The organism is Bdellovibrionales bacterium (assembly GCA_016716765.1).
Lineage (GTDB): Bacteria > Bdellovibrionota > Bdellovibrionia > Bdellovibrionales > UBA1609 > JADJVA01.
Map to the genome: position 1 here is coordinate 576,715 of JADJVA010000020.1, position 115,343 is coordinate 692,057.

At 45.9% G+C, this 115,343-nt stretch carries 95 protein-coding genes, 2 tRNA genes and 5 pseudogenes (2 of these 102 only partly in view); 33 read left to right on the forward strand and 69 right to left on the reverse strand.

Features of this window, described 5'->3' with window-relative positions; genetic code table 11:
• The 8 genes in view from IPL83_11400 to IPL83_11435 are tightly spaced (at most 9 nt apart) and all read left to right on the forward strand, a layout consistent with a single transcriptional unit that may run on beyond the window.
• Positions 1-76, forward strand: partial view of a biopolymer transporter ExbD gene (locus tag IPL83_11400; GenBank protein MBK9039751.1) — the 3' end only. The gene continues 371 nt to the left of window position 1, outside the view; the window shows 76 of its 447 coding nt (coding positions 372-447); the start codon falls outside the window, past its left edge; it ends in the stop codon at positions 74-76.
• A complete protein-coding gene (locus IPL83_11405) occupies positions 73-3,021 on the forward strand; it encodes a tetratricopeptide repeat protein (protein ID MBK9039752.1) in 2,949 nt (982 codons plus the stop codon). The genes IPL83_11400 and IPL83_11405 overlap by 4 nt, the downstream gene beginning before the upstream one ends.
• Positions 3,022-3,024: 3 nt before the next feature.
• Entirely contained in the window at positions 3,025-3,360 is a 336-nt protein-coding gene (locus IPL83_11410) for a hypothetical protein (GenBank protein MBK9039753.1), read from the forward strand.
• 7 nt (positions 3,361-3,367) lie between these two features.
• Positions 3,368-4,582: an AgmX/PglI C-terminal domain-containing protein gene (locus IPL83_11415; GenBank protein ID MBK9039754.1), complete on the forward strand. Its 1,215-nt coding sequence runs from the start codon at positions 3,368-3,370 to the stop codon at positions 4,580-4,582.
• A 9-nt stretch (positions 4,583-4,591) separates the two neighbouring features.
• On the forward strand, positions 4,592-5,671 hold the full coding sequence (locus IPL83_11420; GenBank protein MBK9039755.1) for a hypothetical protein: 1,080 nt from the start codon (positions 4,592-4,594) through the stop codon (positions 5,669-5,671).
• Complete coding sequence (locus IPL83_11425) at positions 5,671-6,426, forward strand: outer membrane beta-barrel domain-containing protein (protein MBK9039756.1); 756 nt, start codon at positions 5,671-5,673, stop codon at positions 6,424-6,426. The genes IPL83_11420 and IPL83_11425 overlap by 1 nt, the downstream gene beginning before the upstream one ends.
• Positions 6,423-7,541 (forward strand): hypothetical protein, encoded by a 1,119-nt coding sequence (locus tag IPL83_11430; protein MBK9039757.1) that lies wholly within the window; start codon positions 6,423-6,425, stop codon positions 7,539-7,541. The genes IPL83_11425 and IPL83_11430 overlap by 4 nt, the downstream gene beginning before the upstream one ends.
• Before the next feature lie 4 nt (positions 7,542-7,545).
• Positions 7,546-8,703 (forward strand): VWA domain-containing protein, encoded by a 1,158-nt coding sequence (locus tag IPL83_11435; protein MBK9039758.1) that lies wholly within the window; start codon positions 7,546-7,548, stop codon positions 8,701-8,703.
• A gap of 107 nt (positions 8,704-8,810) precedes the next feature.
• Here the strand turns inward: IPL83_11435 and IPL83_11440 are convergent, their stop codons facing one another.
• From IPL83_11440 to IPL83_11480, 9 genes are all read right to left on the reverse strand, one after another.
• Positions 8,811-10,394 (reverse strand): hypothetical protein, encoded by a 1,584-nt coding sequence (locus IPL83_11440; GenBank protein MBK9039759.1) that lies wholly within the window; start codon positions 10,392-10,394, stop codon positions 8,811-8,813.
• Positions 10,395-10,548: 154 nt separating this feature from the next.
• Entirely contained in the window at positions 10,549-10,911 is a 363-nt protein-coding gene (locus tag IPL83_11445) for a hypothetical protein (GenBank protein MBK9039760.1), read from the reverse strand.
• 89 nt (positions 10,912-11,000) lie between these two features.
• A complete protein-coding gene (locus tag IPL83_11450) occupies positions 11,001-12,794 on the reverse strand; it encodes an aromatic amino acid hydroxylase (GenBank protein MBK9039761.1) in 1,794 nt (597 codons plus the stop codon).
• A 267-nt stretch (positions 12,795-13,061) separates the two neighbouring features.
• Complete coding sequence (locus IPL83_11455; protein ID MBK9039762.1) at positions 13,062-13,745, reverse strand: response regulator; 684 nt, start codon at positions 13,743-13,745, stop codon at positions 13,062-13,064.
• Positions 13,742-16,432, reverse strand: a complete 2,691-nt coding sequence (locus tag IPL83_11460; GenBank protein MBK9039763.1) for a sensor histidine kinase KdpD — start codon at positions 16,430-16,432, stop codon at positions 13,742-13,744. The genes IPL83_11455 and IPL83_11460 overlap by 4 nt, the downstream gene beginning before the upstream one ends.
• A gap of 2 nt (positions 16,433-16,434) precedes the next feature.
• Entirely contained in the window at positions 16,435-17,037 is a 603-nt protein-coding gene (gene kdpC / locus IPL83_11465; GenBank protein MBK9039764.1) for a potassium-transporting ATPase subunit KdpC, read from the reverse strand.
• 16 nt (positions 17,038-17,053) lie between these two features.
• Positions 17,054-19,147, reverse strand: a complete 2,094-nt coding sequence (kdpB, locus tag IPL83_11470) for a potassium-transporting ATPase subunit KdpB (GenBank protein MBK9039765.1) — start codon at positions 19,145-19,147, stop codon at positions 17,054-17,056.
• 10 nt (positions 19,148-19,157) lie between these two features.
• On the reverse strand, positions 19,158-20,849 hold the full coding sequence (gene kdpA, locus IPL83_11475) for a potassium-transporting ATPase subunit KdpA (protein ID MBK9039766.1): 1,692 nt from the start codon (positions 20,847-20,849) through the stop codon (positions 19,158-19,160).
• 11 nt (positions 20,850-20,860) lie between these two features.
• On the reverse strand, positions 20,861-21,019 hold the full coding sequence (locus IPL83_11480) for a potassium-transporting ATPase subunit F (protein MBK9039767.1): 159 nt from the start codon (positions 21,017-21,019) through the stop codon (positions 20,861-20,863).
• A gap of 301 nt (positions 21,020-21,320) precedes the next feature.
• Here IPL83_11480 and IPL83_11485 point away from each other — a divergent pair, with 301 nt between their 5' ends.
• The 4 genes from IPL83_11485 (at position 21,321) to IPL83_11500 (ending at position 27,795) form a co-directional block, all read left to right on the forward strand.
• Entirely contained in the window at positions 21,321-22,373 is a 1,053-nt protein-coding gene (locus IPL83_11485) for an HlyC/CorC family transporter (GenBank protein ID MBK9039768.1), read from the forward strand.
• A gap of 534 nt (positions 22,374-22,907) precedes the next feature.
• Positions 22,908-26,042, forward strand: a complete 3,135-nt coding sequence (locus IPL83_11490; GenBank protein ID MBK9039769.1) for an efflux RND transporter permease subunit — start codon at positions 22,908-22,910, stop codon at positions 26,040-26,042.
• Positions 26,039-26,485 (forward strand): hypothetical protein, encoded by a 447-nt coding sequence (locus IPL83_11495; GenBank protein ID MBK9039770.1) that lies wholly within the window; start codon positions 26,039-26,041, stop codon positions 26,483-26,485. Before IPL83_11490 ends, IPL83_11495 begins: the two co-directional genes overlap by 4 nt.
• A gap of 8 nt (positions 26,486-26,493) precedes the next feature.
• The gene (locus tag IPL83_11500; GenBank protein ID MBK9039771.1) at positions 26,494-27,795 is read left to right on the forward strand and encodes a TolC family protein; all 1,302 of its coding nucleotides are present in this window, start codon (positions 26,494-26,496) and stop codon (positions 27,793-27,795) included.
• A 180-nt stretch (positions 27,796-27,975) separates the two neighbouring features.
• Here IPL83_11500 and IPL83_11505 read toward each other — a convergent pair whose 3' ends face one another.
• Positions 27,976-29,214, reverse strand: a complete 1,239-nt coding sequence (locus IPL83_11505) for a transposase (GenBank protein MBK9039772.1) — start codon at positions 29,212-29,214, stop codon at positions 27,976-27,978.
• Positions 29,215-29,241: 27 nt separating this feature from the next.
• Here IPL83_11505 and tnpA (IPL83_11510) point away from each other — a divergent pair, with 27 nt between their 5' ends.
• Both tnpA (IPL83_11510) and chrA read left to right on the forward strand, forming a co-directional pair.
• Complete coding sequence (tnpA, locus tag IPL83_11510; GenBank protein MBK9039773.1) at positions 29,242-29,676, forward strand: IS200/IS605 family transposase; 435 nt, start codon at positions 29,242-29,244, stop codon at positions 29,674-29,676.
• A gap of 162 nt (positions 29,677-29,838) precedes the next feature.
• Positions 29,839-31,026, forward strand: coding sequence for a chromate efflux transporter (chrA, locus tag IPL83_11515; protein ID MBK9039774.1), 1,188 nt, complete (start codon positions 29,839-29,841; stop codon positions 31,024-31,026).
• Between the two features lie 54 nt (positions 31,027-31,080).
• Here chrA and IPL83_11520 read toward each other — a convergent pair whose 3' ends face one another.
• The 6 genes and pseudogenes from IPL83_11520 to trxA form a co-directional block, all read right to left on the reverse strand.
• Positions 31,081-31,878 carry a sulfite exporter TauE/SafE family protein gene (locus IPL83_11520; GenBank protein MBK9039775.1) on the reverse strand — a complete coding sequence of 266 codons (798 nt, stop codon included), beginning with the start codon at positions 31,876-31,878 and terminating at the stop codon, positions 31,081-31,083.
• Positions 31,866-32,300, reverse strand: a complete 435-nt coding sequence (locus IPL83_11525; GenBank protein MBK9039776.1) for a YeeE/YedE family protein — start codon at positions 32,298-32,300, stop codon at positions 31,866-31,868. Before IPL83_11525 ends, IPL83_11520 begins: the two co-directional genes overlap by 13 nt.
• The gene (locus tag IPL83_11530) at positions 32,297-32,710 is read right to left on the reverse strand and encodes a YeeE/YedE family protein (GenBank protein MBK9039777.1); all 414 of its coding nucleotides are present in this window, start codon (positions 32,708-32,710) and stop codon (positions 32,297-32,299) included. The genes IPL83_11525 and IPL83_11530 overlap by 4 nt, the downstream gene beginning before the upstream one ends.
• Before the next feature lie 2 nt (positions 32,711-32,712).
• Positions 32,713-32,880 carry a rhodanese-like domain-containing protein gene (locus tag IPL83_11535; protein ID MBK9039778.1) on the reverse strand — a complete coding sequence of 56 codons (168 nt, stop codon included), beginning with the start codon at positions 32,878-32,880 and terminating at the stop codon, positions 32,713-32,715.
• Positions 32,850-33,642 (reverse strand): annotated as a pseudogene (locus IPL83_11540) (MBL fold metallo-hydrolase). Before IPL83_11540 ends, IPL83_11535 begins: the two are co-directional and overlap by 31 nt.
• 35 nt (positions 33,643-33,677) lie before the next feature.
• Positions 33,678-34,017: pseudogene (gene trxA / locus IPL83_11545) on the reverse strand (thioredoxin).
• Positions 34,018-34,130: 113 nt separating this feature from the next.
• On the opposite strand from trxA, the gene IPL83_11550 reads away from it, so the two are divergent.
• Complete coding sequence (locus IPL83_11550) at positions 34,131-34,370, forward strand: winged helix-turn-helix transcriptional regulator (protein MBK9039779.1); 240 nt, start codon at positions 34,131-34,133, stop codon at positions 34,368-34,370.
• Between the two features lie 86 nt (positions 34,371-34,456).
• Here IPL83_11550 and IPL83_11555 read toward each other — a convergent pair.
• The 12 genes and pseudogenes from IPL83_11555 to IPL83_11610 form a co-directional block, all read right to left on the reverse strand.
• A tRNA-Cys gene (locus IPL83_11555) sits at positions 34,457-34,530 on the reverse strand.
• Between the two features lie 79 nt (positions 34,531-34,609).
• Entirely contained in the window at positions 34,610-34,930 is a 321-nt protein-coding gene (locus IPL83_11560) for a hypothetical protein (GenBank protein ID MBK9039780.1), read from the reverse strand.
• Positions 34,870-35,208 (reverse strand): ATP-binding protein, encoded by a 339-nt coding sequence (locus IPL83_11565; GenBank protein ID MBK9039781.1) that lies wholly within the window; start codon positions 35,206-35,208, stop codon positions 34,870-34,872. Before IPL83_11565 ends, IPL83_11560 begins: the two co-directional genes overlap by 61 nt.
• A gap of 74 nt (positions 35,209-35,282) precedes the next feature.
• A complete protein-coding gene (locus tag IPL83_11570) occupies positions 35,283-35,648 on the reverse strand; it encodes an ATP-binding protein (GenBank protein ID MBK9039782.1) in 366 nt (121 codons plus the stop codon).
• 25 nt (positions 35,649-35,673) lie between these two features.
• Positions 35,674-36,093, reverse strand: a complete 420-nt coding sequence (locus IPL83_11575) for a hypothetical protein (protein ID MBK9039783.1) — start codon at positions 36,091-36,093, stop codon at positions 35,674-35,676.
• 120 nt (positions 36,094-36,213) lie between these two features.
• Positions 36,214-37,082, reverse strand: a pseudogene (locus tag IPL83_11580) (tyrosine-type recombinase/integrase).
• 222 nt (positions 37,083-37,304) lie between these two features.
• On the reverse strand, positions 37,305-37,457 hold the full coding sequence (locus IPL83_11585; protein ID MBK9039784.1) for a hypothetical protein: 153 nt from the start codon (positions 37,455-37,457) through the stop codon (positions 37,305-37,307).
• Between the two features lie 72 nt (positions 37,458-37,529).
• Complete coding sequence (locus IPL83_11590) at positions 37,530-37,880, reverse strand: hypothetical protein (GenBank protein MBK9039785.1); 351 nt, start codon at positions 37,878-37,880, stop codon at positions 37,530-37,532.
• A gap of 62 nt (positions 37,881-37,942) precedes the next feature.
• Entirely contained in the window at positions 37,943-38,485 is a 543-nt protein-coding gene (locus tag IPL83_11595; GenBank protein MBK9039786.1) for a hypothetical protein, read from the reverse strand.
• 161 nt (positions 38,486-38,646) lie between these two features.
• A complete protein-coding gene (locus IPL83_11600) occupies positions 38,647-38,886 on the reverse strand; it encodes a hypothetical protein (GenBank protein ID MBK9039787.1) in 240 nt (79 codons plus the stop codon).
• Entirely contained in the window at positions 38,864-39,187 is a 324-nt protein-coding gene (locus tag IPL83_11605) for a hypothetical protein (protein MBK9039788.1), read from the reverse strand. Before IPL83_11605 ends, IPL83_11600 begins: the two co-directional genes overlap by 23 nt.
• 961 nt (positions 39,188-40,148) lie before the next feature.
• A complete protein-coding gene (locus tag IPL83_11610) occupies positions 40,149-40,787 on the reverse strand; it encodes a hypothetical protein (protein MBK9039789.1) in 639 nt (212 codons plus the stop codon).
• Positions 40,788-40,982: 195 nt separating this feature from the next.
• Here IPL83_11610 and IPL83_11615 point away from each other — a divergent pair, with 195 nt between their 5' ends.
• From IPL83_11615 to IPL83_11635, 5 genes and pseudogenes are all read left to right on the forward strand, one after another.
• Positions 40,983-41,243 carry a hypothetical protein gene (locus IPL83_11615; protein ID MBK9039790.1) on the forward strand — a complete coding sequence of 87 codons (261 nt, stop codon included), beginning with the start codon at positions 40,983-40,985 and terminating at the stop codon, positions 41,241-41,243.
• A gap of 255 nt (positions 41,244-41,498) precedes the next feature.
• Positions 41,499-43,062: pseudogene (locus tag IPL83_11620) on the forward strand (Re/Si-specific NAD(P)(+) transhydrogenase subunit alpha).
• An 8-nt stretch (positions 43,063-43,070) separates the two neighbouring features.
• Positions 43,071-44,486 (forward strand): annotated as a pseudogene (locus IPL83_11625) (NAD(P)(+) transhydrogenase (Re/Si-specific) subunit beta).
• 614 nt (positions 44,487-45,100) lie between these two features.
• Entirely contained in the window at positions 45,101-45,325 is a 225-nt protein-coding gene (locus tag IPL83_11630; protein MBK9039791.1) for a hypothetical protein, read from the forward strand.
• 71 nt (positions 45,326-45,396) lie between these two features.
• Positions 45,397-45,699 (forward strand): hypothetical protein, encoded by a 303-nt coding sequence (locus tag IPL83_11635; GenBank protein ID MBK9039792.1) that lies wholly within the window; start codon positions 45,397-45,399, stop codon positions 45,697-45,699.
• 297 nt (positions 45,700-45,996) lie between these two features.
• Here the strand turns inward: IPL83_11635 and IPL83_11640 are convergent, their stop codons facing one another.
• From IPL83_11640 to IPL83_11690, 11 genes are all read right to left on the reverse strand, one after another.
• Positions 45,997-46,545 (reverse strand): methylated-DNA--[protein]-cysteine S-methyltransferase, encoded by a 549-nt coding sequence (locus tag IPL83_11640; protein MBK9039793.1) that lies wholly within the window; start codon positions 46,543-46,545, stop codon positions 45,997-45,999.
• A gap of 66 nt (positions 46,546-46,611) precedes the next feature.
• On the reverse strand, positions 46,612-47,154 hold the full coding sequence (locus IPL83_11645) for a hypothetical protein (protein ID MBK9039794.1): 543 nt from the start codon (positions 47,152-47,154) through the stop codon (positions 46,612-46,614).
• A gap of 136 nt (positions 47,155-47,290) precedes the next feature.
• Positions 47,291-47,719, reverse strand: a complete 429-nt coding sequence (locus IPL83_11650; GenBank protein MBK9039795.1) for a hypothetical protein — start codon at positions 47,717-47,719, stop codon at positions 47,291-47,293.
• Between the two features lie 49 nt (positions 47,720-47,768).
• The gene (locus tag IPL83_11655; protein ID MBK9039796.1) at positions 47,769-50,711 is read right to left on the reverse strand and encodes a fused MFS/spermidine synthase; all 2,943 of its coding nucleotides are present in this window, start codon (positions 50,709-50,711) and stop codon (positions 47,769-47,771) included.
• Positions 50,712-50,826: 115 nt separating this feature from the next.
• A complete protein-coding gene (locus IPL83_11660) occupies positions 50,827-51,867 on the reverse strand; it encodes a hypothetical protein (GenBank protein MBK9039797.1) in 1,041 nt (346 codons plus the stop codon).
• Positions 51,864-53,753 carry an excinuclease ABC subunit UvrC gene (uvrC, locus tag IPL83_11665; GenBank protein MBK9039798.1) on the reverse strand — a complete coding sequence of 630 codons (1,890 nt, stop codon included), beginning with the start codon at positions 53,751-53,753 and terminating at the stop codon, positions 51,864-51,866. Before uvrC ends, IPL83_11660 begins: the two co-directional genes overlap by 4 nt.
• A gap of 39 nt (positions 53,754-53,792) precedes the next feature.
• Positions 53,793-55,937, reverse strand: coding sequence for an excinuclease ABC subunit UvrB (gene uvrB / locus IPL83_11670; protein MBK9039799.1), 2,145 nt, complete (start codon positions 55,935-55,937; stop codon positions 53,793-53,795).
• A 45-nt stretch (positions 55,938-55,982) separates the two neighbouring features.
• A complete protein-coding gene (locus tag IPL83_11675) occupies positions 55,983-57,485 on the reverse strand; it encodes a cysteine--tRNA ligase (protein ID MBK9039800.1) in 1,503 nt (500 codons plus the stop codon).
• 20 nt (positions 57,486-57,505) lie between these two features.
• A complete protein-coding gene (locus tag IPL83_11680) occupies positions 57,506-58,999 on the reverse strand; it encodes a glutamate--tRNA ligase (protein ID MBK9039801.1) in 1,494 nt (497 codons plus the stop codon).
• 108 nt (positions 59,000-59,107) lie between these two features.
• Positions 59,108-59,596, reverse strand: coding sequence for a CarD family transcriptional regulator (locus IPL83_11685; protein MBK9039802.1), 489 nt, complete (start codon positions 59,594-59,596; stop codon positions 59,108-59,110).
• Between the two features lie 264 nt (positions 59,597-59,860).
• Complete coding sequence (locus tag IPL83_11690) at positions 59,861-60,373, reverse strand: asparaginase (GenBank protein MBK9039803.1); 513 nt, start codon at positions 60,371-60,373, stop codon at positions 59,861-59,863.
• Positions 60,374-60,446: 73 nt separating this feature from the next.
• Between IPL83_11690 and IPL83_11695 the strand changes: the two genes are divergently transcribed.
• Both IPL83_11695 and IPL83_11700 read left to right on the forward strand, forming a co-directional pair.
• Positions 60,447-62,123, forward strand: coding sequence for a glutamine--tRNA ligase/YqeY domain fusion protein (locus tag IPL83_11695; protein MBK9039804.1), 1,677 nt, complete (start codon positions 60,447-60,449; stop codon positions 62,121-62,123).
• A 4-nt stretch (positions 62,124-62,127) separates the two neighbouring features.
• On the forward strand, positions 62,128-62,880 hold the full coding sequence (locus IPL83_11700) for a DUF1275 domain-containing protein (GenBank protein ID MBK9039805.1): 753 nt from the start codon (positions 62,128-62,130) through the stop codon (positions 62,878-62,880).
• A gap of 87 nt (positions 62,881-62,967) precedes the next feature.
• Here IPL83_11700 and IPL83_11705 read toward each other — a convergent pair whose 3' ends face one another.
• A complete protein-coding gene (locus tag IPL83_11705; GenBank protein ID MBK9039806.1) occupies positions 62,968-65,142 on the reverse strand; it encodes a S8 family serine peptidase in 2,175 nt (724 codons plus the stop codon).
• Positions 65,143-65,312: 170 nt separating this feature from the next.
• The gene (gene recG, locus IPL83_11710) at positions 65,313-67,388 is read right to left on the reverse strand and encodes an ATP-dependent DNA helicase RecG (protein ID MBK9039807.1); all 2,076 of its coding nucleotides are present in this window, start codon (positions 67,386-67,388) and stop codon (positions 65,313-65,315) included.
• 79 nt (positions 67,389-67,467) lie between these two features.
• Between recG and IPL83_11715 the strand changes: the two genes are divergently transcribed.
• On the forward strand, positions 67,468-68,421 hold the full coding sequence (locus IPL83_11715; GenBank protein ID MBK9039808.1) for an HD domain-containing protein: 954 nt from the start codon (positions 67,468-67,470) through the stop codon (positions 68,419-68,421).
• Positions 68,422-68,484: 63 nt separating this feature from the next.
• On the opposite strand, the gene IPL83_11720 is transcribed toward IPL83_11715, so the two are convergent.
• The 3 genes from IPL83_11720 to IPL83_11730 form a co-directional block, all read right to left on the reverse strand.
• Positions 68,485-71,775, reverse strand: coding sequence for a SpoVR family protein (locus tag IPL83_11720; protein ID MBK9039809.1), 3,291 nt, complete (start codon positions 71,773-71,775; stop codon positions 68,485-68,487).
• Positions 71,772-78,770, reverse strand: coding sequence for a hypothetical protein (locus IPL83_11725; GenBank protein ID MBK9039810.1), 6,999 nt, complete (start codon positions 78,768-78,770; stop codon positions 71,772-71,774). The genes IPL83_11720 and IPL83_11725 overlap by 4 nt, the downstream gene beginning before the upstream one ends.
• Before the next feature lie 103 nt (positions 78,771-78,873).
• On the reverse strand, positions 78,874-81,558 hold the full coding sequence (locus IPL83_11730) for a hypothetical protein (GenBank protein MBK9039811.1): 2,685 nt from the start codon (positions 81,556-81,558) through the stop codon (positions 78,874-78,876).
• Between the two features lie 388 nt (positions 81,559-81,946).
• Here IPL83_11730 and IPL83_11735 point away from each other — a divergent pair, with 388 nt between their 5' ends.
• Positions 81,947-82,303, forward strand: a complete 357-nt coding sequence (locus IPL83_11735; protein ID MBK9039812.1) for a hypothetical protein — start codon at positions 81,947-81,949, stop codon at positions 82,301-82,303.
• A 32-nt stretch (positions 82,304-82,335) separates the two neighbouring features.
• On the opposite strand, the gene IPL83_11740 is transcribed toward IPL83_11735, so the two are convergent.
• Genes IPL83_11740 through IPL83_11750 form a run of 3 tightly spaced genes read right to left on the reverse strand, consistent with a single transcriptional unit; the run spans position 82,336 to position 85,779 of the window.
• Entirely contained in the window at positions 82,336-83,262 is a 927-nt protein-coding gene (locus IPL83_11740; GenBank protein MBK9039813.1) for a hypothetical protein, read from the reverse strand.
• A 40-nt stretch (positions 83,263-83,302) separates the two neighbouring features.
• Entirely contained in the window at positions 83,303-84,811 is a 1,509-nt protein-coding gene (lysS, locus tag IPL83_11745) for a lysine--tRNA ligase (protein ID MBK9039814.1), read from the reverse strand.
• Positions 84,812-84,852: 41 nt separating this feature from the next.
• Complete coding sequence (locus tag IPL83_11750; protein MBK9039815.1) at positions 84,853-85,779, reverse strand: class I fructose-bisphosphate aldolase; 927 nt, start codon at positions 85,777-85,779, stop codon at positions 84,853-84,855.
• A gap of 185 nt (positions 85,780-85,964) precedes the next feature.
• Between IPL83_11750 and IPL83_11755 the strand changes: the two genes are divergently transcribed.
• Together IPL83_11755 and IPL83_11760 are read left to right on the forward strand one after the other, a co-directional pair.
• The gene (locus tag IPL83_11755) at positions 85,965-87,200 is read left to right on the forward strand and encodes an MFS transporter (protein MBK9039816.1); all 1,236 of its coding nucleotides are present in this window, start codon (positions 85,965-85,967) and stop codon (positions 87,198-87,200) included.
• Positions 87,201-87,312: 112 nt separating this feature from the next.
• On the forward strand, positions 87,313-87,849 hold the full coding sequence (locus tag IPL83_11760; protein MBK9039817.1) for a NifU family protein: 537 nt from the start codon (positions 87,313-87,315) through the stop codon (positions 87,847-87,849).
• A gap of 63 nt (positions 87,850-87,912) precedes the next feature.
• Here the strand turns inward: IPL83_11760 and IPL83_11765 are convergent, their stop codons facing one another.
• The 14 genes from IPL83_11765 to IPL83_11830 form a co-directional block, all read right to left on the reverse strand.
• Complete coding sequence (locus IPL83_11765) at positions 87,913-88,479, reverse strand: DUF366 family protein (GenBank protein MBK9039818.1); 567 nt, start codon at positions 88,477-88,479, stop codon at positions 87,913-87,915.
• A 1-nt stretch (position 88,480) separates the two neighbouring features.
• Positions 88,481-89,137, reverse strand: coding sequence for a 7-cyano-7-deazaguanine synthase QueC (queC, locus tag IPL83_11770; protein ID MBK9039819.1), 657 nt, complete (start codon positions 89,135-89,137; stop codon positions 88,481-88,483).
• A gap of 18 nt (positions 89,138-89,155) precedes the next feature.
• Positions 89,156-89,614, reverse strand: coding sequence for a hypothetical protein (locus IPL83_11775; protein MBK9039820.1), 459 nt, complete (start codon positions 89,612-89,614; stop codon positions 89,156-89,158).
• A 115-nt stretch (positions 89,615-89,729) separates the two neighbouring features.
• Positions 89,730-91,457 carry a single-stranded-DNA-specific exonuclease RecJ gene (recJ, locus tag IPL83_11780; GenBank protein ID MBK9039821.1) on the reverse strand — a complete coding sequence of 576 codons (1,728 nt, stop codon included), beginning with the start codon at positions 91,455-91,457 and terminating at the stop codon, positions 89,730-89,732.
• A 27-nt stretch (positions 91,458-91,484) separates the two neighbouring features.
• Positions 91,485-92,468, reverse strand: coding sequence for a protein translocase subunit SecF (gene secF, locus IPL83_11785; protein MBK9039822.1), 984 nt, complete (start codon positions 92,466-92,468; stop codon positions 91,485-91,487).
• A gap of 10 nt (positions 92,469-92,478) precedes the next feature.
• Complete coding sequence (gene secD, locus IPL83_11790) at positions 92,479-94,185, reverse strand: protein translocase subunit SecD (GenBank protein ID MBK9039823.1); 1,707 nt, start codon at positions 94,183-94,185, stop codon at positions 92,479-92,481.
• Positions 94,182-94,508 carry a preprotein translocase subunit YajC gene (yajC, locus tag IPL83_11795; GenBank protein MBK9039824.1) on the reverse strand — a complete coding sequence of 109 codons (327 nt, stop codon included), beginning with the start codon at positions 94,506-94,508 and terminating at the stop codon, positions 94,182-94,184. Before yajC ends, secD begins: the two co-directional genes overlap by 4 nt.
• Before the next feature lie 95 nt (positions 94,509-94,603).
• The gene (gene tgt / locus IPL83_11800; GenBank protein MBK9039825.1) at positions 94,604-95,731 is read right to left on the reverse strand and encodes a tRNA guanosine(34) transglycosylase Tgt; all 1,128 of its coding nucleotides are present in this window, start codon (positions 95,729-95,731) and stop codon (positions 94,604-94,606) included.
• Positions 95,698-96,762 (reverse strand): tRNA preQ1(34) S-adenosylmethionine ribosyltransferase-isomerase QueA, encoded by a 1,065-nt coding sequence (queA, locus tag IPL83_11805; GenBank protein ID MBK9039826.1) that lies wholly within the window; start codon positions 96,760-96,762, stop codon positions 95,698-95,700. The genes tgt and queA overlap by 34 nt, the downstream gene beginning before the upstream one ends.
• Positions 96,763-96,816: 54 nt before the next feature.
• Positions 96,817-97,077: a twin-arginine translocase TatA/TatE family subunit gene (locus IPL83_11810; protein ID MBK9039827.1), complete on the reverse strand. Its 261-nt coding sequence runs from the start codon at positions 97,075-97,077 to the stop codon at positions 96,817-96,819.
• A gap of 197 nt (positions 97,078-97,274) precedes the next feature.
• On the reverse strand, positions 97,275-97,925 hold the full coding sequence (locus IPL83_11815; GenBank protein MBK9039828.1) for a VTT domain-containing protein: 651 nt from the start codon (positions 97,923-97,925) through the stop codon (positions 97,275-97,277).
• 22 nt (positions 97,926-97,947) lie between these two features.
• Positions 97,948-98,520, reverse strand: coding sequence for a biopolymer transporter ExbD (locus IPL83_11820; protein MBK9039829.1), 573 nt, complete (start codon positions 98,518-98,520; stop codon positions 97,948-97,950).
• Positions 98,517-98,960, reverse strand: coding sequence for a biopolymer transporter ExbD (locus IPL83_11825; protein ID MBK9039830.1), 444 nt, complete (start codon positions 98,958-98,960; stop codon positions 98,517-98,519). The genes IPL83_11820 and IPL83_11825 overlap by 4 nt, the downstream gene beginning before the upstream one ends.
• A complete protein-coding gene (locus tag IPL83_11830) occupies positions 98,960-99,607 on the reverse strand; it encodes a MotA/TolQ/ExbB proton channel family protein (protein ID MBK9039831.1) in 648 nt (215 codons plus the stop codon). The genes IPL83_11825 and IPL83_11830 overlap by 1 nt, the downstream gene beginning before the upstream one ends.
• 469 nt (positions 99,608-100,076) lie before the next feature.
• Here IPL83_11830 and IPL83_11835 point away from each other — a divergent pair.
• Positions 100,077-100,163, forward strand: a tRNA-Leu gene (locus IPL83_11835).
• 74 nt (positions 100,164-100,237) lie between these two features.
• Here the strand turns inward: IPL83_11835 and IPL83_11840 are convergent.
• Together IPL83_11840 and tnpA (IPL83_11845) are read right to left on the reverse strand one after the other, a co-directional pair.
• Positions 100,238-100,516 (reverse strand): transposase, encoded by a 279-nt coding sequence (locus IPL83_11840; protein MBK9039832.1) that lies wholly within the window; start codon positions 100,514-100,516, stop codon positions 100,238-100,240.
• Positions 100,517-100,656: 140 nt separating this feature from the next.
• Positions 100,657-101,091 (reverse strand): IS200/IS605 family transposase, encoded by a 435-nt coding sequence (gene tnpA, locus IPL83_11845; GenBank protein MBK9039833.1) that lies wholly within the window; start codon positions 101,089-101,091, stop codon positions 100,657-100,659.
• Between the two features lie 27 nt (positions 101,092-101,118).
• Here tnpA (IPL83_11845) and IPL83_11850 point away from each other — a divergent pair, with 27 nt between their 5' ends.
• Positions 101,119-102,357 carry a transposase gene (locus tag IPL83_11850; protein MBK9039834.1) on the forward strand — a complete coding sequence of 413 codons (1,239 nt, stop codon included), beginning with the start codon at positions 101,119-101,121 and terminating at the stop codon, positions 102,355-102,357.
• Positions 102,358-102,426: 69 nt separating this feature from the next.
• On the opposite strand, the gene IPL83_11855 is transcribed toward IPL83_11850, so the two are convergent.
• The 3 genes from IPL83_11855 to IPL83_11865 are packed head-to-tail and all read right to left on the reverse strand — an operon-like array spanning position 102,427 to position 105,911.
• Entirely contained in the window at positions 102,427-104,259 is a 1,833-nt protein-coding gene (locus IPL83_11855) for a hypothetical protein (GenBank protein ID MBK9039835.1), read from the reverse strand.
• A 9-nt stretch (positions 104,260-104,268) separates the two neighbouring features.
• Positions 104,269-104,739 (reverse strand): hypothetical protein, encoded by a 471-nt coding sequence (locus IPL83_11860; GenBank protein MBK9039836.1) that lies wholly within the window; start codon positions 104,737-104,739, stop codon positions 104,269-104,271.
• Entirely contained in the window at positions 104,730-105,911 is a 1,182-nt protein-coding gene (locus IPL83_11865) for a YbdK family carboxylate-amine ligase (GenBank protein ID MBK9039837.1), read from the reverse strand. The genes IPL83_11860 and IPL83_11865 overlap by 10 nt, the downstream gene beginning before the upstream one ends.
• 178 nt (positions 105,912-106,089) lie before the next feature.
• Between IPL83_11865 and IPL83_11870 the strand changes: the two genes are divergently transcribed.
• The 4 genes from IPL83_11870 to IPL83_11885 all read left to right on the forward strand — a co-directional run bounded on the left by IPL83_11870 (position 106,090) and on the right by IPL83_11885 (position 111,920).
• Positions 106,090-106,890: a response regulator transcription factor gene (locus IPL83_11870; GenBank protein ID MBK9039838.1), complete on the forward strand. Its 801-nt coding sequence runs from the start codon at positions 106,090-106,092 to the stop codon at positions 106,888-106,890.
• The gene (locus IPL83_11875) at positions 106,880-108,238 is read left to right on the forward strand and encodes a HAMP domain-containing histidine kinase (GenBank protein ID MBK9039839.1); all 1,359 of its coding nucleotides are present in this window, start codon (positions 106,880-106,882) and stop codon (positions 108,236-108,238) included. The genes IPL83_11870 and IPL83_11875 overlap by 11 nt, the downstream gene beginning before the upstream one ends.
• A gap of 341 nt (positions 108,239-108,579) precedes the next feature.
• Complete coding sequence (locus IPL83_11880) at positions 108,580-109,647, forward strand: hypothetical protein (protein MBK9039840.1); 1,068 nt, start codon at positions 108,580-108,582, stop codon at positions 109,645-109,647.
• Positions 109,644-111,920 (forward strand): hypothetical protein, encoded by a 2,277-nt coding sequence (locus tag IPL83_11885; GenBank protein ID MBK9039841.1) that lies wholly within the window; start codon positions 109,644-109,646, stop codon positions 111,918-111,920. Before IPL83_11880 ends, IPL83_11885 begins: the two co-directional genes overlap by 4 nt.
• A gap of 27 nt (positions 111,921-111,947) precedes the next feature.
• Here IPL83_11885 and IPL83_11890 read toward each other — a convergent pair whose 3' ends face one another.
• On the reverse strand, positions 111,948-112,319 hold the full coding sequence (locus IPL83_11890) for a hypothetical protein (protein ID MBK9039842.1): 372 nt from the start codon (positions 112,317-112,319) through the stop codon (positions 111,948-111,950).
• Positions 112,319-113,359 carry a sodium:calcium antiporter gene (locus IPL83_11895; protein ID MBK9039843.1) on the reverse strand — a complete coding sequence of 347 codons (1,041 nt, stop codon included), beginning with the start codon at positions 113,357-113,359 and terminating at the stop codon, positions 112,319-112,321. Before IPL83_11895 ends, IPL83_11890 begins: the two co-directional genes overlap by 1 nt.
• A gap of 255 nt (positions 113,360-113,614) precedes the next feature.
• Between IPL83_11895 and IPL83_11900 the strand changes: the two genes are divergently transcribed.
• Positions 113,615-114,628, forward strand: a complete 1,014-nt coding sequence (locus IPL83_11900) for a rod shape-determining protein (GenBank protein ID MBK9039844.1) — start codon at positions 113,615-113,617, stop codon at positions 114,626-114,628.
• 12 nt (positions 114,629-114,640) lie between these two features.
• On the opposite strand, the gene IPL83_11905 is transcribed toward IPL83_11900, so the two are convergent.
• On the reverse strand, positions 114,641-115,343 hold the 3' portion of the coding sequence (locus IPL83_11905) for a HAMP domain-containing histidine kinase (GenBank protein MBK9039845.1). 662 nt of this gene lie beyond the right edge of the window; the window shows 703 of its 1,365 coding nt (coding positions 663-1,365); its start codon lies beyond the right edge, outside the window — the gene reads right to left on this strand; it ends in the stop codon at positions 114,641-114,643.

A 115,343-nucleotide genomic window follows, 5' to 3' on the forward strand; every position in this document is an offset into this window, starting at 1 on the left:
CCCCGTCGTTGTGGCTGGTCTGCAATCTGGTTTTTCTGAAGTTCAATTTGCGGTTATTAAAGAGGAGAAAATGTGAGTCGCTCAAGCCTGATGGCTCTTGCCTTCATTTTTTCAATCTTCATGTCGATTCAGAGCCACAGCTCTGAATCAGAGTCTGCGACTGCCAGAATGGATCTGCAAACTCATGACGCCCTGATTGGAAAGCTCACAACTGTTCTACCTAGTTTGCCGGATAACTCAGAACAGGCAACTACCATAAAAATTCGGCTTGGTGATCTCTATTCTGAACGAGCCCGCCTTAAAGACATTGCAGCTGGCGAGAAAAATTGCACCGAATGCAAAGATGCAAAAAAGGATCGCCAGAAGGCGATTGCATACTATCTAGCAACAAAGCGCATGATCCTGAGCCATATTGAAAATATTCAAAGGGTCAACCTCCAATTGGCTAATCTTTACAAGTTGACAAATCAGATCAAAAGTATGGAGAAGACCTATAAGGAAATACTTAAGGATAGTCGCCAATTCAAGATTCACTCAAAAGCCCACCTCGGCATTGCAGAAATATTATTCCAAAATGGGGATTATCGTAAAGCTGCTATTTCCTACGACTCAGCACTTCGAAGAGCCACGCCAGAAGATCGGGCTTATATTGTCTTCCGCCAATCATGGACAGCCTACAATCTTGGACGCAGCGACGAAGCGCTACGAACGATACAAAAGGCCATCAAACAAGCCCAAAGACTTTCTCTCACCGCATTTCATAAAGATCTGATGCGCGATTACGCAACCATGCAGGCGCGAAACCCTTTTACATCCAAAGATGTAGACAGCTATCTTGCACATTCTCCGGAGCAGGATAGAGTCGAAAATCTCAAATTTTTCGGAGAAGAAGCTGATCGTCTTGGAAACAAAAAGGGTTCTCTTCTTATTTGGACTCTTTTGTTGCGACAAGATAGTTCAAGCCATGACAGTGCTGAAATCCAACTAAAGCTCGCGCAGAACTTTTATGACCTTGAAAATTATCCTCAAGCTCTCCATCACCTCGATCAGACTGTTGTCTTCGTTCAAAAAAAGAACTGTTCAGACAAAAAATGTGAGAGTGTCAAAAACGATTTCAAGTCCCTTTTAGTTACTTGGACAAAAAAGGAAAAGACGGCCCCTACAGAAAAACTCTCATTGGCCTATCAAAAATATATTTCCTGCAATCCTGAGGATTTTGAAGTGATCGTTTGGGCCGCGCAGGTGGCAAAGCAACGCAATGATAACATCACGGCATACGAACTTTACGAGCAAGCGGCAATTGTAGCTGCAAAAAAGAAGATGAAAAAGGAATTGGAGTCTTCTCTGGTCATCGCTATTGAAATTGCTGAAGAAAGCCACAATCAAGCGCTTTACGAAAGGGCTCTCCGGAAATATCTCGAACTCAATTCAAATGGGCCCCTGGCCTACACCGTTCGCTATCAACTTGCCTATATTCTCTACAAGACCAACAAGTATGCAGAAGCTGCAGAGGCGTTCAAACGCTTAGCTCTGGATAGCGATTTCAAGGATGGTAAACTTCGTTTGCAGTCGGCTGAACTCTCACTTGACGCCTTGAAGCTTATCAAAAATGATCGCGAGATCCGTGAGTTTTCAAGACTTTATGCTCCGAAGTTTCCCAATCGTGCCGATCATTTTAATGAGATTGGACGTAAGGTCACAATAAACCAGATTGTTTTAGCTTTGAAGTCAGCGCCCGTTGACGAATCACTGGTTCGTTCTGAGTTGAAAATCCTGATAGCCTATCCAATCAAACATCTACCTGCTGATGACCAGGCAACTCACTATCGCACTATGATTTTGGGTTCTGAAAAGCTTAAAGATCTCGAAACAATCTCCTCGTCTAGCAAGAAGCTTTTAGCCGTGAGAGGCATAACAAGGAACGACATTGAATTGGCTAAGAAAAGTCTTCTCTGGGTTCATGAACTTAAATTGGAATTTAGGGAAGCCTATTCCGTCGCAAGCGATCTAGCAATGAAAGATCTAACTCAAGAACAAAGGTCTTTGCGCCTCGGACTTCTGGCCGAGTTGGCAGGACTCAATCCTGAAAAGCACTTTAATGCTTTCCTCAGAACAGCTCGGTCCACGCGCAACACCAATCTCATTCGTATAAAGCTGATCCGCCGAAGTCATTACAAATGGGCGACCTATGATCGAATGATAGGTCAATTAAGGTCAAATCCAGATTTATTGGCGCAGATCACTCTGGAACTTCACGCGCAGGATCCACGTCCTGCAAAAATTGATAAAGCCCTTTCTGTCCCTGGTGTGCGCTCCACGCCAGAGGGAATCTATTTGTCAAATCTAAAACTTCGAAAGAATTTCCAGCAGTTTTCTGAACGGGTGCAACGTCACAGTATTGCAACAACCTCAGATCGAGGTCTCCAAAAGGGAATCAAGGAGCGAATGCAACTTCTTGAAAAGCTAAAGAACGAGTACAATGAAGCCAATCAGCACGGAGACATCTATTTACAAGTTCTCGCTCTCAAAACAATTGCCAAAGAATATAATCGATTTTATCTCCAATTGACTGGCCTCCCAACCCCTAAGGGACTCTCTCAATTGGAAAGAGCAACCTACAGTAAACTGATTCAGGAGCGAGCACAGCCTTATCAACTGGCTTCCAAAGAGGCTGAAACTCTGTTGTCCAATTTCTTTTCTATTAACTCGCAGATCATTGATAAGCTGAAGAACTCAATTGGAAGCGAAGATCCGGTGGCTCGCATTGTGGCTCTGAGTGATTACAGAGCTCTCCGGGAATTCCTCCCAAGCAGTGAGGCTTCTCGATTCGAAAGCGAAATTAAGAATCTGAAAGTGAATCCCTCACGAATTGAAAAGGCACGCCAAAATGTCGAGAAAAATCCATTGGACCCCTCAACACTTGAAGACCTTCGTGAGTTGGAAGTAAAACGTGCAAACGGTCCTTTGATTGCATATTTAGATGAAAGATTATCTCAGATTAAATCTGAGACACGGAGATAGAAGATGAGGCCATTAATTGTCACTCTTGAACTTGCGACCCTGTTGTTTTTTCTCGGTACGACCGACAGGCTGTCAGTTTGCGAAGCCAAACCTACCAGCTCAGTTAATTCGGGAAGGCCAAGTAAGAATATCAAAAAGCAGAAAGCCACATCCAACGATAACTCCGAAGCTTCGAAATTGAGCACAGATATTAATTTTAACGATTTGACTGTTAGAGGCTTACGCCAATCTCCCCTTGGAATGACAACAACTGTCGAGAATGAAAAGGATATTCCACGTCTCATTGATTACAGATGGGATTTTCAAGATCGTGCGGTTCGCTCCGCATCAGGAAGGTAGAGGCGATATGAAAAATAGCTATTTGATTTTGCAAAATTCGCAAGGAGAAACAGCCCGCGTACTTCCATTCACGCGAGAGGAGCTGGAAATTATCTATCGTCATGACCTTAAGCGTATTGAAATTGTCAGAGACAGTAAAGAACTGACCGATGAAGGCATTCAAGTTGATAAATTGGGCGAAGTCACAAAATCGAGTCCCATCGATCAGACTGTTATGAAGGGAGCTTGGGGACAGATTCGGCACGTAAAATCAGTCGCTCAGGTGACACCTGACGTATCGGAGCGCAAAGAGCAGAATCGCGACTTCTTCTTCTTCATTAAATGGACAGCTGGAATTCAGGTGAGTTTACTTGTTCTCACGCTTCTCATTGGTTGGTGGATTCATAACCAAGAGCAACCCGAATCCCAAGTAGTAACTGTATTTAAAAAGGAAGACTTGGTCGAAAAAAAGGTGCCGGTTGTAAAACCAAGTACTCAGAAAATCAAACCTGTACCACAACAGGCACAGGTTATTCCGAAAAAATCGCCAAGAGTACAGCCCAAGAAAGTTGTTATAAACCAACCAACCAAGGTCAAAACACGTAATGAAAGGGCCGGGAACGATCTCAATCGAATGGGAGCTCTCAGTGCGCTCGGAGGCATGGATAAGAACTCAAACGGGCCGGGAGGGCTCTCTAAGTCGGCCTCAAAGTCTGGTGGCTATGGATTTGATTCTTCCCGCGCGAGGGACGGATCCGAACGAGGACTTTTGGGCCATGGCTTGGTTCAGGCTGGTATTGGCGGTGGCGAGAACTTAAGCGGCTATGGCGGTTATGGAACCAAGGGGAAGGGCCAAGGACAAGCTGGCTACGGATCTATGAAGATGGCCGGAAGTTCGGGCGGTTACTACCTCCCAATGAGTGAGGAAGCTACGGTTGACGGCGGTCTCCACCCCGATCAGATCAATGCTGTGATTCGCCGGAATCAGGGGCAGGTTATTTATTGTTACGAAAGAGGATTGCAGACAAAACCAGATCTGTCTGGCCGAGTTGCAGTCAATTTTGTGATTTCTCCGGGCGGCCAGGTGACTGTCGCGAAAGTCGCTCACACAAGCCTCTCAGCAATACAAGTGGAATCTTGTATTCTGGGGAAACTTCGCGCTTGGAGATTTCCAAAACCAAAAGGAAATGTTGCTGTAAAAGTCACGTATCCGTTCTTACTCAAGCGATTAAACCAAGGATAAAGGACTCATATGAAAAATATTATTTTAATTGTAATCGCGAGTATTATTGCTACTGGATGTGGTGGATCGAAGGATCCGCTTGAGAAGTATCCAAATGTAAAATCGGACATTCCGCCAGTTGAGCTGAAGACCGAGGACCAAGCCTACAGGGCTGGGTGCGGAATTAATATTGTGGCTCCTCCCACTCTGTTTGCGATCGAAGAGAAGATGACTAGTGTCGAGATATATGTCCGTGGACCCCATGCCTCATCGACTCAATCCCTCTCTATCAACGAGACTCCGGTAGGATTTGAACAGCCTGCAAAAAGTGGCATGACTCCAAATGGTTTGATGTTTGTCATAAAATATGCGCCGCCCAGAGGCACCGTTGAGGTTGGAAAGAGTTTTAAATCCTTCCAAATTGAACTTGCTCCAATTAGTCAGTCGGTTGCAACAGAACAATGCCCAACACAGATGGGAATTGTTGTCTCCAGCACATCTGAAGTGCCAATGATCAAGGAAATCAGCGCTCCCGATAAAATCAATCCAACCACTGCTAGCCACCCGCCGATCAGACTTGATGTCGTGGCAATGGGGCTTAAAAACAACCAAGCGCTCGATCTCAACTGGGATTTTGATGGCAATGCAGTTTCGAAGGAAAATCCGGTGATCAACCTGGCTCCAGCCATAAAGGGAACTCACCCCCTATCATTGGGAAATAACACATACCGGTTTCTATTAGAAATTGACCCAGACATACTACAAACCATTATTGTCCAATTCCTGAAAGCGAACAATGAGTTCCTTAAACGAAATCCGACAAGAACCTCCATTGATGGGCTTGTTCGCTTCTCGGTTTTAAATCAAGAACAGCAGCCACCTTTGATTTCACCACACGAAAATGTTGTGATAAAAATTGCGCGGCCCGCATCCGAAACACCACCTCCCTCGAATGTGGCAGTGCTTTCCGACATCTCCAGCGCCGCTGCCCCCGGAGCCACGGCTAGTCCAGGAATTCTTGTTCCAGCAGCCAAGCCAGATCAAAAAACCACCAAAGGAAAAGGCAAACCCGGTTCAAAACCGAGAGGTTCTAAAGGAAGAGGTAAGTAATGAATCACATAATCATATCATTTTTGTTTTCCGTTCTCGTCACATGGGCTGTCGTCATGGCGGACTCTGCCTCAACGACTGCACTGGCTGGGGAGAAAAGTCGTTCTGCTCCTGCTGGAAGCGAATTGGATTCCTTGGGTTCCAATAAGGCCATTGCAGAACGAGCCAAAGCTATTGACGGTGAAAATCGAGTTCGAGTTGTTCAAAATCGATCCGTCGATCGAAATCTTCGGTTCGAATTTGGAATCAGTTATGATGGCGTTACCGGAGGAGACTCTTATATTAAGACTAATAACCTTGGTTACGCACTTGACTTCCATATCACACCAAAAGTTTCAATTGGAGGTCGCTACTATGATGGTCTCAGTAAGCTCACCCCCGAAGGAGAGCGCATTTTTGCTGATGCCAATCAACGCAGAACCAACGGGGACAATTCACTTCGACCCGACTTGGATACACCACTCTCCTCATCTATTGGAATTCTCACTGTCTACCCACTTTATGGAAAATTAAATTTCTTCAATCTTGGAATCAGTCAATTTGATCTCTTTGTGACCGGCGGATACGGAACCATGAAGCTTACCTCTGGTGAAACACCCACTTGGATAGCTGGAGGGGGCGTCGGAATTTGGTGGTCACAACACTTTACTTCACGTTTCGAAGTTCGCTACCAGGAATATCAAGATGTTATTAATACTGGAACGCGCGATCAAGCCATTACCGCCTTTTCCTTTGGGCTTGGATTTTTGTTATGAAAACAAACTTGGTTTCGCACTTAATTCTATTGACTTTCTTTTTCAGCGCCACTCTTGGTGCGAGCCCAAAGTCTGTGGCCCTAGCGGCTACGAAGCCTCTATCGAACGAACTCAGACTTAACAACGAGTCCCTTCGAGACAATTTTGGCAATTATAAGTCATTTTTAAAAGCATACAACAAAGCACTGGCTCTGAAATTCGGAAAGGCGCGAAAATCAGTCAACTCTCTCGTCGAGCGATATCGAATGGCTCTCGCTAGCATCAGACAGAATCAACCGAAAATGGCATTAAAGATTCTTCCAACTCCTTCAGCATTTGAAAGAGCCGGATTGCCTTCAGATCGCCTGTTGCTGACCCAAGCTCGGGCCCAATATCAAGATAAGAATTATGCGGGTGCGATTGCAACCTACTCAAAAATTCCACAGTCCTCGGATCTCTGGATTGTTGCCATCGAAGAGCGAGCTCACACCCAAGGCCGATCGGGAAAGTACGAAAAGGCCCTTGCTGATTTAACAACACTCTTTTCTCCCGTTTTTGAGCCCGTTCTTGGTCCCGAGGCCTATTTTACAGCTGCTATCACTTATCTTCGATTGTGCCAGTACAGCAAGGTATTTGAAACTCTAAATCTCTTTAAGGAGCGAATGAAGATTCGCATCAATGACCTCACAAATGTAGCCAATGGAAAAGCCGATGGTTTTATTTTTACTGCAAGTCAGGACTTAAAATCAAAGGGCTATAACAGCATTTCCTATGCAAAGATTGCAAACCTACTTCCGTCCTCGTTTCACCTAGATTTCACTGTTCGTGATCAAATCCAAAAATCAACGAACGGAATGAACAATTTTGCCCTGCTATCTCGAGTTGCTCAACTGGCCAATGAAGATTTGAGTGAGATCAAAAGCAACCTCAATAAACTGCAACTTGTTGAGGCAGAGGTGATGCAACGAATTCATTTAGCTGAAAAGGTAAACGGAAACAAACGCAATAGCTTGGGCCAATTTAAGGCCGAAGACAATCAATTGTTTTTCCCATATAACGGTGAAGTCTGGATAGATGAACTGGATGCCTATCAGGTTCAATCTAAGGGATGCCCCAAGGACGCAGGTGGAGCTTAAAAATATGAAAAATATTGAATTGGATCTTAGTCAAATATCGAGTGTGCTCCGCACAAATTCAAGAAAATCATCCTTTCTTGTAGCATGTGGCCTAATTGCTTCACTCTGCCTTGGCTGCCAAGGAAGCCCGTCTGCCTATTTGGCAGCCCCTCCTGTACAACTGCATGCAGACAAATCTCAAGGTCAATCTCCAAAATTTGAACTGAAGTCCAAAGTGGATATTGTTTTTCTAATTGATAACTCTGAGAGTATGCTGAATGAGCAGGATCGACTCATCGCAGGTATTGATAAGTTTGTAGATAGCTTTGGAGAAAATGCCTTTATTGATTACAGAGTGGGAGTCCTGACTGTCTACGATTCCCATTTTGAGCAAAGCCTATGTAATACTCCTGTCAGACTCAATAACGGATCAATAGATGAATCAGGTAAAGTTGTCGAATGCTACCCTGAAGGAAAGCTTCGATCACCTTTTATCACACGTTCTGAAGGCGCAAAAGAGACTTTGCGGAACGCCCTTCGGGTTGGAACCCTAAAAACCAGCGAGGGCGGTCCCGAAATCGAAGAAATGTTTTCGCCCATCCTCAAAGGATTGAGTCCCGAAATGAACAAAATCAATGGAGATTTTATTCGTCCCGACTCTCAATTAGTTATTGTTATCGTTTCAGATGAAGAGGATTCGAGTCATCATGTCGGAGTGGACTCGTTTATCACGGGGATCGATAGACTTGTGGGCCTCAATCGAACAGATCTCTACGCGGTTGTTGCGATAAAACCATGTCACATAGAATCCTACGCTCATCGTCCAGACAAGATTTTGCAGGCGATCAATCGAGTATATGGGACGACTGAGGGCAGAGTGTTCCCTATCTGCGATGAAAATTTTGGGAACCATTTAGCGAGTATTGGATCAGATATTAGGAAGAAATTTAAGAAGCTGCAGATTGTTCTTCCCTCCATTCCACAGGAAGGAACCTTAATTTTATACTATGGAGATTCTCGAGTTGCACCAGGTCCTGGGTGGAACTACAATCCGAAAACTCTGACCGTAACAATCAACGAAAAGCTAAAAATACCTTATGTTCCTAATGCTGAATTTTGGGTGGATTACGTCAAAGTCGATGAAAATGCGATACGTAGAAATCGGGCCAAAGCAATTCAATGAGAGTTTAGAGGGACGGGGGGAAGATATCATCCATGCCCTTTTCTACCCACGGCAGGATCTCCGGCGACACTGGCTCTTTTTATAATATGAGATCACTCTCACCTGGTTCAAAACAAGCCACCGAGAATTTGCCACAAAGTTTCGCCCATGTTAAAAGTGAACTGCAATGAAATCATACTACTTTGGAGTGAGGTATCGGATTCAAGGCCCGTGTGAGTCTTATCAATCACGGCCGATGAGGTAAAATAAATAAGTCCCACGCCTAAGCGGCCAAATTGATAATTTAGACCACCAAAATAGTCAATGGCCTGAAAGGCATAGCTGGTGCGATCAGAAAAGGCTCCCGTTGCAAAGTGCCGTCCCCACATTTGATAGTATTGGGCGCCTAGTATGATCTTTGTGTAGCGAAGAGAAATTCCCGCCCCGGGTCCTATGAGATTGGAGGCCTCATATTGACTTGCATCGTTTGCTGTATTGACAAGATCAAAATATTTCACACCCGCGATGAGATAGACGTCCGTATCGGCAAAATCTAAAATGGGAATATTGACATTAAGCCGCATCCCAACTCCGTCGTAATAGGCTTTCTCTCCGTCGGGATTTTTTAAATTCATAAATGGATAGCCAAGTTGAACTTCAGCTCCTAGAAAGTACTTTCCAGCACTTGCTTTGCTCCCACCTGCCTTGGCAGAGGTAGCCGGAGCCTTTGCGCCAGCTTGCCCATTTAGAGAAAAAAGCAGGATGACAAAAACTACTTTTCTCGTCATTGGCCACGCACCACCAGAATGCTGTGAACCTGTTGTGTGAATATTTTTGATGAGACTGCCAACGTAGGTTCCGCTGGTCGTGATGACCTCAACCGAGTCGGTTGTATCGGAGGCAATAATGAGGTTTCCGTTTGGAAGTTCAGCCATCGCCGTCGGCAAAGCAATCGTCGCAGCGTTGTTAAAGATTACGGTCGATCCCGTAAGAGTCTGACTCGCTCGATAAATTGTACTGTTCGTACCGGCATAGTAGATATTGCCATCTGAGTGATTGACAAGATCGTTGGCAGCGTTTGTCAATGTGGCAACGGCGCAGGCTGATGCCACGGTCGGTCCTATTGTGAGTCGAAAAGCCGCCGTCGCTCCGGATTGAATCACCAAAAGCTCGCCACTGTTATTCACGACAACGGATCGCGCGGTTGCCGGAGCCGCACAGGGAGCCAACGCGCCCTGAATGAAGGCGTTACCGGTTTGTGGGATTCTTGTCCCCGAAAGATCAAATCGCTCAATGGACGTTCCCGCTTCGATAATAAAAAGATCATTGGTTGTAGGATGCCGAATCAGCTTGCCAATTGTGCCCGTCAAAAAGGAGCTGGCGAGATAGGGTAGGCGTCCACCTCCACCCATGTGAACCAAGTCCACTCGATCATTTCCTTCTAAGCTCAAAAGAAAGTGGAGACTGTCAAATACAGCCAAGCCACGTGGGCCGTTTGTTTCTGCGTAATAGTCTGCCAAAGTAGCAATTAGATTTCCATTTAAATCATAAGAGGTGACCGTCAAAACGGTCGCTGATTGGCTCGCCAAAATTATGCGATCAGAGTCCAAGCCCAAGGCCCCGACAAAAAAGGCTCCTTCCTTTTTTTCACAGGCAACTGTGCTAACCAAAACGAAAGCGATCAAAAAACAGGAGAAAGTAAAATTTATCACACATATAGATCGGCATTTGCATCAACGGGCAAAGTCTAGCTCGGGCGAACTAAACTTTTAGCCCTGGCCTTTACCCCTGGCCTTTAGTTCTGGCCTTTAGTTCTGGCCTTTAGTTCTGTTCATCCATGCTTTCGAGTACCTACTTCCGACATGATTATCTTCGTCCCTTTTTTATTTCCTTCAGTTCCTTCCATTCGCTTCTGCATTTTTCGGAAACTTCGTCCTTTTTCGATCTTAGGCACTTCAATAATTCTCTCTTGCTCAGGCCGGGACAAAGTGTTTCAGCATCATCGTGACAGGCCAACTTAATTTCCTTTCGCTGGGCCTTGCTCTGTTCAAAGGACGACTTACACTCGGATGATAGCTTGTCCTCGTTATCTTTTAGACATTTTACGATGCGACCTTCTCCGGCTTGGACACCTGAGCAAAAGGACTCTCGATCCTTAGCACAAGGCCCCTCAGCTCCGGCATGTGCGCTTATAAGCAGGGTTCCCATCATGACAACGAATATTTTCATATTTTGATCTCCTATTCTTGAATTATGCGATGACTTCTCAGAAATAATAAAATCGCCGACGCCGTTTCCAGCAACCAGGCATTTAGTTTTCACTCCAATCTAGACTTGAGTCGGGCCGGTATTCCTATTTCTCGAGCCAAACGGATTCCAACTTGAATACAGTCACGCACGTCAGAAGAGAAGCCATTGAAATTATTTTTCAAATGAGATTCTAGGTGGTGGGTAGTTTCAGACAATTTAAGTGCCAGCGATAACTCAAGTAGCTCCACTCCCATGAGCCAATGCTGACGAAACGAGTCGAAATATGTTTTGACTAACTTCATTGCACTTTCAGATTCAGAAATTGAATCATTGACGTTCAAACGTACGTTTCTAATTTCTTGATAGAGTGAAAATGCCGTGATTTGTTCAGGGGAATATATTCTGTGCTGAACTCTCTTCGCAACAAAGTCGTCAAGTGTGCCGTGCCGTATTCGATCTGCTGGTCCTCCAAAAACAGAAGCAATCAGACTTCCTACCCCTAGGTCGAAAACTCCCCATTCCGGTTTAAAAAGAAACTCATCACCTCTCTTCACCGTGCATTGATCAAACCCAATCAAAATAATTTGGCCATTCTTGCGGACTATTTTTCTCACCAATCCGATCACAATAATTCCCGATGCAAAACAAAGAGTCGCTGTCGAGTCAACCACCAAACCAAGTCTTTGCAAATCCTGGCTGTCCATAACTGAAAGACATCTGTTTTCATTTTTAAGCAAGCCAACAGGAGAACTGAAACCCTCAGAGTGGTAGTCAGTGCCATGACCATCAAGCTGACTTCCCTGCAGGCAAAGCTGTGTCGGCCCTTTGAAACTAAAAAAAATGGGTTCAATAAGACCTGCTACTTGAGCCGAATGATAAGATGAAAGAATTCCCGAAATCTGAAGTCCCGAATTGAGTTCGATCGTATTAACAGTTTTTGCCGCGAGAGCTTTCTCTAAGCCGATGAGCCCTCCCTGCTTGAACGCCATTTGGGAGCCGAGCTTCCTCAGTACGTTCTCAAGTACTTCAAAAGATGGTGTTACAAAAAGCTGGGGCTGCGGCTCCGTAATATCGTAAGGATAATCAAGACAGTGTAAAGTCAAAGGTAGTTTCGGTATCTTCTCCTCTAAGCAAGTCAGCGATTCTCCTAAGGATGAAAGAAGCCCTGCTCCAAATATTTTGGGTTCACCTAAATCTCCAATAAGTCCATACTCTGCTGTCCACCAATTCATACGTCCCAGGTAGGCCGCCTCCGAAACATAGGAAATGGCAAGAGTGGCCTCATTCAGTTTTTCCAATGCCTCCGCGATGTCACTGGGCTCACTGTCAGGATTTTCTTTGCAATCACTCAATATCCGAATGGCTTCATATTGCGCCAAGTCCTCTTTGCTGATGATTGCCTTGCTTGCAATCTCAGCATATCGCCGCAGGTAGCGCGCGTAGGCCGGGTCCACGAGCATTGGAGCATGCCCGGCGGCTTCATGAACAATGTCAGGAGCAGGCGTGTAGAGCAGATGATCAATTGATCTCATGTCACAAGCAATAGGAAGTAAGCCCAAGGATTGAAACTCCATAAAAGCAGCCGGAGGGATAAAACCACTCACAGAAACTGCCCCCCATCCAAATTCAGCAAGCCTACTATTCATGTCTTCTATTCGTGGTATGGATTCAATTGAAATTCCAGATCTCTCCATCCCCTCTAAATAGCAAGGATGAGCCTTTTGAGACAGATAGTTAGTCAGTCGACGCAAGATGTAGCGCCAAACGGCTTGGTCCTCGGGGGTGTAACGCCCGTAATCTTGGCTTACGACATACTTCTTGAGGTGCGCAGGAAACTGAATTTTATTATAATCTGGTACCACGATAAATCCTTTCCTCTTTTTTTCACCGAAAAGCTGGCCCATCTCACAAATAGCGATAATTCTTTGGTAAAACAAGCACCTCCTTCCAATATGATTGCAACACTCAATAATCCCCTAGACACTCTTAAAAAAACGCCACGAATGAGGTATATATAGAAAATGTGTGATAGTCTGCCCTCCAGGGCATTTGTTGCCGAGATATTCCAACTGCAAGGAGAAGTGTAAGGAACAAATCAATGAGGAACCTGAAAAGACCCGGCCTTCTCACTAGACTATTCTGTAGCCAATTCCTGGTTCCGTAAGAATATGTGCCGGATGAGAGGTAACGATCTCGATCTTCTTGCGAAGTTGAGCGACATAAATTCTTAAATAGTGAGTTTGGTCCGCGGCGTTTTTTCCCCACACACCTTCTAAGAGCTGAGCTTGCGGCACCACTTTCCCCTGATTTCTAATGAGTGCACTCAACAGCTCATATTCGGTAGCTGTTAACTTGACGATCTCCAGCCCCACTTTCACTTGGCGTTTATTGAGATCCACTTCAAGATCGCCTGACCTAAAAATCGGCGTGGCCTCGAGTGAGTTATGATGCCTCAGGCTCACCCTGATGCGCGCAAGGAGTTCGGGAGTTCCAAAAGGTTTAGTCAAATAGTCATCCGCCCCCGCATCTAAAAGTAAAACTTTAGTGGGCTCATCATCAGTCACGGTCAATATGATCACCGGGATAGCTGTCCATTTTCGGAGTGATTTAAGAACTTCTAATCCACTGATGTCGGGTAGCCCGAGATCCAAAATAATAAGATGCGGATGAAACTCCGCAGCCCTATCGAGCCCGCCCCTACCACTATCTGCTTCTGCGAGCTCAAAGCCTTGATTCATTAAACTGAGACGTAAAGTATTGCGAATCGCGGCTTCGTCATCAATCACCAAAACTCGTGGTTTTGTTTCAGTCATGAATCCTCCTTCGGAACAGGTGGTGCCTCCGTGAGCGGTAACTCGATCGTAAACCGGGCACCGCCCTGTGGACGATTCTCCACCCCGACTCTCCCCTTGTGAAATTCAACAATATTTTTAACGATGGAAAGTCCGAGTCCCACTCCACCTGTCGGCGTGCCAGGCACCCGAAAGAATTTTTCGAAAACTTTGTCCAAAAGATTTTCAGGAACTCCTGGCCCTTGATCTTCAACCGCAAGACACAAGGCAAAGTTCGTTTTTCTGGCTAAAATCCGAATGGATGTCCCATGCGGGCTGTAGGCGGCGGCATTCAACAAGAGATTGGCCAGCGCATGCTCCATCAATCTAAAGTCCATCTGCACCAAGGGAAGATCCTTGGGAATTTCAATTTCGACTCGGTGCTGATTCAAATTTTTTCCAAGTTTTTTTAATGTCACACCGACAAGATCGGAAACATCATGCCATTCCAGTTTAAGAGCCAGCGCGCCTGAGTTGAGGCGGCTCATATCCAAGAGATTCTCAATAACCCTATTGAGGCGGTCGCCTGCCTCAAGAAGACTTCCCGCGAGCGCACGGACGTACTCTGGATTTTTTGAGTTGGCTTCGTCCTCCAATGCAGCTGCTGTACCAATGACTGCGGTCAATGGCGTTCGCATTTCATGGGAAATGGAATTTAAAAGTGTCTCATGAATCTTCTCTGATTCCTTGAGACGATCTGACTCTCTCAACCGCTTTTCAAAAAAGTGACGCTGCAATGAAACTGCCAATTGGCTGGCTATCGAATGGAGAATATTCTCTTTTTCTAAATTGAGTTTTCGTTTTGTCCTCGGCTGGTAAACCAACACGCCGACCGTTTCGTCGGGCGCTTTCAATGGGACGTAGAGCGCATTTGACTCAGACAGAGTATCAGTGGACCATCCGGCCACCTTTCCGGACTCAAACGCCCACATAGCCACGGCTTTTTCTTTCTCGGAGAGTGGGGGGCGCGGCGAATAATTTTTATTATCGTTCACGGAAAGTTTGCGCTCTTCTGACGCCAGCACAATTCCGCATTCTCCATCTAAAAGCCGGCCGACGCGCGTATTGATTTTGGCCACGAACTCCTCCTTAATCCGGCTGCCGGCGATATCCTGCGACACTTCGAATAGAGCGTTAGTTCTGTCCTCGCGGTCCCGCAAGATCCGTTCGTGGGCCCGAACTCTACTGGTGAGGTAACCTGTGACCAGTGCCGCCACTAAGTAGATAAAAATCAAAACCCCATCTTCTGGCTCATTGACTGCAAAAGTGAGACGTGGAGGAATAAAAAAGTAATTCCATACAAGTGCACTCAAGGTTGCGACGAAAAACGTTGGACCAATGGTTGAAACCAGTCCAACCCCTAATACGCCGAGCAAAAATAGAAAGCCAACCGCACGATAACCGATCAGGGGCTCTAACATTCCATTTAAGAATGAAGTTCCCAGCAGAAACCAAATTGCATTCCAATAGCTAAAGGGACTGCTGTAGTGTTCGATTTTTGTGATCAGGAGAGGCTTATAGATTGAAATTCCATCCTGCCTAATGACATGCACATCAATTTCACCAATTTCCCGTACCAGTCGATCGAGAAGCGTCCCTCCCTCAAGCAGATCTCGAAAAAATCGTTTTGTCGGACGGCCAACAACGACCTGAGTGACATTTTTTTGCCGCGCGATCCGGCGAAGAGCAGCTGGGACGTCGGTATCGGTCGTCGTCACCACTTCAGCCTTCAGCTCCCGCGCCAGTGCAATATTTTTTGTTAATTGAGCCTGATCCTCGTCATTCAATGGAACTCCAGTGTCAACGTGAACTGCGATCCAAGGCGCCTCAAGGTTGTAGGCGAGCCTCCTCGTGGTTCGGATGAGTCGCTCTGAATAGGGGCTGTGACTCACGGCCACCATCATTCGCTCATTGGTCTGCCAGGGACCTAAGTTTTGTTTGAGACCCTGAAACTGTTGAAGCTCTTGATCCACCCGTTCAGCCGTAACCCGAAGTGCAATCTCGCGGAGAGCAGTCAAACTATTCGGCTTGAAAAAATTTTTGGCCGCCGTTTCCTTCTTGTCGCCCAGGTAAACTTTTCCCTCGCTGAGCCGCCGCAAAAGATCATTAGGGGTTATGTCGACGAGTTCAATTTGTGCGGCCCGCTCCAGAATGGAATCTGGTACGGTTTCCCTGATGGGAACGCCAGTGATTTGTTCGACAAGATCCTTGCGACTTTCCAAATGTTGCACATTCACAGTGGTATAGACGTCAATTCCCGCATCGAGGAGTTCGATCACATCCTGGTAACGCTTTTGATGACGTGAACCTGGAGCGTTGGTGTGAGCCAGTTCATCAACCAGTACAATGTTTGGTTTCTTAGCGAGAATGGCGTCTAGGTCCATTTCTTGAAGTGTGACACCCTTATATTCAATTTGTTTTTGCGCGATCATTGGTAATGATTCCGTTAGCGCCATGGTCTCAACGCGACCGTGGGTTTCCACCACTCCAATGACAACATCCGTCCCCTCCTTGAAACGTTCCCGGGCCGCCCGTAACATCGCATAGGTCTTCCCAACCCCGGCCGACATGCCGAGAAAAACTCTTAAAACGGCATTTTTGGCTCTTCGCTCTTCCTCGCTGATGGCGCGAAGAAGAGCATCGGGATCTGGACGTCCATCGTTTGTCATTTTTATTCTCCAGCTGGAGGAGCTTCGCCACTCGGCGAACTCTTGATTCCCTGGCTCTCATCAAGGGCCACATTGAGTGCTAGGACATTCACCCGTGGTTCCCCAAAAAATCCGAATTGGCGACCTTTTGTTAATTGGTCGATCAGTTTTTTAACTTGAGCCTTATTCATTCCTCTGGCCGTAGCCACCCTTGAGAGCTGATAGCGGGCCGCTTCTGGACTTATCTCAGGGTCTAAACCACTTCCTGAGGCGAACAACAAGTCTTGCGGCGGCTCACCCATTTCGGGATGCGCGACCTTCAATCTTGCTTTTCTCTCATCAACAGCCGTTTTCAGACTGGCGCTTATTTGACCCTGGTTGCCTCCACTCGAAGGCAGAGGATTGAAGCTTGCGCCGGAAGGCCTTGGCCAAAAATACTTGGGACCTTCAAAGTTCTGCGCCACAAGCCAGGAGCCAACGGTCACATCACCACTGAGAGCCATACTGCCATTGGCCTGCCGCTTGAATAAGACCTGCCCAACAACTGTGACGAGGAGCGGATAACCGAGGCCAGTCAGGACTGTCATAAAGATCAACATCCGAATTGCAGGAATAATGTGTTTCATAAAAGACCCTTTCTGTTCACACGAGTCCAATGGCACTGATCAGGACGTCAATGATTTTAATACCGATAAAGGGAGCAATCAAACCGCCAAGTCCATAAATCAAGAGATTTCGCTGCAACACAAGGGAAGCGCCCATCGCGCGATACTGAACTCCCTTCAATGCCAAAGGAATCAGAGCCACGATAATCAGTGCATTAAAAATCACAGCACTCAATATGGCACTTTCCGGAGAAGTTAAACCCATCACGTTTAAGGCCGCAAGAGGCCCCTCCTTCATTCCGCCCATGAGGTACAGCGAGCCAAAGAGGGCCGGCAGAATGGCGAAATACTTCGCGACGTCATTGGCAATGCTAAAAGTTGTGAGTGACCCGCGAGTCATTAAAAGCTGTTTGCCAATTTCTACAATTTCAATCAATTTGGTCGGATTGCTGTCGAGGTCGACCATATTTCCAGCTTCACGCGCAGCTTGGGTGCCGGTGTTCATGGCCACACCCACATCCGCCTGCGCCAAGGCGGGAGCGTCGTTCGTGCCGTCGCCCGTCATGGCCACTAAATGTCCTTTTCCTTGCTCCTCACGAATGCGCTTCAGCTTTGCTTCAGGTGTGGCCTGAGCCATGAAATCATCAACGCCAGCCTCGGCGGCAATGGCCGCTGCCGTCATCGCATTGTCGCCTGTGATCATCACCGTGCGAATGCCCATTTTTCTCAGCTCGGCAAAGCGTTCTTTGATTCCACCTTTGACAATATCCTTTAACTGCACAACCCCCAGAACTTCAGGTCCCTCAGAGACCACAATGGGGGTTTGACCTTTCTTCGCGATATCCCCAATCACAATATCGAGTTCCCGTGAAAGCGTCCCTCCGTTCGACTGAACGAGAGCTTTGATTGAGTCTCCCGCACCCTTGCGAATGGAGCGCAACTTTCCGTTTTCCTGAAGGTCGATTCCACTCATTCGAGTTTGCGCTGAAAAGGGAATAAACTTGGCCTCGTGAGGCTGCAAAGTTTTGGCTCTAAAGGCAAATTTCTCTTTGGCCAGAACGACAATTGAACGCCCTTCAGGGGTCTCGTCCGAAAGCGAAGCCAGTTGCGCAGCCTCGGCCAGCCGTTCAATACTCACACCTTTCATGGGTAAAAACGCGGTGGCCATGCGATTTCCGAGGGTGATGGTTCCCGTTTTGTCGAGCAACAAGACGTCGATATCGCCCGCTGCCTCGACCGAACGCCCGCTGGTGGCAATGACATTGCGGCGGATCAGCCTATCCATGCCGCTAATACCAATAGCGCTCAGTAATCCGCCGATCGTGGTTGGAATCAAGCACACAAGGAGAGCTATCAACACCGGCACCGTCACAAGAGGAGAAAGATCTTGGCCAGCCGCTGCCCCACTGTAGTCTGCAAATGGCTTCAATGTCATAACTGCCAATAAGAAAACAATCGTCAGTCCGGACAAAACAATACTTAAGGCAATTTCGTTGGGAGTTTTTTGCCGTTTTGCCCCTTCGACCAGCGCGATCATACGGTCCAGGAAAGCGTGTCCCTGTTCGGCCGTAATCTTCACCAAGATACGATCGCTGATAACTCGAGTGCCCCCAGTCACTGCGCTGCGGTCTCCCCCGCTCTCCCGAATCACAGGAGCAGACTCACCAGTGATGGCTGACTCATCCACGCTGGCGATGCCTTCAACGACTTCCCCGTCGCCGGGAATGAGGTTTCCGGCCTCGCAAATCACAATGTCGCCTTTTTTGAGTTCCGATGCATTCACTTTGAATTCAGGCTCTTTGCCATTTTTCAACAAGCGCGCCTGAGTCGCGGTTCGCGTCTTGCGCAACTCTGCCGCTTGGGCCTTTCCTCTTCCTTCTGCAATCGCCTCGGCGAAATTGGCAAATAAAACTGTAAACCACAGCCACAGTGCGATATGAAACTCAAAGGTATGAGATCCCCCGCCGATTCCAAAGACCGCATAAAAAGTGGTGATCAATGCTCCGATTTCAGTGACAAACATGACAGGATTTCTCATTTGCACGCGCGGGTCCAATTTGACAAAAGCATCTTTAAGAGCCGGGATCAAAATTTCAGAATTTGTCCATTGGTTGGATGTACTTTTAGCCATAAATTTCCCCTTAAAAGGTCTGTCCCTTTAACATTAAAAAATGCTCAACAATCGGCCCCAAAGACAGTGCAGGCAAAAAGGTCAGAGCGCCAACAATCACGATCACACCCACAAGCAGCACACCGAATATAGGCGTGTCAGTCGCGAAAGTTCCAGCCGTTAGAGGTGAACTCTTTTTCTTAACCAACTGGCCCGCGATGGCTAGTGCCGGAATGATGACAACAAAACGGCCGATCAACATCGCAAGAGCCAACATGACGTTGTAATAAGGAGTGTTGGCGTTCAATCCCGCAAAGGCGCTGCCGTTATTGCCGGCGGCTGAAGTGAAGGCATAAAGAATTTCCGAAAGACCATGCGGACCCTTGTTCGCCAAACTGGATAGACCGGCCGGAATGACCGCGGACAAGGACGATCCCAACAGAATCACCGCGCAAGGCGCGAGAATCCCAAGTAGGGCCATTTTTACTTCCGGCGCCTCGATCTTTTTACCGAGATATTCGGGTGAGCGGCCGACCATTAGGCCTGACAAAAAAACAGTGAGCAGAACAAATAAAAGCATGCCGTACATCCCTGCTCCCACGCCACCAAAAATCACTTCGCCGAGCATGATATTAAACAATGCCACCCCTCCCGCAATCGGCGAGAGGCTTGAGTGCATAGCATTTACCGAACCATTAGAAGCCGAGGTGGTGGCAGTCGACCAGATCAAGCTGTTCACCACACCAAACCGGGTTTCCTTACCCTCCATGATTCCCGACTGCTGAAAAACCGGATTGGTGATGTACTCAGAATACATGGACAGCGCCAATCCGCCGAACCAAACAAAGAACATAACGGCGAAAAGAGTCCAACCCTGTCGTTGCGATTTTACCATTCGCCCGTAGGTGTACGTCAGCGCCGCTGGAATCAACAAGATTGCCAGCATTTGAAGAAAATTGGAAAATGGCGTTGGATTCTCCATGGGCACGGCACTGTTCGCACTGAAAAATCCGCCCCCGTTGGTGCCGAGCTGTTTAATCGCGATTTGCGAAGCGGCAGGCCCCAGAGGAATCGTCTGTTTGGTTCCTTCTAGAGTGGCCACCTCCGCATAAGAACCGAAGCTTTGCACAACACCCTGACTGATGAGAACCAGTGACAACACAAAAGAGAGAGGCAGAAGTACGTAAACCGTAGTACGAGTTAAATCGATCCAGAAGTTTCCAATGGTGCTTCCGGATTTTCTTAAAATTCCTCGCGCCAAAGCCAAAAATACAGCGGCGCCAGTTGCCGCACTCACGAAGTTTTGCACACCAAGACCCAGCATTTGCGTCAAATATGACATCGTGACTTCACCACCATAACCTTGCCAATTGGTATTGGTCATAAAACTCACCGCCGTATTGAACGAAGAATGCCAAGTTACGTTCGACAAGCTTTGCGGGTTAACTGGCAAAGTCTGCTGAAACATTTGCAGCAGGAACACCGCCAGAAAACCAAAAAAATTGAACCATAGGAGAGCCTTTACATAGTCCCTCCAATTCATGTCCTCATTCTCGTTGACGCCCGCGATCCTATATGTGAGCGTTTCGAGCCAGCCCAGTACCGGAGTCAAAAAAGTTTTTTGACCCTCAAAGACCTTGTACATGTAGACCCCAAGCGGAGGAGTCAGTGCAATCAAAGTAACAGAATAGAATATGATTTGAGTCACATCGGTGAACTTCATAGGACCACCTCTCAAAACCTTTCCGGGTTAAATAAAGTGATGCCCAGGTAAATAAGAACACCTAACCCAACAAAACCGACAATTACGAAATCCATAAGTCCTCTTTTAGTTCGTCTGCGCCCATTTGGCGCGTAAAAATGATGTAAATATTTATTGAACATGCTTTTCAATTGGCCCGAGGTTGTCCTAACCCAAGGATGTGCAGTGAATTCTTGTAGGATTGTGATTGAGCTGAGAATGGCAACCAACCTGACAGACCGCGGTCAAAATATCCAAGGGAGATTGACAGGCCCTAAATCCCGCGATATTTTTTTGCAATGGACGAAGACCCCGGTGGCGGATTTTTAATCGCGCCCATATCTGACCTTCTAAATATTCAACATTTGCATCTCTCATTATTCGTGGAGTCGGTCTCTCTCCTCGCAGGCTATCAGCCGATGTCGCTCAAAATACAATGATCAGGAATCATAAATGGATGAAGTAGTCATTATTTTGGTATGTCTTGTGATCAACGCCCTACTTGCGGCCTACGAAATGGCCTTTGTTTCAATTCCAAGGGCTGAGCTTCGTGCCCTTTCAAGATCGGGCAATAAGCACGCCAAAATTTTAATTGATCTCCGCGAAAGTCCTGAACGTACGCTCTCAATTATTCAAATCGGGATCACGATGGTTGGAGCTATCGCGGCTGCGGTTGGAGGCGCTGGAGCAGGCGAAACCCTTGAACCCTACTTTATTCTGCATTTTTCGCTCAGCGAACTCTCTGCAGAAGCCCTTTCGCTTTTCTTGGTCGTGCTCCCTATTACGTACTTGAGTGTCGTTGTCGGCGAGCTTGTACCTAAAACTTTAGCACTTCGTAATCCTACACGAATCGTTCTCTCTGGTGCACCCGCACTTTTTATTGCTGATCGGTTTTTTTCGCCCGTCATCACGGTTCTTGAGTGGTCGACACAAAAAATTTTGAAGATTTTTTTCCCGAGATCAAAATCAACTCAGTCCACTGAGCAAACGACAATCGAAATCGATAGTTTTTCACCTGTCCATCAAAGAATTATGCTCAACATGGCAGATATTGAAAGGAAACAGATCAAAGACATCATGCTCCCATGGGCACAAGTTGTTGTGGTTGATTTGTCGGCAATACCAGATGAAGTTTTTCAGGTTGTGATTCATTCCGGTCACACACGACTTCCCGTAAAAGATAATGGAAAAATAGTAGGTGTTCTTCACACAAAGGAGTTCATTGCGCTTCGCGAATTGGGCGACACGAACTGGCAGTTTATTATTCGCCCAGTTGTCAAAATTCAAGCGACTGATTCTGCACTCGGAGTCATGAAACTTTTGCAGGGAAAAAAGAATCATATGGCGATTGTTCTAAATCAGCAAGGGCAGCGCCTCGGCATCGTCACGCTTGAAGATATCTTAGAGGAAGTCGTTGGAGACATCTTCGACGAAGATGATGACGGACGGATTCGAAAAGTTTATGCGGCCAAGATCAAATCTCGAGTTATTCCTGTTGAAAAATGAAACATTCTTCCCGATCCAACTGGAAAGAAATTGATCTGACGCGGCAACTTTTAGATTCAATTGAATGGACCTCAGATATATGATTTTCTATCAAAGTGCGATCATCGATGATTTTACTTGTATCACTGGTATTTGTTTTCCCTGGACTTATTTCAGCTTGGGGCCTTGCTTCTTTAGGACATCGGGTTGACGTCAAAGTTTCCCATGCGCAGGCAACTGATAATTGTCACTCTGAACAAGCCCGTCAAGAATCTGAGCAACAAGATCAGAGTCAACACACCCACAAAATAGCCGTGTCTTGCTGCCATGTCTTGTTTATTCCGGCTCATTTACCGATTTCAATTGATCAATTTAGTCAAAATCAATTTCCGACTCCATTCGATACAGAAGCGCCCCATGCTTGTTGTCTCGACTCCCTTTTTAGACCTCCCATTCAGGCCTAAGGAACGAGCATACATTCTCATTTTTATTGATCACGAGAAGTTCTTTTAGGTTATTCTTGGCCTAAAATTCGAACATCTTGGAAAGGGCATTATGCTGAACTATTTAATTCAATTTTCGCTCAAGAAGCGGCTGCTGGTTGGCCTTATAACTCTCGCAGTTTGTGTCTACGGCGCATGGTTGCTTCGAAGCCTTCCCGTAGATGTGTTTCCTAACCTGAACCGTCCAACCGTCACTGTTTTGACCGAAGCCCATGGACTTGCGCCTGAAGAGGTCGAGACCCTAGTCACTCTCCAGGTTGAAACAATTCTTAACGGAACTCCCGGAGTACTGCGCCTTCGCTCGAGTAGCGGCATTGGCATTTCTATCGTGTATGTCGAGTTCGATTGGGGAACCGAAATTTTCCGTAACCGCCAATTGGTTGCAGAGCGCTTGCAACTTTTAGAAGGCAGGCTTCCGCCCGGTATGCAGCCCGTGATGGGACCCGTCACATCGATTATGGGAGAAATTCAGTTTGTTGGCGTAACAAGTCCTGAAAGCAAAGTTTCACCAATGGATCTGCGCACACTCGCTGACTGGAATCTAAGACCACGCCTCATGACAATTCCTGGAATCAGTCAGGTCGTTGTCATGGGCGGCGAGGTCAAACAATACCAAATTCATGTATCGAGCGAGAAACTTCAACGTAAATCGGTTTCTCTTGAAGATCTAAAACATGCGCTTTCTGAAATCAGTGAGAACACAACTGGTGGATTCATTGACATTAACGACAGAGAATTCCTCATTCGACCATTGGGTCGCGCCTCCAGTATTGAAGAAATCGAGAACTCATTTGTCGCCATGCACTTTGGTCAGCCTGTCTTTGTCAAAGATGTCGCCGAAGTCAGAGTTGGCGCCAAGCTTAAACGCGGCGAGGGAAGCATTAACGCGAAACACTCTGTCATCATGACCGTGCAAAAACAGCCCAATGCAAGCACCATAGAACTGACTCGAGCTATCGACCGTGAGCTCAAAGAAATGGAAAAGTCACTTCCTGAAGGGGTTCAGCTTGAAACGGATTTATTCAAGCAATCTCATTTTATTGAGTCATCTATCAAAAACGTGGAGGAGGCGCTGCGAGACGGAATTTTCATGGTCATGATTATTTTGTTTCTGTTCCTTATGAATTTCCGCACTACCTCAATCACATTGGTGGCAATTCCACTCAGTCTATTGATTACGGCCATTGTCTTTCATCTCCTCAATATCAGCATTAACACAATGACCTTGGGCGGACTTGCAATTGCCATCGGTGAACTTGTTGATGATGCGATTGTTGACGTCGAAAATGTCTTTAGAAGGCTTCGTGAAAATCGTTTGAATGGATCCCCAAAAGGCAATTTGAGGGTGATCTACGAAGCATCTAGTGAGGTTCGCAACTCCATTGTCCTATCAACGATCATTGTTGTTCTCGTCTTTGTCCCACTTTTCGCACTCGGTGGTATCGAGGGCCGACTTTTTGTTCCCCTCGGATTGGCCTACATCATTTCGATCATTGCTTCGCTTGTGGTGTCTCTGACGGTGACTCCAATCCTGTGCTCGTACCTTCTCCCTCATTCCAAAGCAGTCCATCGGGAACAGGATGGTCCATTGGTGCGCCGTCTCAAAGCATTTGCCTTGAAGGTCTTAAATCTGACCCTGCCAAGACCTAAATCCGTATTGTTTTCAGCGACTCTTCTTTTGATCGGAAGTCTTTTACTACTTCCACTGATGGGAAGAAATTTTCTGCCAGAATTCAAGGAGGGGACTGCGACAATTGGTGTTGCTGGCGCTCCAGGAATTTCACTTCTGGCATCTGATCGTCTAGGAACAAAGATCGAAGAGGCGATCCTTTCGGTACCAGAGGTAAAGTCCACAGTGAGACGCACAGGTCGTGCTGAAATGGACGAACATGCTGAAGGAGTTCATTGGCACGAAATAGATGTGGATTTCAAACCCGAGGGAAGACCACGTCAAATCGTCCTGCAGGAAATTCGCGAGCGGATCGAAAAGGTCGGGGAAGTTTACGTCAATCTCGGACAACCCATCAGTCATCGCCTTGATCATTTGCTATCTGGCGTTCGTGCCCAAATAGCTGTGAAAGTGTTTGGACCTGACCTCAGCGAACTAAGACGACTGGGCGGAGAGATCTTTGATGCTCTCCAAAACATCAAAGGAGTTGTGGATTTACAGACCGAACCCTTGGTTTTGATTCCACAGTTAAAAATTGCAATCGATCGCGAAGCGAGCGCAAAATTTGGACTCAGAAGTGGAACTCTCGCTCAGGATTTGGAAATCGCGCTCAACGGAGAAACTGTTGCAAGGTTTTTGGATAATCAAAAAATGTTCGATGTCTTTATGAGACTCGATGACAACTCAAAAAGCACACCAGACAAAATATCAGAAACGCTGGTGAAATTTCTTCCAACAGGACAAGGTGTCAGACTGAGTGATGTCGCAAATGTCTATGAGGGCACAGGACCCAATATGATTAACCGGGAAAATATGCAGCGCCGCATTGTCATTTCGGCAAACACTCATGGACGCGATCTTGGAAGTGTTATCGGTGAGATCAAAGAGGCACTCGATGAAAAAATCAAACTTTCTGAAGGTTACTTTCTAAAACTCGGCGGACAATTCGAAAGCCAGCAGGCGGCTTCACAACGCATTCTTTGGTTGGGCCTTCTCTCACTCATCGGGATATTTTTTGTCCTCTTCGTTCACTTTAAGTCGGTCGTCTTAAGTTTCCAAGTTATGATGAACGTGCCACTTGCTTTGATCGGCAGTATTATTGCTATTTACATCACTGAGAGAACCCTTTCAGTTGCAACACTTGTAGCCTTTATTACTTTGTGCGGAATTTCGACCAGAAACGGAATACTGTTGATCAGTCATTACTTGCATTTGATGAAGGAAGAGGACGAAACTTTTGGAGCCAAAATGGTCATACGTGGATCACTTGAAAGGCTTGTTCCAGTTCTGATGACAGCATCAACAGCGGCACTGGCCTTAGTTCCTCTGCTCTTGTCCAAAGGTGAGCCTGGAAAGGAAATTCTTTTTCCAGTGGCCGTAGTTATTGTCGGAGGTCTCATCTCATCGACGATTTTAGACCTCGTCGTGACACCCACCGTATTTCTCAAGTTTGGCAGAAGAGCAATTCAAAAATATTTAGTTCAAAATCAACAACACAATCAAGGAGATTGGAAATGAAAATACTTGTTCTCGCATTGGCATTTTGCTTTGCTGGGGCAACCCAGGCGCACGACGAGGGGCATGGACCCAAACTTTCAGATTCAGGAAAGTACGGTGGGCTTGTATCATCTGTCGTTCTCAAAACTGACGCAAAAAAAGGGGCCAGTGCCACCCTTGTTCACAAAGCTGAGCTTGTCAGATCGGCCGATGGAACCACCCGCATCTATCTCTACGACACGGCGATGAAGCCACTTGAAATCAAAGGCTTCGATACTAAAGGTTCCGCTAGTCTTGGGGCCAAGGTAAAAGGAAAATGGAAAAATACAGAGTTCGCTCTTGAGCAAAAAGACAACGCCTTTGTCGGCAAAATGCCAAAGCCCGAAGCTAGACCTTACAACATTGACGTCACATTAAAGCAAGACGGCAAGGAATTGCTTTCGGCGTTTGACAACTTAGATTAGGAGTTTCTATGAAAAATTGGATGGCCTTGAGTGGTGTTTTGCTAAGCCTATTTCTCTTTGATTCGGTGCCTACTTGGGCCTCTAATTCTCAAACGGATCCATCTGGTTTTCGAAAAATCAAATTTGAGGACTTGCCCAATCTTGTTCTCGAAAAAAATGAAAATGTTGAAGCTGCTAAACTTCATCTGAACGCACAGAAGGATCGAACTGGACGACTGGTTCGATCTTTCCTACCGCAAGTTTCAACCGTTGTGGGGCAGGAGCAATTCAAGGCCGGCTCTGGGTCCACTGAAAATCAAGGCTATTGGAAACTTGAAGCTACGGTCAGTCTTTATAAAGGTGGCCGTGACAAACTTGAGAACAAAATTCGAGACTCCAACTTGAATTTGTCTCAAACGCTCTTATCAGTGGAATATCAAAAGGAACTCAAAGAGGCCAGACTAGCCTATTGGAAAGTCATGGCACTCAATCAACAAATCAAAGACCGCAACGAAGCACTTAAAATAAACGAATTGAGTCTAAAATCAGCAAAGAAAAGAGCTGGTGCCGGGCTCACCACAGCTGCCGATGCGAAGCAATTTGAACTGCATCGAATTTCTCTTGAAAGAGAAGTCACAAAGTTAAAGTTGGAAAAGGATCTCAGTCTCAATCAGCTCGCTGTCGCACTTGCGCTCGATGAACACGAGAATATTGAATTGGGTTCTGAGTTTCCAAGGGTGACGTCGAAGGACCTTCAAAGCACTCAATTTTCTACGGATCAGCACCTCACTGTCAAAGCTCAAAAGGACCTTGAGAGGATTGAACAGCTAAAGGCCGATCAATCTTCAAGTTGGTGGCAACCAAAGCTCGATCTTTATGCCGGATACGGTCTGCCATCACTTTCTGACAGTTATGATCGCGCCATGAGAAGGGACAAGGAGTGGACGGCTGGTGTGAGAATGACCATTGATCTAGGACAGGGCTTCGAAGATCGAACCGAAGCTCTCGCCAGGCAGGCAGAATCCGCTTCCTTCAGGAAAAGGGCGGCCCACGCTGTTCGTGAGGGTCAAGCTTTAAACCATGAATTGAAACATGACTTGAAGACCCTTGGTGAGCTTATCAAAACAGCCGATCAAGATGTTCAGGTGGCAGAAAGCTTTTTACAGCTAACGGAGAATGAATATAATCGCGGTGTTAAAAATGGACCTGACTTACTGGAGGCCGTTCAGAAGTACTTCGAGTTTCGAGACAAACGCACAGATTACTACCGGGATTTTTACTCCACTCAAGCTGAAATCGAGAGTTTGGTCTCAAAGGACCCTAGTCAATGAGAATGAGAGCCATCCCTTTGGGCTCTCGAATACTGTTAGGGCGACTCCTGACTCGGTCTGGAGACCAAGCTTGGAATTTTTCCGTTCCTCTCGTTTTACTGCAACTGCTGCCAAGTGAAGTGAACCTCTCACCACTTTTCCCTTGTCGGGAATAAGTGGGAGCATCAAGCGGATGGCGTCTCACGATGCCACCTCAAATCTTGATGATTCCTGCTTCGCCGAGGCCATGGTTGTTGGGCGCCCTTTCGGCCGTACAACAGAGCCTTTCCTCTCCACAGGCTGATGAACGGGGTAGGACCCACCCTCGTTTTGAATATTTATTGCAGCATTGACGTCCCTATCGTGATGAATATGACATGATTCACATGTCCATTCCCGATCGGAAAGTGTGAGTTCGCTGTTCACGAACCCGCACTGATGGCACATCTTAGAACTTGGAAACCAAGTCGATATAAAATGCAAATGTTTGTCGTATTGGACAGCATACACCTTCATTATCTCAACAAGTCTTCCCCATGACTGAAACGCAATTGACTTTGCCAGTCTTCGGTTTTTCATCATGCCCTTCACATTGAGTGTCTCCATCGCCACCACTTGGTTCTTGCGGTAGATATTGAGAGCCAATTTGTGAAGATAGTCCTCCCTTTGGAACCTTATTCTTTCGTGCAACTTTGCAAGTCGAAATCTTGTTTTTTCGTAGTTATTGGATCGATCTTCTCGTTTTTCTGACTTCTGCATATCTCGCTGGCGCTGCATCTTCTTTTGAAGTCTGCGCTTTCTGCTCTCGAGCGTTTCCAATGTCCTTGGAACCTGGATCTTCTCGCCATCACTCAGAACAATATGCTTGATGTTAAGATCCACACCAACGATCCCATCATGGGTTGAAAGAATTTTCTCCTTCGTATTGAATTTTGTGACGATGCTGACGAAGTATCGTCCACTTGCAGTTTTAGAGATGGTGGCGGCACCGAACTTTGCACCGTCTGGAAATTCTCTATGCACTTTCATCGGTATCCAAGTCTTGTATTTTGGAATAAATACGCAAGTTTGTCCCGACACTGATTTGATTTTTGGTTGTGGGAGTGAAAAACTTTGCGCAGCCAACTTCTTTTTGAGTCTTGGCCTTTTACCGCGTCCTGCAAACAGATTCTGATAGGCGACATCGAGATCGTGAGTTGCAACCTGCAAGGATTGACTTGGTACGTCACTCAGCCAGTCAATGGCTTCTTTCCAGATGAGGAGATGTTCTTGCATCTCCGTGCGAGAAAGTTTCTGTATCCCATCCGCGTACAGCTCCTCGTTTATTTTTAGAAATTCGTTGTACACAAAACGAACCGAGCCAAATATCTTCCCTAGATGCCGTTTCTGCACCGGTGAGGGAAAAATTTCGAATTTGTAGCGTCGTGTGAGTGGATTCATTTCCTTGTCTGTTCTATTATTAGTGTTATGAAAAGTCAAATCAAAGAAAAAACGAAATTACGTGGACATTTTCACGCCGTTTACAGTCTCAACTATCACTTAGTGTTAGTAACCAAATATCGAAAAAGATGTCTCAATCCAGAGCAATTAGATTTTCTAAAGCAAGAGTTTGGTAGACTTTTTTGTGAATGGGACTGCAGACTCCTCGAGTTTAGCGGCAAAGAAGACCACGTTCATCTTCTCTTTGAAGCACACCCGGCGATGAATCTTTCAAAGCTCATCAACAACCTAAAAACCGTAAGGAGCAGACTTATTAGGAAGAAGTTTCCAGCACACCTGAAGAAATATTATTCGAAACCTGTTTTCTGGACTCGAGCCTATTGTCTCATTTCGACGGGCGGAGCGACACTTGAGGTCATAAAAAAATATGTAGAAAATCAGGAAAATGAAAAATCATCCTGATTTCAAGACCTCCTCCATCCATGGAGGAAAGTCGAGTTTCATTCATCTCCACCTAAATCAAAGATTTTAGATGGAGAATTCTGAAACGGGTTTGGTAAAAAGGCGAAACGATTAAACTTCTGATAAGAACAATGATAGTCGTCTTTTCATTATTTCTTTCGCATTCATGGGAGAGCTTGTGTGTCTCATATTTTTGAAGTTTTTGTTTCTTTTGCAAGACTTGGTCTCACTTCATTCGGTGGCCCCATTGCCCATCTCAGTTATTTTCACGATGAGTTCGTCAAGCGAAAAAAGTGGATTGACGAGCCGGCTTACGCCGACCTTGTGGCGCTCTGCCAGCTCCTACCAGGTCCCGCGAGCAGTCAGGTCGGCATGGCCATTGGACTCTCGCGTGCCGGATACTTGGGAGCAATTGCCGCTTGGATGGCATTTACCGTTCCTTCAGCATTGATCCTCGTTCTATTTGGACTCGGTATCTCAAAATTTAATCCCAGTGAGTCTTGGCTTCATGGACTTAAGATTGTTGCCGTCGCAGTTGTGGCCCAGGCCATGTGGAGGATGGCAGTTCAACTTTGTCCCGACAAAAAGAGAGCAACAGTCGCCGTTGTCGCAGCGGTCCTTGCGTCGGTGATCACATCGGCGATGGTTCAGTTATTCGTCATCTGCATCGGCGGAATCGTCGGAATTATGTATTTCCGAAAGCATCAAGAACTGCCTCATATTCCAATGAATTCAAAAGTGAGCCAAACTGCGGGAGGAGTCCTACTCCTCTTATTTGTGACATTGCTCGTCTTTCTTCCTATGGCTGCTCTCCAAAGCCAAGATCAATCCATCAAGCTCTTTGATAGCTTTTTTCGCGCAGGATCGCTTGTTTTTGGCGGAGGCCATGTTGCTTTACCTCTTCTACAGGCTGAAGTTGTCCCAACTGGATGGGTTTCGAAAGAAATGTTTATGGCGGGATACGGCGCCGCCCAAGCTATACCCGGTCCTCTTTTTAGCTTTTCGGCCTACCTTGGGGCCGTATCACAAGTGCAACCTTTCGGTTGGCCTGGAGCGACGATTTGCCTGATAGCCGCATTTCTACCTTCTTTTTTATTGATTGTCGGAATACTTCCGTTTTGGGAAAAATTGAGGAAGCACAGTGAAATACGATACGCCATGCAAGGAATAAATGCTTCTGTTGTTGGTCTTTTACTTTCAGCATTCTACAATCCGGTATGGACGAGCGCGATTTTTGACTCAAAGGATTTTGCACTGGCAGCAAGCTGTTTTCTGCTCCTTGTTTTTTGGACTGTGCCATCGTGGATCGTGGTTCTATTAGGGGCGGCAGCTGGAGGATTGCTTTTATGAAACTGACCATGCACGACGATCGGGGATCGATTTCTTACAGAAGGTGTAGTCGGTCTACAACCGAAACATCTGATCGATCAAAACAATTGACCCCACAATCAAAACAAACCACCCAAAAGCAGTCTTTAGTTTGTTCTCTGGCACACGTTTGCCAACTTTAATGCCAACGACAATTCCCACAACTGCGATTGCAATTATGGTGAATAAAAAAGTCCACTGCACATCCATAATTTTACTAAGACTTGTGGTGAAACCAAAAAGTGAATTCAAGGCAATGACCAGTAAAGAGGTCCCAACTGCAATGCGCATGTGTAGACCAGCAAACACAATGAGTGTAGGGACAATAAGAAATCCGCCGCCAGCACCAACTAAACCCGTCAATAAGCCAACAAAAAAAGCTTTTGGAGCAATACTTAGTCCAGGACGCTTATGAGACTGAACTGAATCTAGATGTGGAGTCTTTTTTCGAATCATTGAGAACGAGGCCGCGAGCGTTAAGACTGAAAATAAGCCCATGATCACAATCTCTTTAGTGAGGACTAATCCACCCGCTTGCCAGATTTCCTTCGGCATCATCGGCAACAACAGCGACCTTGATATATATATTCCAACAAAACTAGGAAGAGCAAAGCCTATTGCCGCAGAATAATTTACTGTATTATATCGAAGATTGGACGTGACGCCTACTACGGCTGTGACTCCTACCACAAGCAAAGAGTATGTTGTTGCCACGATTGGATTGATTTTAAAGAAATAAACTAAAATTGGAACAGTTAAAATAGAGCCACCGCCTCCGAGCACTCCGAGTACTACTCCCATCATGGCAACGGCAAAATAGCCTAAGACTTCCATATGTACTTTTCTGTGATTCGGTATCCGTACATCCCCAAAAAAAGGGCAACTACAAAATAAAGTATTTCCAACCTTCCCGAACCAAGCGATGTAATCGCAGGGCCTGGACAGTAACCTCCGAGTCCCCATCCAAATCCAAAAAGCGCTGAGCCCACAAGAAGCTTCGGCGAAATGTCTTTTCGAGTGGGGGTATGAAAGTGAGCGTCAAAGAGAGGTGACTTTCGGTGCCTCACCAATCTGTAGGCCCAAAAGTGAACCGCAATCGAACCGGCCATTACAAAAATCAATGAAGGATCCCACGCAAACACATTTAAAAAGCCAATCACCTTTTGAGGCTGAGTCATACCTGATACACCCAGGCCTAATGCAAAAATTAGCCCTACTACAAAAGAAGTTGCGACTCTATTCGACTTCTTCTTCACCGTGCACCTCTTAAAAAGCTAGCTGTCAAAATACCTACGGCGATAAAAGTTAAGGTTGCAAGTATAGATCTAACTGACATGCGGCTGATACCACATACGCCGTGACCGCTGGTGCAACCACTCCCCATGATAGTTCCAAACCCCACGACAAAACCTGCTGCGATCACTTGCCACACATCTCCGTGCAGTTCCGAAGCAAAAGCCTGTGGATAAATCTGATACAAAATGACTCCACCTGCAACGAGTCCAGACACAAACGCCACCCGCCAAGACATATCACCTTTAGAGTAGCTGAGGAGCCCGTTTGCAATACCACTGATTCCAGTCACGCGCCCGTTGAAAATCAGCATCATAGACACCGCAATTCCAATAAGTGATCCACCGACAAGAGGAAGTATAAACGCTTCCATGCCTATTTCCTTTCAACGGCATAACCGAGTTCATTCCAGCGAATCATTCCACCAGTCATGTTAGAGGAGAACTTAAATCCCATCTGTTTACTTAGCAAGGTCGCTTGGCCGGATCTGGCGCCACTACGGCATACAAAAACTATTTCTTCGGACTTATCTGCATTTCGCAAAAGTCTTGCAAGCTATCACCGAGAGTTACAAGCCTTGCATTAGGTATATGCCCCAGCTCATTATTAAATTCCTCCGGCCTTCTCACATCAACGATCAAGAGGTTATTAAAACAAGTACTTACTTTTTCCGGCGTTACCTCTGGCACTCCATCTACCGTTTGTGGATGCAAGAGTCTCTCTTCAACGGAATTCTTTTTTCCACACCCTAAATTGGCGGGTACCGCCTCATGAATTTTTTTGGGGTTCGCAAGTTTTAATTCACTCATCGTTTTAATGAATTCATCTTTGCTTTTATTAACACCGATACGTAAAAAGTGCAGACGATGATCCCATCTGAAAATCCGTTCGTCCTGTACCACGAATCAAAAGAGCGTCCCCGGTAAACACTTTGCCATCGCAGTAAAAACTCATACAGCTATTGGTGTGCCCAGGAGTAGCAAGAGCTGTAATTTTGTAATTACCAAACTGCAACTCCTGCTCATTATCAAGTGGTATGTCCACACAATCAACATTTGCACTTTGGCTTACGGCCGACTTCGCATTGGTCAATTTTCTTAGCTCCCCGGAACCAGTAATGTGATCGGCATGAATGTGTGTGTCTAAAATATATTTCAACTTTAGCCCAAGCTCACTCATAAGCTTCATGTCTCGATCAACAGTTTCAAGAACGGTATCAATAAGCACTGCCTCTTTCGTTTCTGGATCGGCTAGTAAATATGTATACGTTGAAGTCTCAGGTTCAAACATTTGTCTAAAAATAATTTCATTTTTCATAATAAATTAATCCTCTTGAACATTTAAAATATTGCTGATCGCTTTTTAAGTTCGGTTTTTGGCACCATGCCTGTTGCCATACTGGGCTCACCCTCTTTGGGTATAAACAAAATGCTTGGAATACTTTGATACCAAATGCCCTGGCCAACTCAGGACTCGCCTCAGTATCTACTTTATAAATGTGTAACTTCCCTGGTACTCACGTGAAAGCTCCTCTAATATCGGTGACAACGCTTTGCAGGGACCACACCAGTCTGCATAAAAATCAATAATTGCGGGCAAATCCCCTTCGTACTTCCACTCTTTTTCCGCCTCATAATTGAACACCTTAGTTTTGAAAGTACTTTCGTTGAGTTCTTCCATATTCCACCCCCTTCTTTATATTATTGTATTGTGATATTGTAATATGTCAAGAGGTAATGACGTATTTAATTATTAGGAGGCCAGATGGTATTTAAAACTGTTTCAATTTCAAAATGGAGGACAAATGTGAGCTAGTCGCAGGTCTATTGAGAGCCCTCTCTCACCCACAACGCCTCATGATATTGGGCCATCTTATTCAAGGAAAGAAAACTGTCACTGAGCTGCAAAATCTTTGCGGAATTTCACAATCTCAACTTTCTCAATTTTTAGGAAGAATGAAATTAGAAGGTTTGCTGGATTGTGACCGAAAAGGGAGATTTCAATACTACTCAGTGAGTGATAAAAAATCATAAAACTTATCCAATCCATACAGACCATTTACTGTTAACAAAATAACTATTGCGCGTCTAATTTGCAGGTTAAAGTTGGAGGTTTAATTTGGAGGTGGCGGCCGGATTCGAACCGGCGTTCACGGATTTGCAGTCCGGTGCCTAGCCACTTGGCTACGCCACCTCACCAGGAACATGAAGATTGGATAAAATCAAATCTGCCTCCAAAACTCAAGTCCTATTCAATGGATCGGATAAGTTGCTCACGCGAAAATTTGATTTAGATTCTCGAAGTTTTTCCACGCCCACTCTGAAGCCTCATTGAGATGAGACAATTGGATGGATAGATTCTCATCCAAGTCGGCCAAAGTCCTAGCCACCCGCATCAGAGCCCGCATTCGGCGCCGAGAATCCCCCATCGTGGGCAAAAGGTTTTCTTTCACAAAGGGAGGCAGAGTCTGAGAGATCTTTGCCTCATCCGTCCTGCCGTTGACTTCGATAAAACCCATTTCCTGAATTTCAGTCAATTGGCGATTTCTTTGAAACAGACGAGCTCTTTCGATATGTTCAAAAATGCTTTGCATAGACTCCATTCCAGCATTTTTGGAATGACCCTGACCCGTCTTTGCCCAATCGCTGCTAAAGGCCAAAACGTCAAATCGATCCAGCATAGGACCACCATCCTTTCTAGATAAGATCGACAACGAGTCAGACTAAATCGGCACGGGGCTCTGCGTTCTGGAACCAAGCGCCCACAATGACAAAGGTTGGTCGTGGCCAGCAAAAGAAATCTCGCCGGTAGCGTCTGATTTTGCCCTCGGCGAGAAATGACAATCTCTCCGCTTTCTAGTGGCTCACGCAAGGATTCCTTGACCTGGGGGGAAATTCTAAAAATTCATCTAACAGAAGCAATCCACCGTGCGCCCGGGAGTAATTTCACCTGGAAAGACCGGAATCCCCGCCAATCATCGAACTTGGAGTCACACTGTGGTGAGGTGAAACAAAGGGCCGATAGGGCGTCGAATCGCTAAACCAGCGTTTGACTCGCGCCATCTCGGGCCACAAGTGAGAGGGAGGAGGCCCAAGAAGAGCATGCAGCCCTCTGGCAAGAGTCGTCTTGCCGGAACCGGCGGGACCGGCGACCAATGTCGCATGCTCTCCGAGTGAGACTATTTTTAAAAGTTTTGCTGCTTCGGTTGGGAAATCCAATTGAGGCAAAGGAGTCGCCTCGAACTTAAAATCACAAAGTGGTTTGGCCTCCAATTTTTCTGGACACCGCAAGCCCTTAAGATCCTTGATCATGAGGAAGGACCACGGCAGCTGTTGATCATGGTTCCCAGTAAAGATCGGGGCTTGGAGTGGGGTGATTGAAAAGAGAATCCAGGTCTCCTGGAGCATAGACTTTCCCATCAAGTCCGAGCTCGCCGTAGACATAGATATCCTCGCCAAGCCCTTCTGGTGGCCTCATCTGGCCTGATTTCCAGAGGTAAGCACAGGCAATTGCGAGCTCCAATCCTCGACTTGATTTTCTCCAATGTGAAGGTCTCAAGTTAATAAGAATTTGCTGCCCGGCTGGCCATTTGAACCCTTGAGTCTTGAGGGCCGATTTGATCTTCAGTCCACTTTCTCGAATAGCCGTATCTGGCAAGCCCATAATTTGAAGCTGATTCACACCTGGGAGCAGGTTCAGCTCAACCTCAATAGAAACCAGCTCCATTCCTTTTCGGACAAATGAATAAATTCTCATAAATCCCATTGATGCAAAAAGAAGGAAGCGAGAAGTCCTATTCTTTCGGTCGCGGGCTAAATAGAGTCCAGAGTTCGAATCAGATCGGACAAACCCCAGAGCTAAAATTCAGATTTTTCTTTATTTCTCGGCGGGCTCAGACAAAGGATGATGTCGATCGATCTCTTCTCGAATTTTTTTGCCGACACTGATGTATAAACTTGCGTTGTTTGAATACTGAATGCCCAAGAAGTACCTGAATCGATCTGAGGTCGGCTCCCGATTCAAGGAGTGCCGTTGCGCAACCATGCCGAAACCGATGAGGCCCCATCGGTTCGTCGAAGCCCGCCTTGATAGACCAAGCCGACAACCAGCGCCAAATGTCCACACGGGAAGGCCGATGACCTCGATCATTTAGCAAAACGGCTGAATTCTCGCCCTTCACAAGATAAGGCCTCACTTCTGCCAAATAATCCCTTAGCTCACGCATGAGCTTGACCGTCAGGGGAATTAATCTTTCTTGCCACCTTTTCCAAGCACCTTAATCCAGGCTTCAGTTTCATTGAGGTCAGACAACTCAAGTCCCACGAGTTCGCTGACCCGACACCCAAGGCCAAAGAGCAACAAAAGAGTGATCTGATTGCGCGCTGTTCGATAGGAATTTCCACTTCGCAGGCTTGAATAAGACGATGAAACTCGTCCGCAGTGAGCCCTCGAGGAAGAGTGACGTTGACCTTCGGAGGACGCAATTGCCTCAACTCAGGCACCGTCATTCCCTGCTTTTTCACAAAAGCGAAAAAGGTCCGCAAACTGCTGACCACCCTCGCCTGAGACCTTACACTCCAAGCCTCGCTGACTCAAAATTCATATAGTCTGGAAATATCGGAATGCTTTTCCGGAAATTCTTCAAAAAGCTCCAAGTCACGACGATATGCCATAACGGTGTTCAGTGACCGTCCTCGTACATGCTGCAAATCATCGAAGAACTCAACCCAGTACTGTAGTGCCATAAAGAATGCGTGTTATATCAGAAAGCACCCTAACGCCAAAGACTTTTCTGGTCCCTTGTTTTCCCTGTCCTGCCTCGACCTGCTCAGCTCAGGCTTTGAATTCAAAATATGCTCAATGGTGCTCACTTGCGCTCAATTCTTCCTCACTGGCCACCAAAACCAACCAAGGTCGAAATTTTCCGAGAAAATCTTCGTTGTTGTTCGCATCAAAATCCCAAAGACTCAATTGAATTGTTCCTTTAAATCATCAGTTCCGTCAACAAGATCATAGCTCCTAACCAAAATACGCTTGCCACTGCTATCAGACATCTCCACTTCAAATTCCTCACCGTTCACAATGCCATTGCCCCTTTGGCTGACAAACACTTTTGTCACGTGTGCTGTTTGTCCCTTAAGTACAAAATCAATGAGAAGAGCATTTTCATGCTCTCCAGACTCATTTTTAAATCAACAAAAATGGCTCTTTGCCATATCCATGTCGAGAGGCGACAAATCGCCTGATTGTCCCACAAAGCTAAAGTCCAAAATAGCCAAAACACTTGCAGGTGGGCCCATCGTGCCTTCTTGATCTGACCAGCCTTCCGCAAAATAGAGAGCTGCGTTTTCATTTGATGCTATCGTCAAAAAAGATGACATCCCCCCTGCGCCTGAGCTCTGTTTAAATTCCTCTATCAACTCAAAGAGTATTTGATCGTCAATTCCAGCATCGGCCTCTCGCCACTGATAGGAGCATCCGGAAGTAAAAATTGCGACTAACAACGCACCTATTAATGACCATTTCGCTCTCACATTTTTCATTTGGTCCCTCAACTACTTTCTCACTGGCCCAAATTTTTCTCGTAGATCTGTTTCTCATAGATCTAATAAGTAAAGAAAAATTTATTTAAAGGCGGATAACCAGGGTACCCGACCACACAGGCAACGCATAACCGAGTCAACAATAACGTCAGCCATGAGACCACAAGGATAAACGCGACTCCATCGTCAACAAGGTTTGGCTGAACGCCCCGTATAATTCCATAATCAAAGCGCAAGCGAACGATCGTTCCATCGGTATGACGAGCCTCTAGTGAAAGACCACGAAATCCACCCAGCGAAGAATCCCACTGACCATTTGCCGTTGTGGCAACCTGATAGACCCCGATGGGCATGGGACAATACTGAGAGGAAACTCTCACCGACATGATTCCAATAGCTGGAGACCGGACCACTATAACCGGAAAATCCTGAGGCACCAGCCGATCCAGTAAATGTAAGGCCAAGCTCAAGACGGTAATTAGCCAGTGTTCCTCCATTGAAACCGAGTGCGGCCCCAAGCTGGGTTCCATCAGCAATGCAATTTGGACAACCTGGATTGTATGGATTTGCTGGAGTCGTCGCCGTCTTGCCGTCTTTCTTTCCACAAGCGGTGGTCATCATGGCCAATGAGACCATCAGAAAGGCAAAGAAACTCCAAACAACAAAGTTCTTTATTTGGTATTTTTGATTCTTCATATTATTACCTGTTTCCTGTTTTCCTTTTTTCCTGTTTAAAGATTCCGTAAATTGTTCAATCATTTAACTATCAATAGTTATCCAATATTTCCTTCGTCTCGCCATTAAAGGCTTCATCTAAGACCATTCCAGCAAAACTGCCGAGTTCAACGTAGTCACTGTCAGGATAAATGCTGCGAGTTGTATCCACTGAACGATCTGTTTTCCATGCCCGACAATCATATGGTCCAAGAGAAACAAACCAACATCGAGTGGGAGGATGGGGAGCATAAGTCAAACCGAAATTCTTAAAATAAACTTTGCCGCCCAAAAGATCTTCCAGGACCTTTTCCATCACCGAGATCGATCCACTCATCGATCACGACAATAAGACCGCCAAGAAAATCTTCGAAAAAACCATGGTAGGCATACTTGTTATCTTTATGTTGCCAAATATTAAATTGAACTTCTTTCTCACTCGATCCTGAAGTGAAGTAACCTTCTTCTTGGTACCCATTATCAACGTAGCTGATAGTGACAACGCCACCGTACCCATTTCCAGCTTTGGTCAGATTCACATTCAGTCGAATGTCTTTTGGGCTGTTCATGGGACGACCCGTGTACTCACCCATGCGCTTATTTTTTCTCTCTGATCAACACCAGTAATCTTAAGCTCTGCTGATCCTCCCCACTCCCAATTGGATCCTGGACCTTGTCCCGGACCGTTTCCAGGAGGAACATACGGCCCTTGCGGAACCTCAACAACAGGAGGTGTATCAGGAGGAGTCTCTTTCTTTTTTTCCTTTGCACAGCCAGCCAGTACCGCCAGGCCAACGATAGCTACCAGAATGTTTTTCTTCGCATCATAATCACAACCTCTGTTAAGCCCGACAAACCAGGCTCGTTTCTAACAACCAGTTAGTGCCAGGCCCGTGCCCAAATGAGACGAGTGTCTATAACTATTTGAAACAACTAGATAAATGTATATTTTTATATGATGGCTAGACACCATGAAGAAGTGTCAAACAGACGGTGTCCAGACATAAATTGTCATTTTCTGTGAAACCTTTGTATTTACAATGGTATAGCAAATTTAGAAGTCTGGCTTTAGCACCTGCACCACCTTAGCCCCGGGATTCTTGCCTTTGGCAGCATTCGCACAGATCATTACTAACGAAATGAAAAAAGCTAAAGGTTTTGTCAATTCCGCCGACATAGGACTTAGGGAGTTCGAACAATGACTAAAATAAACTCAGCCAGCCTTCTTGCCGCTTGTGCCGTCATCTTTTTGTAGTGAAGGTTATCATCGGCGTTATGGGTTGAGACACAAACGTTAAGCGAACCTAATAAAAAACCAATCAGGGTTTTTAAGCCCCTTCTTTGGGTGTCTAAAGCACGCAGATTTAAATTATAGCCCGAAACTGTACCTCTAACTGTGGCCTATGAATTGCATGAGTCTCGTTGTGACACATACAGAATTGCGTTTGTAACTCTCCATCCTGATTTGTGTGTTTGCGGCAGTAGTTTATCAGGTAAGGTTTTCATCAAGTTGGTGATCTGATGTTTTGTAGAAGCCTGAATGAAGATAGCATTTTAAATTAGATTTCTCATATGTCCCCAAGCCTGCTTCTTTCTGCCCGCAACTTCGGTCCCAACTCCAAGCATCTCTGAGAGGGAGTAAGTCAGCCGCCACTGGCGTCCGGCATAATTCACGTCACTCCCAACCCGAGCATTTGCAATTCCAAATTGATCGGCCCACTGCCTGCCAAAGATTAAACCTGCGGGTATTTGTATACCTTCTAACAGAGACAACAAGTCAGCCTCTGAACCCGACCCACGCAAATATAATACTTGATTGGAATACAATGCTGTCATGATCCTCATGAATAACTCTTGAATCTCGCCAGACATTGGTTCCGGGAGATAGACAAAAATCTTTGCCGAATCAAGATCTCCTTCAATCTGCCAATTCGAAGACTTCCCCTTGCTCTCAGTTTTGATTGTAGGTTCATGTATGGATTCAGACCCAGCCGAAGATTTAAAATCAATCTTTAGATCTTTCTCCCCCTTACGATACGGGTGAATGATGTGGGCCAGGCCCAAGACCTGAACCAAATAAGTCTCTCGTGGCGAAAAACTGACATTGACTCTATTGACATTCAATCTACTCATCGGCCCCAGGCTAACAGAGGGACCCTCGCTCGTCACTGAATACCCCAACCAATAACCCACCCACTACCCCAACGCATCATCATAGACTGCCTTGAATGGGACGAAACCGAAGCAAGTGATCAGAGCAGGGGGATAAGTCGGCAAAATTTTCCTCCGCCTCAGGACCAAATTCATGCCTTTTCTGACTGATGCCTTCAGAACAAAAAATGAAATCCGATAATTAACTTGTGAATCCTATTTCAACAAGGAGGGGAAATGGATAACTTAAAAAAGACAAAAGAAACGAATTTACAGGCAAATGAGCCCCAGGTTGTAGCAGAATTCCGCATCAACGCAGTGCCAACCCAGACAGATCAATTCCTGATGGACTACAACCACTGCTGTCTCTGTGGAAACGAACTCCTGTTTACCCATGCAACGGATTTTGCTGCTTTGCACGTCCAAGAAGAGTCTTTTTTGTACGAAGTGCAACATTCGCACAAGGCAAAAATCACCACGGCCTTCAATAGAAAATAAGAAAAAATCATATCAAGTGGAAGCACTGCGCTACCCACTTTCTATCTACTGACAGTGAGCCAATAACCTCGCTATAAGTAATTCAAATTGAGCGTTAATGAATACGTTCTCCTCAGCATGGGGGGACGTATGAGCAATGCGCGTTCAAAATAAGTAGAAAACAAATCCCGAAACCCTTTGGTATGGTTTGGTTTAAATTCGTTTTGGTTTTGCGCTGGCTGTACTCACTGAGGAAGACCCATATTTATGAGCAAAATAGTCATTGGAGTACCCAAAGAAATAAAATCAGGGGAAGCCCGGGTTGCAGTCACGCCAGAGAGTGTTGCGAAGCTGATAAAAATGGGATTTTCGGTCCAGATCGAAAAGGGTGCTGGGGGAGCCCGCTAGTTTTTCTGATTCGAACTATACCCTAGCTGGAGCACGTGTTCTTGAGAGTCCTGCGGACGTATGGAGCCAAGCCGACCTCATTCTTAAAATCAATCCACCTCAGTGGAACCCTCGAACCAACTCTCACGAAGCAGATCTCCTCAAAAAGGAAGCACATCTCATTAGCTTTATTTGGCCAGCTCAGAATTCAGATTTGCTCAAGAAACTATCCCAATCCAAGGTGACTGCGCTCGCCCTGGACTGCATCCCACGGATTTCGCGAGCCCAGAAGATGGACGTGCTGAGTTCGATGGCAAACATTGCAGGTTACCGCGCTGTCATCGAGGCCGCTCATCAATTTGGCCGTCTTTTCACTGGACAGATCACCGCCGCTGGCAAAAAATGCCTCCAGCAAAGTTCTCGTTATCGGCGCAGGAGTTGCAGGGACTTGCTGCTGTCCGGGGCCGCTCGAGCTCTTGGAGCTATCGTCAGGCCCTTCGACACTCGTCCAGAAGTGAAAGAACAAGTCAAAAGCATGGGCGCTGAGTTTCTCGAACTCAAATTTAAAGAAGAGGGTTCGGGCGGGGGCGGCTACGCAAAGGTCATGAGTCCCGAGTTTATCAAAGCTGAAATGGAGCTCTTTGCAAGGCAAGCAAAAGAAGTCGACATCATTATTACCACCGCTCTCATCCCAGGAAAAAAAGCTCCTCTTTTGATTGATGGTGCAACGGTCGCTCTCATGAAAGAGGGATCCGTCATTGTCGATATGGCCGCTGAACAGGGCGGCAATTGCGAATTTAGTCAAGCTGACCAGATCGTTAAAAAATGTGGAGTGACCATCATTGGCTATACAAATCTTGCCAGCCGACTCGCAACGACAGCCAGCGAACTACTTGCCTCAAACCTCGTTCACCTTCTGACAGACATGACAAAAGGTGAAACTGGTTACCACATCGATATGAAGGACGAAGTCATTCGTGGCGCCCTTATTTTAAACAGTGGTGAAATCACTTGGCCTCCTCCGGCCCCAGCAACTCCTCCAATTGTTCTCGAAAAAGTTTCCTCCGAAAATAAAAGCCTGCAGTCAAACCAGAGTTGAAAAAGGCGAAAAAATTCTCGAGAGTTGATTTCACTTTACTTGGAATGGCCGCTCTTTTTTTTCCTTGGCCAAAATGCACCCTCAGAATTTCTTGGCCATTTTAGCGTCTTTATTCTCGCAATCGTGATTGGTTGGCAAGTGGTCTGGAACGTGGCTCCGGCCCTCCACACTCCTCTCATGAGCGTAACCAATGCAATCAGTGGCATTATTATCATCGGAGCGCTTGTTCAGTTGCGTGGCGACTCACTTGGAATTGCCGGTGCACTTTCGTTAATTGCCGTCGTTATTGCTTCGATTAATATTGCTGGCGGTTTTTTAGTAACAAAACGCATGCTACAAATGTTTCATAAGTAGGAGAAAAGATGTCCGAAGGACTTCTCACCGTTTCTTATCTTGCTGCGAGCCTTCTATTTATTTTAAGCCTCGGTGGACTTTCCCATCAAGAAACTGCACGCAAAGGCAACCTCTATGGCGTTTTTGGAATTGCAATCGCCATATTGGTCAGTCTTGTTGGCGCTCATGGACTGAGACTGATCTCTTCCGTCATGGCCATCTTATTGGGTGGAGCCATTGGAGCCCTCATCGCGGCGCGAGTGGCAATGACGGCTATGCCAGAATTAGTTGCTATTTTGCACAGTTTTGTGGGACTTGCGGCCGTTCTGGTGGGGGCTTCGAGTTTTTTGGTGGAGATATTGAAAAACCTCAATGGCATGGCTCAGCTCATTCATGAAATTGAAATCTTCGCTGGTGTTGTTATCGGTGGAATTACCTTCACAGGCTCAATCGTCGCATTTGCAAAACTTCGGGGCTCCATCAGTGGCAAGCCCTTGCTCCTACCAGCCAGACATATTCTGAATTTGTCTTCTCTCATTGGCTGTGTCGTACTCGGCATCTTGATTTCACAGATGATGGGGCTAGAACAAAGCTCGGCCCTTTTCATCAGCATGATTCTCATTTCTTTTTTTATGGGCTGGCATTTGGTCATGGCTATCGGAGGGGCTGATATGCCGGTCGTTGTTTCTATGCTCAACTCTTATTCTGGGTGGGCCGCGGCGGCCACGGGTTTTATGCTTTCCAATGATCTCCTCATTGTAACTGGAGCGCTCGTTGGAAGCTCAGGTGCTATTCTGAGTTATATCATGTGCAAGGCCATGAACCGTTCGATTTGGAGTGTGATCTTTGGAGGGTTCGGTGCAAGTCCCTCAAAATCAGCTCAGACCAAAATTCCGCCTGCCCAGGTGTTGTCCATGAAATCAGCGCAGAAGAAACCGCAGACCTCATGCTCAACGCACAAAATATCATGATTATCCCGGGATACGGAATGGCCGTAGCTCAAGCTCAGCACCCTATTAAAGAAATCACTTCTCTCCTCAGAGATCGAGGGGTCAACGTCCGATTTGGAATACATCCTGTTGCGGGGAGACTACCTGGTCACATGAACGTGCTTCTCGCAGAGGCCAGCGTTCCCTACGATATTGTGTTTGAAATGGATGAAATCAATCGCGACTTTCCCGACATTGATGTCACGCTCGTTATTGGTGCCAACGACATTGTGAACCCAGGGGCACTTGATGACCCCTCAAGTCCCATTTTCGGAATGCCCGTCCTTGAATGTTGGAAATCAAAACACGTCATCGTCATGAAAACGAAGTATGGCTTCAGGATACTCGGGCATCGAAAAATCCCCTCTTCCACAATGACAATACAAAGATGCTTTTGGCGATGCAAAGCAGAAGGTATCCAATATTTTGAACTCGATTCAAACTCAATCTCATTAGCTGAAATCTGACTGTCCAGTTTGATTGGGCAAGTGCTCATTATAACTGGCCTGGTTGATTGTTGTTCCAAACTCCACGCTGAACTAAATCCCAGGAATTCAGGACTTCAAACATGCGTCGCAGCAGCGCTCCCTTTGTGAGCACTGCACCAAGCCGAACCCTGGATCCTGAATTCCTGGATTTTCTTGGACACAGATTCATCAAAGCTTGCGGGCCAGCCGCTGTATTAAAATTTGAATTTCCTTGGCGAGACTCCTAAAAATCAGTCGCACCACGGTCGTTCGAAAGTTTCTTTTTTCGGTGACCATGATCGTGAACCGCGCCGACCGACAGATCATTGATTTTTGCGTGAGTCGAATGTCGGCCAAGGGCAGCTCAAAAAGATTGGATTTGATCCTTTATTATCTCTTAATCACACCTACGCCATGCTCAGAGCCAATATCAATCGGCTCATACGTAAAACCTGATGTACAACGAAAGATCCCAAAAGGCTTAAGGATCATATTGACCTCAGTGAATTTTCACAATCACCAGATCATCTCTCAGTGAAAGCTTCGAAAAGAAAGATCTAGATTTTAATACAGCGGCTGGCCCGCAAGCCTTTGGTGAATCTGTTGTGTCCAAGATACAGGGAGCTGGCTGAACTAAATCTCAGGAATTCAGGATCGAGTTCGGCTTGGTGCAGTGCTCACAAAGGAGCGCCTGGACCCATGTTTGAAGATCCTGAATTCCTGAGATTTAGTTCAGCCAGGACCTTGAGTTTGGGACAACAATCAAAGCAGGCCAGTTTAAGAGAGTCAAATACCTCGCCAGTCTCCTTGACAACAAATAACGCATAGCGTATTCAGGTGGCGTCCTCGGAGGGGAGGGGGATATTTGGTCATCCTACCATTCTGAAAGGAAATCTCTAATGATAGATCCAAGACAAGCTCCCAATCCCCGCACTCTCTTCTACCTGGGCTTGCTTTTGTTCAGCCAGGTTTCTTTGGCAATACCTCGCTGGGAGGAAGTAAACCATTACCAAGGAGGGGCATCTAATCCCTTGGTCATTTTCGCTTGTAAAAATGAGATCGAGTTGCCGGCTGACGACGGGCGCTGTGCAGCATTGCCTGAGTCTGCCATTTCCCCAGTGTTAGGAATAGGAGGAATCAGTGACCCTCAAATTAATGTTGAATACGTCCCAGCCAAACCTGAGGCTGATGTAAGGGAATAAATACGGAGCTGTGTTTTTGAGATGTCCTGAAAAATACAGGGCAAGCCTTTATAGATCGGGAATGTTTCCAGGCCAAATATCTCAAGTTGTCTGTATAGCCAATCAATGGAACCACAACCGTCGAGAACCTCCCCCTGCAAGTCTCTTCTCAGGTTGGTTCAGTTGTGGCAATGGCTTCCAGATAATCTCGATGAGTGGTATGTATACACAAAGTGCTGGGCCGGTCGAGTATCAGCTCTTTTGTTTGCCCGCGAATGACAAATAGATTGATTGCCACTCGCTAAATTTACCACTGGGCTAAACAGACTCTTCAGGTCGCTTGGACTTTCTTTCCAGATCTAGAAGTATTCGTTTATTTTCAATACCTCCCCCAAATCCAGCCAATTCTCCGCTCTTGGCGATAACCCGATGACAAGGGACAACAATCGAGATGGGGTTTTTGGAATTGGCCATCCCAACAGCGCGGGCCTTTTTAGAATCACCGAGGCGTGTTGCCTGTTCCGAATAGGAAATTGTCTCGCCATAGGGAATGCTCAGAAGCTGCTCCCACGCACTTTTCTGAAATGCTGTTCCCACCATGACAAGCGGGAGGGAGAATTCAAATCGTTTGCCCGCAAAATACTCACAAAGTTGCTTTCGAGTCAGCGCCATCATCGGGTGATCTTCGGAATATTTAAGCGGTTGATTGATCGATTTGATTTTTTCCTTGTCCCAGTCCTTTTGCCAAAAAACCCCATGCAAGCCGAGATCAGAAACTAAAAGGCAAAGCTCTCCCACCGGACTGTTCACACTGCTGTAAAAAAAATCTTTCCCATGTGCTTTCACAACAAAATTCAAAAAATTCATCTCAATATTCATTTATGCTTGCTCGGCAGCTCCTCGACAAACGCAATTGGTGACTGTTGATTGAGCTCAATAATTCCTCCCAAATAGCGTTTTCGGTACGAAAAAAAAAGCTTTCATATGCTTTTCAAAGTATATGACACCATTTGTTTCAGCTGCATCAAAGCTATACAGATCGATTTCAGGGCGCTCCTGTCTGATGCCATAGAAGGGAAGCACGACAGATTTAGCACAGCAAGAAACAAAAAACATGGTGGCAACTGATCGACTGATATTATTAAACGTGGATTTCGGAATTTTCCTGCCATTGGCGTCTAAAACCCCTCCAAGAGGATCGGAATGACCTATCCAAATAATCCCAGCAGTATAGGGGTGGCGAAGCACTTCTTCTAAGTCTCTTTCGACTGCAGCAAAATGGGTCACCACGCCAATGCCCCTTTGTCTGAACCAAAAAGAAATTAACTCTATCTTATCAAATTGAGTTATTTTCGCCCCATCCACATCCCCTATTAGAATGTGAACCTTTTTTGACAAATCTGACGAAGCTGATGAGGAAACCGAACAAAATACAACAAAGACTGTCAAATATATACAGATCAATGACTTCAACATTGGAATAGACTCTCCTGGCGAGTTGTTTGAACTTTACGCCAACTGAGTGCAATTCAAAAGCCAATCACTTTTGAATTGAAGAACAAGCAATGCGTTTACTTAGAGGACCGCCAGACTACAAAGAAACTGCTAAATTCTATTTGCGATTCGCAACGACACTGATGACAAGCTCTCCTTGAGCTCCACCTCTTTGTTGACTTATTTTACCTTCCTTTCCGGGAGGCACAAGTATTTCAGGTTTTGAAGAAACCATCCTTTTGCCATCCTTGTAATCCAGCTCAATCTTAAGACTAATAGCGTCCTTAATGTTGTGATGCTCTTTCTCAGTGGCAACAACAGAAAATCGCATCCTCTTTGTTTGATCCTTTGCTGTTTGAATGAGCTCCGTCTTATCTCCAGACATTGTGTCTATTCGAGGTTCAGCAATGAGAGTCCCGTCGACAAATATCTGCGCTTTTACCTCATAGCTAAAGCTCGCCCCTGGAGTTGAACCAGTACCAGAACCTAAGGCCAAGCCAGCAAAACAAATCGAGCATAAAAATATCAAAATTGTCTTTATCCTCATAAGCCCCCCGAAATAGTCAGTTCAATATTTTGATCACTTCTATTTTATTCTATTGTATGGGAATTGAATTATGCAAATTCTTTAACCCAGGATCATCAGGCGAATAAACAAGTCCTTCGGCGAGAGTTGCTTTGGCCAGGGCTAATTGATTTGTCTGTATATAGGCCTCCGACTCCAAGCGATAAGCTTCTGGATAGGCTGGATAATCCAGCTTAATTTTTTGAGACACCTCAATCGCTTTCGCAAATTGAGCTTTTTCAATCAAGATTTCACCCAGCAAAACTCCCGCAGTGTAGTAGCCGGTTCCATGCCGGTAAGACAAAGCGGTTTCGAGCAAGCCCATCAAGCGATTCTTATCCTTTACCCCCATGGCTTCTTTTACAGAATGGTTTAGTTTTTCATACTCAACAACAATGTCCTCTTTTCTATATCTGATTGAGTGCCATTGATTGAGCGTTGCCACATCAATTGGCAGATTCATTCTTGTTGCACTTGCTTGAAGCGCGGCAAAAATGGGCTCGTGCACCTCAGAGAAAAAAATGGGCGGATATTTGATCGCATGAGCAAGAAACTGAACAGGATCGGCCCCCGGAATCATTTCCATAAATGCCTCTAAGCGACCGACTGACGTCTCAATCATCACGGACTGGGAAACACTCTTTTGATTTTTACTATAAAAATCAAAAGGAATATTGTGCTCCAACTTTACGTTGTCATCCGTATTAGGAACACTGGACTGTTTCAGAAAGGTATTGATCTGATCTCTTCCACCATAAAAATAGCCTAGAAAGTCATAAATTGAGGTGAGTCCCTCAGAAACTAACATTTTTTGAACACTTGGCGATTGATAAACTCTTTCGAAGCGATTCCAATCCACTTTTATGGGATGATTGGAACCAACGGCAACAGAATCATAACCGTAAACAAATAGGTACGTATAAGGAAAGGCTTCCTGAATGGCTTTCAAGGCCATTTTATATGAATCCGCCGAAAGCCCCTCGTTCTGAATCCATTGGCAAAAAATTCCTTTTTCAGATAGTTTCTGTGAAGCCTCGATATAGTATTCGCGCGAATAAAGATTACCAGCACCCGAGATCAAGGGACTGATCGGATCAGAAGTAATAACGTCATATTTTTTATTTTTGTACTTGAGATAGATGCGTCCATCTTCAAGAACGACCCTGGTTCGAGGATCGGCTAAGGGTTGGCCATTGATGTGATTAAAAAAGTGACTGGCCTCGACGACACTCTTCTCAAGTTCTAAAACGTCAACACTTTCAACACTCTGATGGGATAGCACGTGACCAGCCGTGATACCTGTTCCCAAACCCACAACAGCGACCGTTTTCGGATTTTCATGAAGAAGCAGTGGCACCTGTCCCAGAAGCATTAAGTGTCTGCGATCCCCATGTCCAGCGCCCGCAACCGGCTTTCCCGAAATTCGCAATCCAATTTTTCCTGTTGAAAACTCATTTGCGGTCACCGCAACACTGCCATGAATACCATCCCTGTAATAGAGGAGTCGGGCTGGAGTATTTTCTCTCTGCTTTTCCAGCGCCTCCAAGGCCCCCTCGGTTGCCATAGACATATAAATTCCTTGATTCGTCGCCAAAGGATCATGAGGAGGAACAACAAAGACACAAACAAGAGTCAGAAAAGACACCAAAGAAAAATACTTAATTTTCTCTTTGAGAGCGGTCCCCGGAATGAGAAAAAATAAAAAAGCAGCTGCGACAACCCAACCAGTCACAGCAGCCAGACTTATCGTGTTACAAACTCCCATTAAAGGAATAAGAAAAAAACCCGTCAACAAGCTCCCAATGACACCTCCGATCGTATTGAAGGCGTAAATTCTTCCAGTCGAAATTGATAAGCAATCGCTGGCGCGAAGCTCTTGATACAAATGCAAAGCATAGGGGAAAAATGCGCCCATAAAGAAGGTACTCGGTAAGACAATCAAAGCAGAAATGAGCAATTGGGAAAGAATGTACCCAACACCTGATTCACCCCCAGATAGGGTCAAATACAGATGACCATACCAATAAGGCAGATCATCATAAAAGGAAAGGGTGACAAGCGCGCATATTCCGATCATCGCCTGAATAAAGAACACTTCCACTCGCCAATTTTTTGAACGTCTCAAAAGAGCCGAACCCGCCATACTTCCAAGACCAACTCCAAGCAAAAATATCACCAACATATTTGTGAAGGCGTGGACGGTCGCACCCAATATCCCGCTCAACATCCGAAACCAAGCCAATTCAAGGACAATCGAAAGACCGCCTGATATAAAAAACAAGATCTCGAAACCACGCGTCTTGAGACTCGACGTCCCCTCACCGATCTGCGTGCCTGGTCGAATCGGCTCCAGCTTGAGCGTCTTTGGTGCAATCATAATAGCCCAATAACCAATCAAAAGGTCAAATATCCCCACTCCCACGCAGGTCCTTAATAAGCCCCAATTTGGAATAAAAAAGAACCCGGCCAACAAGGTTCCAGTCAATGCTCCAATGGTGTTGACTCCATATAGGCGACCCGCCAAAGCACTTGATTCTCCCCCTTTTTGCGCCAGTGACCCTACCACCGCCGGCAGGGTCATTCCCATAAAGAGGACGGGTAAAACCATCATCGCAAATGTGATCACGAAGCGAATGGCAAGAAACAAGAATGGATTTTCTGTGCTCATCCCATAGAGCCAGGCAAAAAGAGGGGTTGTTGATCGAAAAATTGGAATAGAGATAAGACCAAGTAGACCTATCGCTATTTGTAACAAGCCGTATGTTCGAAGTGGCTTTTGAAGAGCCCATGAAATTTTGGGTAAGAGCCAACTCCCCAAAGATAGGCCGCACATAAAAGCCGCAACAACGGTGGCACTGCTGTAGAGAGAATTACCTAAAATATAGGACAGCTCCTTTGACCACGTGATTTCAAGAACAAGACTGGTGGCTCCAGACAGAAAAAATGCCAAATATAGCCAGAAATGGTTTTTCATCGCCCCTCAAAAATTCACAAAAGGAATTTGGAATTGGAAAATTTAAATATCCCACATATCATTTAGGATATATTGAACAATCAAATGATCATTCCGGGCCAGGGATTTATCCAATTCAGTGCAGAACCCTTGATGAACTCGACAATTGTCGAGTGCAAAGAGATTCACCTCCAGGCGCCAAAAATCTCTTCTCAATGCTTTGAGGGGCGGGAGTCTGAAGCAAAGCTTTTAGGAATGGTGCGCCAAAGGCATCTCGCAAATCGTGAGCTTTTATAAATATATTAAAAATCAAATACTGCTCGCCACGATTGTCGAGAAGGAACCCGACTCCCTGATGAGAGCCCTCTTCGAAGCCTTGTTTCATCCTTTTCTGAGTATTCCTTATTCTCGCTCCACTCAATGATCCCAATGATTTCATTAAAAAATCTTTGTGATCAGCTGCAAAGTCTCGCAGTCCAATGTTGAAATAAAATCTTAGATTATCCTGAGTGAACTTCGGTATCTGGTCAATCCCCCGTATATCTCGAATTCTACCAGCAACAAAAGCCTCATACTCTGCAGAATCCTCGAAGCCGTTAAATGTCTCCTGAACTATCCTAAGCAGAGCTGGCGCCATTCCTAGGGGATCTTCCACTTTGTCCAATCTGTAACCAAAACTGATCACGATTTCGCCGGCCCCGTTGCTACCAGTGTAATAGTCAGCCCAGCTTGGACCGAAGGAGGAAGCCATAATAAAAAACTCCTTCTCCCATCGCAAAATAGCGTGAAGTTGACCCTTCATAATCACCAAAGGCGAAGCTGAGTCTACTTCCATTGAGATAGAGTCCACCTGAGGTTTGAGTGAAATAGGCTTACCCTCCTCTGAGAGAAACAATACGGGGTGACTGAGTGCCAACTCCACAATTTGCCCTTCCCGCGGCTCCAGGACACTCAGCATACTGTCTCGACTTTCACCCAAAACTTTGCTTTCTTTCATGGGAGTCAGAAGAGCCCAATTCATGGGAGAAGCAGGGCCGTGATCAGCATATTTTGCCAAGGATTGAGCCAGGGCAAAAAGTGTCCGATCCACATCCTCCTCCGCCTTTGCGGGTAGATATGTCGCAGTGAAAAGGATCCCTAATAATAAGACCGAGGAACTCACCCTAATCATCCTCATTTTTTCTCCCTTTCATTAGCAGGGTCGGATACATTGAGTGCAGCCACGATGCCTTCGGCAATTGCGCGATTAAATCCCTTCAAGGCCGCAAGCTCCTCGACGTCTGCCCTCCGAATCTCTTCAAGGGAAGAAAACTGAGTCAGAAGAAATTTCCTTTTCTTCTCGCCCAGACCTCGCACCTTGTCAAGAGAAGAGGAGAGAAGCTCCTTTCCTCTGAGGCCGCGATGAAAAGTAATGGCTACCCGGTGAGCCTCATCTCTCAGTTGCACCAAAATATTTAGGCCACTCGATCCACGACGAAAGGTCACCGGATTTTGACGTCCGGGAAGAAAAAAGCGCTCCTGTGATTCATGAACTTCCTGATCTGTAAACGAACCCTCCGTTCGCGCCTTGGCCATTCCAACCACTGGAATCTCTGGCCGCCCTAGCTCCTCCAAAACTTCGGTCGCAATTTTTAACTGTCCTTTCCCTCCATCGACCACGATCAGCTGGGGATCTTCCCATTCCGCATGAGAAAGACGACGAGACAAAACCTCCTTCATTGAGGCAAAGTCATTCGGACCTATCACCGTGTTTATTTTATATTTGCGATACTCCTCCGGCCGCGGCTGCCCCTCCTCAAATACAACCTGAGAGGCAACCGTTTGAGATCCTTGAAAGTTAGAAATATCGAAACACTCTATCCGACGCGGAAACTCAGGAAGAAGTAACTTCCGTTTAATTTCTTCTAAACCCGCGAGATGATCCTCTCTCTTTTTCACTTGGTCTTTAAAGTGGCTTGTGGCATTGGATTCAGCCATACTCATTAGTCTTCGTCCTTCTTCATCCAATGCATGAATCAAGCGAGGTCGCTTTTTCCCGCGCTCCCAAAACACATCACCAAGAAGTTTAACGATATCGCCGCCCAAATCGACAGGAAGCAAGATTTCATTAGGTATCACATTGTCTAAATAGTACTGATTTAAAAAGGAAGTCATCCACTCCCGTGGATCTTCACCCAGCTTTTTCACATCAAGTTTCGGAAAAAAATGCGAGCGATTTCCAATCACTCGACCTGAACGAATATGTATAGTCTCAATCAAAGTGCTCCCCAACTCGCTGTGGTAGGCGACAATGTCGATATCCTCTTCGTTGATGGACACCACACTCTGCCTCTCCCAGACCGAAGATATCGCTCTCAAACTATCCCGCAATCTGGCAGCAGATTCATATTTCTCTTCTTTTGAGGCCGCCTGCATCCGCTGGGTCAAATCTCGAACCAACTTTTTATTTCCACCCCGCAAAAACTTAAGAGCCTCCTTGATCTCATTCAGATAATGAGCCTTTGTAATGAGATTTGTGCAAGGAGCAGAACACCGACCAATCTGGTGGGTCATGCAGGGACGCTTGCGCGCGACGAAGAATGAATCGGAGCAATCTCGAATTTTGAAGTTCCGATTTAGAAACCGAATCATGTCCCGAACGGCACCACCGTTGGTATAGGGGCCAAAATAGAGAGAACCATCGCTGATCACCCGACGATGCAAATAAAATCTAGGGAAAGCATCTGTCATGCTCACTCGAATATAGGGATAAGATTTATCGTCCTTGAGCCGAATATTGTATCTTGGGCGAAATTTCTTGATCAAGGAGGCTTCAAGAAGAAAGGCCTCGACCTCCGTGTGAGTGATCATATAATCAATGGAATCAATTTGGTTTACCAGATAGACCGTTTTGGGACTCTGGTCTGTGCTCTGGTTAAAATAAGATCTCACCCTCGCTCGAAGACTTTTTGCTTTTCCAACGTAAATGATTTTACCATTTGAATTCTTCATTAAGTAGACGCCGGGTGACTCAGGAAATTCCCTAATACTTATCTTTAAGACTTCCCTCTTCTCTTCGCTCATGGCACACCCGCCTCTAAAGAATACCAAAAAGAAAACAGATCATTCCCCATTTTCTTTAGGTTCAAATCCACCCTCTAAAGCCACTAGACTTTCGCTATCAACCTGCCCTTCCTGCATTAGAATTGAGCGCATTTCGAGTCGCTTGATTTCGTCTCGTATTCGTGCCGCCTCCTCAAATTCCAATTCCTTGGCCGCCTTTTTCATTTCTCCACGAAGGCGCTCCACTTCCTTTGCAATTCCCTTGGCATCCATTCCATACTTTTTTGTGGGTTCAGAGACCTTTGAATATGATTTTGCACCACCTCTTCCAACTCTCTCCTTGGCCTTTCCCCTTGTTTTCGCCTTTTCCTCTTGAAGATTAGCCAACAGATCAAAACCATAAATCTCGGCGAGCCCTTTGCTGACTTTCTTTATAATGGTCGTGGGAGTCATTCCGTGTTCTTCATTATAAGACTGTTGAATAAGGCGTCGACGATTTGTCTCGTCCATGGCCTTTTGCATGGATTTTGTCACAGTTCCACCGTAAAGGATCACCATTCCATTGGCATTTCGTGCAGCCCGACCAATTGTTTGAATCAGAGATCTTTCTGAGCGTAAAAACCCCTCTTTGTCAGCGTCCGTAATCGCCACAAGACTCACCTCAGGAATGTCCAAACCCTCACGCAAAAGATTAATTCCAATCAAAACATCAAAAATACCCAAGCGCAAATCTCTGATGATCTCCGTCCTCTCGACCGTCTTAATATCACTGTGAAGATATTTAACCTTAACACCGAGACCCTCAAAATACTCAGCGATGTCCTCGGCTGATCGCTTTGTTAAAGTGGTGATGAGCACCCTTTCCTTCTTTTTTGAACGAGCCCGAATTTCACCAAGCAGATCATCTACCTGATCCCGGGCAGGACGCACTTCAATCACAGGATCGAGAAGTCCGGTGGGACGAATGATCTGCTCCACAATCAGCCCTTCACTTTTGGACATTTCATATTCGCCCGGCGTGGCCGACACATAAATGACCTTATCCATATAATTTTCAAATTCCTGAAAATTAAGGGGTCGATTATCAAGAGCCGATGGAAGACGAAATCCATGATCAACAAGTGTCAGTTTTCTCGCTCGATCACCTCGATACATGCCTCCAACCTGGGGCACGGTGACATGGGATTCATCAATAAAGGTCAAAAACTGAGAGGGAAAATACTCAAGTAAAGTCGGAGGTGCCTGTCCAGGCTCGCGCCCTGTGAAGTGGCGGGAATAATTTTCGATGCCTGGACAAAAACCCATCTCCGTCATTAATTCTAGATCATAGGAAGTGCGCTGCTCAATTCGTTCTGCTTCCAAAACCCTTATTTGCTGCCGATAATGTTGAATTCTCTCTCGGAGCTCTTCACGAATTGTTTCTACTGCCACCTTCGCTCTTTCATCGGTACTCACGTAGTGACTTCCTGGATAGATTGCAATTTTATCGATTTCCTCAAGGACTGTTCCTCGCCAGGGATCTACCCAAGAAATTCGATCAATAAAATCCCCGAAAAATTCAATACGAATGGCCTTCTCTTCCTCATAAGGCGGAAGAACATCAACAACATCTCCCCGCACTCTGAATGTCCCTCGATGAAAATCCACATCGTTGCGCCGGTACTGGATTCTGACCAACTCCCTTAAAAAACGATCCCGCCTCAGATCCATATTTTTTTCTAAACGAATCAATAATCCTTCATAAGCCTCTGGAGACCCAAGCCCGTATATGCAACTGACTGAAGCAACAATGATGACGTCACGCCGCTCAAACAAAGAATGGGTCGCCGCATGCCTCATGCGATCAATTTGTTCATTGATGGCCGAATCCTTTTCAATAAAGGTATCGGTGGATGGAATATAGGCTTCGGGTTGATAGTAATCATAGTAGCTGACGAAATACTCCACCGCATTTTGAGGAAAAAGTTCTTTAAATTCAGCGAAAAGTTGCGCTGCAAGTGTTTTATTGGGAGCCAAAACGAGTGCCGGAATGTTGAGCTCAGCAATAACATTCGCCATTGTAAAGGTTTTTCCGGAACCCGTCACACCAAGCAAAACTTGATGTTTGGATCCCGCACGAATATTTTCAGTGATATCCCGGATCGCCCGCGGCTGATCTCCAGCAGGTATAAGAGGAGTGACAAGTTGAAAGTTTCTACCTACCACCGCCTGCGTTCGCCCTTCGCTCTTGACCAAAACAAACCTACCTCTTTATTTGGCTACTTCCCAGAGGGTCCCTTCTGGACTGTCCTGAAGGGCAATCCCCTTGGCCGTCAAATCATTTCGAATTCTATCAGACTCTGCCCAATTTTTTTCCGATCGGGCTCGATCACGCTCTTCCACCAATCCATCAATCACCCCTCTCTCGAGACCCATTTGACTCAGAAGCATATCATCGAGAAGGCGTAAATACTCCGTCGGTCCTTCTTGAAAAAGCGCCAGAAGATTTCCCTTGTTTTTCAACCAATGAAAAAATACCTCAGAGATCGCCTTCTTTTCTGGAGTCATTTTTCCAGGCGTTCGGCTCAAACTGTTGTAGAGCCTTACTATTTCAAAGATTCGTGCCATCGCTTCAGGTGTATTGAAATCATCGTCCAAAGCCTCTTCAATCCCCTTGTCCGCCTTTTCAATTGCTCCTTCAAATTTCTCACTGAGTGGCACCAATTCCAAATTGGTTTTTATAGCTGCTTCCGCGTGAGCCATCGCAGAGTAAATACGAGCCAAACCCGAGATCGCGCGATGAATCTGGTCGGTATTTAAATCAACGGTGCTACGATAGTGAGATGAAATCATCATGAATTTCAAAATTTCGGGGTCGTATTGCTCGAGAAAGTTTCGTCCGGTGCGCACATTACCCAAAGATTTACTCATCTTCTGATCACCGAAGTTAATCATGTTATTGTGCATCCAATAACGCACAAAAGTCTTTCCCGTGCAGCCTTCACTCTGGGCGACTTCATTTTCATGATGCGGAAATACCAAGTCGAGACCACCACCATGAATATCAATCGTGTCTCCCAATAGGCTTCGCGCCATCGCCGAACATTCGATATGCCAGCCTGGACGTCCAGCCCCCCATGGAGATTCCCAGGATGGCTCGCCGGGCTTCGCCGATTTCCAAAGAGCAAAATCCGCCGGGTGCCTTTTCCTCTCGTCCACTCCCACTCTGTGCCCCGCTTCAAGATCCTCCAGATTTTTATTACTCAACTGCCCATACTTCTCAAAAACGTGCACATCAAAATAAACGTCGCCATTTTCGACATAGCCCATCCCTTTTTTTATCAGCTCACTGACGAAGGCAATGATCTCCGGCATAAATTCAGTCACTCGCGGATTTCGTGAATGAGGACGTAATTTTAAACTTGCATAATCTTGTTTAAATTCCTGAATGTATTTTTCAGAGATCTCGCTGGCTGTAACGCCTTCCTTTTTTGCTCGATCGATAATTTTGTCGTCCACATCTGTGTAGTTGTAAATGTAGGTGACTTTAAATCCCTTGTGTTCAAGCCAATTGCGGACCAAATTAAAAAATATGGCGCCCCGAAAATTGCCAACATGAAGTAAATCATAGACCGTTGGTCCGCAGACATACATACGGACCTCTCCCTCCCTCAAGGGAACAAAGTCTTCTTTCAAATGAGTTTTAGTATTTAATATCCGCAACCCCAAAGTGGACTCCTTTTGTTCAAAATATTGACCGATACAGCCCGCCATTTGGGGCCGTACTTTTCCCCTCAGTCAAATGCAGAAAGAACCTTTTCTGCTCGTTCGATTAAAAGACTTTTTTCTAGCAAAGGCACGAGAATCTTTAATTCCGCCCCATGAGGTTTACCAAGAACCGCAACTCTGATGGGCATAAACAGGAATTTTCCTTTTGCACCACAATCGCTTTTGACCTGCTCCTGAACCGCCAAAAAGTCGCTCTCACTCAAATATTCAGCCCTAAAACCAATCAACAACTCGCGCCACTTCGCAATCACCGCCGGAGTGGATTCCCACTCCATCGTCTCTTTGGCCTCAGGCAACACCTGAAAATCCCCCCTAGACAAAGGGCGAAATAGTTCAATCCCATCCTTTAGAGTTTCCATGTATGATTTCATGAGACTCAGAGCTCTGTCTTGCCAGTCAGGGTCCTCAGAAAATTGAAGGCCCGCCTCGTCCAAAAATGGCTTGAGGCGACCCCATAATTCTTTGTGAGACAATGCCCGCAGATGAGTGGCATTGACCCATCTCAATTTCACTTCATCAAATACGGCCGGCGATGGATTAAACCGATCCAGACTTATTTGCTCAATCATCTCCTTCATAGACATGATTTCTTGCCCCTTCGGCGAGCTCCAGCCCAAAAGTGCGATAAAATTATTGAGGGCCTCGGGAAGAAATCCGCTCAGCCGGTATTCATTGCAACTGGTTGCCCCGTGTCGTTTGCTCAGCTTTTGTTTGTCAGGACCCAATATAATAGAAAGATGCCCAAACTCAGGAAGGGCAATCCCGAGACCTTCATATATCATCATCTGGCGCAAGGTATTGCTCAAGTGCTCCTCTGCCCTCAATACATGGGTGATATTCATGAGCGCATCATCAACGACACAACAAAAATTATAGACGGGCATTCCGCTCGACCGGACAAGAACAAAATCTCCAACCATGTCAGATGGAAATACCACTTCCCCACGAATCAGATCTTTCAGCACATAATTTTTCTTTTGAAGAGGAGTTTTAAACCGGATTGTCGCAGGCTCCCCCTGCTCAACGCGCCGTTTCGCCTCAAGTGCTGACATGTCCCGGTAAGGACTATTAAATTGCACATTTTGCCCTTCCGGATGAAGGAGGCTCTTCTTTGCTTCCATTTCAGCGTCTGTCATAAAACAGTAATAGGCATGCCCACTTTCAAGAAGCTGGATCGCATATTGCTGATAAATGTATTTTCTCTGACTCTGCCGATAGGGTCCGTGCGGGCCCATGTCTTGAAATGTCTTCGGATGAGGACCTTCGTTCCAATTCAAACCCAACCATTCCAGATCAGCCAGCTGCATCTGCATGGATTCGTCTGTTGATCGCGCCTCATCTGTGTCTTCGACCCTCAGGACAAAGGTCCCACCCCGGTTTTTAGCTATCAAATAGCAGTAGAGAGCTGTGCGTGCCCCTCCGACATGAAGATAGCCAGTGGGACTTGGTGCAAAGCGGACACGCAGGGGCGATGTGAATGCAGGAGACGAGATACTCATGACCATTGTTCCTTTTCTAAAAATTCAGGTGAAACACAATGGCCAAAGATGCCCGATCTTTGATTCAGGAGCAAATGGGCTTACAAAAAAATTAAATTTCTCTGGTGATTAGAGTCCGAAAATAGCGGCGATCTCGCCCTCTCTCCTCAGCTCGTCCGTACTCGTCGCGAGAGAAAGTTCTTTAAGAAGCAAGCTACGAGCCGTATCAAGCATCTTTCGCTCACCAAATGAGAGTTCCTTGTCGACTTTAAGGACAAAAAGGTCCCGCAAAACTTCAGCAATCTCGAATACAGATCCTGTTTTGATTTTTTCCATGTATTCGCGGTAGCGACGGTTCCAGGTCTGATTATCGACCTTTACATCGGTATCACGCAAAATGTCGAGAACTTGAGCTGCCTCACCCTTAGAAATAATCGGTCGCAATCCAACCGACTGTGCATTATTCCTCGGAACCATGATTTTCATACCAGATTCGACAATCTGAATCGTATAAAACGTCTGTTTTGAACCCAGTATTTCTTTGGTTTCGATTGCAGTCACTTGGCCAACACCATGGCCAGGATACACGGCATTGTCACCAACATTGAATGAAGTCATTCACTAACCTCCAGCTTACGGTCAACAAAAGTCCCGTCCCCGAAAAAGACCCAAGACCTTCGAACAAGAGAGGGTTATAGCATTTTTGACACGACTTATCAAACGATATAAAGATGATTCCGACAATATCCTTGAAAAAAATACTAGATACCGACGCGATCTCTCTTAAAATACGATTAGGCAATCCTGTTACCTGATAAAACAATCTACATAAAGTGACGCTTTTTGTCTGTGACACAAAATGTCAGTTGGACATCAAAGATGTCAGTAAGATTCAAAGGTCCCTGTGGATTTATTTTTATCGACATTCGGTGCTACAAACAGATGATTATGAAAAGAAATGTAAAAGCCCGGCTCGACATAATGAGCCAAAGCCATGGCCTCTGCGAAGTTTTGGGTGGCATCCGAATCATCAAATCCCACGGGCTTCATCGCTCCCGTAAATAGGACCGGTACAGGGGGCGAAGGCTCCTTCGCAAAACAATATTTAAGGGTCAAGGCCATCGTGTCCGTCCCATGGAGAACAACAATGGGGATTCTATGTTTCAAAGATTCTGAAATGGCCTGCCAAATGAGCTCGCGATCGGAGGCGGTCATGTGTAGCGAGTCTTTGGCCATCAAAACTCTAAATTGAACTTCGGTATGCGGAAGACGCAAACGACTCAACAGCTTCCTCTCAAGAAGAGATTCGCGATTTTGCAGATCCCCCTCTAGCTCATCGTAGGACTTTTCTATAGTTCCACCGGTTGTGAACACAATAATCCGTTTCTTATTCATGACTCTGAAATATCATATTTACTTGCGAGAGCCAGCCAATTTCATGTTATGAGTCAAGTTGACGAGGTCTGTAATGAAAGAAGATAACAATTCAAAAACCCCGACCAAGAACTTCATCGATGATATCATCGAGAATCATAAAAAAAGCGGACGGTTTGGCGGCCGGGTCCATACTCGCTTCCCACCAGAACCCAATGGCTATCTCCATATCGGCCACTCAAAATCAATTTGCCTGAACTTTGGCATCGCACTCAAATATGGTGGAAAATGCAATCTTCGTTTTGATGACACCAATCCCCTGGCCGAAGATATTGAATTCATTGAGGCTATAAAGGAAGATGTCCGATGGCTTGGATTCGAATGGTCAGAACTTCATCACGCCTCCGATTATTTTGATCAAATCTACGACTACGCCGTTAAATTGATTCATAAGGGTAAGGCCTATGTCTGTAGTTTAAATGAAGAGGAGGTTCGAAAGTACCGAGGAAACTTGACGAACCCAGGCCAAGAGAGCCCCTACCGCAACCGCTCTATTGAGGAAAATCTCGATCTTTTTACACGCATGAAGGCTGGGGAGTTTGCGTCGGGAGCACACACCTTAAGGGCTAAAATTGACATGGCTTCAGGAAATATGAACATGCGCGATCCGCTCCTTTATCGCATCCGCCATGCCAGCCACCCAGTGACGGGAGATAAATGGTGTATCTATCCGCTTTACGACTTCACCCATTGCCTGTCGGATGAGATCGAGGGTATCACCCATTCCATCTGCACGCTCGAGTTTGAAGATCACAGACCTCTTTACGACTGGATTTTGAATGAACTCGAGACTCCTGTCCATCCCCAGCAAATTGAATTTTCGAAATTGGTTCTCACATACTTTACTTTTTCGAAACGAAAACTCAAGGAGCTGGTCACATCGAAGCTGGTCTCCGGCTGGGATGACCCAAGAATGCCAACTTTGAAGGGGATTCGACGAAGAGGATTTACTCCAGCCTCTCTTCTTCAGCTTTGTGCGCAGACGGGAGTCAGTAAGAGCGATTCATTGATCGAAATTGATGTGTTGGAAGAGTGCCTGCGTGCGGATCTGAACGACAAGGCACAGAGAAGAATGGCGGTATTAGACCCCATCAAACTTGTCATCACCAATTACCCCGAAGGAAAGGTTGAGGAGCTCACTGTCCAAAATCACCCCCAAAAGCCTGAACTCGGCCAGCGTCAGATGCCTTTCTCGCGAGAAGTCTACATTGATCGCGAAGATTTTATGGAAGATCCCCCAGAGGATTATCTACGCCTAAAGCCTGGAGGCGAGGTTCGTCTCAGACACGCCTATATTGTCAAATGCGAAAAAGTCATTAAGAACCAACAAGGTCAGATTACAGAAATCCACTGTCATCACGATCCCGAGACCTTAGGGAAAAACCCCGTGGGACGCAAGGTGAAGGGAATTGTTCATTGGGTTTCAGCTCAGCACGCACATCGGGCTGAAGTGAGGCTTTATGACCGCCTTTTCACTGTCCCGAACCCGAATGCCGATAAAGAACGACATTTTACTGATTTTTTGAATCCAAATTCTCTGGAGATAAAAACCAATTGCGCTCTTGAACCGGCATTGGCCCATGCGGAACTCGGTGAGCAATTTCAATTTGAGAGGGTTGGGTACTTCTGTTTGGATTGCGTGGATTCAAAGCCCGGATCTCCTGTTTTTAATCGAGCCGTCACTCTGAAGAATACTTGGGAATCAAAGTAAAAGAATGTTTTCAATCACTGATTCGATGTCGGCCTATTCTCGCACCAACCTGGTTATCTGGTTGGCCCTAGCCATGCAGGCCGGAATTCTCAATGTGGGTGGGTTCTTGGCATGCGGCCGTTTTGTTTCGCATGTGACTGGGTTTGCTGGTCATTTTGGCATGGAAGCAGCCCACTCTCAGTGGTTTGCCGCTTTTGGTATGCTCACCGTACCCTTGTTCTTTCTGTTGGGTTCTATTCTTTGCGCAGTGTTAGTTGATTTTCGGCTCAAAACCCGACGACGTCCGCTGTATGAAGTCACATTTGGAATCTGCTGTGCATTCATCTTCATTCTATCTGGAGCTGGTCAAATTGGATTTTTTGGTGAATTTGGAAAGCCATTGGACCTAAAGCATGATTACACCCTTCTCGCGATCCTTTGTCTCGTCTGCGGCATTCAGAACGCCATGGTCACAAGTGTTTCCAAATCAATTGTGCGCACCACACATCTGACGGGTATCACGACCGATCTGGGAATTGGCATTGTGCGTTGGCTCCATCGACACAAGTATCCTCAGTTTGGAGAGGAAGAGAGAAAGGCCAACACCATGCGCGTAGGAATTATCATTTTTTTTGGAATTGGGTCGATGGTGGGAGCATGGGCCTTTTACAATTGGGAATATTTGGGCTTTGTAATTCCTGGATTTATTTCCTTTGGTCTTTTTGCTAAATCCCTCCGAAGGTTTCGAGTTCTTGAGCCAAAAAAGGAAAATTCCTGAAGGCCATCTAAATGAATCGGGTGGCCTTCAGGTCTATCAAAACGGAAAAATAAAAAGCAAAAATCAAAATAAAGATTCGGCGAACCCTTACTTTGAAACCACGACCGCAAAAGGCTGCTTCCCGTTTCGCCCCTTTGGAATGTTTGTACCAACAACTTTGATTGTCAGCTCTCCCGCCGCTGCCTGATCGAGTATCAGCTGCTCGATATTATCAGTGGAATTTTTAGAAACCAGCGTCGTTGGGAGAGAACCTTGTCCCAAGGGGGGGAACTGCCCGACCGCAGGAGGAGGTCCTATCTCGACTTCGAGATCTAAATTGTTGACCAAGGCCTTCGCCGCATTCGGAGCGCCAGGAGCATCCGTGTACACTAAAGTCACTTTCACTTTTCCTGCAGAGACTTTAACTTTTTCGGTAAAGATCTCTCCTGTACCAAGTCCCTGATTTTGATCAATCAAGGCATAATAGGACTCCAAAATTTTTGGTGTTGTCGCCCGTTCAATATTGACGCGTCCGTAGCCCTCATGATTGTTTGGCGCTGATTTTGGAAGTTCTTGGCTGGGCCCAATGCCATATTGTCCAGGATACATGTCATCTGCGGTCGCAATTAAGATGCCCTTCATTAAAGCAGCACTGGGATTTGCGTTTCCCCATTCCTGACTGAGATATTGGCGAAGAACAGCGGCGGCTCCAGCTACAAGCGGAGTCGACATCGAAGTTCCACCGGAATAGCAGTAACTTGGATTGTAATTGCCCCAGAGTGGGCTCGCTCCTTTGACTGTCGAGCAAGTGCTCACAACATTGGTCCCCGGCGCCACGACATCAGGCTTGATTCGTCCGTCAAGACAAGGTCCTCGAGAGGAAAACGCGGCCATGCCGTCAGCATTATTTGAGAGAGTATCATTCTTGAGAGGCTCTACTCCCCAGGGCTCCCCTCCCATTAGTTCTCCAAGTTTGCGTTGTATTCCACCTTGTGCAATAAGATTCTCGGAGGCTCCAATGGTCAGCACATTCTTGGCAGATCCAGGAGAGGCCATTGAATTTTCATCCACTCGTCCATCTTTGCTTCGGTCCACCCCATTGTTGCCTGCAGCAAAAAGAACAAGCATGTCGGGATTAGCCCAAATAAATTCGTCGGCCTGGAAAGCATATGAATCATAGGCCCCTGCAATTTGCCCCCCTCCCCACGAATTTGTGTGAATCCGAGCCCCGTCCGAGTAAACAGAGGCAAATAGCTTATTGAGTTTTGCTGGCACCGTCAGATTGTTGATAATCGGAGACCACATTCCCTCGGGGATCATCTCTGCAGCAAAAGCGCCTCCTCGAATACGACCACCTGATGTGGCTCCGTTGCTCATCACCGATCCGGCCACGTGAGTTCCGTGACCCATCGCATCGGACCAGTTGGAGGCACCGATTCCATAGCTGTATCCCTTCTTCACTTGTCCTTGAAATTCGCCGATCACTGACGGGATATCGCCGCTATCAAGACCCGTATCAGCCATTGCCACTTGCTGACCACGTCCATCAAATCCGCGTTTCCAAGCCTCTTCAAATCCCATAATTTTTGTACCGGACTCAAATCCAGTAAGATCAGTGTAATCTCCCGCTTGGGGGTTGATCTCAAAACCGCCAAAGGAAGAATTCTCTGGAAAATTCATGTACTGCAATCTCATTTGCGAAAAGGCCTGTATCCAAATTACCTCATCCATGCGAGCCAGCTGATCAATTTGGCTCAGTTCAATTTTTAAATAATAGGCATTGCCCTCACCGTCCAAAATTTCTGCTCCATCAAGTCCTTTCAGATGATCTCGAAATTCTTGTTCCTGGCTGTCCTGATTTAACTGGACCATCACGATGGCTTGGTTTTTCCGATTGAAAACGCTGACCCGTGGTAGGTCCGCACTTTTTTTCCACATTGGCATCATGGGAAGAACAGCTTGTATTTCAGGTCTCAAACTCAATTCTAGGATCCTGTCAGGTGATCCTTCAACAACATAGGCGTCATCGGGAATATAATTATAAATCTTGAGGCCATTGTCCTGAAGCATCTTCCTATCTTGATCGCGAATGATTTGCTTAAACTGAATCACATGCAATCGCGTCTGCACTTCCTGATTGTGGTTCGCTTCCAACCTCAGTGCTCCTAAGATTTCTTTGTCGACTGTTGGAATCTCTCCCCTCTGAAACTTCAGTACCTGCCCAGCAAGACCAAATTGACTCCACGCCAATAGGCTTGCGGTAACTATCATCCTTGAAACCATATTCCCCTCCGGTAGGTTTACATTTATGCACCGAAGAAAAGTCAATCATGGTACTGATGAGATAAAAAGGAAAATTGTTAATATTTCATTTGATTCCATTCAAATTGTGAAACATTGGATAATATTATTATATCTATAAGAGTTTCTTCCGCGAGAGATCGTTACAGATCTCAACCCCACAAATTTGATTGCTTCAATTTCAATTGCCTCTGAAGCTTTTGATGCTCGGGTTTCTTTAGGTCCGGATCAATTTCAATGAGCTTTACGGCCGCAGCTCTTGCCTTTTCAAGGGTTCCAAAATCGCGCACGAGGTCAGCTATCTTAAAACCCAAAAGACCCGACTGACGAGTTCCCAAAAATTCTCCGGGTCCACGCAGTTCCAGATCGGCTTCAGCAATTTTAAAACCATCGCCACTTCTTTCCATAATTTCAACACGCCGACGAGCTTCATCAGAAACGGCTGAGCCCAAAACTAAAATGCAATAACTCTTGTATTCGCCTCTTCCCACTCGACCTCGCAGCTGGTGAAGCTGAGATAAGCCAAATCTCTCAGCGTGCTCAATGATCATGATATTGGCGTTGGGAACATCCACTCCCACTTCTATCACTGTTGTCGCAACCAAAACCTGAATTCGTCCTTCACGAAACTCCTGCATCGTTTGATCTTTTTCGACAGATTTCATTTTTCCATGCAAAAGGCCAAATGAAAATTGAGGAAATTTGGTCCTTAATTTCTCAAACTCTGCTGTTGCATTTTTTAGATCAATTTTTTCGCTTTCCTCGACCAGGGGGTAGACAACGTAGGCCTGACGACCCTGGTTCACTTGCTTTTCGAGAAATTCCCAAATCAAATTTCTCTTGGCTTCATGAGTCACTCGGGTCAAGATCGACTGTCGACCGAGAGGCAACTCATCGATAACTGAAATATCCAAATCCCCATACAAAGTCATAGCAAGCGATCGAGGAATCGGCGTTGCCGTCATCAAAAGAAAATGAGGTGAAATGCCTTTTTCCTTTAATGTCACTCTTTGCTCCACCCCAAACCGGTGCTGTTCATCCACAATGACCAATCCGAGCTGTTTGAACTGTACGCTAGACTGAAGCAGAGCCTGTGTTCCAATGACAATATCAATTTCGCCAGAAGCCAATTTATTATAAATCTCCTTTTTCGTGGGCTCTTTCACTTGGCTCGTGAGGAGAGTGACTTTCCCTCCTAATCCGAAGGGCTCTAATTTCTTCTGCCAATTCTGAAAGTGCTGTGTCGCGAGAATTTCGGTGGGTACCATGAGACAAGTTTGATATCCCGAGTCAGCGACTTGGGCTGCCGCGAGTAAAGCCACTATTGTTTTCCCACATCCCACATCTCCCTGGACCAAGCGATGCATCGGGTGCTGCTTCTGCAAATCTGTCACAATTTCGGTGAAAGCACGAATTTGAGCGGATGTGAGCTGAAATGCCAATCCCTCTCTGATGCTGTCAACTAGACTTGAATGAGACTTCACTTGAAAGGCTTTCTCTCTTCCAAGCTCTGCTCGCCTCATCACAAGTAAAAGTTCCATCCAAAAAAAATCTTCAAATATCATTCGTTGCTGCGCTGGAGATTTGAAGGACAGAAACAGATCTGCCGCATTCTTCGGCGGTTGATGAATTTCGCGCAGGGCATGAGGCCATTCCAACAGTTGAAAATCTCGGTACATCCAGGTCGGCAAAGAATCCTCAAGAGAAGAAGAATCAAGAGCCGTAGAAATTATTTTCCGAATTTTCGAGGGACTGAGTCCCTCCGTTTCAGTATAGATTGGAACCAAAGAATCAGTCTCTTCGATTCCAACTTGGGCGTGATGTATTTCGGGATGAAGAAATTCCATCCGTCCGCGATAGTCGCTGACCTTTCCAATAATTCGAATTTTGTCATAGGTCTGGAATTTATCAAAAAATCCTTTGTGGGGAATCCGAAAGAACTTACAGGAAACTCGACCCGTTTGATCTTTCACCATCATCTCAAACATTCTTTTCCCGGTTCGTCCAAGAGCAGAGGAGCGCAGACTGACCACTTCGGCAACCAGACTAACGACCTGTTCTGCCTTTAGGCTGGCAATATTGCGAATTGCCCGATGATCTTCGTAAGCTCTTGGAAACCATTCCAACAAATCACCGACTGTATTGATTCCTCGCCGAGATAAAATCCCACCAAGCTTAGGGCCAACCCCTTTGATGTATTGAACTGATGTGTCAATTGTTAAGGACATGAGCCTCCAACTTATTCATTGTGAATGAACTGTCAATAAAGTTAGTGGACAGTCTGAAATTCCGTGGCAAACTAAAATCATGAGTGATCAAGCCTACATGAAGATCAGGATGGCGTCGATTCATCCGTCTCATCCGCTTCCCTTCGATGTGTATGTGTGCATCAATGGACGTTATGTTCACTATCTAAGAAGTGGCGATACGATCACCGCAGCAAAAATCGATAGTCTTGAAAAAAAGGCACCTGATTCCTTTTTTCTTCGAATCGAAGACCGCCAGCCATATAAGGCCTATATCCACCAGCAACTGAGCAGTGACAAAATCCACGGCAAAGACAAAGCCCTTATCCTTCGGGAAAGTTCTTTTTCTCTTGTTGAAGAACTCTTTGAGAGTCCCAATGTTGCAAGAGCACTTCAGGAATCAAGGGGCATCATCGACCAATTCGTGTCATTTATCGATGCTGAACCTGAAGCAGTCTCCTATCTGATTGGCCTTTCAAGTCATGATTTCTATACTTACACTCATTCGCTTGATGTTTCTATCTACAGCCTTGGACTCGGACAATCGGCCTCCTATCAGGGAGAGGAACTCAAAGAGCTGGGTTTGGGCGCGCTCTTTCATGATATAGGCAAACGCCATGTGAACGTCGACATCATCACAAAGACAGGTCCTCTAGATGAGTCCGAGTGGGCCGAAATGCAGCGTCACCCAACCTATGGCCTCAAGATATTGACCGAACAAAAGGGCTCAACAAACCTCAAGGCCTGTTGCTTTGAACATCATGAGTCTTTTCTCGGAAATGGCTATCCTCAGCAGCTCTCTGGCCAGGAAATCCACCCAATGGCACGCATCGTCGCAATCACTGATACCTATGATGCGCTGACGACCAAACGCTCCTACAATCAACCGATGACTCCCACAAATGCTCTGGAATTCATGAAGCACAAACTTGCCGCAAGATATGACCAGGACCTGATGAAGGCCATGTATGATGTCCTATTTCAGATGAACGCGGAAGCTTCAAAAAGTTCCTAGCGGAGAGGTGACTCTCGCTATTGCCCCAAGTCACCCGCCTCACACAGTTCAGTACAAGTCAGTTCAATTCGATTCTTCTTCATTTCTGAGGACTTCTCTTAGGTTTCTAATAACGTAGCCTCCATCCTTGTCGATGACAGTGTGTCCAACGGCATCGTTTGAACCAGCCTCTGCGACAATGGCCTCGTAAAGTTCCGGTACGTAGCCTTCCCCATGCAGGCCGGCAACACCGCCAAAGTACTCGCTCTCTTCAAGAAGTGACTTGATCGGAGCCATGGCTTGGTTTCCAAAGTCCTCCATGTCACCAAGGACGAAAGTGTACCTATCCCATGCCGCGCGAGGGTATTCATCCTCAAAGAGCTTCTTGGCTCTGTTTATTCCAGCCGAATAGTCGGTTCCTCCCCCCAACTGAAATTTAAAAAACTCGTCCCTATTTTTCAGCAAGTGCGCTGCATGATCAAACACGATAAAGCGAAAATCAAAGCCCTTGTAGTTGTATCTAACCAGAGCTTCCATATCATTAACAAACCTTTTAAAGGCATCCAGATAGGCGCCCACAGATCCAGAGGCATCCATAACAAATACCACGACAGCCTTGACGTCGGGTTTCTTCGTCGGCTTTGTCGATTTAACGATGATGTCTGAAAGTTGAAGCCCTTCAAATCCCTCGTAAATCATGTCTTCTGGATTTTCAAAAGGGTCTTTGCCTTCTTTGATTAAGGCCTCAACACCCCTGCCAACAGCATTTTCCATGATTCGATCTTCTCTCAAAAAACCGGCTAGGCTACGACGACTCCTGCCAGGTTTTCTCGCACTTGTCTTTGAGAGGCCCGGCTTCTTATTGAGCTTAGGCAAACGAACCCTTTCACCCAAAAATCGACTGTACAACTCTTCGGGTATATCAACCCAGGATGGATCACTCTCTTCTTCTCCCGGCTTATTCCCCCCTTTTCCACCTTTACTATCCCCTGGCCCCCAAAATCGATCACCTTTGTGACCATCAATGGGACCAACCTGCCCGTTGCCTCCCGCATCTGGATTAAACGGGCTCGCGATCAAGCCACTGGAGTTGGAATCTGATTTCGAAAAGGTCATGTGAAGATCAGAAGCCGCCTTTCCGATAGGAGCCGGAGGAAGGTCTTTGAGAGTTTGCTCTAAATGCTCCCTGTCGAATTCTATATGCACCTCTGAAGGAAGCGCACGCAGTTTTACTTTTCCTCCAGATCCTATGACAAAGCCCCCTTTCAATTTGCTCGCTCTCTCCATTGCCATGGCCATGCGTCGATTGAGCATCATTTCATAAGCTGAAATGGCTCCTGCTGAGTTCGGAGACTGAAGCACCATAGATCCCTCTGGAATGGGATCATCTGAGATTTTCTTTATTCCCATAGAGATCGCCTCTCTTAAGGTGTCAGATCCGCGGACCACTTTTTCCAACTGTTTATCGTCCTCAAGGTAAAGGTCTACAATATAGGCCTTCAGATAACTGGAAAGCTTCTCTGCAAACTCCGGCGCTGCTTCCTCAGTAAAGCTGCGCTTCCTGACTGTTCCAGTGTCAAGGACACCACCTGGATAAGTCTCTTTTACAATTTTATAAGCACTTACATCACCATAAGGGGACACAATGACTCTCGCTCGCATCAATATCGTCGGCTCAACAAATAGGTGGCCATACTCCCTTCTCCACCAGTCTGGCATATGCCAAATCCAATCGGGAGGCTGCTGACCCTTCTTTTCCATGAAAGTTGCTTCCAAGCTCATCGGACGGTTCATGATATTCGCCAAGGCATACAAAGCCGGCCCTACGGTCTCATGATCAATTGGAAGGACTCTTCCAAAATCATCATCAATCACCAACTCAACCTCTCCGGTGTTCGGTCGGGTAAAATTCATCAATCTCACACGAGGCCTGTAAGTGTACTTGGGCTTCAAAACGGAATCGATCAGCATCTGTGCCACCCGTTCTGGCTCGCGGCTCACAATAATCCACTGTGCTGGCGGTGGCTCATTTGGATTTGGAGGTGGCGGAGGAAGATTGGGATCATTTTCATCCCTGCTTGCTTTCCTCACGACGGCCAACTTTGTCTTATCAATAAATCGCTGATCGACCGCAAACCTGATAAAATCATCGTCCGTCATTGTTGCGATGAGCTCTTCACCATACCTTAGAAATTTCCCATCCTTTTCAAGCTGAGACTTCAATAATTTTATTTCAGGCTGTTCTTCAAAGCGTTCCCTAATGCGCCTCCAACAAAAAACTCCCAAGGAATATGGATCTCTCACCTTTGGCAATGTTTCCCCTTGCATCACACGCTGTGAATTCAAGTAATATTCAAAGTTGTGGTGAGTCTCGGTATGACGTGGGATGATCTCTTGCATGATCGATGCCCACCCCTCGTTCATTATCTGAGTGTGAACCAGAGCCGGACGGAAACTCATTGAGACAATCAGCTTTTCCAGAATCTCCCGTTTCCAGGATGGTTCCTCGGGCCCCAAGTTGGCAGTGAATGCCTGGAGAACGTTCTCGGTGATCTTTCTCGGGTGAGACATTATCTCGGGGCGCGCCACTTGCCCCCCTCCACTTGACATCCAAGATGTCGTTCCCGACTTTGGAACGAAGTCCTCGACGGGCTCCCAGTAGGGGCCAGAGTAGTCGAGGAGGGGCATCAGAGTCTGGGCGAACAAGTACCATCTCATAACATAGTCTTGATCAAACTCCCGATAGGCTTTTTCCAAAACCGCGTCCAACTCACGAGTCGCCTCGAGCCCTTGTCCCACTCGGTAGTGGGGTAAACCTGAGTTCTTCGCAAAATGGGAGTGTCCAATAAAAGCGTGATCGACAATGCTGTACTGCTGATCTCGAACATTGTCGTCTCGAAACAGGCCATGTTGATACGCAACTTTAGGTTTCTGCCCTCCGCTTTGATTCCCAACTTGGTCTTTCTTCCCTCCACCTGGATAAATAACCTCTAAGGCAAATCCCCCTGTAGGCTTCATGGATCTCAGAACATTCGCTCCATCCAGATAATGTCGAACAGGATAGCCGCCGGCCGATCCAGAAACGATCGCCTGCAAATCCAGGGGCGGAACAAATTCCATCACCTGAGGTGGCAACTCAAGTCCAAGCTGCTCTAAAACGCCCCCAGGCCGTACCAACTCCTGAACGTATTTATTATATATTTGAGCCTCTGGAACTGCACGAGGACTTTCAATAATCCTGTAATGATAGCGTCCGGTCTGACTCTTTTCGTCAGCAGTTTTCGCTAACTCCTTCATGCACTTTTCCCCAGTGGCATGAACCTGTGCAGAAAGCCCGAGAAAAAAACCTACGAATGCTAGCGCCCATGAAATCACTGTTTCCTCCCGCCCGCCATCAGGCGAGTACACACTCCGACAAACTTGTCTCGACGAACCATCAAACTCTCTTGACTCATACGTGCGTCGTGTTGCGCTAAACTTCCCATCTCCCTCAAAAACGCATCTGTCGTCATGGCAAACGGTGAATTTTGATGCTTCCCAATATATTCCCTATAGTTTTTCGCACTTCCAAAACTGTGATCCCTCGCCGTTTCAATAACATCGATCAGAAACTTTGCTGCCCTCGGCCAGGATAATCCCACGACAGCCCGATCCAGAATAAATCCGAAGAGTCTCGCGCTGTCATAGATCGTAAGATCGCCCAGACTTTCGCCCGATCCACTCTTGTCCTCGGATGAAAACTCATCTAAAAAATCTTGAAATGTTTGAATCAGTTGCTGATAAACCAGCTTGGCCTCTTCCTCAGGAGCTGCAACTGGCAAATCCTTAAACCATCTCTGCAACCTCTGCTGATCAAATCCTGAAATTCGAGACATATCTTCTGATGGAGGAAGCCTTAAGAAAAGACGCTGAAACCCCCAAAGTACTTCTTCAACTCGGCGTACATAAGCTGCAATCAGAAACGCCCTATCTGGCTGTTGACTGATTGTCGCCAATTTATTGTCGAGAAAATCTCCTAAATTAGCAGGCTGATTACTGATTCGATAATTTGCTTTAAACGGAAAATAGGAAGAATCCGATTTTTTGGATCCACCCATTAGGATCTCCACAAGTTCAGAGATTTTCTCGTGACCAAGAAAATCTAATTCCTCGGGATGAAGGATCGTCTCTCGTGGAGGGATGGAAAAATGAGTCACAAGATGATCGGTCAATCCAATAATAAAGCCATCCCTCACCGAATTTGATTGACCAACAGCCGAGATTACAAGGGTATCCGTCTGATTGGCCTGAAGAACCAAACCATTCCCTAATTGCAGCCTGAATTCACGAATCAAGAGCCTCATGAAAGAGGCCAACGATCTCATATCGTTCGGAACAATCGGATCAATCTGAGTATGAGCCACAACTGCCTTCTTAAAATCGTCGAGACCGACTCCCGCCCCCGCCGTTGATCCGAATGAGTCCCTAAGATTCGACCCACTTCCATCAGGGCCTGTTCTCGCCGTTACCAAATAGAGCCTCGCTGGCGCCGCATTTACTGGAACATGGGTCAAAGCGGTTGTCGCTGGAACCAAAAATGCCCTCGCATCAGCTCCCTCAAAAAAATCGACCAAACCGTCAATCACTGAAGGTTCAACCATGACAAAATGATTTGGCGATACCCGCGCATCTTCACGAATTCTTGCTGCTAACTCAGGCACCTTTGCATCTCGGGGGAAATGATCCATGGGAATGATGTAGGCCCACCGAGCAACTGCCGAATCCTCCAAGTCCATGTCCTTGTCCGACAACGCCGCGAGTACTTCCTTCTTCAGAAGTTCTTCCGGCTTATACTTCTTCAAATTGTCTATGTAGTTCTTGCGCCGACCTTCGTTTGCCGGGTTGAGAGTCATGTAAAGACTCAAATTCTGGACTGGAATCTCTCGCGCCTTGTCGTTCTTTTTAGAACGAACAGTGATCATCCCTCCCTTTGCTTCAAACAAACTCATGATAAACTGGTACAGTCGTCTCTTAACTGCAACTGTGGTAGCTTTATGAAAATCGTCAAACACCAAATGTGCACGAGCCCCATTCGGCTGGGACAATAAATCATAAATGTCTGCAATGGCCTCTTCTACGGACGACTTTTTGGGATCCGTGGACTCTTTCTCTGTCAGCTGACCAACATCGATGAAGATGTAACCCGCCTCCTCATTTGAAGCATGACCTCTCGCGTACTCCTTCAAATTGATAACTTTGAAGAAAGTCTTAATCATCGCGGTTTTTCCACTTCCTGTACCGCCAAAAAATAGGAAAGATGCCGGAATTGGTTTACTCGGATCAGCAGGCCTAGTTTGAGTATTGAAGACGTTAAGAAAAGTTGCTTTTAGTTCGGCAGAGCCCTTGTATCCGTAATCCTCAAAGAGTCGAACTGCCGCCCGAATATTGTGTGTGATTCTCAAAGGGTCACCCTCAGCCAGAATATCTCGATTGAGTGGCATAGGAAACACCTTGGTAAAAAGGCGTCCCAAGGTGTTTTCATCAATGCGTCGTTCTCTGCGCATGGCCGCGTCTTCGGTCAAGGACGCTCTGAGTGTGACAAATGCCTTCACGAAAGCCGTCGTGCTATCAATATTTAAATCGTAAGCGATGCCCTCGACCCTATTGATAAAATGCTGAATGAGTTGATCCCGAGGATTGACATCTGCGGCCCCATTTAAAACGGCAAACTCATAACCCAGTGCCTGGATTTCAGGCTGAGAAAACAAAGAATTCATTCGGTCAAATTTTATCTGGTTATCAGGTGCTTCCAAACGATCCACCTCATAGTGATCGCCGAGACGATAGATCTTATCTTCGGGTGCAAGAGCCCCCTGAAGGCGCTTCCACTGCTCCTCAGTACCTATAAGAATGGTCGTCGCCTCTCTGCGAACTGATTTATCTAAACTCCATCCCTTTTCCTTGCGTGGCTGAACGGCCTGGCCTTCCGTTGCCAACCACCACATTGTGTGAGGAAGAATCTTATCGGAACCACCCGACGACGATCCAGCTTTCGATTTTCCCTCATCTTCGTCTACGGTCAAAGAAGCCAAGCGGATTCTGTCCTTTTCTCTGATTTTCTGAAGCGTCGATAATTGCAATTCTAGTTCTTCTAGACGTTCAAAATCCAATTTTGAATCTTCAAGTTCCACGTAGTTCTGTTGAGCTTGCCTTTCTCTGAGCTCCAAAACTTCCTCTTGAATTCCCTCAATCTCAGCCCCGATGTCAAACAGGCCAGCTTCCAACTCAGCTCGATCTTCCTCCGAGGAGTCCTTTGCCGCCGTCTGATTCCCAGCCGCAGCCCCCCCTCCCTCAGCCAAAGAGTCCATGCCTATTCTTGAGTCCGAGAGTAGGTCCCTTCGGGCCTTTAGCTGCAAGGGATCCCGTAGCATGAGGTTAGGAGAATCCTTTGCGTTGATAGGACGCCCTAAGCGCTCAACCGCTTCTAATTCTCCAACCAAAACGGCATGGCGTGACACTGTTGCCCCTTTTACAGCCTTGAGATTATCCAGCACCTCGGTCTGTGTGCCAGTTGATGAAAGCCGCGAAAGAGCCAGTTTTGGATTCCCATGGGACCAAGGCTGAGAAGATGCAATGTCCTCATTCATCCAGCGAAGCCAAACCAATTTATTGACAACAGGCAGAAGCTCAGGAGGAACAAGAAATACAATCTGTTCTCCACTAAGCTGCCCTGTCGCTGCCTTATTCAGAAGCTTGTCAAGGGAAGGGAAGAGGGCCATCTCATCTGCATGATAGAGACCCGAGCTTCCAAGGGCTTTGAGATCATCTGGAACCTTTCCAGATTTTGGTGGCCAAATCGTCCAACTCGATGTCAAAAAATCATAGTTCATAGAAAATCGATCCAACAGTCCATAGTCGCGCGCTTGTTTATGGCGACTTTTGATCTGTCTCCATTCATTCATTGTAACAATCATCAAGCCGGTTGGAGTCGTGTATTTTCCCTTCAATTTCTTCAATCCAGTTGGAGTCTTCGCTCTCCCTCCAGAAACGACAAGAGACAAAAAATCAGATGGAGTTTTGGGATTCTCACCAGGAAAACGAACACGAGGATCCTCCATTGCGTCTTCGCTTTCCTCTTTCTGACTCACAGTCAACGTCTCAAATTCATCACTTCTCCGCTCGTTATCCCCTTCAGCTTCGACAGCAGCGCGAGTTGCCACCTCATAGGTAGATAGCAGGCTGGGTTCAAGCAACAAAATCCCTTTTCCAACTCCTCCTGAGCTCTCCTGTCCTTGAATAGCGCCCATCTCATCCGCAATCTCGACGTCATCAAGCGTTTCATCTGCCAAGTAATAACCAATTTTTGTATTACCCAACGAAAATCTGCCCCTTTTTCCCAGAAGCTTTTTAAGCATTGCCCGCTTAAACCCTTCCTTGAGCGAGGGCTCTACGATCACCACTTCAATTCGATTTGCGAATGTTTTCTGTTCGACATATCTATCCAGAAAGGCATCAAAGCCTTCAAATAAAGCCGACTCTCCTGCTAAATTGGTCTTTCCGGGAGCATCCTCCCCCGATCCGTTTGGCTTCGAAGTTTCGCCAGTCTCAGATCCGGCCTTTTCAGTCTTCTCGCCCTTTTTAGGCGATCCTGAATCCAAAATCTTGCCGGCCTTATCGAACACATCATCCATCCCTTTGACTCTCGAACGCAGATGACCAGCACTCCAGATTTCCCAAACCCCCCCTCGACTAAGCCTTTTATTAGCATAGCCTACATCTGTATCCCTTATTCCCTCAGCCACACGAAGATTCGCAAGTGCCGCGTTTCTGGGAACAACATACTTATCGGGTTCCAAAAGCTTTCTCACTTTTATCTCTGAAGACAAAAATCCAACGGAAGGATCATCAACCCAATAATACCGCCCCTCAGCATCGACGGCCAAGTGTCTCTTATACTCAGAGGACCCAACAAAACTGCGAAACACAGTTTTCTTGTCCGAGGTTGCTAGCTGAAGTTTTCCCTGAGCAAGGGCTGGCATATCCAAACTTCCATTCACGACAAAGACAGCGTTCTTTGAACCTGGAATTTTAGAATCTTCCCGAAAAAACAAAAAGATATGGAAGAGGTCAGAGTTTCCCTTCTCTCCTTGCACAATTTTACTGTAAACAAAACTCTGATAGGGAAGGTCGAAGCTAACTTGCTTAAAAACCGGATTCGCTGCTCCCTCTTGCGTAGGAGTTGCGACAATCCCTAAACTAAATGACTTTGCAACTTCAGCAGAGCGACCTGAAGTTTTCTTCGCCGTGGAAAAAGGAAGGAGAGTAATTCTAACTGATTTGAAGTTATCTCTGGTCACACGAGGAAATTGAAGGACGCGTTCTTCCAAGGTGTGCTGAACAAGCTTGGTCGACCTTTCTATCCGGCTAATCAAGGGTCGTCCCAATGCCTCCAATTTCAGATATCTATCGTCTCCCAACTTGGCTTGAGAACCATCAGCTGGCTTCGTATAGGACCAAAATCCGGTGTAGTCCTTGGGTGCACCAGTTGGGTCATACTGAATAAAATGCAGCTGATTTTGCAAAATTGGCGTCTCTAGCTGAGAACGCAGATAGACTTGAGGCCCAAATTCGGTCTTCGGCACATCCAATCCCAAACCATTTTTTATGAGCCTCGTGTAAGGGACAGACAGGGGAGAACTCGAGTCTGTCTTTGATGCAACTCGAGAACCCACAACAGCGTGCCCCGCCTTATCACTTTCCGCCGCTGAGGCGATTTTCTTTTTTAAATAGGCGGCTACTCCAGAAACTGGAGTGACGTTGTCAAAAACTGGCTCGCCAGGTCGAGCTAGTTCAAGCCTGAGTATCATTTCTTTCGCTGTGATATAGAGGGTGTCCATGAGAGCTTCGGTTTGTAGAAGCCTCAAAGATCCAGTTTCTTCAACAACAATATTCCAGACAGAACCGTATTTGGCCCGATCCTTTCTTGCTGATACGAGGAAAGAATGGACGATTCTGGATCCAAACCGAAAGGTTCCAGCTCTGATCATCTCTATCTGCGCGTTGGGAACGAGGATCTTGTCTAAGACTCCATCTCTGAGATCTAGAATCTGAAAAATCTTCGAGTCGGAAACCCTCACAGCCAAATTTGGATTTCCATTACTAAAAAACAATATCGCAGATTGGTGACTGACAGCCACGCCATCACCCACTCCTCCATCCCAACTCAATCCACTTATCAAGTACTTTCCCGATTTAGGATCGCGATCAATTCCAAAATCCCCCAACGACCTCGCCTTGGCCGTTTCTTTGTCGAGAAAAGTGATCTGCCCGCCCGATATCATCGCCGTGGTCTGTCCTCGACCTAATTCATGAGGAATGTCCACAAGCCTATAGCTACGAGAAAATGGGTCGTAAACTAAGCCGAGTTGGCCCCAAGATTCGTTGACCACTGGGTCAATGGGATATTCATTTAATGAGTAGGCTCCAGTAGCGGGGTTGTAGACGGGAACGCCTGCGAATGGGAATGGAACCGAGTCAACGAGCTTCCCTTCTGTGTTTTTAACCTTTCCCGATTCGATGTATGGGGCTACGCGATCGAGATGCTTTCTCCAACGAGACATGACTCCATTCTGATCTTCAGCACGTGGTAATTGCATCCTTGCGTTCTCCACAACAAGGGGTGACAGAACGGTGAAGTCATTTCCACCATTTCCAAGGGAGAGGTGCATCCTCTCCAACTGTTTCGTGATCATGTATTCGTAGCCCAAAACGACGGCGCGATCATCTCGCACAGCTACCTTCTCTCCACCAGAGGAGAGCGGTACTAAAAGGGCAAACGTAACTCCATTACCCAAAAAACTGTCAACTTTGACGGAGATCAAAAGCAGCCGCTCCGACACAGATCCCCGGAATCGAGTTCCAACATCATAGATCATGACCTCATCAGGGTGTTCAAGACGAGGCAGATCGATCGACTTCCCACTTAGGACGTCTACCAGGCTAATCCCCCCAGGGCCCTTCTCCCCCAATAAAAGGTAGGACTTTTTATTCTTGGGACTGGAGTTGTAATTGAATAGAGTGAGACGCCCATTGATCAACGTCAGAGCTTCATTGGAAGAACCAATACCTGCTGAAGGACTCAAGAAGGCTAGGATCCCCTTGTATGCCCGATGAACCCCGGTGGGGCTGCCGGGAACAAGAAGGTCCAATTCCCCTGTTTTGGCGTGCAGCTTATAAATCCCAGAGGGCATGTTCTCCGACTCGCCCCCATTGGTCACAACCTCGAAGATTTCGGCACCTTGGGAAGAATAAGTGAACCGAGCGGCCTCTGAACTGAGAGTATGGATCAAGACGCCAAATCCAACTAAAAGACCGAAAAACCATTGCATCACTTATCCCTCACCCAAAAATAATTTTGAATACAATAAACTCTTCCCTCATCGGCGCTGAACTATTTAAACAACTTCAAATGAAGTCGACCTCGATCAGCCGCCATTAAGGTGCCTCGCTATCCCTTTTTATCAGCTTCTCGGCCCTCATCTGAGCCACAAATCCAACAGCCTGCTGAAAGGCCGCAACGTCATATCCATATTTAGAAAGCATCCGTTCGCTTCTTCCAACCTGTTCAACAATCGTTGGATCATTGGTTTCACCGCGATAATACGTATCAAAGGCTGAAATGTAATCGGCCGTTCTTGAATCCTCGTCGGCAAGAAATTGTCTGACCGCTTCCATCAGTTTTGCATCACGAACGCTAGCTTTGCCGGCACCCTTGATTGTTCTGAGCAGAAACTTGGGCTCAAATCTCAGGTTGTTCTTTTGCTGGTAAATGGCAAATATCCTCTGCAACCGATCCTTATTGATAGCAATCTTTTGAGCACCCGAGTCGCTACTGACGTAGTCGGCTTCTGGATAATTCGCGAGCTCAATTAACTCTCTTGATATTTCATCATAAATGCGGTCAGATTTTTCGCCTTCGCCAGAGATAATAATCCGAACGTCATTTGCAAGACGCGGTAAAAGCATTTCAAATTTGATTCTTCTTCGGAGACTCTGCCAGTGGGCTCTCGTTTCGAATTTCTCCGGTTTGATCTTTGAAGAATCTAAGAGCTCCTGAAACGCAATATCTGCCAACAGAGGTGTAATCGCTATGTTCTTTTCTTGAGAGACTTGAACGACATAGCGAAGCCATGTTTCCATATCTCGCGAGGTAATGCCCTGATCGCCTTCATTGAGCAAAAGATGCATCCTGGAAAGTTCAACCAATTCTGCGTCACTGCTTGGATCAATCTCTCCGAGAATCACTTTCAACCTGTAAATAGGATCCAGAAATTGACTTGGATTCGCGGTGACTAGACTGAGTTCGGACTGATGTTTTCTTAGGCTAGGAACGTCTACAACCATCCTGGTTGCCGAGGCTAACCAAGACATATAGTTCAGAGTCAAAGGGCTCACCAGCGTGCCTCGGTTTACTCCCCCCTTATAGTAGAGCGCATATCGTCGATAGGCTGTCGCAGTCTTGCCCTCCGTATCTGGAAGCGGATAAATATCTAATGCGTTATAGGGTACTCTCTCACTTGACTCAAGCGCACGCATCTCGAACATGTGGGCCCCAATTTGCCTTGTAACCGCAATTTGTTCGATTTGGTCTGGCGAAATGAGCAGGTTCATGTGGTTCTTTTCGGCCCGATCAAGGGAAGCCTTCAAAGCTTGATCTTCACTCGCTTTAGTTATGCTCTCGTTGTTAGATGTCCAGATCACAAGGCTGTCGGTCAACACTGCCTGCCCATAATCTGTCTGAACAATCCCATTCTGCACAACCTCAAGAAGAGCATTCAGCATATCAGGTCCGTTCCGGTACAACTCATCAACCCCAACAGGGCGACCATCAGCCCTAAAAAAACTACCTGTATAGTCAGTAGCCAAGGGATGGTTGGCTCCGAGATTCGCGGCGTTCCTCATATTCGGAGCAGCAAAAATTCTGGTTAAGTTTGCCTCTAAGGGTTGCGCACGAATCATCAAAGGCTCCTTAGATTCAGCTACAACCGAAGAACGCGGCACGATCACGACATGTTCATTGAGTTTTCCTAAAAACCAAAGATACTCCTCACGACTCAGATCATCGATACTGCCTGTACCGAGCCTATATTTAGGAAAATAATGGTGAAAAAGAGCCGTGAGATAAAATACCGAATGTGGCTCAGGCTCGGTCCAGCCATTTGAAACGATGAACTTGTGACGGCCTCTGATTTCAGGAAGGACCTCCCCGAAAATTTCATTTTGGATATCAGATCGCAACAAAGTGAAGGGTGATCGTGGGATTTGTGGACTAACGAGTGCAGCCACACGCAGTTGAGCTAGCGATGGAATCTTATCAAGATCCTTCCAAACATAGGTGTATTCGCGAAAAATGGGTCGCTTTTTGGGAAGATTTTTCTGCAACTTATCCAAAGCCACCAAAAACTCAGTCTTTCCCGTCCCAGCTGGCCCTGGCAATCCGGGCGATTTACCAACATTCTGCCCGTTGGCTTTAGCCACGATAAACTGAACAACAGCTGCAATTGGCCCCTCTTGGCCAACAACCCCTCGATTCTCCGCTTCAGGCAAGACCCCTGAGAGAGTCGGAAAAATCTCGACAGGCCTTCGCTTGAAGAGAGGATCACGCGATCGCTGAGGAGGCGTTGAATAAATCAAAGCCGCAGCCCTTTCCGCCGAATTCATAACCAGAAAAGGAAACTTCACAGCTGGATTTTCAGCTAAATCCACCTGACTTCCCAATCTGAGAAAATCCGATAGCTCAAATAAAATCTGGGCAACCTCATTTGAGGGGTCTACGCCCACGGCTGGTGGCTTTTCTGCTCTTGCGGCCCTTGTAGCGCCTGTATTGGACGGCTTGTCGGTGGACGATTTATCTAACTTTGGCTCGCCAGTCGCTGCTGACGCAACTTTCTTCCGGCACGCCCCAGTGCCCTTCTTGGGGGTCTCAACTGAGGGCTGTGACACCTCGGATGGCGTCGTCGGTTCATCTGAACCAAATCCAGACTGCGGCAACAATACTTGGGCTCCAAAGAGACTGATAACAAGCCACTTTCCCAAGATGCTTTTTACTTGATTCACTTTTTGCGAAACTGAATTTTGTCTAAAAGACAAAAAGACCCCTTGCCCACGATTGCCCATCATGAGTTCTTCTTTACCCGTTTTGCTGCTCTTGTTTCAATTAACCTAACCCTGGGGCATGAACTATTGCCATTAGGTACCGATGGTCAAGGCAAGCACCCAAGATGTATTTTTTCTAGAACTAGTGCTTTAATCAAAGTGTAAAAAGATACCCAATGATAATATGAAGTTATGAATGTCATTAGATCACTACTCATAACCCGAATCAGACCCCCTTGATCCCCACTTGTCTTCCTCTCCTTTTGATTCACGAACGGGTATTTTTCGCCTAACGACTCATTTTGATACAAATTTGTTAAATTTTGTGTTCGGAGAATCTCATTTCTGTATTCCTGCCTCATTACGTGGCAGGCTGAGATTGTCTCGTCTGAATTATGGATGTTGCTTGTAAATGATTGAGAGATTTCAAGTAAACAAAGGGAGTAAGTCCATGAGGATGATTCGGATTTTTAAGCAGGAAAGCTTGGTGTGGGGATCACTGTTCGGTGTTCTCCTTCTGATCGGAAGTCTTAAGCTTCAATCGAGCGTAGTTATTCAAAGAACCTGCCTCCAATCTTCAATCGATTGCTCTTCGAACCTACCTGAAGTTCAAGTGGCAGAAAGCTTGTCAAGGCAACGAAGGCCAAGTTCTCTTAATGAAAATGGAGCCTCCAAAAAATCAAATTATCAACAAACACGCGCGAAGGACGAAAAAAAGTCGGCCTCTGATGCCCTTGTCGGCTTCCTCCGGGGTGGCGTTCATGATTAAGGGGCGGCATTCACGATTAGGCCAGAATCAAGCTAGCGAGATTGATTCCTAAGAAGTTCTGTGTAGCCACCGGAATAGTTCGCTGCCCCGGAAAATCCCATCGATAAAAGTGCCATCGTTACGGCTGCTGAACGCACTCCATTGTCACTTATCACAATTACGCGATCTTTAAATTGAATACCTATGGCACGAAGCTTGTCTCTCATGGGAAGATGCGGACGCCCGTCTGGCTGAAAAAAATCTCTCCACTCAATATTTATAGCTCCCAAATCGGGTGCACTGTATTCAAAATTTGAACTCTTCTTCCGAAAATATTCAGCTTTTGATCTGACGTCTATAAGATAAATCTTTTCTCCCAATTTCTTCTTCCCAAACACAGCCTTCTCAACTTCATCTTGGCTCGCCTCCACCGTCGTCTTTATCTTCGGTTCCCAGTAATCAGCATTTTTACGTAGAGGAGTTTCAATGTTGGTGAGTCCCTTCGCAAAAGCTTCGATATCTGCGATCTGGATATTCGTGATTCCTAAATAAAAGAGAGTCCATGCCAGGCGACCTTCATCGCCTCTTCCCTTTAAACCATTACCCAGAACCAACACTGGCGTTGAAGAGTGCATCCCCAGAAGCGCCAAACGGCGAGCAAACCTTTGAAAACTCGGCTGAAGCTTTCCCGGAGTCGCACTCCTTCCATCAACGAACTCCTGCCAAGTGAGATGAATTGAGCCTGGTACATGGGCCATGGTATAATCAAAACGGCTTCGAGTGTCGATGACAACAAGATCATCGCTCAGCACAACTGGTGCGCTCATGCGAGCACTAAGTACTTCTAAATCCAGACTCTGATTTTCTGTGACTCGAGTGGGCGCCGGAGTTTGACAGCCACCAAGGAGAAAAACCAAAACCACTTGGATAAAAAGAGAGCAGCCTGAGATAGAAAACAAACCATTTATGTAAATATCCATTTACCCAAACCCCACATATCCAATTTGACTCGCGATCGCTCTATTTGTGCTTCATGGTTGGAAAGAAAATAATGTCACGAATGCTAGGTTGATCTGTCAATATCATTACCAGACGTTCAACTCCAAGCCCAACTCCCCCTGTCGGTGGCATTCCCACATCAATCGCATGAATAAAATCTGAATCCATGGGTTGGGCTTCTTCATCTATCAAACGAAGACTCTCCTGTTCTTTCAGCCGCTCAAGTTGATCTTCTGGGTCGTTGAGCTCTGTATAAGCATTTCCCAATTCCATGCCTGCCACGATGGGCTCAAATCTTTCGACCAAGCCTGATTCAGATCGATGCTTCTTCGTTAATGGGGAGACCTCGACAGGAAAATCCAGTATAAAGGTCGGTTGCCAGAGATGTTTTTCAACCGTCAACTCAAAGGCTTCCATAATCATTTCACCACGACGTGGTTGATCCTTAAAATCTGAACCCAATGATTTGATCTTTTCAAATAGGTCTTCATCTGACAACTTGGCGGGATCGAATCCACCATATTCCACAATTCCATCCAAAACTCTCAACCTGCGCCAGGGCGGGGTAAAGTCCAATTCCTTACCTTGGTAAACAAGCCTTTTTGAACCTCTTACGTTCTCACAGACAGTCGCGACAAGTTCTTCAAACTGTGTCATTTGATCTTTGTAGTCCGTGTAAGCTTCGTAATACTCCAACATTGTAAATTCTGGATTGTGGGAACGATCAATCCCCTCATTTCGAAAATTCTTAGAAATTTCGTATACTTTGTGAAGCCCCCCGACGATCAACCTTTTTAAATAAAGTTCAGGAGAGATCTTAAGAAAAAGCTTCATGTCGAGAGCGCGATGGTGAGTTGAAAATGGATAGGCAGCTGCCCCTCCATAAATGGGCTGAAGAACAGGAGTTTCTACCTCCAAAAATCCTCTCCCATCCAGAAATTTTCGAATTTCCCGAATGATTTGGGAACGCAATTCAAAAACTCGACATGATTCTGGACTCATAATGAGGTCTAAATGGCGATGACGATACTTGATCTCAATGTCGGCCACGCCGTGCAACTTTTCAGGTAGAGGCTCAAGTGATTTACAAAGAATCGTAAATGACTTCGCGTGAACAGAAAGCTCTCCTTTTTGAGTCTTAAATACAAAGCCTGTCACTCCCACATGATCGCCAATATCAATTAACTCAAAGGCCAGTCTATCTTTCTCGCACAATTCCTGAACCCGCACATAAACTTGAATAGGACCGCTTTGATCCTTCAAATTAAAAAACGAAGCCTTTCCCATGTCTCTCTTGGTCATCAGCCGACCGGCAATCACGACTTCTTCTGTTTCTTCCTTTCTTCCTGCTTCAAAATGGCCAAATTTCTCACAAATATACCCCGCTTCATGAGTGGGTTTAAAGTTATGAGGGAAGGGATCTATCCCTTTTGCGCGAAGCAAATGGAGCTTTCTTCTCTTTTCGGCTCGCAAGGGATTTTCTTTCTCCAGTCCGGTCGCAGCCGTATCCTCGCTGTCATCTGAACTCATTTGATCTTTCATATAAAACCCTCTCCCTCAATCAATTCAGATTACTCAGCCGCACCTGCAAAAATATCCATCACTTTGTGAAGAATCTGAATAGACTCGTTCTTCGGGCGCTGAAAAGCGTTTCGTCCCATGATGCTACCGAATGCGCCACCCTGAGCCAGACCTCGAACCTCAGCAAGAAGCTCTTCGTTAGATTTTGCCTCACCTCCGCTAAAGATCACAACTCTCTTTCCGTTAAAAGCCGAGTCAAGCACATGGCGAGTTCGATCTGCCATTGTTTCAATTTTAATATTCATCTCTTTGTAAACCTTGCGTGCCGCTTCTTGCTCAACATAGGAGGTTGGAGGTTTCACTTTGATGATATGAGCGCCTAGTTGGGCGGCGATTTGAGCACAGTAGGCAATGACATCAATTCCCGTCTCACCCTGTTTAGAAAGGTCTGTGCCGCGGGCATAGGCCCAAACAACCACAACCAATCCTGCCTGCTTGGCCAAACGTGAGGCCGCCGCGATTTCTTCATACATTGCTTTTCGCTTTTCACTTCCCGGATAAATAGTGAAACCAATCGCCGAGCAGCCCAATCGCAGTGCATCCTCTACGGAAGAAGTGAGTGCCGAAATAGGAGATCCCTTTACTTCGAAAAGCGTCTCTGAATTGTTGATCTTTAATATCAATGGAATCTCTCCCGCATAATCCCGAACGCAAGCCTCAAGGGAACCAAGTGGCGCTGCATATGCATTGCATCCGGATTCAATGGCGAGTTGCATGTGATAGGCCGGGTCATAGCCATCCGGATTCTTGGCAAAACTCCGAGCTGGGCCATGTTCAAATCCCTGGTCGACGGGAAGAATCACCATCTTACCCGATCCTCCCAAACGGCCGTGATTCAAGAGCCTCGCCATATTTGCCAAAACCCCTGGATTCTCACTGCCGTACCAACTCAAAATTTCTCTAACTCTTGGTGTCATTTATTGCCCCTTAGCGAAAATTATCGAACCTGTCGATTGGAGTAGAAACCACAAACACAGATCTCTGACGTTTTTTTTAGAATTACGAACCTAATCATAGTGATCTACTAAATCAAGTAAAAGAGGGCCGCAATACAGAGAAGCTCTGCTGGATTTCATGATCTGTTTCATCCATAATGCACTCTATGGTTAAGTTCCTAGCAACTCGCTTTTCGCCATTTAAGCACGCCAGTTTTCGCCAATTTTTTTTGGTTCAAACAATTTCCATGGTCGGGACATGGTCTCATGAGCTGGCTCGTGCCTGGATCGTCGTGGAGATGCTCGGAAGAGCCGCTGCTTTGGGGCTGCTCATGATTTCCGTCGCATTGCCGGCCTCTTTTCTTATCCTCCAAGGCGGTGTTCTTGTCGATCGGCTCGAAGTCCGACGAGTGATGATTATTACACGGTCGATTCTTGCGATCTCCTCTCTCATTCTCGCGGCACTCACCGAATTCGGTCATATTCAACTCTGGCAGCTGATTGTATTTGGAATTATCGAAGGAACTGTCATGTCCTTGGACTCGCCTGCCGAACAGGCGCTTCGCGCCAGACTTGTCCCCCGATCGGACTTTCAACAGGCCATTGCCCTGTCTTCATCCAACTTTCACCTCGCAAGAATGCTGGGGCCATTGGTCGCCGGTTTTTTGATGGCTCATGGTGGTCCGTCTCTTGTTTTCCTGTTTGACGGACTGTCCTATTTTGGCCTCCTCTTCGTTCTTGCGAAGATCGATCTCCAGCCCCCACTTCACAAAGTTGCGCCCCACGGAACATCTCAACTTTCCGCCATCTCTGAAGGTTTTCGTTATCTCAAAAACAATCGCTCCATTCGCTATCGATTGATACAGCTCCTTCTCACGATTTGTTTTGTCTTTCCCATCATGATGGTCATCTTCCGCACTTTCGTGCGCCAGAAATTTGACCTTTCAGGTGCCGAGTTCGGCTACGTTTTTAGCCTGCCAGCCTTTGGAGCTCTGGCTGGAGCGCTGACCTTTGCTTTCTGGAAGCCTATAAAACCGATCAACACCCTTCAGTTAAGCATTCCGATGGGCATCTTGTCCCTTATTTCTGTTCCTTTCATGCCAACCACCACCACCACCTCATTGGCTATGACTGTGAATGGTTTTTTTAGCTATTTGACCTTTGCCTCTCTAACCGTGAGCATTCATTTGGACCTCCAAGAGGAGTATCGGGGGCGAATTAGCTCTCTCATTGGCATGTGTTTCATCAGTATAGGGCCAATCATGTGTCTTCCCGTTGGGGTTCTAGGCGATCATCTTGGCTTCAACTCAACCGTGTTAATTTTGGCAGGAATATTCGCCTTACTCAGTGCCCAACTCGCTCTCCTGCATTGGCGCTCTCTTCGGCGAATAGGTCCCATTTAGACTTAATTGATTTGGCTGGTTCACCTGCTTTGGTCGTTTTAAAAGAAGTTTGTCTTTTCTCCCCCAATTGGGTAATTGATAGGTGAAGAGGAGACTCCAAATGCCATCTCAAATTCAAATTCAGTTTGACCAAACGCCAAATCCGGCAACAATGAAGTTTTCATTTGGTCGGCAGATAGCCGACGAATCAGCCGAATTTTTGAGTGCAGGGCAAACCAAGCGCTCGCCTCTGGCTGCTAAGATCTTTGGCTTTCCCTGGGTTGCAGGCTTTTTTATTGGGGCCGACTTCGTCACAGTCACAAAACAGGATTGGGTTGATTGGGATATTATTGCAGAGCCTTTGGCAAGCCTTCTCGAGGAACATGTCCTCAGCGGCGAAGCTGTTCTTTTGCCCGAAGTGGTGACTCCCAAAAACGATGATTCAGAACAGGTGAGATTGATTAAACAAATCTTTTCCGATGAGATTCAGCCGGCTGTTGCAATGGATGGGGGAGATATCTCATTTCATAAATACGAAGATCAGATTGTTTACGTCTATATGAGAGGGTCTTGCTCTGGTTGTCCAAGTTCAATGATCACCCTTAAAGATGGAGTAGAAGCACGACTCAAATCATCAATACCTGAAATCAAAGAAGTCATTGCCCTCTAATACAGGGCCCTCTGATACAGAATGTCTTAATATATCTTTTATATCTAATAGATCTTGTATAAGTCAGACAGTCCTGACTTTGCAGGTCGCCTCAGTCACACTATGGACTTCCTCAACGACTCTATCCAACAGCATGCGAGAAAACTCCTCGGGGTTTATTCCGAGATCAGTCAACGACAAGGTAGGAACAGGGGTTCCCTCGTTGCTGACGTTGAGTGCAAAATGAATTAAAGCTGACCTCAGACTCAAAGTAGCTACACTAATGCTCAGTTTTCTTTCTCCACAAAACAGATCATCTCCAGCCCGAAAAATCTGCAGAGCGAGAGCGCTCTCTTTTGCTAAATCTCGAATCAGCTCAAGCGCTATAGCTGTTATGAGTCTTTGCAAACTAACCGCAGCAAACAAACTGCAATCGAATTTCTCGACGATAAAATGGACCATATCCGATCCCGCAATGGGACTCCGAGCCCGAAGGTCTTCACCATCAACCATGTTCACCCAGTCTATCTGGCAAGGTCCTCGCCAGGAGACAATGGAGTCGCCCAATATTCCTTCACTCAAATAGGCAAACAAGGGTCGAAGTTGGGTGCCATCGTATGGAAATATTTTGGTGATCCAAAGGCTCTTCATCTTATCCCTCCTTCAGAGCTCGCAGAAAACGCAGACAAGACTCACACTTCCCACACCACTCTTCTCCAGCATGATAGCAAGGCCAAATATCCTCGAAAGGAACCCCCAGCTCTCTCCCCTTGCGAACGATCATTGGCTTCGTCAAATGAGTTGTGTAACAGCGAACCTCGACTCGAGAAGCCGTGGAGAATCTTAAGCTTTGATTGAGCACCTCAATAAAGTCTTCGGAATTATCTGGAAATGTTGATGCTTCTTCAGCATTAAAACCGGGCACAATATAATCGGCACCCAAACCCTCAGCATAGCCGGCCGCAATATTTAAAAAAATTCCATTTCGGTTTGGTATCCAAACTTTTTCCGCTGTAGCCCTTGATTGCCCCAATGAATTGATATCAACTTCGCCTGACTCTGGCACAGGCTCATTTCGATTTATCAAAGAGGTCGTAGTAAAATCAATAAACCAAGGCAAATTTACAACCTGATGTTTTAGAGAGAGAAGCCCACAGAGCGACTTGGCCTTTTGAACCTCTCGAACAGCAGCTCGTTGTCCATAGTCAAACGTCAAAGCCAGAATAACTTCAGTATCGCGATGAGCTTGGAATAGATTGACCGCCGAATCCAAGCCTGCGGACAATAGAACGATAGATCTCTTTCTCACAGAAAAAAGTCCAATCTTTTACTTCTTAACTGATTTTGATTTCTTCTTAACTCCAGTCGCATTACTCTTTTTCGATTCTCCCTTAGATTTTATCACGGGTTTATTTGAGGCACTTGAGCGATCCTCAAATTTCTCTGACGTCTGAGCCAACTTCTGTTTTTCTTCTGAGCTCCCGACCTTAGAAACCTTTAGTTCCTGTGCCGTTTCCTCTTTTTGTCTCTCTTCCTGATCACTCTTCGTTGGCGTCACAAGGGATTCACGAATTGATATGGCCCTCTTCAGAACTTTTTCTGCCAACTGATAAACCACATCTCCGTCGGCTTCCCAACGTTTCTGTTTTTCTGCCAGAAGACTCTTTATTTTCTCGAAACGCAATGAAGTCAAATCGAGAATTTTTCGGTCCAACTCCTTTTTCGCCCTATTTGCCACATCCCTGGCCTGAGCTGCTCGCTCCGAAAGTTTTTGCTTTAATTCCACGATACCACACCCCCCCTATTTTAAGATCATTCTCAGAGCTAGCATAGATACCAAAAGGCCTCAAGTAGATTGCGCCTGCAATGAACATCGTCAATTGATTCACTCAAAAAATCGCTTATAGAATGACGAGCTTCAAGTCCTTCACCAAAAGCTGAATGCTCTTTTTGCCGGCGAAGAAATTCCATTGTGGCTCTCCGAGAATATCTACCGTTCTTCCGATTGGACCCGCCGATTGAAAAAAATCATGTTGAGGTGGTGGAGAAAACCAAAGAATGTCAATTCGATAACTTGACTTTGGATCTCTCACTTCGATTTTTAAATGACCTCCACGAAGCTCGCGTACAGCCACTATTTCTAGTTTATTGATCCTTACCACTATTGGCTCCCATCCTGTCCCAAATGGCTCCAAGTGAGCAAACCATGTCATAAACATCGCATTAACTTCATCAAGCTCGCAAACAACATCATAAGAAACAGATGGCTTCTTAATTCTCTCGGTTTTTGACAAAGAAAAAAATTCTCCCAACCTGGCATCCAGATCCTCAACATTCTTTACTTCTACCTCAAATCCTGCTGCTGGAGAGTGTCCTCCGAATTTTCTCAGACTGCTCGCTGAAAATTCCAAGGCCTTTAGCACACTGGTCGCCCCCGCAAAAGGAGAGCGAGCACTGCCAGTTACGGTCCCTCTTTCGGGATGGACAGATCCGACAAAGGCGGGGACCTGAAATGTCTGCGCCAGCTTCGTTGCGATCAAACCAATGACACCTTGATGAAAGCGCTCAGACCAAACCCAAATATATCCCTGCTGATTTCTATCATTTGCTTGAAGAGCCGCCTCCTCTTGAGCCTCGGCCTGTACCTTGAGTCTCAGTTCATTGTTCGCCATCACTTTACCGACAAGTTCGGTGGCTTCCTTTTTAGAGTTCGCCAAATAAAGATCCAGCGGTAGAATCCCCATTTCCATACGAGACAGAGCGTTTAATTTTGGAGCAAATCGAATCGCCACCTCTTGCGATCCGAGAGCGCGCCCTCCCAAACCAAGCTCGTCAAGCAGAGCCTGCAAACCAGGTCTCTCTGTTCGTGCTAACTCGATCAATCCATGCCTCACCAAAACGCGATTCTCACCAACAAGCGGAACCAAATCCGTGAGGGTCCCAATCGCAAAGCAGTCTAACAATTTCTTCGGATCAAAATCGGTCTGCAGCCAATTCCTCTGGCGAAAAGAACTGCGAAGTGCAAGAACCAAATAGAACGCAACTCCAGTTCCACAAAGATGGCTTAACCCTGACTGACAGGTTCCCTTGTTAGGATTAAGAATTGCAACTGCCAATGGGAGATCACCATGCGGCAAATGATGATCTGTAATAATTACATCAACGCCCAATTCGTTGGCTCTCTTAACGGCCTCATGAGCCGTAATACCTACGTCTACCGTGACCACAAGTGAAACACCCTGCCGAGAAAACTCTTCTATCGCGTGCGCATGAAGACCATAGCCTTCGGTGAGCCGTTTTGGCTGATACCCTTTCACGTGTTCATAACCAAGCCATTCAAGCCCCTTAAGAAGGAGCGCCAAACCAGAGGTTCCGTCTAAATCAAAATCACCATAAACACAGACCTTCTCCTTTTTCGAATAAGCCTGCATAAGACGTGAGACAGCTGTTTGCATGCCATCTATAACGGCGGGGTCACTCAGGTTTCTGAGAGCGGGAGACAAAAAAGAATCTATGACTTCTTCAGAATGAAGGCCACGTGCGTTCAAAATTCGCCAGAGGAGACCCGGAATCCTAGACAGACCCGAAGACCGAAATTCAGAGTTTTCACGGGCCTGCCAGTCTACCACTCTACCGAACTCACAACACTTCCAAGATCAGACGACCGATGGTTTACGAGTGATATTATCAAGCAAAATAACGAGGGGGCTTGCAACATAAATAGTAGAGTAAGTGCCTATCAAAATACCCAACCCCATGGTGAACGCAAAATCTCTGATCACTCCACCTGCAAATAAATACAGAGCAATGACAGAAATAAGAGTCGCACCTGAAGTCAGAATTGTTCGAGACAAAGTATCGTTGATCGACCGATTTACCAACCAAGTAAATTTTTCCTCTCGAAAGAGGGGCTCATTCTCGCGTATTCTATCAAAAATAATAATTGTGTCGTTCAAGGAATATCCAATGACTGTCAAAACGGCAGCCATCGTCTGGATATTTACTTCGCGACCAAACAATGCGAACACCCCTAAAACTATAATTGCATCATGGAAAAGACAGAACACAGCTCCCGGCGCAAACTTATAATCAAAACGGAGACCGACATAAATCAAAATGGCCAAGAGACTATAAAACCCCGCAAGCAGCCCGTTCCTTTTCAATTCCGAACCAGCCTGAGGTCCCACCGAATCCACACGACGAATCGACGCTCCCTCACCAGAAAAACTTGCCGTTAAGCCTGTTGTTAGCTTGGAATTCAGGGCTTGCAGCATATCATTTGTCTCTTTTTCTGTTTTTCCTGCCACAGACTCCAGACGAATCAGGTATTCATTTCTATCATCAGTCCCACCAAAAGACTGAACTGAAGCCGAACCGTAGCCCATTTGCTTCATAAACTCGCGAACTTTTCCTATTTCTACCTTCTGGTTAAATAAGACCTGGACCTCGGTTCCACCAGCATAATCAATTCCATAGTTGAATCCTTTTATAAGGATCATGGCCAAGGACCCGATGACCAATAAAATAGAGACAACCGCAAAAATATTTCCTAAGCCCAAAAAATCAATTTTCCCCGGGTGATGATGACTTTTCGAAGGCCCTGCCTTGGAGCTATTCACATTTGCGTCTCGTCTTCCCATCTTCTTCTCCTTAAACAGCGGCGATGTTTTTAATCTTAAACCACTTGGTCAGAATCTCAATCAAAACTCTGCTAACAAATACGGCCGTGAACATGGAAGTCACGATTCCAATTGTCAAGCTGACTGCAAAGCCGCGCACTGGCCCCGTGCCGTAGTACATAAGGATCAGGCTTGTTGCAACAGTCGTGATATTTGCATCAAAGATTGAACTAAATGCATTCGAAAAGCCATCCTTTATCGCAGCGGATGTCCCGGTTCCCTTACGCAGCTCTTCCTTGATCCGCTCAAATATAATGATATTGGCATCTACCGCCATCCCCACTGTCAGAGCTATAGCCGCCACGCCAGGCAGGGTTAAGGTTGCTCCCAATGAAGTCAGAATTGCCAAAAGAAACAGCACATTCAAACTGAGAGCAATATCGGCAACAATACCCAATGTGCGATAATAGAGGGCCATAAATAGAAAAATCAAAGCGACCCCAATAAGGGTTGCCTTTTTTCCGGCCGCAATACTATCCGCCCCAAGGTTAGGTCCCACAGTCCTTTCCTCAAGCTGCTCCAAATTTGCCGGAAGAGCTCCAGCGCGAAGTGCAGTCGCAATAAAATTGGCTTCATTTACTGTTTTTTGATAGTCTCTGCCTCCACCCAAAGTGATCCGTGCTGAGGAAGAGGCAATCTTTCCTTGAATGACTGGAGCACTCTGAACAATTTCGTCAAGAACGATCGCCATTTGTTTGCCAACATTTTTCTCCGTGATCTCACCAAATCTGCGTCTGCCGTCAGGACTAAAGGAAAAGACAACTTCTGGCTCGCCATACTCACCGGGATGAACGCTCGCATCCTCAAGCTGATCTCCCGTCAGATCTGTGTCACTCATAACCAAATAAGGAATTTTTCCGGCCTCAAGAGTTGCTGCTTCTTCAGGTTTTTGAAAAACAACAAGGGAATTTTCCGGAATTTTTCCCTTAAGATCCTCATTCAACCTTTTCACATAGGCCGAGTAACGCAATCCGTCTTTACCGAGGGCATAATTGCCAGCCTTCTCAGCGGAATCAATAAACTCAGCCAATTTGGCCTGCTCAACGTCTCTGGAAACAATTCGAAAATCCAAGCGAGCGGTACGATTAATTAACTCTTTCGCTCTGACCGCATCTTGAATCCCAGGGAGCTGGACTAAAATACGCTCGCTCCCTTGTGCCGATATGCTCGGTTCCGCCACTCCAAACTCATCGATTCGATTTCGAATCACTTCGATAGCCTGATTGATAACCTGCTGCTTTTGATCTCGGATAACGTTATCAAAATATCTCAGACTCACTCTATTTCCTGCCGTCTCCAAAATCTGAATTGTGGCTGGGTAGGTATCAGTGATATAGCTTTTCAAGCTCTTCACGTCGACGTCTGATTTGAGAACGATGTCCAGTATCGTTTTGTCTTCGTTCTGAGGAGAAATGCTCTCAACCCCCACATTTCTATTTTTAAGTTCATCTCTGAGGCTTCTGGACAACCTCACCGTTTTCTCAACGATGATCCCATGGGTATCCACTCCCATGACAAGGTGCAAGCCACCTTGAATATCCAAACCGTAGACCATCTTCTTTTTCGAGAACCACCAATCACCTTCTTTAAAATCGATGAAATTGGGGGCGATCCAAGCACCTGCTAGAAGTACAGCTGCGATGACAATGGCAAAACGCACTTTGATATTTTCAGTCATTTCTGTTCCTCGCTCGATGGCCCCGAAATCTGACTTTTCAAAATCCGGAGACGAACGCCATCGCTCACTTCAAGGGTGACAAATTTTTCAGTCAGACCCTCTATCGTTCCCAAGATTCCTCCGGAAGTCAAAACCGAATCGCCTCTCTTGAGGGAGGCCATAAACTCCTGCTGCTTTTTATGACGCTTCTGTTGGGGACGTATGATAAGAAAAAAGAAAATCAAAAAAATGAATACAAATGGGATCATTTGCTCAAGAAAATTGGGAGCTGAGGCTCCGTTTGCTTGCTGAGCCCAAGCGATCTGACTGAAAACATTGAACATGATTTACCTCCGAAACAATTCGGCCCACAAATGATCATCTGAAATGGAAAAAATCAATGAGGAAGTGTTCAAACTCACTGAGAAAAAAGGCTTGCCTACTGATTTTCACCAACTTTAGCGAAACGCGTTAAACAAAAATCGCGGTATTCGGACCAACTGCCATCTTGAATGGCTCGTCGAGCTCTTGCCATAAGTTGAGAGTAGAAATGGAGGTTGTGTATGGTATTGAGTCGCGCAGAGACAATTTCACCGCTCATAAACATATGTCTGAGGAAGGCCCTCGAATAATTTTGACAAGTGTAGCAATCACATTCAGAGTCCAGGGGTGATGAATCTTCTTTGTATTGAGTTCTCTTAATATGGACCTTCCCAGACCACGTAAATAAAGTTCCGTTTCGCGCTGTTCTCGTTGGCATCACGCAATCAAACATATCAATTCCCGAATCGACTGACAAAATCAGATCAAGTGGGGTCCCCACACCCATCAGATAACGAGGTTTATGACGGGGCATGCGAGGTCCAATCACCTTTACAAGCTCATGCATCAAATGAATAGGCTCACCAACACTAAAGCCCCCCAACGCATACCCCGGAAGGTCGACACTTGTTATTTGATCGAGACTTTCCAGGCGGAGATTTAAATCCAAGCCTCCCTGAGCAATTCCGAACAACATGCTTTCTTGCCTCACCATGCTTGCCTTAGACCGAAGCAACCAACGGTAAGTTAAATCCATGGATTTTTTTAAACTCTCACTTGTGGCCGGATAGGCCGGGCACTCATCAAAAGCCATGATAATATCGGCACCCAGATCCATTTGGATCTCCATGCTTTTTTCAGGACTGATGAAATGCTTCGCTCCATCCAAATGGCTACGAAACTCCACTCCCTCTTCTGAAATCTTGGCCAGCTGAGAGAGAGAGAAGACCTGAAATCCTCCACTATCGGTTAAGATAGGGCCATCCCATCCTGTAAATTGATGTAGCCCGCCAAGTCGCTGAATCGTCTTTTCGCCGGGTCGAAGATGCAGGTGGTAGGTGTTTCCGAGAATGATCTGAGCGCCCAAGTCCTTGAGCTCATGGGGGAGCATTCCCTTCACACTCCCTTTTGTTCCAACGGGCATAAAAACTGGGGTTTCGATGACTCCTCGTGCGGTCGTTAAAATTCCTGCGCGGGCTTCACCATTTTGCTTCAAGAGTTTGAACGAATTGAAGGTCTCTCCCATATGGTCAAATCTCCGTAGCTAAAAAGTCTAAATTGGTTATCAATCGCCCAACGATAAGATTCCATCACCTTTTCCCGGCCCGCAAAGGCACAAACCAATGCTAACAAAGAGCTTTCGGGCTGATGAAAGTTCGTCATTAACACGTCTACGAGCCTAAATTCAAACCCTGGACGAATAAATAAATCCGTATCTCCGCATACCCCCCCCTCGAACGGAGAAAGTAATCCACTTGCCCAAGACTCGAGAGCACGCGCGACTGTCGTACCCAAGGCAAAGACCCGCCCCCCACTTGATCGAGTCATTTCAATCAACTTGAGAGTCTCATGAGGAATAGCGCACCACTCCTTGTGCATGATATGCTCAGACAAGTCTTTGACTTTGATTGGAAGAAACGTGCCCAATCCCACATGAAGAGTCGTCAACGCAATACCAACGCCTCGCTCACCCCAATATTTCAGATCCTCTTGAGAAAAATGAAGACTGGCGGTGGGTGCAGCTGTACTTCCCAAATTCCTCCACCATGCCGTTTGATAATTCTCCCGATCCTTCTCCCGATTGTGCCTCTCGCCCCTCGCTCTTTGAATATAGGGAGGAAGAGCCAATTCTCCATATTGGTCAAAGTATTCGGGAGCCAGACTCTCTCCCTCGATTTTCAAAATTTGTGGAAGGCCTTTTCTGACAAGAGTCGCGATCCGCCCCCCCGGAAGCGCCAATTTCTTGCCGAGGGCCAAACCTCTCGCAGGAAACAAGACCTGCCATGTGTCTGGCGACTCTCGACAAACAAATAGAATCTCCCGATTTTCAGGGGTAAAAATTCGGCAAGGGATCACTCCCGTATCATTGAGAACAAGAAGGTCACCCGGTTCCAAAAGATCCCGTGCCTCGCTCAGGTTCAACTCTCTGGGATTTGGGATAAGTCCGAATTTCGGAGATTCATTCCTTGAGCCAACAAACATGACTCGGGAAGACATTGCGCGCTCTATCGCAACCAATGAATCCGGATAAGTATAGCTAAAATCTGATATTTTCAATATATGAATGAATCTGGAAATTTTTCTCGTGGCCGTTTTCTTTCGGCCTCTTTTCTAGACTTCCTCTTTTTCGGACTTTTTAACTTCTGATTTGACATCTGACTTAGCCGCACTGTCTCCAGCCTGAAGTTTTTCAGCTTGAGTTCTAGAGGTGCTATCGTTTTCTATATTATCCATGCTCTCATCAAGTCCCTTTTTGAAACCTCGAATGGCTTGTCCCAAGGACTTACCCAAATTTGGCAAACGACTAGGGCCAAAAACGACCAAGACAATAAGAATGATAATAACCCAGTGAAACAGTGACATTCCGCCCATACAAACGGTCTCCCTCTTATTCTCAAGTTAACTTGGCCACACCAAGTACGAACCTTTCATTCATATATCGATATATCGGAAAAACCAACTTGAAGCTATCCATATATCTTATATTATGGATCGGACGCAGATTCAATTCGAACAAAGACATAAAAAAGGCAATTCTACCACCAAATACACGTCGCCTACGATATCTCCTAGTCCTTAACCTCAGATGTGCCGTTCTGAAATGAGACGGTGGGTGTCGCGCAAAAGAATTTTCGGAATATCTCATAAAAAATGGGGAGCATAGAAAGCAAAATAATTGCAAGCATGATCATTGAAAAATTCTGCTTTACGATCTCAGTTTCGCCAAAGAAGAAACCCGCAAAGAGAAACATACAGATCCAGATGAAAGCTCCAAAAATATTATAATAAATAAATTTTAGCCTGGGCATCAAGCTTAAGCCAGCAACAAAAGGAGCGTAAGTTCGAATGATCGGCAAGAATCTTGCCAGGAAAATCGCTTTCCCTCCGTATTTTTTATAAAATAACTCAGCCTTCTCGAGGTGTCTTTCATTTAGAAACCGTCTTTTGCTATTTTTCAAAAAATGTCTTCTGCAGAAATGTCCAAAGGAAAAATTGACCGCATCACCAAGAATGGCCGCGCCAATCAAAAGGGGACAAAGCAATTTCAAATCCAACAAATCGGGTCGAACTGCACAAATGGATCCCAATGAGAACAGCAAAGAGTCCCCAGGCAAAAATGGCATGACGACCAAGCCTGTTTCACAAAAAATAATCAAAAATAGGAAAAAATAAAGCCAGGGCCCCATAAAATTGGCCAGATTTGAAATGTGAGACCCCATATGCAAAACAAGATCAAGGACTTCACTTACCACCTGATTCGCTCCTCATGACCGCAAAATTGATGCCTTCCCAGCCCTCTGTTATCAAAACAGTCATAATCCTTTTGACCTCTAAAATCGGTGTTTTCTGATCAGCCTGAATATTAATCTTCCTTTTATCTGGCTGACTCGGATCGGGCGGCTTCTCTGAACGCTTAAACTCCTGAAGTTTAGCCCTCAATCCATCAAACCCCTCATCTGTACTGGGAATGGGCTGAACATACGCTTTTCCCTTGGCTGCGGCAAAGATAATTTCGTTACTGGTAATAGTTATCAAAGGTAAATTCTCGAGGGGAACTGAATGCTTCGCATCAGGTATCCGTATTTTTGCTTTAGACATAAAAAAGATTTCGCCGGATGCTGAAAAATTCATCAAAAGAAAGATTACAAGCATAGAAAAAATGTCAATGAGGGCCGTTAATGGGAGACCTGGCTCAGATTTTCTCATTTTCTTTTGATGCTGGCGCTCTCGTAAAAAGTGAAGATCATATTTTGAGTGGAGATGGAAGCCTGGGACGGTGATTTTGCGCCTAAAGCTCCCTTTCAGGTGACTCACTGTGTGCTTACTCCCACATCACTCCACCCATTTCCGACGAGGGTATCAAAAACAGCGATCATCGTCTGATAAAAAACTCGATTTTCGGTATTCAGAACAACATCTTTCTTGTCAGGATAGGTCTTTCTCCACCCGGCCAAGACTTCAACCATCTTTTCTGTTTTCGGTCGCCCCTGTGTATCGAGCACCAAGGGAACTTTAGTCACATTTTCGTTCTCCGACATTAATATTTCGTTTCCCATTATGGTGACGGACAGAGAGATTGGCTTCTCAGTTGGAGGAGGCGTATCTTGATCGCTGCTTGTTACCTGGCTTGAATTTGTTGCAAGCGAATCAATATTCATCCAGACGGCCGTCATGAGAAGAAAACAAATCAAGACTGAAAACAGATCAATAAAGGGAACTAGATTGAGTTCATCATCGCCCGACGTAGCACTCATTACTTCCTCGATAATTTTTCACGATGGGTCAAAATGAAATTCAGAGTTGTCACGCTGACCTCATGAATATCGTCCACAACTCTCTGTGACCAATTATTAAAAACAATGTATCCGGCCAAAGTTGGAATGGCGACAATCAGTCCAAATGCCGTGCAGTTCATCGCTTCCGCAATGTTGGCGGCCAGTACTGTGGCCTTTTCCGACGCCGAAACAGTTGCTACAGTTGCAAATGCACCGATCATACCAATGACGGTTCCAAGTAGGCCCACCAGTGTCGCCATATTCGAGACAGCAGCAAGAATACCAACATTTTTCTCAAGGCGCGGAATTTCCCTGAGAGCCACTGCATCCATTGCGGTTTGCACCTCTTCATCTCCAAGGCGATTTGCCACCGCCATCAATCCAGCACGAACAATGTTGGTGAGGGGCGATTTTGATTGTGAAACAATCGCCACAGCCTTTTCTAAATTGCCCTGTAAGATATAAGAATTAATTTCATGTAAAAGACTGTCCTTATTAACGTTTGAAGCCGCCGAAATAACAGCAAAACGTTCAAGTATAATGGCCACAGCAAATACCGAGCAACCCAAAATTGGGTACATCGGCCATCCTCCCTCATGAAACGCCTCTGCTATACGTGCAAACATAGTTTCCCCTTATATAATCGCGTTATCTGCTAAACTTACAGACTTCTAGACTCAACCTTTTTGGCTGATTTCTCTTATCCTAACAAATTCCTCAGACCAATCGATGAAACTAAGTGATTATCCTGAAAAACTACACCAACAGAGGGGAAAATCACCTCGAAGGGAAAATCGGCTCAGAGGAAAGAGAGAAAGCCCCTGCCTTGCCTAGCAACCGCATCTTTTCAATTCGCCTGCTCAGTCCATTTCAGCCTTTGGTCTGGTTCTTTTATCGAGCCAACAACCAATTCCGAATAATCGTTTTGCCTACTCCCCCGCGCTGTCCCTCTGTCTCTTTGAGTTCATAACGCAAGGCAGAGTGAATTAACAGGAATGGCGGCTTAGCTGCCTTTTGCCTCAGGTCCTGATTGACAGGTATTAAGCCCCCGACTATTTTGTGGCCGCTGTACTTTTTAATCGTTTCTTTCGACGTGCGCGCGTGGCGAAATTGGTAGACGCACCAGCTTGAGGGGCTGGCGCCCGCAAGGGCATGGTGGTTCAAGTCCACTCGCGCGCACCATTCAACAACTTCCTTCATTTGGTTCTGGTTCTACGGTTCTACTCGGTTCATGGTGGGTAATTCAAAAAAGTCATTTAAGCACAAGCATTTAGGTATCTGAGTCTGTACAATTTAAAACTTTTAACGCCGTAAGCTCGCTTCTGTATTAGCTTTGCGACGTTGTTAAAACCTTCGGTTCTTGCGTTGGTAATCCGGTTGACGAAGTAATTCAAGATTTCATTTCTCCATTTCATGAGAGTTCGTCTGAGGTTTTTTATTTTGGGGATCTGGCTTAAAGCCATTTGATCTGTCATTCGAATTAGGACTCTGGCGGCCGTTTTATTTTCATTGATTCGGTAAGCTGCAGGGGCCAGTTTCCAAACATAGACTAAAAAAGAAGTTTTGCTTGGGCTATTTTAACAAACCCGTTTCAGAATTCTCCATCTAAAATCTTTGATTTAGGTGGAGATGAATGAAACTCGACTTTCCTCCATGGATGGAGGAGGTCTTGAAATCAGGATGATTTTTCATTTCCCTGATTTTCTACATATTTTTTTATGACCTCAAGTGTCGCTCCGCCCGTCGAAATGAGACAATAGGCTCGAGTCCAGAAAACAGGTTTCCAATAATATTTCTTCAGGTGTGCTGGAAACTTCTTCCTAATAAGTCTGCTCGTTACGGTTTTTAGGTTGTTGATGAGCTTTGAAAGATTCATCGCCGGGTGTGCTTCAAAGAGAAGATGAACGTTGTCTTCTTTGCCGCTAAACTCGAGGAGTCTGCAGTCCCATTCACAAAGAAGTCTGCCAAACTCTTGCTTTAGAAAATCTAATTGCTCTGGATTGAGACATCTTTTTCGATATTTGGTTACTAACACTAAGTGATAGTTGAGACTGTAAACGGCGTGAAAATGTCCACGTAATTTCGTTTTTTCTTTGATTTGACTTTTCATAACACTAATAATAGAACAGACAAGGAAATGAATCCACTCACGAGACGCTACAAATTCGAAATTTTTCCCTCACCGGTGCAGAAACGGCATCTAGGGAAGATATTTGGCTCGGTTCGTTTTGTGTACAACGAATTTCTAAAAATAAACGAGGAGCTGTACGCGGATGGGATACAGAAACTCTCTCGCACAGAGATGCAAGAACATCTCCTCATCTGGAAAGAAGCCGTTGACTGGCTGAGTGACGTGCCAAGTCAATCCTTGCAAGTTGCAACTCACGATCTCGATGTCGCCTATCAGAATCTGTTTGCAGGACGCGGTAAAAGGCCAAGACTCAAAAAGAAGTTGGCTGCGCAAAGTTTTTCACTCCCACAGCCAAAAATCAAATCAGTGTCGGGACAAACTTGCGTATTTATTCCAAAATACAAGACTTGGATACCGATGAAAATGCATAGAGAATTTCCAGACGGTGCAAAGTTCGGTGCCGCCACCATCTCTAAAACTGCAAGTGGACGATGCTTCCTAAGCATCGTCACAAAATTCAATACGAAGGAAAAAATTCTTTCAACCAATGATGGGATCGTTGGTGTGGATCTGAACATCAAGCAGATTGTTCTGAGTGATGGCGAAAAGATCCAGGTTCCAAAGACATTGGAAACGCTCGAGAGCAGAAAGCGCAGGCTTCAAAAGAAGATGCAGCGCCAACGAGATATGCAGAAATCAGAAAAGCGCGAAGATCGCTCCAATAATTACGAAAAAACAAGATTGCGGCTTGCAAAGTTGCACGAAAGAATAAGGTTCCAAAGGGAGGACTATCTTCACAAATTGGCTCTCAATATCTACCGCAAGAACCAAGTGGTGGCGATGGAGACACTCAATGTGAAGGGCATGATGAAAAACCGAAGACTGGCAAAGTCAATTGCGTTTCAGTCATGGGGAAGACTTGTTGAGATAATGAAGGTGTATGCTGTCCAATACGACAAACATTTGCATTTTATATCGACTTGGTTTCCAAGTTCTAAGATGTGCCATCAGTGCGGGTTCGTGAACAGCGAACTCACACTTTCCGATCGGGAATGGACATGTGAATCATGTCATATTCATCACGATAGGGACGTCAATGCTGCAATAAATATTCAAAACGAGGGTGGGTCCTACCCCGTTCATCAGCCTGTGGAGAGGAAAGGCTCTGTTGTACGGCCGAAAGGGCGCACAACAACCATGGCCTCGGCGAAGCAGGAATCATCAAGATTTGAGGTGGCATCGTGAGACGCCATCCGCTTGATGCTCCCACTTATTCCCGACAAGGGAAAAGTGGTGAGAGGTTCACGCGAGCAGTCAATGCGCAGTCTCCTTAAAGGGAAGACTGCATTCCCTGAATTCAAAGTCCTTCTCGCATCCGATTGCTTTCCGGATCGGCTCAGAAAACAATTCCTTTCTGCGCTGATCACCCTCTGTATGCGCATCAAAAATATATTCCTTTTCGATAGCGCTCTCCTCAGGAAAATGACTAGAAAGCGATGGCTTAACACACTGCCAAGAGCTACTGGCTAAAAACTTATTTTGTCTATCCCACTGAAAAGGAAGTTCGGACAAGAGTTCAGCCATCGCATAGCTTCCAATGACATCGGCAAATCGCTCATCTGGAGATGATGAATAGCCCTCGGTTTCCATAAGACTTCGGTTAGAAAATTCTCCTTCGATTCGCAAGGTTTCCCTTAGAACATCGATACTCATGCTCTTGGCTGTCTCTATTGCAGTCTTCATTTTTTCTGATGATGGCCTATCAGAACAGCGATATTCAGCTGTAAAATACATGAGGGTTGTCAGCTCATCGTCAATAGGCTCTTCTCCGTGAGTCCACAAGTAATAGTTGCAAGGATCGAGGTAATTTGGATTTTTCTGAGTTTTGCCATTAATCATCGGAATCATCGGCTTAGTGATTCTTAAAAAACGGTCACTTGAAGCAAGGCCGGAAATTCTGTCAGACACAATTGAACTGGCTATACGCTCTAAGTCGGTATCCGTCATTATTTTGGCGGTTTCCCTTCGCTTTAGGCATTGCTGAAACTCTGGCAGTTCAGGTTGATAGCCTGACAGTGATCCGAGAGAGGTACTGAATTGTTTTTTATATTCATTCCATGTTTCACATGAGAATGCCTTTGGTTCGCATACTTCGGCACGAAGACCGGCGAGCTCTCTTCCAAATGAGGAATTTATCTGAAAAAGGTACTGACTACGGTCAATTCCCAAGGCGTGGCCCATCTCATGGGCCAGGGTCTGAATAATATCTTCGCTATTGAAGTCCCCAGCGCAAATAGTCAGAACATTGAGATAGGTATAGTAGTAGGCATTTATAGTTGTCGTAGAGCACTCATCATTGGATATCGCAGGAAATGCACCTGGCAAAACAAGCCTCACCTCCGAAATTCGCTTGTTCCAATCGGCTCGAACAGATTCCGGAATATCGAGCTTGGAAAGCATGTGAAGATAACTTGCTTTCAAACCCGCAAAACCTTGCTCAACCTTTTCCCAATTCTTATCGTTACGCCAAATGGCGCGAGATATCTCTGAGATAAGATTCCTGCGCAACCTACGCCGCTCCAGCTCAAGTTCGATTGGGATCAATTTCTCAGAAACTTGATGAAATCCCTGATACTTATTTCCCATTCGGGTTAAATTCGTCTCATTGAGTGCTGCTGACCAAATAAATCCGAGTTCATAGTCGAGATGGTCAGATGCCAACCGCTGACCCTTGGTCATCTCAATTCGAGGCTTTCGATCCAAAAACTCTTCCATTTTTGCAAAATATTGCCGGCGTTGAAGGGCCTGATAGAAATCCTTCGGCAAGTATTGACGATTGCGAAGCTTTGCCTGGGCGTACCGATAGAAGACCTGCGAAAATTCATTTTGTGTTTCACCCTGCAAGACTTTGGTGGAACGCTTTGCCCTTTTAACTTCCAGATTCCCTAAGGCTTCTGGCGAATAGAGATAGTTGCAATATTTGTCCAAAAGGTACTTGCATTGAGGCCGCTCAGATTCTCCATACAACTGCTCCGACGAGAAGGTCTTCAGCGATTCCCGCAATTTCAGGGGTTGGTTGGTGCTACAAGAACATAGCAAACCGACCAATACTGCAAATCTAAGACAATAAAAAACCCAACTGGCCATACCGACTAATCAATTCTTTGCTTTAGGAGGCTCTGTCTTAGCATCTGTAGTTTGAGTCTTTACTGGTTGTGTGACAGTTTGAGGAGCTGACGTTTGAGCCTGCTCAACAGAGCACTTAAATCCTACCTCCTCGAGCTTTCCCCGGATCCGATCGCGAACCTGCTCGCAATGGCTATTTCCCTTGTTTGACCAAGCGACAGCATCTTTGCTGCTGTAGTTCGAGTAAAAAAGTTTGCAGCCTCTGGTTTGCGCGGCCTCGACTTTCAAAGTGCGAGTTTCCTGATCACGCTTGCAGGCGAGCTCATTTTTCTGCGCTTCGACTTTTGCCGGGGTGGCCGCCTGACCAGTTTGTGTAGCAGTTGTCAATTGCTGAGCCGGCGCTTCCGTAGGTGAGGCTGTACCAGCTTGTTTCTTTTGCGGATTCGAGCAGCCAAATATTAGACCTGTACATGCTCCTAATATAAAAATATTTATGCGCATTCTGATCCTCCCTTTTTTATGTTTAATTTATTTTTGTGTTTCATGTTGTATGCCCAGTTTGGAATATCGGTTTGGAGTTCATCAATTAGAGAGCTTAAGACGAAACAGAAATTGGAATTTAACTGATAGAGTTGACGTTGCCGATCGGCACTGGAACCTTTCGCTACAACATTCTTCAGAAGATCCATTTGAGAATTGTATTTGTTAGCTTCAATGAGGGGGGCAAGGTCTTCAAGGATTCGCTCTAAAAATTCCTTGATCGTTCTCGTGCTTCCGTTCTCTGCGACAATGATCTCAGCCCGACTACCTTTGCGCATGGCTCGCCATTTGTTCTCGCGCAAAAGCCACAGCAGTGGCGGGCGATGGGATTGACCTAAAGAAATCTCCTGATCGATTTTCTGACAAAGAAGGTGAACTAGGGCGACAATTGCTTCTGCTTCACAGATCGTAGCTGGCGAGTCACAAATTCTAATTTCAATTGTACCAAACCCAGGACTAGGTCTAATGTCCCACCATAGATCTTTAGGGCAACCAATTGAACCCGATTGCAGCAATCGCGCATAGGTAGATCGAAAGTCGGACCAATCTTCAAAAGTGCATGGCTGTCCTCCAGTCGGTAGCGCCTCAAAAAACGTAGTACGTGATGATGCAAGTTGAGTGTCTTCGCGGTTACAGAATGGCGAGCTTGATGACAATGCAAGGAACAACGGCAAATAAAGAAGTAATCCGTTGGCAACCTGGATAGCGTGATCACCACTACGCATCCCCACGTGGACGTGCAGCCCAAAAATAAGTAACCGCTTTGCCATCCATTGATGTTTTTCTAGCAACTTCCTATATCGAGCTTCGGGAAAAACTATGCCATCTTCATATGTGGCAAAAGGATGAGTGCCAGCAGAAGCGATTCTTAAATTTAAAGAATCACACACATTATAGAGTTTGGACAATGTCGTACGCAACTCCTGGCCAACCTGATGCGCGTTTTCGCAAACACCCGTCATAATCTCAATCATGCTCTGGTAAATCTCAGCCTTGATCGCATTATTCCCCGACAAGCGCTCAAGCACTTGAATTGAAGAAGAACTCAGATCAAGAGTCTCTCGATTTAATAATTGAAATTCAAGTTCAGCCCCAAGGGTCAGCGGGGCTGAGTGTTCAAAACGCAAAGACAAATATCCTCCCAAAAAAAAAGCGGGGCCTTAACTGCTTAAAACCCCGCAAAACAACCAATGGAGATCAACATGAAGGCTTACATTTAGGATGACCTACTGGGAGGACACTCGCAACTTTGCCTAGCCATATGCGTTCTCAATAGTCACGAGTCTATAAGTATTGTAATATCAGTAGCTTATGGATTTAGAATTTCTCACAAGTGCGAGGATAAATTTAAATTTATCCTCAGAGCAGATGCTTAGAGACAAAACCTCTCGTACAATTTCTCTGTTGCTAGAAATCGGTAATAGAAGGAACACCAACGAAGTGTCGTCGCATCGTATTCTTATTGTTGAAGATGAAACCAAACTACTCAATCACTTGGCTAGAACAGTCGCTGACGAAGGCTTTTCAGCTTTCACATGTGCATCATTCGCTGAACTGGAAAATATTCTGAAGAATCCCGTCAAACGTTTTGATGTCGTTGTCTTAGATCGTCTTCTTCATGGCAGAGATTCAGCAGAACTGCTCACCCGTATAAAAGAACTTCTACCAGAAATAAAAATCATGATTTTGTCTGCAATTAGCTCCGGATCAGAAAAAGCAGCTCTGCTGGATCTTGGAGCCGATGACTACTTAGCAAAACCTTTCAGCAGCGAGGAGCTTGCTGCGCGTATCCGTGTCCTGCTTAGAAGAAGTCTTCCAGAATTGAAATTTGGAAATGTCATTCTTAACACCGATAAAAGAACTGCAAAGGTCAACGATAAGGAAATGTCTTTGCAGAATATGGAATTCACACTTCTGCGGACACTGATTCGAACGCCGGGCAAGGTATTCAATAAAATCTTCCTCTATGAACACGTTTGGGAAATGAGTACCGAGGTTGAAAGCAATGCCGTTGAAGCAACCGTAAATAAGCTTAGGCGTCGTTTGGAAGAACATGGAGCAAACGTAACGATCAAAAGTATGCGCAACAAGGGATATTGGATTGAGGAATAGATTTTTCTTCATCATTCTTGCGACGCTTATCTTAGCGGCCATCAGCATTAATCTTGTTCATGTTTACTTTTTTAAGAGCCAGCGTCTCAAGCTGATCGATCGGCAGATTGCTGAAAGCTCTACTGCTCTTCTTAAATCAAAAGAGTTTAATATTTCAGTAAAGAAAGCAGCATTGTTGGAAGAGACTATTTCCAGAGTTCTTAAGGGCGCAAGAATTGGAAAGGCATTCGTCTTGAGAGATTCAAGCGGCAAAATTGTATACCAAAGCTTTAATGTTGGCCTGCTAAATACAGAGCTGCCCATTCAGCCAGAATGGGTCGCCGTGGAAACGGAAGCGGAATATATCAGGGTCAGAAATGTTCCGCTGCCGGGTAAAAGCCTTATCCTTCAGGTGGGTCTTGTTCTTGATCGAAATTTTTTAGATTGGGAAATCCTGGATAATAGGGTTATCAACTATGTCACTGGGATCGTCATCTCATTGTTCCTTGCCTCGGCCCTTATCACGCTTGTTCTTCTGTCGCCGCTAAGACTATTAATAGGTCATTTAAAAGAAGCAACTTCAAATTTAGTCAATTTAAAAGATGTCCGACCTCTGCCGACCCGATTGCTTCGCTACACTCACGGTTTCTGGGCAAAGTCCGACGAATTCTCAGGACTATTGGGGACCGTTCAGAAGCTAATTGATCGAATCAACATGAACTACAAAATAACAAAATCTTGGACTTTGCAGATGGCTCACGAACTCAAAACCCCGTTAGCCATCATGCGCGCAGAAACAGAGGCGAAGAAGAAGGAAAACCTTTTACCAGAAAAGTACGCACAAAATGTCATCGATGAAATTCATCAGATGTCGGAAATTATCAGCCAGTTTCTCGATTGGGCCGAACTGGAAAGCTCACAACTACAGAAGGACTTACACGCCCTTCGAATGAAGGCAGTGATGAAGTCCGTCGCTGCACGCCTAGAAAAAATTAGCCCCGGTCGCGTTCAGCTACAACTCAATTCCGATTTTTCTGTATTTGCAAATCCGATTCACCTTGATCAACTCATCACAAACCTTGTCACAAATGCACTTAAATTTTCTCCCTCGACTGAAAAAGTAGAACTCATTTTATCAAACCATGCTCTGACGGTTAAAGACTACGGTCCTGGTATCCCTCATGAAGTGAGAGAGCGAATTGGGGAGCCGTTCAATGTCGGTTCTCACGAGGTCAAAGGCCTTTCTGGAAACGGACTCGGGCTTGCGTGGATTTCTACTGTCGCGAAATTGTACCAATGGCAACTTGAGATTCGCGGTGACCCACCCGGTACGAAAGCAATCGTTCAATTTCCGAAGGAAGATGCTTAGGATATGAAAATAGGAGTGACTTTATGACCTGGAGCGCTAGTCCAGAAATTTTCACCCTCGGACCGCTTGTAATTAGATGGTACGGAGCCTTTCTTGCTCTCGCATTTATCCTTGGTTTTCAAATTGAAAAGGGGATTTTTGAAAAGTAGACTATTGATTCAAAACTCCTCGACGGTCTTCTAGTATTCATGGTCATTGGGACAACTGTGGGCGCACGCCTCGGGCATTGTTTGAAGATCGTCAAGATCAGGTTAGAGAATTGCATTTTACAAATATCTGCTTTGGGTTAGTCGCAACTCGTAGTACCTCTGACTCAAATTCGCTTGCCGGAGGGGGAAAGCGTGCAAGGACTCGGTCACTTTATGTTGGGACTATTGGTTCCGGCGTTGATGTTGTGCTCTTTGGCCCAGGCGGCCACTCGCTTCTTTATAGACTTCGATAACACCATTGTTGAAACACGCTCCCGGATGGGGGGCACCTTTGTTACGAAGTTTGTCTTGTTCCGTATTGGATCCCGTCACACCCTTTTAGAAAATGATCTCATAGAACCAGAGATTATCGAAGTTACTCCCATCGAAATAGAACGAATGAGATCAGAGTTGGCTCTAAACGAAAGAACGCCCGGAAATATAGCGAGTCATTTCACGCTAAGTGACGGAAGCATGATCATTCCTGGACATTATTTCATAAGGCCCTTTGAGTCTCACATCTATTTTCGCTCCCATTTTGATCCGAGCAAAAATCATTTGCTTGACCAATTGAATTTGGCCTTAGGTAAAGCGCCGCGAGATGCCTGGAAGGGACCCTTTTTTGAAGTTCTTAAAACCCTTCTGAGCAATGAAGAAAGTGTGCCTACAGTAGCAATTCTAACTGCTCGAGATCAGAAACGTGAATTTATTCAATTCTGGCAACGACTGAAAGATCTCAACTACATAGAACATATTCCAAACCCAGACCTTCACTTTGGCGTTAACGCTCCTGCTTTTGATATTTACGGAGGCTACAACGAAAACGCAAAACGCAAACGCGGAATTTTGGAAGATGCCATAAAATTAATGTTGAAAGTACCAGTAGACGAACACGATATGACACTGGCACCCTCTGGGCGGGGCCTCAGACCTCAACATTCCATTATCTTTGTCGATGATCAGGAGAGCAATCTTCAACAAGCGATTGAATTATTTCGTCGCTATGCGCGACTGAATCCAAATCCAAGGGTGCCTATAAAATTTGGTGTTTTTAGCATGGGTAGTGAAACTGAAATGAGATCGGCGAGACGACCACGATTTGGCATTATGCGCGAAGACGGGACATTTCGGCCAGCCACTCCTGGTGAAATCCACGGAGAGCTCAAACCAAAATGCAGCACAGTTCTTGGTCAAGCTGCGCAGGAGGATCGATTCTCTTGAAAGCAATATTTTTTATTTTCATTTTGGGAACAAATATCTGTATCAAGATGCAAGCACGCTCTGAAGAAGATAACAGTAAAGTGACATGCGCATCTGTTCTTAGCTCCTCAGATTTATCTTTGGAAACGGTGACCTACGCGCGAGCGCTGGCGGAACTCGTTAAGAGGGACAAACGCCTCCCCAGTAAAGACGACCTCGCCTGGAAACTGAGAAGCACCGTCGAGTCTCTCAGCAGTTTTTTTCGGAAACCGGAAAATCCGAGTAATATCAAAGATCTCTACCTCTTGGCCCGCATGCATTTTCCAAGACCATTTAGTGAACTGCGCAGTTATGCCGTGCGCATGATGGCCACATATTTTACCGACCATTTCAAAGAGCCTTCAACATCGCAACTCCTTGATTTTATGCGCAAGCACAATCCCAAGCTTGCCAGTTTGTCTGATGCTGAGTTCGCCCTCCTATACGATCTGAATGATCTTGTCGGTGAAGCTATGGCAAAACATCCAAATCACTTTTCAGGAATTCGCGCTGGTGTTATTCGCGCCTTCGGCAAGGTGACCAAAACAGTCGGACGAATACCTACTGACCACGAAATGGCTGAGGCTCTCGAATTGTCTCTGGGCGAGTACTTAGATCTCTTTAATAGATACAAAGTCTTTGACTCCGTTAAAGAACTCAAGCAGCTCGCATGGGATGATGACAACCATCAGTTTCGGGATGCTATCAATACAGATATTTACAACCCTGAAAGATTGCTCCAGCTAGAAAAGGCGATTTTAAACAGAGAACGTTTGATTGTGACAACGGCTGTTGCTGGGCAAAGTGTCAATCGTGATTTCCTGGGCGCGCTCCTCTCATACTGCAAGAAAAACGACTGTGAAATCCTTGTGTTTCCCGCCAACATGCAAACGACTGGCTTAGACCCTTTGCTACTTGAAACACAAGGCCTTCATATTATTACTAACTCGATTTTGCTATCGCCTTGGCTAAACCTGAACGACATAAAAATTGGTGCGAAACAAATAGACCCATTAACTGGACTTGATCGCTTGTCGCCGGTGGGACAATCACAGATCATTGGTTCGCCAAAAATTCGTAGCAAGGTTATAGCTACCAGCCTCAATGCATTAAACCCTCACCGACTCATCACCACAGGTGCCATCACTGATCCGCTTTATAACGGTAAACACTATATACACAAGCGCTCTGATGAGATTGCAGAAAATGATCACGTTCTCGGGGCTGTTATTCTTGAGAAATCTATTGGCCAAGCTTTGTCGTTAGGACTCCCTGCATCTGGCTTTTTTCACCCTCGGCACATCGAGTTTGTCCGAGAACGCCACGGCTTTACAGATTTAGACTCTTTTTATTCTGTTGACGCTATTAAAAATCAAAAAGTGGATAGTCTCGTTTTTGGTGATGTTCACGTCGGCGACACAGACCCAAAGATCGAAATCCTCTTTCGCCCATTGATTCGGCGATTAAAACCGAACTATCTTATTTTTCATGATTTCTTCAATGGCCACTCCGTCAATGGCCACGATCGCCATAGACGACTCACACTGGCCCAAGACGCAGAAGCCAGTCGCTTAAACCTAGAATCGGAGCTGCGTGCGAATGCTGCATTTTTGAATGCCGTTTTAGCGATCTCACCTCACACGAAAGCTGTTATTGTGCCCTCAAATCACAATTTTTGGCTAGATCGCTGGCTCGATGAAGGCGCCTATTTCAATGACCCGATCAATGCTAGGCTGGGTCATCAATTGGCTTTAGTAAAGCTCCAAGGTCATAGCCCCTACCAATATGCTTTGGAGAATTTTGGCTTAGACAAGGCCAAGAGATCGCGAATTATTTTTCTTGGGCCAGGCGAATCATTTAGGCGTGGTCCTCCAGGCCGACAAGTTGAACTAGGAGTTCACGGCCACATGGGAATTAATGGCGCTAAGGGTTCTTTGCGCTCACTAATGAAAACTTCAGATCGAATCGTTTTTGGTCACGTCCACACAGATCAGCGCTGGAATGGGTCAGTAAGCGTTGGAACATCGACAAAATTGCACCTGCGTTACAACCGTGATGGCCTCAGCACCTGGATTCAGACCCTTGCTACTGTGTCCGTGGAAGGTGAAATTCAAGTGGTGCAGCTACAAGGAGACGAGTGGTTTCGCCGACCATCGGATAATATACCAGAATCCAAAGTGTTTTTTATGCCTTCTTACCCTCGGATAGTACCCAACAATATTGTTGAACCTGAAACAACTACGATCAACGACTAGGGTCCTATCAAGAATACTGAGTCGAAATCAGTTTGATTTTGGTCGTCTCCCAAGCCAATCCAGGACAGCAGATAGGCAACTTTTCTTTTTTGGTATTCCCATTGTCGCCTCCATACTTCCTTTCAGACGGAACATCCCGCCGTTAGGCCCATAAAATTGATCGATGGGAGAATATACTGGGACGACCGGTCCACCGTGCACATTGCGAAAAGCAGTTTTTCTCCCAGAGAACTCCACATAACCCAACTTGCGAGTAATTTCGGATCCAGATTTGCGGAAACTGATCTCTCGAATCTCACCACCTGTTTTTCTCGCAATTAGCAATTTATTGCCTTTTGAATCCTCAAGCACCTGATCTCCTCCAATACCCAGTCGATTGAGCACTGAAAGATAAAGCATCAAGCTGACTTCAGACTATACAACAAAACCAAAAACAACAAGATCACCACCACGACTGCCTCTGAACTGGGTTCAGAAAAACGAGATCGTTCCTTCTTCCTATAGAGCTGACCCATAACCGCAATACCAGTAGCAACCACCACACTCAAAGCTGTCACTGCATGTATACTTCTTACAGAACCAAACAGCACCTTGGCGTACATGAAATCCAGCGGCACAAATAATATCATATTGAACGCATTGCTACCAAAAATGTTTCCCAAGGCCAAATCTGGTACGCCCATGCGAAATGCCGCCAGAGTGGATACCAACTCGGGAAGAGAAGTGGCGAGCGCGACGAGGGTTGTCCCGATAAATGTGTGCCCCAAGCCAGAATAGCTGGCGATTTCATCTGAAGCCCCCACCAAGTGTGGGGCCGCCACCAAGATAACCAATGCAGAAGCGACGTAACCTGAAATTGCAAGCATCAAGGGCCGATACTTATGATTTCCTCGTAATTCCTGCGTGAGCCCATCTTGCGCACAACCGAAAGGCACAGAAGCAAGTAATTGACTGGAATTTTCACTCCCCTCACGGTATATAAGTCTCAAACCATACAAGTACACAATTGCTACAGCCCAAGAAAATACACTCACGCCAAAAAAGGAAGTCTCAAGTCTGGATGCGATCCCAACGCCCACGATCGCTGTCAAAACAATGGTAAGCACCGCCGCCAGAGAGTGATGCAAAAACTGAGGCGAAAATGCGGTCCGCCTAAACGCCGATGGAAACGCAAAATCCAATACTGCGAGAATAAGTAAATTGAAAAGACTACTGCCAAGAAGATCTCCAACGGCAATATCTGGAAGATCGAGTCGAACAGCTTGAACATCAACCATTAGCTCGGGCAAGGATGTGGCACCAGCAAGCAGCAGTCCCCCCACAAACATTCTGCCCCAACCAGTCGCCTCTGAAATTTTATCGGCGAACTTGGTCAAAAAAGAGCCCGCAATGACAATTGCGAGCGCAGATAAAATAAACTGAAATAAAACAAAACCCATTAAAACTCTTACCATCCCTCATGGTGGTGGCACTGCTTCAAACCCTTTTATCTTGGATAACAACCACTCTTTGTCTCGCAAATGAAGTATCTTGGCAAATCCTTAGTTTCTTTCTTTTCAGCCTAGCTCGCTCCTTTAAGTGAAAATGTTCTCCATTTTCTTGATAGCACCTTTTGCTTGAACCCCTGGACAGGATGGAATACCGTTGCTTTCAACCTGGCTATAAAACCGAAAACGGATAAAATGGTTTGTTCAATGAGAAATGAATTTTACATAGACCTTGGCACTGCGAACACGCTCATTTACGGAAAAGGGCGTGGTTTTGTACTCAATGAACCCTCTGTGTTGGCTTTCACAGAATCATTTTCCCGCCGTCGAAGTGTTTTCGCCCTTGGTAGATCTGCAAAGAAAATGATTGGAAAAACACCGCCTAGCATTTCAATCGTTCGCCCCTTAAAAGAAGGCGCAATCGCAGACTTCGAAAGCACAGCGGAGATGCTGACCATATATATCCAAAGGATTCGAGACCAACTTTTTTGGCTCAAGCCAAGATTAATTATTTCTCTCCCTTGTCGTGTCACAAAGTTCGAAAAGCAGGCCGTCGAGGAAACAGGGTATAGTCTTGGCGCAAGAAAGGTTCATTTGATAGACGAACCAGTCGCTGCTGCAATTGGAGCAGGATTGCAAGTCCTGGGTAAACGAGCCCAAATGATTGTCGATATTGGAGGAGGTACGACAGAAATTGCGGTTATTGCTATGGGTGGAATGGTGGTTTCAAATGCAATACGTATCGGCGCGGATAAATTGGATAGTGAAATCATTGATCATTTGCGGACTCGGTACCATTTCTCAGTTGGAGAGCAGACAGCCGAATTCATTAAGCTAGAGATTGCAAACGCGGATTTAGCCCAAGGGCAAAATTATTCCTGTGAGGTCGGAGGCATTGATCTACAGTCAGGGCTACCACGGAGAATCAGCCTGACTAGTAAAATGATTCAAGAACCAGTAGATAGATACGTGAAACAAATTATTGGGGCCTTACGCTTTACCCTCTCTGTCTGCCCGCCAGAAGTATCCGGCGATATTGCAACCAGCGGAATTGTTTTAGCGGGCGGGGGAGCCCTTCTGTTTGGTCTGAACTCAAAATTGACCGCCGCGCTTGGCATCGCAGTGAGAATTGCAAATGACCCATTACTTTCGGTGGCCTTCGGTGGCGCAAAAGCACTTGAAGACTCCAAGCTGTTTGACATTGTCGAACGCCTTCAATAATCATCAAGCAGGTCAGTTCGAAAAAAACTGAACTGACACACTTGTACCGCCCGATGTGGAATCAATTTTCAACGACCAAGCATATTTCTCGCAAAGAGAATTGACCCAAGCAAGACCAAGCCCCGAACTGAAAGCTCCGGCCTCTATCTCTTGCCCTCGGTTGAAGGGACTTCCCAGAGATTCACGGACATTATCTGGAATTCCGGCTCCCTTGTCTAGAACCAGAAGCTTGTCCTTCTCGACCCTACAAACAACAGAGTCCTGAGAGTACTTTAAGGCATTGCTCAGTAAATTGGATAGTAATTGATGAACGTGGTCTGGCAGGGCAAAAACGGTTACATCGCTCGCAACCACAAGTTCTACACGACCCTTGTACAGACGATTGAAGTCATCAACAACTTTCACCGCCACTTCACGAAGTTTTATCGCATAAATTTCGTCAGGTTGATTAGGATTGGAGCTCAATACACTCCACTGTAAAAAATCATTTATTAGCTTAGTCAAACGATCAATCTCGGTGAGAGCCTGACTTCCAAATCGTCGAACCTGATCAAGATCACTGGTTAGATTTAGGTCACTCAGATAGTTCCTCAATATGGTGAGAGGAGTTTTCAATTCATGGGTGAGTATCGCCGTTTGCGCGTTGAAAGATCGAGTGTAAATTTCCAATTTTCCCAAAAATCCAGTGATCTCAGCGCACAAGAGTTCGAATTCG

Coding starts and splice junctions, on each gene's coding strand:
- IPL83_11410 (MBK9039753.1), top strand. CDS start 3,025: ATGAGGCCATTAATTGTCACTCTTGAACTTGCGACCCTGTTGTTTTTT.
- IPL83_11415 (MBK9039754.1), top strand. CDS start 3,368: ATGAAAAATAGCTATTTGATTTTGCAAAATTCGCAAGGAGAAACAGCC.
- IPL83_11420 (MBK9039755.1), top strand. CDS start 4,592: ATGAAAAATATTATTTTAATTGTAATCGCGAGTATTATTGCTACTGGA.
- IPL83_11425 (MBK9039756.1), top strand. CDS start 5,671: ATGAATCACATAATCATATCATTTTTGTTTTCCGTTCTCGTCACATGG.
- IPL83_11430 (MBK9039757.1), top strand. CDS start 6,423: ATGAAAACAAACTTGGTTTCGCACTTAATTCTATTGACTTTCTTTTTC.
- IPL83_11435 (MBK9039758.1), top strand. CDS start 7,546: ATGAAAAATATTGAATTGGATCTTAGTCAAATATCGAGTGTGCTCCGC.
- IPL83_11445 (MBK9039760.1), bottom strand. CDS start 10,911: ATGAAAATATTCGTTGTCATGATGGGAACCCTGCTTATAAGCGCACAT.
- IPL83_11455 (MBK9039762.1), bottom strand. CDS start 13,745: ATGACTGAAACAAAACCACGAGTTTTGGTGATTGATGACGAAGCCGCG.
- IPL83_11460 (MBK9039763.1), bottom strand. CDS start 16,432: ATGACAAACGATGGACGTCCAGATCCCGATGCTCTTCTTCGCGCCATC.
- kdpC (MBK9039764.1), bottom strand. CDS start 17,037: ATGAAACACATTATTCCTGCAATTCGGATGTTGATCTTTATGACAGTC.
- kdpB (MBK9039765.1), bottom strand. CDS start 19,147: ATGGCTAAAAGTACATCCAACCAATGGACAAATTCTGAAATTTTGATC.
- kdpA (MBK9039766.1), bottom strand. CDS start 20,849: ATGAAGTTCACCGATGTGACTCAAATCATATTCTATTCTGTTACTTTG.
- IPL83_11485 (MBK9039768.1), top strand. CDS start 21,321: ATGGATGAAGTAGTCATTATTTTGGTATGTCTTGTGATCAACGCCCTA.
- IPL83_11490 (MBK9039769.1), top strand. CDS start 22,908: ATGCTGAACTATTTAATTCAATTTTCGCTCAAGAAGCGGCTGCTGGTT.
- IPL83_11495 (MBK9039770.1), top strand. CDS start 26,039: ATGAAAATACTTGTTCTCGCATTGGCATTTTGCTTTGCTGGGGCAACC.
- IPL83_11500 (MBK9039771.1), top strand. CDS start 26,494: ATGAAAAATTGGATGGCCTTGAGTGGTGTTTTGCTAAGCCTATTTCTC.
- IPL83_11505 (MBK9039772.1), bottom strand. CDS start 29,214: ATGAATCCACTCACACGACGCTACAAATTCGAAATTTTTCCCTCACCG.
- tnpA (MBK9039773.1), top strand. CDS start 29,242: ATGAAAAGTCAAATCAAAGAAAAAACGAAATTACGTGGACATTTTCAC.
- IPL83_11520 (MBK9039775.1), bottom strand. CDS start 31,878: ATGGAAGTCTTAGGCTATTTTGCCGTTGCCATGATGGGAGTAGTACTC.
- IPL83_11530 (MBK9039777.1), bottom strand. CDS start 32,710: ATGGAAGCGTTTATACTTCCTCTTGTCGGTGGATCACTTATTGGAATT.
- IPL83_11550 (MBK9039779.1), top strand. CDS start 34,131: ATGGAGGACAAATGTGAGCTAGTCGCAGGTCTATTGAGAGCCCTCTCT.
- IPL83_11560 (MBK9039780.1), bottom strand. CDS start 34,930: ATGCAAAGCATTTTTGAACATATCGAAAGAGCTCGTCTGTTTCAAAGA.
- IPL83_11570 (MBK9039782.1), bottom strand. CDS start 35,648: ATGATCAAGGATCTTAAGGGCTTGCGGTGTCCAGAAAAATTGGAGGCC.
- IPL83_11575 (MBK9039783.1), bottom strand. CDS start 36,093: ATGAGAATTTATTCATTTGTCCGAAAAGGAATGGAGCTGGTTTCTATT.
- IPL83_11590 (MBK9039785.1), bottom strand. CDS start 37,880: ATGAAAAATGTGAGAGCGAAATGGTCATTAATAGGTGCGTTGTTAGTC.
- IPL83_11605 (MBK9039788.1), bottom strand. CDS start 39,187: ATGGGTGAGTACACGGGTCGTCCCATGAACAGCCCAAAAGACATTCGA.
- IPL83_11615 (MBK9039790.1), top strand. CDS start 40,983: ATGGATAACTTAAAAAAGACAAAAGAAACGAATTTACAGGCAAATGAG.
- IPL83_11635 (MBK9039792.1), top strand. CDS start 45,397: ATGATAGATCCAAGACAAGCTCCCAATCCCCGCACTCTCTTCTACCTG.
- IPL83_11640 (MBK9039793.1), bottom strand. CDS start 46,545: ATGAATTTTTTGAATTTTGTTGTGAAAGCACATGGGAAAGATTTTTTT.
- IPL83_11645 (MBK9039794.1), bottom strand. CDS start 47,154: ATGTTGAAGTCATTGATCTGTATATATTTGACAGTCTTTGTTGTATTT.
- IPL83_11650 (MBK9039795.1), bottom strand. CDS start 47,719: ATGAGGATAAAGACAATTTTGATATTTTTATGCTCGATTTGTTTTGCT.
- IPL83_11655 (MBK9039796.1), bottom strand. CDS start 50,711: ATGAAAAACCATTTCTGGCTATATTTGGCATTTTTTCTGTCTGGAGCC.
- IPL83_11660 (MBK9039797.1), bottom strand. CDS start 51,867: ATGAGGATGATTAGGGTGAGTTCCTCGGTCTTATTATTAGGGATCCTT.
- uvrC (MBK9039798.1), bottom strand. CDS start 53,753: ATGAGCGAAGAGAAGAGGGAAGTCTTAAAGATAAGTATTAGGGAATTT.
- IPL83_11675 (MBK9039800.1), bottom strand. CDS start 57,485: ATGGCGGGCTGTATCGGTCAATATTTTGAACAAAAGGAGTCCACTTTG.
- IPL83_11680 (MBK9039801.1), bottom strand. CDS start 58,999: ATGAGTATCTCGTCTCCTGCATTCACATCGCCCCTGCGTGTCCGCTTT.
- IPL83_11685 (MBK9039802.1), bottom strand. CDS start 59,596: ATGACTTCATTCAATGTTGGTGACAATGCCGTGTATCCTGGCCATGGT.
- IPL83_11690 (MBK9039803.1), bottom strand. CDS start 60,373: ATGAATAAGAAACGGATTATTGTGTTCACAACCGGTGGAACTATAGAA.
- IPL83_11695 (MBK9039804.1), top strand. CDS start 60,447: ATGAAAGAAGATAACAATTCAAAAACCCCGACCAAGAACTTCATCGAT.
- IPL83_11700 (MBK9039805.1), top strand. CDS start 62,128: ATGTTTTCAATCACTGATTCGATGTCGGCCTATTCTCGCACCAACCTG.
- IPL83_11705 (MBK9039806.1), bottom strand. CDS start 65,142: ATGGTTTCAAGGATGATAGTTACCGCAAGCCTATTGGCGTGGAGTCAA.
- recG (MBK9039807.1), bottom strand. CDS start 67,388: ATGTCCTTAACAATTGACACATCAGTTCAATACATCAAAGGGGTTGGC.
- IPL83_11715 (MBK9039808.1), top strand. CDS start 67,468: ATGAGTGATCAAGCCTACATGAAGATCAGGATGGCGTCGATTCATCCG.
- IPL83_11730 (MBK9039811.1), bottom strand. CDS start 81,558: ATGATGGGCAATCGTGGGCAAGGGGTCTTTTTGTCTTTTAGACAAAAT.
- IPL83_11735 (MBK9039812.1), top strand. CDS start 81,947: ATGATTGAGAGATTTCAAGTAAACAAAGGGAGTAAGTCCATGAGGATG.
- IPL83_11740 (MBK9039813.1), bottom strand. CDS start 83,262: ATGGATATTTACATAAATGGTTTGTTTTCTATCTCAGGCTGCTCTCTT.
- lysS (MBK9039814.1), bottom strand. CDS start 84,811: ATGAGTTCAGATGACAGCGAGGATACGGCTGCGACCGGACTGGAGAAA.
- IPL83_11750 (MBK9039815.1), bottom strand. CDS start 85,779: ATGACACCAAGAGTTAGAGAAATTTTGAGTTGGTACGGCAGTGAGAAT.
- IPL83_11755 (MBK9039816.1), top strand. CDS start 85,965: ATGGTTAAGTTCCTAGCAACTCGCTTTTCGCCATTTAAGCACGCCAGT.
- IPL83_11765 (MBK9039818.1), bottom strand. CDS start 88,479: ATGAAGAGCCTTTGGATCACCAAAATATTTCCATACGATGGCACCCAA.
- secF (MBK9039822.1), bottom strand. CDS start 92,468: ATGGGAAGACGAGACGCAAATGTGAATAGCTCCAAGGCAGGGCCTTCG.
- secD (MBK9039823.1), bottom strand. CDS start 94,185: ATGACTGAAAATATCAAAGTGCGTTTTGCCATTGTCATCGCAGCTGTA.
- yajC (MBK9039824.1), bottom strand. CDS start 94,508: ATGTTCAATGTTTTCAGTCAGATCGCTTGGGCTCAGCAAGCAAACGGA.
- tgt (MBK9039825.1), bottom strand. CDS start 95,731: ATGGGAGAGACCTTCAATTCGTTCAAACTCTTGAAGCAAAATGGTGAA.
- IPL83_11810 (MBK9039827.1), bottom strand. CDS start 97,077: ATGGGCGGAATGTCACTGTTTCACTGGGTTATTATCATTCTTATTGTC.
- IPL83_11815 (MBK9039828.1), bottom strand. CDS start 97,925: ATGGGGTCTCACATTTCAAATCTGGCCAATTTTATGGGGCCCTGGCTT.
- IPL83_11825 (MBK9039830.1), bottom strand. CDS start 98,960: ATGAGTGCTACGTCGGGCGATGATGAACTCAATCTAGTTCCCTTTATT.
- IPL83_11830 (MBK9039831.1), bottom strand. CDS start 99,607: ATGTTTGCACGTATAGCAGAGGCGTTTCATGAGGGAGGATGGCCGATG.
- tnpA (MBK9039833.1), bottom strand. CDS start 101,091: ATGAAAAGTCAAATCAAAGAAAAAACGAAATTACGTGGACATTTTCAC.
- IPL83_11850 (MBK9039834.1), top strand. CDS start 101,119: ATGAATCCACTCACGAGACGCTACAAATTCGAAATTTTTCCCTCACCG.
- IPL83_11855 (MBK9039835.1), bottom strand. CDS start 104,259: ATGGCCAGTTGGGTTTTTTATTGTCTTAGATTTGCAGTATTGGTCGGT.
- IPL83_11860 (MBK9039836.1), bottom strand. CDS start 104,739: ATGCGCATAAATATTTTTATATTAGGAGCATGTACAGGTCTAATATTT.
- IPL83_11870 (MBK9039838.1), top strand. CDS start 106,090: ATGGATTTAGAATTTCTCACAAGTGCGAGGATAAATTTAAATTTATCC.
- IPL83_11890 (MBK9039842.1), bottom strand. CDS start 112,319: ATGCTTTATCTTTCAGTGCTCAATCGACTGGGTATTGGAGGAGATCAG.
- IPL83_11895 (MBK9039843.1), bottom strand. CDS start 113,359: ATGGGTTTTGTTTTATTTCAGTTTATTTTATCTGCGCTCGCAATTGTC.
- IPL83_11900 (MBK9039844.1), top strand. CDS start 113,615: ATGAGAAATGAATTTTACATAGACCTTGGCACTGCGAACACGCTCATT.